General features: G+C 62.1%; 103 protein-coding genes, 5 tRNA genes and 1 riboswitch (1 of these 109 only partly in view). Of the genes, 39 read left to right on the plus strand and 69 right to left on the minus strand.

Annotated features, from left to right (window positions below):
• Nucleotides 1-147: 147 nt before the first annotated feature.
• Nucleotides 148-233, plus strand: a tRNA-Leu gene (locus AC3WR3_RS14390).
• Nucleotides 234-336: 103 nt separating this feature from the next.
• Entirely contained in the window at nt 337-603 is a 267-nt protein-coding gene (locus tag AC3WR3_RS14395; protein ID WP_492292173.1) for a late competence development ComFB family protein, read from the plus strand.
• A 7-nt stretch (nt 604-610) separates the two neighbouring features.
• Here the strand turns inward: AC3WR3_RS14395 and AC3WR3_RS14400 are convergent, their stop codons facing one another.
• Nucleotides 611-820, minus strand: coding sequence for a hypothetical protein (locus tag AC3WR3_RS14400; RefSeq protein WP_041206801.1), 210 nt, complete (start codon nt 818-820; stop codon nt 611-613).
• 304 nt (nt 821-1124) lie between these two features.
• Between AC3WR3_RS14400 and nhaC the strand changes: the two genes are divergently transcribed.
• The 7 genes from nhaC to AC3WR3_RS14435 all read left to right on the plus strand — a co-directional run bounded on the left by nhaC (nt 1125) and on the right by AC3WR3_RS14435 (nt 9425).
• Complete coding sequence (nhaC, locus tag AC3WR3_RS14405) at nt 1125-2534, plus strand: Na+/H+ antiporter NhaC (protein WP_139433917.1); 1410 nt, start codon at nt 1125-1127, stop codon at nt 2532-2534.
• A gap of 105 nt (nt 2535-2639) precedes the next feature.
• Nucleotides 2640-3563 (plus strand): LysR family transcriptional regulator, encoded by a 924-nt coding sequence (locus AC3WR3_RS14410; RefSeq protein ID WP_025328378.1) that lies wholly within the window; start codon nt 2640-2642, stop codon nt 3561-3563.
• 197 nt (nt 3564-3760) lie between these two features.
• On the plus strand, nt 3761-4906 hold the full coding sequence (locus AC3WR3_RS14415; RefSeq protein WP_342059644.1) for an ABC transporter substrate-binding protein: 1146 nt from the start codon (nt 3761-3763) through the stop codon (nt 4904-4906).
• A gap of 263 nt (nt 4907-5169) precedes the next feature.
• Nucleotides 5170-6183, plus strand: a complete 1014-nt coding sequence (locus AC3WR3_RS14420; RefSeq protein ID WP_342059645.1) for an ABC transporter ATP-binding protein — start codon at nt 5170-5172, stop codon at nt 6181-6183.
• Entirely contained in the window at nt 6180-7148 is a 969-nt protein-coding gene (locus AC3WR3_RS14425) for an ABC transporter permease (RefSeq protein WP_139433913.1), read from the plus strand. The genes AC3WR3_RS14420 and AC3WR3_RS14425 overlap by 4 nt, the downstream gene beginning before the upstream one ends.
• Nucleotides 7138-7965 (plus strand): ABC transporter permease, encoded by an 828-nt coding sequence (locus AC3WR3_RS14430; protein ID WP_162519092.1) that lies wholly within the window; start codon nt 7138-7140, stop codon nt 7963-7965. Before AC3WR3_RS14425 ends, AC3WR3_RS14430 begins: the two co-directional genes overlap by 11 nt.
• A 29-nt stretch (nt 7966-7994) precedes the next feature.
• Nucleotides 7995-9425 (plus strand): gamma-aminobutyraldehyde dehydrogenase, encoded by a 1431-nt coding sequence (locus AC3WR3_RS14435; protein ID WP_492292174.1) that lies wholly within the window; start codon nt 7995-7997, stop codon nt 9423-9425.
• A 75-nt stretch (nt 9426-9500) separates the two neighbouring features.
• Here the strand turns inward: AC3WR3_RS14435 and cyoE are convergent, their stop codons facing one another.
• From cyoE to AC3WR3_RS14455, 4 genes are all read right to left on the minus strand, one after another.
• On the minus strand, nt 9501-10406 hold the full coding sequence (cyoE, locus tag AC3WR3_RS14440; RefSeq protein ID WP_492292175.1) for a heme o synthase: 906 nt from the start codon (nt 10404-10406) through the stop codon (nt 9501-9503).
• On the minus strand, nt 10403-11419 hold the full coding sequence (locus tag AC3WR3_RS14445; RefSeq protein WP_492292176.1) for a COX15/CtaA family protein: 1017 nt from the start codon (nt 11417-11419) through the stop codon (nt 10403-10405). The genes cyoE and AC3WR3_RS14445 overlap by 4 nt, the downstream gene beginning before the upstream one ends.
• A 70-nt stretch (nt 11420-11489) precedes the next feature.
• A complete protein-coding gene (locus AC3WR3_RS14450; RefSeq protein ID WP_171273174.1) occupies nt 11490-11978 on the minus strand; it encodes a redox-active disulfide-containing membrane protein in 489 nt (162 codons plus the stop codon).
• Nucleotides 11975-12637 carry an SURF1 family protein gene (locus tag AC3WR3_RS14455; protein WP_404837217.1) on the minus strand — a complete coding sequence of 221 codons (663 nt, stop codon included), beginning with the start codon at nt 12635-12637 and terminating at the stop codon, nt 11975-11977. Before AC3WR3_RS14455 ends, AC3WR3_RS14450 begins: the two co-directional genes overlap by 4 nt.
• An 81-nt stretch (nt 12638-12718) precedes the next feature.
• Here AC3WR3_RS14455 and AC3WR3_RS14460 point away from each other — a divergent pair, with 81 nt between their 5' ends.
• Nucleotides 12719-12925, plus strand: coding sequence for a DUF2909 family protein (locus AC3WR3_RS14460; protein WP_492292177.1), 207 nt, complete (start codon nt 12719-12721; stop codon nt 12923-12925).
• Between the two features lie 8 nt (nt 12926-12933).
• On the opposite strand, the gene AC3WR3_RS14465 is transcribed toward AC3WR3_RS14460, so the two are convergent.
• The 6 genes from AC3WR3_RS14465 to AC3WR3_RS14490 all read right to left on the minus strand — a co-directional run bounded on the left by AC3WR3_RS14465 (nt 12934) and on the right by AC3WR3_RS14490 (nt 19888).
• Nucleotides 12934-13815 (minus strand): cytochrome c oxidase subunit 3, encoded by an 882-nt coding sequence (locus tag AC3WR3_RS14465; protein WP_247625451.1) that lies wholly within the window; start codon nt 13813-13815, stop codon nt 12934-12936.
• A 2-nt stretch (nt 13816-13817) separates the two neighbouring features.
• Nucleotides 13818-14372, minus strand: coding sequence for a cytochrome c oxidase assembly protein (locus AC3WR3_RS14470; protein WP_005330440.1), 555 nt, complete (start codon nt 14370-14372; stop codon nt 13818-13820).
• 9 nt (nt 14373-14381) lie between these two features.
• Entirely contained in the window at nt 14382-15968 is a 1587-nt protein-coding gene (ctaD, locus tag AC3WR3_RS14475; protein ID WP_139433907.1) for a cytochrome c oxidase subunit I, read from the minus strand.
• A gap of 9 nt (nt 15969-15977) precedes the next feature.
• Complete coding sequence (gene coxB, locus AC3WR3_RS14480) at nt 15978-17138, minus strand: cytochrome c oxidase subunit II (protein ID WP_492292178.1); 1161 nt, start codon at nt 17136-17138, stop codon at nt 15978-15980.
• 366 nt (nt 17139-17504) lie between these two features.
• Nucleotides 17505-19577, minus strand: a complete 2073-nt coding sequence (locus tag AC3WR3_RS14485; RefSeq protein ID WP_492292179.1) for a tRNA(Met) cytidine acetyltransferase TmcA — start codon at nt 19575-19577, stop codon at nt 17505-17507.
• Nucleotides 19574-19888, minus strand: a complete 315-nt coding sequence (locus AC3WR3_RS14490) for an HlyU family transcriptional regulator (protein WP_319913962.1) — start codon at nt 19886-19888, stop codon at nt 19574-19576. The genes AC3WR3_RS14485 and AC3WR3_RS14490 overlap by 4 nt, the downstream gene beginning before the upstream one ends.
• 139 nt (nt 19889-20027) lie before the next feature.
• Between AC3WR3_RS14490 and AC3WR3_RS14495 the strand changes: the two genes are divergently transcribed.
• The 3 genes from AC3WR3_RS14495 (at nt 20028) to AC3WR3_RS14505 (ending at nt 21630) form a co-directional block, all read left to right on the plus strand.
• A complete protein-coding gene (locus AC3WR3_RS14495; RefSeq protein ID WP_139433903.1) occupies nt 20028-20234 on the plus strand; it encodes a bacterioferritin-associated ferredoxin in 207 nt (68 codons plus the stop codon).
• Nucleotides 20235-20376: 142 nt separating this feature from the next.
• Entirely contained in the window at nt 20377-20856 is a 480-nt protein-coding gene (gene bfr, locus AC3WR3_RS14500) for a bacterioferritin (RefSeq protein WP_492292180.1), read from the plus strand.
• Between the two features lie 315 nt (nt 20857-21171).
• Nucleotides 21172-21630 carry a methylglyoxal synthase gene (locus tag AC3WR3_RS14505; RefSeq protein WP_162519091.1) on the plus strand — a complete coding sequence of 153 codons (459 nt, stop codon included), beginning with the start codon at nt 21172-21174 and terminating at the stop codon, nt 21628-21630.
• 63 nt (nt 21631-21693) lie between these two features.
• Here the strand turns inward: AC3WR3_RS14505 and AC3WR3_RS14510 are convergent, their stop codons facing one another.
• On the minus strand, nt 21694-22281 hold the full coding sequence (locus AC3WR3_RS14510) for a superinfection exclusion B family protein (protein WP_025328396.1): 588 nt from the start codon (nt 22279-22281) through the stop codon (nt 21694-21696).
• Between the two features lie 203 nt (nt 22282-22484).
• A riboswitch (yybP-ykoY riboswitch) is annotated at nt 22485-22592 on the plus strand.
• 88 nt (nt 22593-22680) lie between these two features.
• Here AC3WR3_RS14510 and AC3WR3_RS14515 point away from each other — a divergent pair.
• Nucleotides 22681-23667: a sodium:calcium antiporter gene (locus tag AC3WR3_RS14515; RefSeq protein WP_492292181.1), complete on the plus strand. Its 987-nt coding sequence runs from the start codon at nt 22681-22683 to the stop codon at nt 23665-23667.
• Nucleotides 23668-23762: 95 nt separating this feature from the next.
• Here the strand turns inward: AC3WR3_RS14515 and ansB are convergent, their stop codons facing one another.
• The 9 genes from ansB to AC3WR3_RS14560 form a co-directional block, all read right to left on the minus strand.
• Nucleotides 23763-24821, minus strand: a complete 1059-nt coding sequence (gene ansB / locus AC3WR3_RS14520) for an L-asparaginase 2 (RefSeq protein WP_492292182.1) — start codon at nt 24819-24821, stop codon at nt 23763-23765.
• Between the two features lie 129 nt (nt 24822-24950).
• A complete protein-coding gene (locus AC3WR3_RS14525; RefSeq protein WP_492292183.1) occupies nt 24951-25145 on the minus strand; it encodes a heavy-metal-associated domain-containing protein in 195 nt (64 codons plus the stop codon).
• A gap of 62 nt (nt 25146-25207) precedes the next feature.
• Nucleotides 25208-26170: a LacI family DNA-binding transcriptional regulator gene (locus AC3WR3_RS14530; RefSeq protein WP_492292184.1), complete on the minus strand. Its 963-nt coding sequence runs from the start codon at nt 26168-26170 to the stop codon at nt 25208-25210.
• Between the two features lie 127 nt (nt 26171-26297).
• Complete coding sequence (locus tag AC3WR3_RS14535; protein ID WP_492292185.1) at nt 26298-27437, minus strand: carbohydrate porin; 1140 nt, start codon at nt 27435-27437, stop codon at nt 26298-26300.
• A gap of 226 nt (nt 27438-27663) precedes the next feature.
• Complete coding sequence (locus AC3WR3_RS14540) at nt 27664-28593, minus strand: ROK family protein (protein WP_492292186.1); 930 nt, start codon at nt 28591-28593, stop codon at nt 27664-27666.
• Nucleotides 28594-28604: 11 nt separating this feature from the next.
• Nucleotides 28605-28916, minus strand: a complete 312-nt coding sequence (chbA, locus tag AC3WR3_RS14545; protein WP_106885692.1) for a PTS N,N'-diacetylchitobiose transporter subunit IIA — start codon at nt 28914-28916, stop codon at nt 28605-28607.
• A gap of 70 nt (nt 28917-28986) precedes the next feature.
• Entirely contained in the window at nt 28987-30372 is a 1386-nt protein-coding gene (locus AC3WR3_RS14550; RefSeq protein WP_492292187.1) for a glycoside hydrolase family 1 protein, read from the minus strand.
• 54 nt (nt 30373-30426) lie between these two features.
• Nucleotides 30427-31752 carry a PTS sugar transporter subunit IIC gene (locus tag AC3WR3_RS14555; protein WP_492292188.1) on the minus strand — a complete coding sequence of 442 codons (1326 nt, stop codon included), beginning with the start codon at nt 31750-31752 and terminating at the stop codon, nt 30427-30429.
• A 40-nt stretch (nt 31753-31792) separates the two neighbouring features.
• Nucleotides 31793-32098: a PTS sugar transporter subunit IIB gene (locus AC3WR3_RS14560; protein ID WP_041204936.1), complete on the minus strand. Its 306-nt coding sequence runs from the start codon at nt 32096-32098 to the stop codon at nt 31793-31795.
• A gap of 263 nt (nt 32099-32361) precedes the next feature.
• On the opposite strand from AC3WR3_RS14560, the gene AC3WR3_RS14565 reads away from it, so the two are divergent.
• A complete protein-coding gene (locus AC3WR3_RS14565; protein ID WP_492292189.1) occupies nt 32362-33657 on the plus strand; it encodes a PTS sugar transporter subunit IIC in 1296 nt (431 codons plus the stop codon).
• Nucleotides 33658-33726: 69 nt separating this feature from the next.
• On the opposite strand, the gene AC3WR3_RS14570 is transcribed toward AC3WR3_RS14565, so the two are convergent.
• A complete protein-coding gene (locus AC3WR3_RS14570; RefSeq protein ID WP_139433889.1) occupies nt 33727-34677 on the minus strand; it encodes an AEC family transporter in 951 nt (316 codons plus the stop codon).
• A 135-nt stretch (nt 34678-34812) separates the two neighbouring features.
• On the opposite strand from AC3WR3_RS14570, the gene treR reads away from it, so the two are divergent.
• The 4 genes from treR (at nt 34813) to AC3WR3_RS14590 (ending at nt 39746) form a co-directional block, all read left to right on the plus strand.
• Complete coding sequence (gene treR / locus AC3WR3_RS14575) at nt 34813-35760, plus strand: trehalose operon repressor TreR (RefSeq protein WP_202047307.1); 948 nt, start codon at nt 34813-34815, stop codon at nt 35758-35760.
• 187 nt (nt 35761-35947) lie between these two features.
• Nucleotides 35948-37378 (plus strand): PTS trehalose transporter subunit IIBC, encoded by a 1431-nt coding sequence (gene treB / locus AC3WR3_RS14580; protein ID WP_139433887.1) that lies wholly within the window; start codon nt 35948-35950, stop codon nt 37376-37378.
• Between the two features lie 83 nt (nt 37379-37461).
• The gene (gene treC / locus AC3WR3_RS14585) at nt 37462-39126 is read left to right on the plus strand and encodes an alpha,alpha-phosphotrehalase (RefSeq protein ID WP_492292190.1); all 1665 of its coding nucleotides are present in this window, start codon (nt 37462-37464) and stop codon (nt 39124-39126) included.
• On the plus strand, nt 39126-39746 hold the full coding sequence (locus AC3WR3_RS14590) for a sugar O-acetyltransferase (protein ID WP_492292191.1): 621 nt from the start codon (nt 39126-39128) through the stop codon (nt 39744-39746). Before treC ends, AC3WR3_RS14590 begins: the two co-directional genes overlap by 1 nt.
• A gap of 96 nt (nt 39747-39842) precedes the next feature.
• Here the strand turns inward: AC3WR3_RS14590 and AC3WR3_RS14595 are convergent, their stop codons facing one another.
• Nucleotides 39843-40301 (minus strand): Lrp/AsnC family transcriptional regulator, encoded by a 459-nt coding sequence (locus tag AC3WR3_RS14595; RefSeq protein WP_247625437.1) that lies wholly within the window; start codon nt 40299-40301, stop codon nt 39843-39845.
• A gap of 105 nt (nt 40302-40406) precedes the next feature.
• On the opposite strand from AC3WR3_RS14595, the gene AC3WR3_RS14600 reads away from it, so the two are divergent.
• Nucleotides 40407-41273 carry an EamA family transporter gene (locus AC3WR3_RS14600; protein WP_492292192.1) on the plus strand — a complete coding sequence of 289 codons (867 nt, stop codon included), beginning with the start codon at nt 40407-40409 and terminating at the stop codon, nt 41271-41273.
• Nucleotides 41274-41335: 62 nt separating this feature from the next.
• On the opposite strand, the gene AC3WR3_RS14605 is transcribed toward AC3WR3_RS14600, so the two are convergent.
• Nucleotides 41336-42835 (minus strand): histidine-type phosphatase, encoded by a 1500-nt coding sequence (locus AC3WR3_RS14605; protein WP_492292193.1) that lies wholly within the window; start codon nt 42833-42835, stop codon nt 41336-41338.
• Nucleotides 42836-43207: 372 nt separating this feature from the next.
• Here AC3WR3_RS14605 and AC3WR3_RS14610 point away from each other — a divergent pair, with 372 nt between their 5' ends.
• Nucleotides 43208-43540, plus strand: a complete 333-nt coding sequence (locus AC3WR3_RS14610) for a hypothetical protein (protein WP_139433882.1) — start codon at nt 43208-43210, stop codon at nt 43538-43540.
• A gap of 120 nt (nt 43541-43660) precedes the next feature.
• Here the strand turns inward: AC3WR3_RS14610 and AC3WR3_RS14615 are convergent, their stop codons facing one another.
• The 8 genes from AC3WR3_RS14615 to plsY all read right to left on the minus strand — a co-directional run bounded on the left by AC3WR3_RS14615 (nt 43661) and on the right by plsY (nt 48530).
• On the minus strand, nt 43661-44260 hold the full coding sequence (locus AC3WR3_RS14615) for a Yip1 family protein (protein ID WP_106885681.1): 600 nt from the start codon (nt 44258-44260) through the stop codon (nt 43661-43663).
• A gap of 239 nt (nt 44261-44499) precedes the next feature.
• Nucleotides 44500-45843 (minus strand): potassium channel family protein, encoded by a 1344-nt coding sequence (locus tag AC3WR3_RS14620; protein ID WP_408804715.1) that lies wholly within the window; start codon nt 45841-45843, stop codon nt 44500-44502.
• Nucleotides 45844-46167: 324 nt separating this feature from the next.
• The gene (locus AC3WR3_RS14625; protein ID WP_492292194.1) at nt 46168-47172 is read right to left on the minus strand and encodes an OmpA family protein; all 1005 of its coding nucleotides are present in this window, start codon (nt 47170-47172) and stop codon (nt 46168-46170) included.
• Between the two features lie 283 nt (nt 47173-47455).
• A tRNA-Asn gene (locus AC3WR3_RS14630) sits at nt 47456-47531 on the minus strand.
• An 8-nt stretch (nt 47532-47539) separates the two neighbouring features.
• A tRNA-Phe gene (locus AC3WR3_RS14635) sits at nt 47540-47615 on the minus strand.
• Between the two features lie 3 nt (nt 47616-47618).
• Nucleotides 47619-47694 (minus strand) — tRNA-Thr (locus AC3WR3_RS14640).
• Nucleotides 47695-47744: 50 nt separating this feature from the next.
• A tRNA-Phe gene (locus tag AC3WR3_RS14645) sits at nt 47745-47820 on the minus strand.
• Nucleotides 47821-47867: 47 nt separating this feature from the next.
• On the minus strand, nt 47868-48530 hold the full coding sequence (plsY, locus tag AC3WR3_RS14650) for a glycerol-3-phosphate 1-O-acyltransferase PlsY (RefSeq protein ID WP_139439591.1): 663 nt from the start codon (nt 48528-48530) through the stop codon (nt 47868-47870).
• 171 nt (nt 48531-48701) lie between these two features.
• Here plsY and folB point away from each other — a divergent pair, with 171 nt between their 5' ends.
• The 3 genes from folB (at nt 48702) to AC3WR3_RS14665 (ending at nt 51673) form a co-directional block, all read left to right on the plus strand.
• Nucleotides 48702-49073, plus strand: a complete 372-nt coding sequence (gene folB / locus AC3WR3_RS14655; RefSeq protein ID WP_202047317.1) for a dihydroneopterin aldolase — start codon at nt 48702-48704, stop codon at nt 49071-49073.
• A 52-nt stretch (nt 49074-49125) separates the two neighbouring features.
• Nucleotides 49126-49644, plus strand: a complete 519-nt coding sequence (folK, locus tag AC3WR3_RS14660) for a 2-amino-4-hydroxy-6-hydroxymethyldihydropteridine diphosphokinase (RefSeq protein ID WP_492292195.1) — start codon at nt 49126-49128, stop codon at nt 49642-49644.
• 193 nt (nt 49645-49837) lie between these two features.
• Nucleotides 49838-51673 (plus strand): methyl-accepting chemotaxis protein, encoded by a 1836-nt coding sequence (locus AC3WR3_RS14665; protein WP_492292196.1) that lies wholly within the window; start codon nt 49838-49840, stop codon nt 51671-51673.
• A 63-nt stretch (nt 51674-51736) separates the two neighbouring features.
• On the opposite strand, the gene mdtD is transcribed toward AC3WR3_RS14665, so the two are convergent.
• The 4 genes from mdtD to AC3WR3_RS14685 all read right to left on the minus strand — a co-directional run bounded on the left by mdtD (nt 51737) and on the right by AC3WR3_RS14685 (nt 56607).
• Nucleotides 51737-53155 carry a multidrug transporter subunit MdtD gene (gene mdtD, locus AC3WR3_RS14670; protein ID WP_492292197.1) on the minus strand — a complete coding sequence of 473 codons (1419 nt, stop codon included), beginning with the start codon at nt 53153-53155 and terminating at the stop codon, nt 51737-51739.
• A gap of 61 nt (nt 53156-53216) precedes the next feature.
• Nucleotides 53217-54344, minus strand: coding sequence for a CobW family GTP-binding protein (locus AC3WR3_RS14675; RefSeq protein WP_492292198.1), 1128 nt, complete (start codon nt 54342-54344; stop codon nt 53217-53219).
• A gap of 123 nt (nt 54345-54467) precedes the next feature.
• Nucleotides 54468-55874 (minus strand): D-arabinono-1,4-lactone oxidase, encoded by a 1407-nt coding sequence (locus AC3WR3_RS14680; protein ID WP_492292199.1) that lies wholly within the window; start codon nt 55872-55874, stop codon nt 54468-54470.
• Between the two features lie 115 nt (nt 55875-55989).
• On the minus strand, nt 55990-56607 hold the full coding sequence (locus tag AC3WR3_RS14685) for a LysE family transporter (protein ID WP_492292200.1): 618 nt from the start codon (nt 56605-56607) through the stop codon (nt 55990-55992).
• A 76-nt stretch (nt 56608-56683) separates the two neighbouring features.
• Between AC3WR3_RS14685 and AC3WR3_RS14690 the strand changes: the two genes are divergently transcribed.
• Nucleotides 56684-57595: a LysR family transcriptional regulator gene (locus AC3WR3_RS14690; protein ID WP_492292201.1), complete on the plus strand. Its 912-nt coding sequence runs from the start codon at nt 56684-56686 to the stop codon at nt 57593-57595.
• A gap of 10 nt (nt 57596-57605) precedes the next feature.
• On the opposite strand, the gene AC3WR3_RS14695 is transcribed toward AC3WR3_RS14690, so the two are convergent.
• The 4 genes from AC3WR3_RS14695 to AC3WR3_RS14710 all read right to left on the minus strand — a co-directional run bounded on the left by AC3WR3_RS14695 (nt 57606) and on the right by AC3WR3_RS14710 (nt 66230).
• Nucleotides 57606-59183 (minus strand): EAL domain-containing protein, encoded by a 1578-nt coding sequence (locus tag AC3WR3_RS14695; RefSeq protein ID WP_492292202.1) that lies wholly within the window; start codon nt 59181-59183, stop codon nt 57606-57608.
• Nucleotides 59184-59275: 92 nt separating this feature from the next.
• Nucleotides 59276-60853 (minus strand): EAL domain-containing protein, encoded by a 1578-nt coding sequence (locus AC3WR3_RS14700; RefSeq protein ID WP_492292232.1) that lies wholly within the window; start codon nt 60851-60853, stop codon nt 59276-59278.
• A gap of 237 nt (nt 60854-61090) precedes the next feature.
• Entirely contained in the window at nt 61091-63688 is a 2598-nt protein-coding gene (gene acnB, locus AC3WR3_RS14705) for a bifunctional aconitate hydratase 2/2-methylisocitrate dehydratase (protein ID WP_319917300.1), read from the minus strand.
• Nucleotides 63689-63917: 229 nt separating this feature from the next.
• Nucleotides 63918-66230, minus strand: coding sequence for a patatin-like phospholipase family protein (locus tag AC3WR3_RS14710; RefSeq protein ID WP_492292203.1), 2313 nt, complete (start codon nt 66228-66230; stop codon nt 63918-63920).
• Nucleotides 66231-66505: 275 nt separating this feature from the next.
• Between AC3WR3_RS14710 and AC3WR3_RS14715 the strand changes: the two genes are divergently transcribed.
• The 4 genes from AC3WR3_RS14715 (at nt 66506) to AC3WR3_RS14730 (ending at nt 71279) form a co-directional block, all read left to right on the plus strand.
• Nucleotides 66506-68416 (plus strand): methyl-accepting chemotaxis protein, encoded by a 1911-nt coding sequence (locus AC3WR3_RS14715; RefSeq protein ID WP_319913986.1) that lies wholly within the window; start codon nt 66506-66508, stop codon nt 68414-68416.
• A 124-nt stretch (nt 68417-68540) separates the two neighbouring features.
• Nucleotides 68541-70187: a methyl-accepting chemotaxis protein gene (locus AC3WR3_RS14720; RefSeq protein WP_139439022.1), complete on the plus strand. Its 1647-nt coding sequence runs from the start codon at nt 68541-68543 to the stop codon at nt 70185-70187.
• A gap of 147 nt (nt 70188-70334) precedes the next feature.
• Nucleotides 70335-70547 carry a hypothetical protein gene (locus tag AC3WR3_RS14725; protein ID WP_202047329.1) on the plus strand — a complete coding sequence of 71 codons (213 nt, stop codon included), beginning with the start codon at nt 70335-70337 and terminating at the stop codon, nt 70545-70547.
• A 417-nt stretch (nt 70548-70964) separates the two neighbouring features.
• The gene (locus AC3WR3_RS14730; protein WP_005329198.1) at nt 70965-71279 is read left to right on the plus strand and encodes a hypothetical protein; all 315 of its coding nucleotides are present in this window, start codon (nt 70965-70967) and stop codon (nt 71277-71279) included.
• Here AC3WR3_RS14730 and AC3WR3_RS14735 read toward each other — a convergent pair.
• The 6 genes from AC3WR3_RS14735 to ampD form a co-directional block, all read right to left on the minus strand.
• On the minus strand, nt 71276-72232 hold the full coding sequence (locus AC3WR3_RS14735; protein ID WP_492292204.1) for a GGDEF domain-containing protein: 957 nt from the start codon (nt 72230-72232) through the stop codon (nt 71276-71278). The two genes, AC3WR3_RS14730 and AC3WR3_RS14735, sit on opposite strands and share 4 nt — an antisense overlap.
• 129 nt (nt 72233-72361) lie before the next feature.
• Complete coding sequence (gene lpdA / locus AC3WR3_RS14740; RefSeq protein ID WP_106885664.1) at nt 72362-73789, minus strand: dihydrolipoyl dehydrogenase; 1428 nt, start codon at nt 73787-73789, stop codon at nt 72362-72364.
• 153 nt (nt 73790-73942) lie between these two features.
• Nucleotides 73943-75832: a pyruvate dehydrogenase complex dihydrolipoyllysine-residue acetyltransferase gene (aceF, locus tag AC3WR3_RS14745; RefSeq protein ID WP_202047331.1), complete on the minus strand. Its 1890-nt coding sequence runs from the start codon at nt 75830-75832 to the stop codon at nt 73943-73945.
• A gap of 165 nt (nt 75833-75997) precedes the next feature.
• Nucleotides 75998-78658, minus strand: coding sequence for a pyruvate dehydrogenase (acetyl-transferring), homodimeric type (gene aceE, locus AC3WR3_RS14750; RefSeq protein ID WP_139439018.1), 2661 nt, complete (start codon nt 78656-78658; stop codon nt 75998-76000).
• Nucleotides 78659-78726: 68 nt separating this feature from the next.
• The gene (gene pdhR / locus AC3WR3_RS14755; protein ID WP_005329211.1) at nt 78727-79491 is read right to left on the minus strand and encodes a pyruvate dehydrogenase complex transcriptional repressor PdhR; all 765 of its coding nucleotides are present in this window, start codon (nt 79489-79491) and stop codon (nt 78727-78729) included.
• 275 nt (nt 79492-79766) lie between these two features.
• Complete coding sequence (gene ampD, locus AC3WR3_RS14760) at nt 79767-80339, minus strand: 1,6-anhydro-N-acetylmuramyl-L-alanine amidase AmpD (protein ID WP_492292205.1); 573 nt, start codon at nt 80337-80339, stop codon at nt 79767-79769.
• Nucleotides 80340-80476: 137 nt separating this feature from the next.
• Here ampD and AC3WR3_RS14765 point away from each other — a divergent pair, with 137 nt between their 5' ends.
• The 9 genes from AC3WR3_RS14765 to yacG all read left to right on the plus strand — a co-directional run bounded on the left by AC3WR3_RS14765 (nt 80477) and on the right by yacG (nt 88202).
• Entirely contained in the window at nt 80477-80947 is a 471-nt protein-coding gene (locus AC3WR3_RS14765) for a retropepsin-like aspartic protease family protein (protein WP_454010273.1), read from the plus strand.
• A 3-nt stretch (nt 80948-80950) separates the two neighbouring features.
• Nucleotides 80951-81814: a carboxylating nicotinate-nucleotide diphosphorylase gene (gene nadC, locus AC3WR3_RS14770; RefSeq protein WP_492292206.1), complete on the plus strand. Its 864-nt coding sequence runs from the start codon at nt 80951-80953 to the stop codon at nt 81812-81814.
• Between the two features lie 312 nt (nt 81815-82126).
• A complete protein-coding gene (locus AC3WR3_RS14775) occupies nt 82127-82567 on the plus strand; it encodes a pilin (protein ID WP_492292207.1) in 441 nt (146 codons plus the stop codon).
• A 3-nt stretch (nt 82568-82570) separates the two neighbouring features.
• Nucleotides 82571-84277: a PilB family type IVa pilus assembly ATPase TapB gene (gene tapB, locus AC3WR3_RS14780; protein ID WP_492292208.1), complete on the plus strand. Its 1707-nt coding sequence runs from the start codon at nt 82571-82573 to the stop codon at nt 84275-84277.
• Nucleotides 84278-84406: 129 nt separating this feature from the next.
• Entirely contained in the window at nt 84407-85648 is a 1242-nt protein-coding gene (locus AC3WR3_RS14785) for a type II secretion system F family protein (RefSeq protein ID WP_492292209.1), read from the plus strand.
• Nucleotides 85649-85728: 80 nt separating this feature from the next.
• Nucleotides 85729-86601, plus strand: coding sequence for a prepilin peptidase (locus AC3WR3_RS14790; RefSeq protein ID WP_492292210.1), 873 nt, complete (start codon nt 85729-85731; stop codon nt 86599-86601).
• Nucleotides 86602-86620: 19 nt separating this feature from the next.
• The gene (gene coaE / locus AC3WR3_RS14795; protein WP_202047339.1) at nt 86621-87235 is read left to right on the plus strand and encodes a dephospho-CoA kinase; all 615 of its coding nucleotides are present in this window, start codon (nt 86621-86623) and stop codon (nt 87233-87235) included.
• Nucleotides 87236-87272: 37 nt separating this feature from the next.
• Nucleotides 87273-87995, plus strand: coding sequence for a cell division protein ZapD (zapD, locus tag AC3WR3_RS14800; protein ID WP_202047340.1), 723 nt, complete (start codon nt 87273-87275; stop codon nt 87993-87995).
• 12 nt (nt 87996-88007) lie between these two features.
• On the plus strand, nt 88008-88202 hold the full coding sequence (yacG, locus tag AC3WR3_RS14805; RefSeq protein WP_042053535.1) for a DNA gyrase inhibitor YacG: 195 nt from the start codon (nt 88008-88010) through the stop codon (nt 88200-88202).
• Between the two features lie 72 nt (nt 88203-88274).
• On the opposite strand, the gene mutT is transcribed toward yacG, so the two are convergent.
• The 19 genes from mutT to AC3WR3_RS14900 form a co-directional block, all read right to left on the minus strand.
• Nucleotides 88275-88679 carry an 8-oxo-dGTP diphosphatase MutT gene (gene mutT, locus AC3WR3_RS14810; RefSeq protein ID WP_202047341.1) on the minus strand — a complete coding sequence of 135 codons (405 nt, stop codon included), beginning with the start codon at nt 88677-88679 and terminating at the stop codon, nt 88275-88277.
• Nucleotides 88680-88834: 155 nt separating this feature from the next.
• Nucleotides 88835-91555 (minus strand): preprotein translocase subunit SecA, encoded by a 2721-nt coding sequence (gene secA, locus AC3WR3_RS14815; protein WP_492292211.1) that lies wholly within the window; start codon nt 91553-91555, stop codon nt 88835-88837.
• A 57-nt stretch (nt 91556-91612) separates the two neighbouring features.
• Entirely contained in the window at nt 91613-92518 is a 906-nt protein-coding gene (locus AC3WR3_RS14820) for a M23 family metallopeptidase (RefSeq protein ID WP_042649032.1), read from the minus strand.
• A 140-nt stretch (nt 92519-92658) separates the two neighbouring features.
• A complete protein-coding gene (lpxC, locus tag AC3WR3_RS14825) occupies nt 92659-93582 on the minus strand; it encodes a UDP-3-O-acyl-N-acetylglucosamine deacetylase (RefSeq protein WP_042649033.1) in 924 nt (307 codons plus the stop codon).
• 101 nt (nt 93583-93683) lie between these two features.
• Nucleotides 93684-94835, minus strand: a complete 1152-nt coding sequence (ftsZ, locus tag AC3WR3_RS14830; protein ID WP_005305686.1) for a cell division protein FtsZ — start codon at nt 94833-94835, stop codon at nt 93684-93686.
• A 39-nt stretch (nt 94836-94874) separates the two neighbouring features.
• Nucleotides 94875-96134, minus strand: a complete 1260-nt coding sequence (gene ftsA, locus AC3WR3_RS14835; RefSeq protein WP_025328454.1) for a cell division protein FtsA — start codon at nt 96132-96134, stop codon at nt 94875-94877.
• Nucleotides 96115-96867 (minus strand): cell division protein FtsQ/DivIB, encoded by a 753-nt coding sequence (locus AC3WR3_RS14840; protein ID WP_025328455.1) that lies wholly within the window; start codon nt 96865-96867, stop codon nt 96115-96117. Before AC3WR3_RS14840 ends, ftsA begins: the two co-directional genes overlap by 20 nt.
• 97 nt (nt 96868-96964) lie before the next feature.
• Entirely contained in the window at nt 96965-98419 is a 1455-nt protein-coding gene (gene murC, locus AC3WR3_RS14845) for a UDP-N-acetylmuramate--L-alanine ligase (RefSeq protein ID WP_041204901.1), read from the minus strand.
• A 94-nt stretch (nt 98420-98513) separates the two neighbouring features.
• Nucleotides 98514-99599 carry an undecaprenyldiphospho-muramoylpentapeptide beta-N-acetylglucosaminyltransferase gene (gene murG, locus AC3WR3_RS14850; RefSeq protein ID WP_171273128.1) on the minus strand — a complete coding sequence of 362 codons (1086 nt, stop codon included), beginning with the start codon at nt 99597-99599 and terminating at the stop codon, nt 98514-98516.
• Nucleotides 99596-100780: a cell division protein FtsW gene (gene ftsW, locus AC3WR3_RS14855; protein ID WP_171273127.1), complete on the minus strand. Its 1185-nt coding sequence runs from the start codon at nt 100778-100780 to the stop codon at nt 99596-99598. The genes murG and ftsW overlap by 4 nt, the downstream gene beginning before the upstream one ends.
• Entirely contained in the window at nt 100777-102060 is a 1284-nt protein-coding gene (murD, locus tag AC3WR3_RS14860) for a UDP-N-acetylmuramoyl-L-alanine--D-glutamate ligase (protein ID WP_492292212.1), read from the minus strand. The genes ftsW and murD overlap by 4 nt, the downstream gene beginning before the upstream one ends.
• Nucleotides 102061-102063: 3 nt before the next feature.
• Nucleotides 102064-103146 (minus strand): phospho-N-acetylmuramoyl-pentapeptide-transferase, encoded by a 1083-nt coding sequence (gene mraY / locus AC3WR3_RS14865; RefSeq protein ID WP_005332102.1) that lies wholly within the window; start codon nt 103144-103146, stop codon nt 102064-102066.
• The gene (murF, locus tag AC3WR3_RS14870; RefSeq protein WP_492292213.1) at nt 103140-104495 is read right to left on the minus strand and encodes a UDP-N-acetylmuramoyl-tripeptide--D-alanyl-D-alanine ligase; all 1356 of its coding nucleotides are present in this window, start codon (nt 104493-104495) and stop codon (nt 103140-103142) included. Before murF ends, mraY begins: the two co-directional genes overlap by 7 nt.
• Nucleotides 104492-105979: a UDP-N-acetylmuramoyl-L-alanyl-D-glutamate--2,6-diaminopimelate ligase gene (murE, locus tag AC3WR3_RS14875; RefSeq protein WP_492292214.1), complete on the minus strand. Its 1488-nt coding sequence runs from the start codon at nt 105977-105979 to the stop codon at nt 104492-104494. The genes murF and murE overlap by 4 nt, the downstream gene beginning before the upstream one ends.
• A gap of 101 nt (nt 105980-106080) precedes the next feature.
• Entirely contained in the window at nt 106081-107847 is a 1767-nt protein-coding gene (locus tag AC3WR3_RS14880) for a penicillin-binding transpeptidase domain-containing protein (protein WP_139438990.1), read from the minus strand.
• Nucleotides 107844-108158 carry a cell division protein FtsL gene (gene ftsL / locus AC3WR3_RS14885; RefSeq protein WP_171273125.1) on the minus strand — a complete coding sequence of 105 codons (315 nt, stop codon included), beginning with the start codon at nt 108156-108158 and terminating at the stop codon, nt 107844-107846. Before ftsL ends, AC3WR3_RS14880 begins: the two co-directional genes overlap by 4 nt.
• Nucleotides 108159-108161: 3 nt before the next feature.
• Complete coding sequence (rsmH, locus tag AC3WR3_RS14890) at nt 108162-109100, minus strand: 16S rRNA (cytosine(1402)-N(4))-methyltransferase RsmH (RefSeq protein WP_139438986.1); 939 nt, start codon at nt 109098-109100, stop codon at nt 108162-108164.
• Nucleotides 109101-109559, minus strand: coding sequence for a division/cell wall cluster transcriptional repressor MraZ (mraZ, locus tag AC3WR3_RS14895; protein WP_005332092.1), 459 nt, complete (start codon nt 109557-109559; stop codon nt 109101-109103).
• 238 nt (nt 109560-109797) lie between these two features.
• Nucleotides 109798-110094, minus strand: a complete 297-nt coding sequence (locus AC3WR3_RS14900) for a hypothetical protein (protein WP_492292215.1) — start codon at nt 110092-110094, stop codon at nt 109798-109800.
• Between the two features lie 255 nt (nt 110095-110349).
• On the opposite strand from AC3WR3_RS14900, the gene AC3WR3_RS14905 reads away from it, so the two are divergent.
• Nucleotides 110350-111204 carry a lytic transglycosylase domain-containing protein gene (locus tag AC3WR3_RS14905; protein ID WP_492292233.1) on the plus strand — a complete coding sequence of 285 codons (855 nt, stop codon included), beginning with the start codon at nt 110350-110352 and terminating at the stop codon, nt 111202-111204.
• On the opposite strand, the gene AC3WR3_RS14910 is transcribed toward AC3WR3_RS14905, so the two are convergent.
• The 4 genes in view from AC3WR3_RS14910 to lafS are tightly spaced (at most 46 nt apart) and all read right to left on the minus strand, a layout consistent with a single transcriptional unit that may run on beyond the window.
• Nucleotides 111140-111598 (minus strand): hypothetical protein, encoded by a 459-nt coding sequence (locus tag AC3WR3_RS14910; protein ID WP_492292216.1) that lies wholly within the window; start codon nt 111596-111598, stop codon nt 111140-111142. The genes AC3WR3_RS14905 and AC3WR3_RS14910 overlap by 65 nt on opposite strands.
• Nucleotides 111585-112532 carry a lateral flagellar motor protein LafU gene (gene lafU, locus AC3WR3_RS14915; protein WP_492292217.1) on the minus strand — a complete coding sequence of 316 codons (948 nt, stop codon included), beginning with the start codon at nt 112530-112532 and terminating at the stop codon, nt 111585-111587. The genes AC3WR3_RS14910 and lafU overlap by 14 nt, the downstream gene beginning before the upstream one ends.
• Entirely contained in the window at nt 112532-113389 is an 858-nt protein-coding gene (gene lafT, locus AC3WR3_RS14920; protein ID WP_042653233.1) for a lateral flagellar motor stator protein LafT, read from the minus strand. The genes lafU and lafT overlap by 1 nt, the downstream gene beginning before the upstream one ends.
• 46 nt (nt 113390-113435) lie before the next feature.
• On the minus strand, nt 113436-113715 hold the end of the coding sequence (lafS, locus tag AC3WR3_RS14925) for a lateral flagellar system RNA polymerase sigma factor LafS (protein ID WP_139438978.1). The gene runs 434 nt beyond the window's last position; the window shows 280 of its 714 coding nt (coding positions 435-714); the start codon falls outside the window, past its right edge — the gene reads right to left on this strand; its stop codon occupies nt 113436-113438.

The raw sequence follows: 113715 nt of genomic DNA on the forward strand, positions 1-113715 counted from the left end.
CGGAATTGGTAGACGCGCTAGCTTCAGGTGTTAGTGCCCCCCGGGTGTGAGGGTTCGAGTCCCTCTCTTCGCACCATGATTCTGACATGTAAACACAGAGCAATGCGCTCCAACCGCATTTAAAAACCAGCTGGAGAAAATCAGTGTGCGAAGGTGGCGGAATTGGTAGACGCGCTAGCTTCAGGTGTTAGTGTCCCACAGATGTGAGGGTTCGAGTCCCTCTCTTCGCACCATTCATCATGCAAAAAGGCCCATCACGAAAGTGACGGGCCTTTTGTTTTTGCCCCTGCCATGGCTATGCTGTTGAGGATGCCACGCCACCACAGGGGTTTTCCCATGATCCTGGATACCGACATTCACAACTTCTATGAGCATCTGGTGCTCAAAGAGATAGAAAAACAAGGGCTTAACCAGACACTGACCCCTTACCAGCTGGCCGATCTCTGCTGCCTGACCCTGAACCAGCTCCCCTCTCACTACATACGCCACAACGTCGACATGATCTACTTCACCACGGATGTCGAACGCACCGAGATGGAGCAGAAGGTCATGACCTCACTGCGCCTGGCCTACGACAAGATCCAGGCCATCCCTTCCCGCTGAACGGCTCCTATAGCCAGCTTTGCTGCCAGAGCAGGGTGACGACCCCCGTCATGCCCGCGACCGGCAGCAGGATCAGCGCCGGCCTCAGCCTGGGTTCCAGCATGACCCAGGCGGCCAGCAAGAAGCCCAGACTCCACAGGCCGTATGCCTTGTCCTGACCCCAGCCCAACACCGCCAGCAAGGCTGCCAGCAAGAGACACCGCACTATCCATATCATGATGATGCTACCCACAGAATCAAACGATAACGATTATCGTTTGTGATTATGGAGAGTGCAATCGGACTTCTCTATGGGTTTTGGCTATTTGCCCTGCCTCGGCCTGATATTCAAAAAAAGCGCCGATGAGATCAACTAATGAGTAGATTTATCAAACATTAATGCATTTTTGCTAAATAAGTTGGGATTTTGCGCCCCGGGTTTGTGGTAGATTGCGGCCTCTTTTTGGGCCGGCCCCTCGGGATACGTGTATCCACAGGACGAGAGGGACCGACCTTGGCGAGCAAGAGTTTAGGAAGTATCTATGCAAAACCAACAAAACCACATCCGATTGCCTGGCATGGCGCAGGTCTTTGCCTGCCTGGCCATTTTCCTGGCCCTGGCCTTTTCGTTCACCAGCGTGCTCGATCTGCCGATCCAGCTGGCACTGTTCATCGCCTGGTTCGTCATCATGGGGCTCGGCATCCGGCTAGGCCATGATTACAAGTCCCTGGAGCAGGCGGCCGTCGACGGCGTCGCCAAGGGGATGGGGGCCATATTGATACTGGTCTCCGTCGGTGCCCTGGTGGGCACCTGGATCGCCGGCGGCATAGTCCCCAGCATCATCTACTTCGGCCTCAAGGTGATACACCCCTCCATCTTCCTGCTGGCGACCCTGATCATCTGCTCCCTCACCTCGCTGGCTACCGGCACCTCCTGGGGCTCTGCCGCCACGGCGGGGATCGCCATGATGGGCATAGGCCACAGCCTGGGAGTGCCTGCCCCCCTGGTGGCCGGTGCCGTGCTCTCCGGCGTCTACTTCGGTGACAAGCTCTCCCCCCTCTCCGACTCAGTGGTGCTGGCGTCGACCATGTCCAACGTCGACGTGGTGGAGCACATCAAGGGGATGCTGCCCATCAGCCTCTTCTCCTACGTCATCACGGCGGCCCTGTTCACCGTGGTCGGCATGCAATACTCCGGCAACGTCAGCCTGGAGCAAGTCAATCTGGTGATGGAGGCCCTCGACAAGCAGTTCAACATCACGCCGCTGGCCATAGTGCCGGTGATCCTGGTGCTGGGCCTGCTGGCGAACCGCAAACCCGCCTTCCCGGTGATCAGCTTCGGCGCCCTGCTCGGCCTTGTCTGGGCCATCGCCTTCCAGGACATGGACCCGGTCAAGGCGATGCACTCCGCCTACAGCCCGTTCGCCATCACCTCAGGCGTCGACTTCATCGACAACATCCTGGGTCGCGGCGGCATGGAGTCCATGCTGGGCTCGGTGGCCGTCATCATCTTCGGCCTGGGGTTTGGCGGCCTGCTGGAAAAGGTTGGCATACTGGCGGTGATCGCCAGCGCCTTCGAGAAGCGCATCAACAGCGTCGGCAGCCTGACCAGCCACACCATAGGCACCGCCTTCCTGGCCAACGTGTTCGGCTCCGCCATGTATGTGTCCCTGATCCTGACCCCCAAGATCATGGCCAAGAACTACGATCGGCTGGGACTGGCGCGCAAGAACCTCTCCCGCAACGCCGAGTTCGGCGGCACCCTCACCTGCGGCATGGTGCCCTGGAGCGACAACGGCATCTTCATGGCCGGGGTACTTGGGGTGGCCACCCTCGACTACCTGCCTTACATGTGGCTCAGCTTCACCTGCATCATAGTGACCATCACCCTCGCCTATCTGGGCAAGGCGGTGAACCGGGTGCCGGTGATAGAGGCGGCCAGCTCCCGCTAACAGCAGGAAAAATAATGATAAAGGCGCCATCACGGCGCCTTTTGCTTGGGGGAAGTTCGGGGTTAAGCTGGCAGCCAACCTCGTCGCCCGTGGCAGGATGCCCAGATGAATTTTACCTTTCGCCAGATCCGTTACTTCGTGGCCGTGGCCGACAGCTTCTCCGTGAGCCGCGCCGCCGCCGAACTGCACATCTCCCAGTCGGCAGTCACCAGCGCCATCCGCGAGCTGGAGACCGAGCTCGGTGCCGCCCTGTTCGAGCGCAACCCGCGTGGCGTCACCCTGACGGCCCAGGGCCACCAGTTCCTGCTCCATGCCAGGCGCATTCTCGGCGCCATGACCGAAGCCGGCCAGTCCCTCAAGGCGGTGGCCCAGCAGGATCAGGGGCAGCTCACCATAGGGGTGACGACGTTGGTGGCCGGCTACTACCTGTCGGAGGCGATAGGCCGCTTTCGCCGCGCCTTTCCGGCGGTGCGCATCGAGGTGAAGGAGGACGAGCAGCCGTTTCTGGAGCATCAGATCGTCAACGGCGAGGTGGATGTGGGGATACTGATGACCAACCGCACCATACGCCAGGAGGCGTTCGATACCGAGCTGCTGACCCGCTCCCCCCTGCGGCTCTGGCTCGCCGCCAACCACCCCCTCTGCGCGGAATCGACCCTCTCCCTCAAGGCATTGGGTGACGAGCCCATGATCTCCCTCACTGCCGATCAGCTGGATCAGATCATCGGGGCCGGCCTGCGCCGCTACGGCATCTCCCCCCGCACTGTGCTGCGCACCGCCTCGGTGGAGGCGGTGCGCAGCCTGGTGGCGAGCCAGCTCGGGGTCGCCCTGCTGCCGGATTTTGCCTATCGCCCTTGGTCGCTGGAGCAGGAGCGGGTGGAGGCCCGCCCCATCAAGGAACCCATCCCTGCCATCGACATCGGCCTGGTGTGGCGTCGCGGCTCGCGGCTAGACTGGACCGCCCGCGAGTTCATCGACATAGCGCGGGATCAGAGCCGACTGCGGGCCCGCCAGCCGGCCTCCCGCTAGCCAGCGCCCTCAGGGTGATCGTTGCGCCGCCATCAAAATAAGATTCATCTGCACTCGATATAGATTTGGCAGATACCTCTGGCGTTAAAAATTGAAATTCTCATTACCACTGCCTTCTCCTACGCTCATGACTGGTTAACAGGATGTTAAGCGCCATTGCGGCATCGCATGGCTCCAGATCATGCAAGGAGAGCAAGATGAAACTGACCCCCCTCACCCTGGCCCTGATCCCCGCCCTGCTGGCAGGCCAGACCCAGGCCGCCCCGACCGAGCTCGGCAAGGGTGAAGGCCAGCTCAATATCGTGGCCTGGGCCGGCTACGTGGAGCGTGGTGAAACCGACAAGAACTACGACTGGGTGACCGGCTTCGAGAAGGAGACCGGCTGCAAGGTCAGCGTCAAGACGGCCGCCACCTCGGACGAGATGGTGGCCCTGATGAACGAGGGGGGCTTCGATCTGGTGACTGCCTCCGGCGACGCCAGCCTGCGCCTCATCGCGGGGGGCAAGGTGCAACCGCTCAATCTGGCGCTTGTCCCGAGCTACAGCAAGATAGACCCCCGCCTGCAGAATGCCCCCTGGCACACTGTGGAGGGCAAGCACTACGGCGTCCCCTACCAGTGGGGCGGCAACATCCTGATGTACAACACCAAGGTATTCCCCAAGGCGCCCGACTCCTGGGGCGTGGTGTTCGAGGAGCAGACCCTGCCGGACGGCAAGTCCAACAAGGGGCGGGTGCAGGCGTTCGACGGCCCCATCCACATCGCCGATGCCGCCCTCTATCTGATGACCCACCAGCCGGCGCTCGGCATCAAGGATCCTTACGAGCTGAACGAGGAGCAGTACAAGGCCTCTCTCGATCTGCTGCGCAAGCAGCGCCAACTGGTGGGGCGCTACTGGCACGATGCCTTCGTCCAGATAGATGACTTCAAGAACGAGGGGGTGGTGGCCTCCGGCTCCTGGCCGTTCCAGGCCAATGCCCTGATCGCCGACAAGCAGCCCATCGCCACCACTGTGCCCAGGGAGGGCGTCACCGGCTGGGCCGACACCAGCATGGTGCACAGCGAGGCGAAGAACCTCACCTGTGCCTATAAGTGGCTGGAGCACTCCCTCAACAACAAGCTGCAGGGGGATCTCGCCTCCTGGTTCGGCTCCGTGCCCGTGGTGCCTGCCGCCTGCGAGGGCAATGCCCTGCTGGGCAAAGAAGGCTGCAAGACCAACGGCATAGACAACTTCGACAAGGTGCACTTCTGGCGCACCCCCGTCTCCCAGTGCAAGAGCCAGGGGACTTGCGTGCCCTACTATCGCTGGGTTTCCGACTATATCGCCATCCTGGGTGGCCGCTGAGGCGGGTAGTTCAGCACGGCAGCCAGCGGAGGACCCGCGTGTCCTCTGCACTACCGCTGGGTTTCCGATTATATCGCCATCCTGGGTGGCCGCTGAGGCGGGTGGTTCAGCACGGCAGCCAGCGGAGGACCCGCGTGTCCTCTGCACTACCGCTGGGTCTCGGACCATATCGCCATCCTGGGTGGCCGCTGAGGCTGCTGAATCAAGGCCGATATTGGGCCGGACAGGAGTCCGGCCCGCACCTCTAGTGACAAGGACGTGCCATGACAGCCGTACAATTTGACCGGGTCAGCCGCCACTATGGCGAGGTGAAGGCGGTCGACGACATCTCCTTCCAGATCCCGTCCGGAGAATTTTTCACCCTGCTGGGGCCGAGCGGTTCCGGCAAAACCACCTGCCTGCGGATGATCGCCGGCTTCGAGTACCCGAGCGAGGGGGAGATCCGCCTGTTCGGCGAGCCCTGCTCCCGGGTGCCGCCCTATGATCGCAACCTCAATACCGTGTTTCAGGACTACGCCCTGTTTCCCAACATGGATGTGCGGGACAACATCGGCTACGGCCTGATGATCAGGGGAGTGCCCAGGGCGGAGCGTCACCGCAAGGTGGACGAGATGCTGGATCTGGTGCGCCTGCCCGGTGTCGGCAACCGCAAGCCAGGGCAGCTCTCCGGCGGCCAGCGCCAGCGCATCGCCATCGCCCGGGCCCTCATCAACCAACCGCGCATCCTGCTGCTGGACGAACCCCTGGGTGCGCTGGACCTCAAGCTGCGCGAGCAGATGCAGCTCGAACTCAAGGCGCTGCAGCGCCAGCTCGGTATCACCTTCATCTTCGTCACCCACGATCAGCAGGAGGCGCTCTCCATGAGCGACCGCATCTGCATCTTCAGTCAGGGCAAGATCGAGCAGATAGCCGCGCCGGATACCATCTACGATGCCCCGGCGACGCCGTTTGTGGCCCGCTTCGTCGGCACAGTCAACCTGTTCGAGGGTGAGCAGGCCAAACGCCTGTGCGGCGATGCACGGCAGATGATGGTGCGCCCGGAGCGGATCCGGCTCACCGAGGCCAGCATGCCGGGCTGGTCCGGCGAGATCCGCGAGGTGGAGTACCTCGGCCCCTTCGTGCGCTACCGGGTCGACCTCGGTGAGCAGCTCGAGCTTATCGTCAACCATCCCAACGAGGGGCAGGCCCGCCTGGCCCGTGGTACCCGGGTCAGCCTCAGCTGGCCTGAGCAGGCCATCCACCGCCTGAGCGCCTCAGGATCGGGGGCTCAGCCATGAGCCTCCCCCACAGTGCGAGTCTAGCCATGAGCCACGCCATCGAACCTGCACGCTTGCGGCCGCTGCGGCGCCTCTCCACCCTGCTCTACGGCCGTCCCGGCCTGCTGCTGGGGATACTGCTGGGACCGCCCCTGCTGTGGCTCGGCATCATCTATGTGGGCTCCCTGCTGATGCTGCTCTCCAACGCCTTCTTCGGGCTGGACGAGTTCAGCGGTCAGGTGCGCCACGAGCTGGGGCTGCAAAATTTCATCGCCCTGCTGCGGCCGGAAAACCTGGACGTCATCGGCCGTACCGTCGGCATGTCGCTGCTGGTGACCCTGGCCTGCGCCCTGCTCGGCTTCCCCATCGCCTACTACATGGCGCGCTACACCAGCGGCAAGACCCGGGCGCTGTTCTATGTGGGCATCATGCTGCCGCTCTGGTCCAGCTATCTGGTGCGAGTCTATGCCTGGAAGCTGATCCTGGCCAAGGAGGGGGTGGTGAGCTGGCTGGCGGACAGCCTGGGGCTGGAGTGGCTGCTGGACGGCATCCTCTCCCTGCCGGTGATCGGCGGCCCTTCGCTGTCGTTTTCGCGGCTCGGCACCTTCATCGTCTTCGTCTACGTCTGGCTGCCCTTCATGATCCTGCCCATCCAGGCGGCGGTGGAGCGGATCCCGCGATCCCTCTTGGAGGCGAGCAGCGATCTGGGGGCGACCCCGGCCCAGACCTTCCGCACCCTGATCCTGCCGCTGGCGCTGCCCGGCGTGGTGGCGGGCTCCATCTTCACCTTCTCCCTGACGCTCGGGGACTACATCATCCCCGGCATCATAGGCAACTCGACCATGTACATAGGTCAGGTGGTCTACATGCAGCAGGGCACGGCGGGCAACCTGCCCTTCGCCGCCGCCTTCTCCCTGGTGCCCATCCTTATCATCGCCGTCTATCTGGCGATCGCAAAACGCCTGGGGGCCTTCGATGCGCTCTAATCAATCCATGCGTCAAAGTCAGCAACCTTCCGGCCTGCTCAAATACGCCGCCATCGGCGGGCTGCTGTTTCTGCACTTCCCGATCCTGTTCATCTTCCTCTACGCCTTCACCAGCGAGAGCAAGAGCTACCAGTTCCCGCCCCCCGGGCTCACCCTCAAGTGGTTCGAGGTGACCCTGAACCGCCCCGACGTGTGGCGCGCCATCCAGCTGTCGCTGGAGGTGGCGGGGCTGGCGACCCTGGCAGCCATGGTGCTCGGCACCCTGGCGGCAGGGGCCATCGCCCGCAGCCGTTTCTTCGGCCAGGAGGTGGTGTCGCTCTTGCTGGTGCTGCCCATCGCCCTGCCCGGCATAGTCACCGGCATAGCGCTGCGCTCCGCCTACGGCCTGATGGAGATCCCGTTCAGCTTCTGGACCATCGTCATAGGCCACGCCACCTTCTGCGTGGTGGTGGTCTACAACAATGCCCTGGCGCGCTTTCGCCGCACCCACCAGTCCCTCATAGAGGCATCGATGGATCTCGGGGCCGACGGCTTCCAGACCCTGCGCTACGTGATCCTGCCCAACCTCGCCACGGCGCTGCTGGCGGGGGGCATGCTGGCCTTTGCCCTCAGCTTTGACGAGGTGATCGTCACCACCTTCACCGCGGGCCAGCAGACCACTCTGCCCATCTGGATGTATCAGGAGCTGATCCGCCCCCGTGACAGACCCGTCACCAACGTGGTGGCCCTCATCATAGTGGCCGTGACCACCATTCCCATTCTGCTTGCCTACTACCTCACCCGCGACGGCCAGGACGTCGCCGGCAGTGGCAAATAACGACTCAACGCCTGCGCAAGGATGCAACCATGAAATTCTCTACCCAACTCTTGATCGACGGCCAGTTCGTGACCGGTGACGGCCAGGCCGAACCTATTCTCAACCCGGCCACCGGGGAGCTGCTCGCCTCTGTCCCCGAAGCGTCGTTCGAGCAGGTGAACAGGGCGGTGAACGGCGCCCAGCGCGCCTTCGCCCAGTGGAGCCGCACCACCCCGGCAAGCCGCAGTACCCTGCTGCTGCGCCTGGCCGATGCCATAGAACGCCACGCCGAGGAGTTTGCGGCGCTCGAATCCCTCAACTGCGGCAAGCCCTATCTGGCGGTGCTCAATGACGAGCTGCCCGCCGTGGTGGACTGCTTCCGCTTCTTCGCCGGGGCAGCCCGCTGTCTGCAGGGGCCGCTGGCGGGGGAGTACATCGAGGGGCACACCAGCATGATCCGCCGCGACCCCATCGGGGTGGTGGGCAGCATCGCCCCCTGGAACTACCCCCTGATGATGGCGGCCTGGAAGATGGCTCCGGTGCTCGCTGCCGGCAATACTGTGGTGCTCAAACCCTCCGAGCAGACCCCGCTCACCGCCCTGCGCCTGGCCGAGCTCGCCAGCGAACTCTTCCCGCGCGGCGTCATCAACATCGTCTGCGGCCGGGGCGAGAGCGTGGGGGCGCCGTTGGTGGAGCATCCGCTGGTGCGCATGGTGTCGCTCACCGGTGACATCGCCACCGGCCAGAAAATACTGCAGAGCGCCGCCCGCACCATGAAGCGCACCCACCTTGAGCTGGGGGGCAAGGCGCCGGTGATCATCTTCGACGATGCGGATCTGGAGGCCGTGGTGGCGAGCATTCGCACCTTCGGCTTCTACAACGCCGGACAGGACTGCACCGCCGCCTGCCGCATCTATGCCCAGGGCAAGATCTACGACAAGTTCGTCGCCGCCATGACGGAGGCGGTGGCCTCCATCAAGGTGGGGAGCCAGCGCGAGGAGGGGGTGGAGATGGGACCGCTCATCTCGGACCGCCAGCGCAACCGGGTCGCCAGCTTCGTGGAGCGTGCCCAGAGCAGCGGCCACGTGGAGGTGACCACAGGCGGCAAGATCCGCGCCGGCAACGGCTTCTTCTTCGAGCCGACCCTGATAGCCCATGCCCGCCAGGAGGATGAGATCGTGCGCCGGGAGGTGTTCGGCCCCGTGGTGTCGGTGACCCGCTTTGGCGACGCCGAACAGGTGGTGCAGTGGGCCAACGACTCGGACTACGGCCTCGCCAGCTCGGTCTGGACCCGGGATCTGAGCCTCGCCAGCAAGGTGGCCAGCCACCTGCAATATGGCTGCACCTGGATCAACACCCACTTCATGCTCACCTCGGAGATGCCCCACGGCGGCATGAAGATGTCCGGCTACGGCAAGGATCTCTCCCTCTACGCGCTGGAGGATTACACTGTGCCGCGCCACATCATGGTCAAGCTCTGAACATGATTCAGGCTGGCCCCGGGGCCAGCCTGAATGCGCAAATAACAACCATAACCCCCTGCCAGATACCTCCCCCTATGACAGCCGCCACAGCCAGTGGTGGTCCAGAACAAGCAGACCAAACAGCAACATCAGGTGATAGATGGAGAAGCGGAAGGTGCGCATCGCCTGACCGGGGCGCTCCGAATACTTCAGCAACCAGCCATGCCAGCAGAACCCGAGGTTCAGCGCCAGGCTGCCGATAAGATAGAGCAGCCCGGACATGCCGATCAGGTAGGGCAGCAGGCAGACCAGGGTCAGGATCAGCAGATAGAGCAGGATGGCCGTCTTGGTGAACGCTATGCCGTGTGTGACGGGCAGCATGGGAATGTTCGCGCCGGCATAGTCATCCCGTCTGTGGATGGCCAGGGACCAGAAGTGGGGCGGCGTCCAGGTGAAGACGATCATCACCAGCAACCAGGGCTCGGCCGAGAGCTGTCCCGTGATGCTGGTCCAGCCCAGCAGCGGCGGCATGGCGCCCGCCAGCCCACCGATGACGATGTTCTGTGGCGTGGCCCGTTTCAGCAGCAGGGTATAGACGACCGCATAGCCAAACAGGCTGGCCAAAGTCAGCCAGGCGGTCAGGGGATTCACGCCCCGATAGAGCAGGACAAAGCCCGTCAACGCCAGCCAGAGCGCAAACGCCATCGCAGACTTAGGCCCGATCCGCCCCATGGCGACCGGTCGCCAGCGCGTTCTGCGCATCTGGGCATCGATGCCGTGATCCAGAGAGTGATTCATGGCCGCGGCCCCGGCAGCCAGCAGCCCTATCCCCGCCAGCCCCAGCACCATCTCGTCCAGGGAGCCTTGGGTCGGCTCGGCCAGCAGCATGCCGACCCAGGCGGTCAGCAGCAGCAAGGCCACCACCTTGGGCTTGGTCAGCTGGTAGTAGTCCCGCAGCAGCCGGGTGTCGATGAAGCGGGCCAATGACTTGCTGTTCATGTCTGACTCCTGATCGCCTCAGGCGACAGCGAAGGGGAAAGCCGGGGGCGGGAGATCCGCCCACGGGCCAGCACACAACACACCAGCAGGTGCGCCGCCACCAGGTTGTGCGCGAGGGCGTTGGCCAACGGCAGAGCCAGGTGGACATTCGCCAGTCCCAAGGCAATTTGCACGAGCAGCAGTGCCAGCAAGAGCCCCCCCAGGAAGCGCAACGGGGCCCCCTGACGGATCAGGGCGAGGGCAAAGCCCCCCACCAGCAGGGCGGTGGCAAGGGCTCCCAGACGATGGGCGATATGGATGGTCTGGCGCGCCTCCTTGCTCAGCACCCCGAACTCATAGCTGGCGTGGCCGAGCGGCAGATGAAAGGCCTCCTCCCAGTTCAACTGCGCCTGCCAGCTCCCCTGGCAGAGAGGCAGCTCGACGCAGGCCATGGCCGCATAGTTCGCCGACGTCCAGCCCCCCAGCGCTATCTGAAGCAGCAGCACGCCGCAGGCCGCATTGCCCAGCCAGGGCAAGCCCTGACCGCGGCAGACGGGCGCGTTCGCGGGGGAGCGCACAAGCTCGGCCCGATAGAGCCAGAGCAGGGTCAGGATGGCGAACCCACCCAGCAGATGGGTGGTCACCACCAGAGGGTGCAGCGCCAGCGTTACCGTCCACATGCCCAGCGCCGCCTGCCCAACCACCAGCACCAGCAAGGCCCCCGAGAGGTGACGCAGACGACCGCCAGCGCGCCAGCTCAGCACGAACAGCAACGCAATCACGCCACCCAGCACACCGGCGAAGTAGCGATGAACCATCTCGCTGCGCGCCTTGTGAGGCTCCAGCGGCGTATCCGGGTAGAGCTGGGCCGCCCGCTCCATATGCACGGGTTGGGGGACGGCCATGGAGCCGTAACAACCGGGCCAATCGGGGCAGGCCAGCCCGGCATCCGTCAGCCGGGTATAGGCACCGAGCACGATGACCAGCACCGCCAGCGCGATGGCGATCGATGCCAGCCTCTTCTGTATATTCATACGCCCCCCCGCTGACGCTTGTACCCGGATGATTGCAACAGGACACACGACACAGGCCTCAGGTGCGCGTTCATTGCACACCTCGCTGATACTTGAGCAGTTGCTGCAGATCCGACAGTACGGCCTTGCCAAGCAGCGGCCACGCCGTCGTGCTGGCCGGCACCTCGTAGCGCAGGATGGCCAGCCCTTGTGAGTCCACCAGCATCATATCGCCCGCCCGCACGGCTCCGTTCGCCCCGCGCGGCGGCGCATCGGTCAGTTGCACCAGATCCAGCTTGTCCAGATTGCGGCCAAGGGCGCTTTGGATCCGCGACATCAACTCGGGCACCTGCTGGCATTGCGCCTCACAACGCCGGGCGGCCAGATAGACCAGTCGCCATTGGTTCTGATGGGGCGGGAGCGGCTGCAACAGATAGACCTCCTGATCCAACCAGGCCCCCTTGTTGCGAGTACCGGGTTCATACCAGCCCTGCCTCAGAGTCAGCGCAGCCAGTACCACAGGCAGCAATATCACCAGCCCAAAGAGGACGGGTACCTTCCATCTTGACCATGAGTTCATGGGGACAACCTCCTTGTCAGCACCAGGCCCCCCACCAGCATCACCAGCGCCAACCCAAGCCATTGCACTGCATACGCCCTGTGCTTCTCGGGCGGCATGACATTCGGCTGGTAGTGGTGGAGGAAGGGAGTCTGCTTTTGATAAAACACGGCGTCAGCGAGGGGCGAGCCGAGGATCTCGCTCAGGGCATCCACCCTGATGGACTGCAGCCGGTTAGGATAGGGGCCGGACTCTATGTTCTGACCCAGCAAGACGCCACCGGGGGCCGTGCGCAGCAGACCGTCGAGCTCCAGAGTTGCCGGGATGACGGGCCTTGGCAACTGCTGCCGGCTGGCGGGTGCAGGCACCCAGCCCAGATTGACCAGCAACAGGGGACGGGCATCACCGGCGCGTACCGGTATGATGACGTCATAACCGATCTCGCCCGCCACCGCCTGGTTGTCCAGCAACCAGACATGAGGGGACACCCATTCGACCTCCCCTCCCAGTGACAGGCCGTCCAGTGACTCAAGGTTGCGCCAGTCGAGCCGGGCAAGCGTCATTGGCGCCACCTGCTGCGCCACCGCCATCCGCCCCAGCCAGGCCTCTTTCTCCATCCCCCGCTGCCACTGCCAGAGCGACAGCTTGCACAAACCCGCCGTCACAACCAGAGTGAACATCAGTACGATCCAGCGCCTGTGATGCCATGGTCGCCGCTTATCCCATGTAGCCATGTCACGCATATAACGGAGGGCTCCAACATGTTGATCAAGATAGTGCTGGTACTGATGCTGCTGCTCATCATTGGGCAGCTTTTTCATGCCCTCTGGTTGATGATGACCATGGGTCATCCCCAGAAGATGTCGGCCCCGCTGGGGCGTCGGGTGTTCTTTTCCCTGCTGGTGGTCGTCATCCTGCTGCTCTCCCTGATGATGGGCTGGCTGGAGCCCAACCCGCGCCCTTACTGATCCCGACCTCAGAGCAGGTAGACGAACACGAAGAGGCAGAGCCAGACCACGTCGACGAAGTGCCAGTACCAGGCCGCGGCCTGGAAGGCGAAGTGGCGCTCGGCGGTGAAGTGATCCTTCAGCACTATCCGCAGCCATATGATCAGCAGGAATACAGTCCCCAGGGTGACATGCAAGCCATGGAATCCGGTCAGGATGAAGAAGGTATTGCCGTAGATGCCGGAGTCCAGTCGCAGCCCCAGATCCCGGTACGCATGGAGGTATTCATAGCCTTGCAGCCACAGGAACGCCAACCCAAGCAACACGGTCACAAGCAGCATCCCCTTGAGACGACTGCGCTTTCCATTCTCCAGCCCGGTATGAGCAAACAGCAGGGTGACGGAGGATCCGAGCAGGATCAGGGTATTGATGAGGGGGATACCGTGCCAGGGCATGGCCTGGGTCGTGGTCCCTCCCGGGGTCTTGACCATAGGCCAGTGTGCCGAGAAATCCGGCCACAGCAACTGGGCCGTCATCGCCTTGTTGCCCGCGCCGTCCAGCCAGGGCATGGCAAGCTGGCGGGCATAGAACAGCACACCGAAGAAGGCCAGGAAGAACATCACCTCGGAGAAGATGAACCAAACCATGCCTTGCCGGAAGGAGCGATCCATCTGGGCGCTGTAGAGCCCGGTCATGGACTCCTGGATGATGTGACGAAACCAGCCAAACAGCATGAAGACCAGCAAGGCAACGCCAGCCATCATCAAATACCGGCCGACCCCGGCCTGCTTGCTCGCCACCTCATTGACCAGATGCCCCGCCCCGAAAGCCAGGAAGAACAGGGCAACGGCCCCTATGATGGGCCAGCGGCTCTGGTCAGGGACATAATACGTCTGGTTAACTTTGGCCATGATTATTTCCTCTGCGCCAGCGTCGGGGCTGGGGTGGACTGAGTGATCTCATAGAGTGAATAGGAGAGCGTGATGGTGTTTATGTTGTCGGGCAAATCGGGGTCGACATAAAACTTGAGCGGCATCAGCTTGCTCTCCCCCGCCTGCAACTCCTGACGGTTGAAGCAAAAGCACTCCACTTTCTTCAAATAGGCGGCGGCGGGACCGGGCGAGACTGACGGCACTGCCTGACCAATCATGGTGCGATCGGTGGGATTGAACACCCGATAATTGACCAGCTTCATTTCGCCCGGGCGCACCGACAACCGCGCCGTTTCGCCGCTGAACTGCCACGGCATCCGGGTGTCCGCATGGGCAAGGAACTCGATCTGGATGGTCCGTTTGCTGTCGATCACCGCCCGCTCGGTCGTGGCCGGCTGTACGGCGGTCTTGCCGTTGAGACCGGTGATCCTGCAGAAGACGTCATACAGCGGTACCAGCGCAAAGGCGAACCCGAACATGACAAGCACCACCAGGGCCAGCTTTCTGAGCAGGGGACCGTGATTGACCTGAGCCATATGACCTCCTTACCGCACCTCTGGCGGGGTCTTGAAGCTGTGGTAGGGAGGGGGGGATGAGAGCGTCCACTCCAGCCCCTCTGCCCCTTCCCACACCTGATTGCTCGCCTGCTGCCCTCCCCTGATGCACTTGATCACCCCCCAGACGAACAGCAACTGCGACAACCCGAAGGCGAAGCCGCCGAGACTGATCAGCATGTTGAAGTCGGCAAACTGCAGCGCGTAATCCGGAATACGACGGGGCATGCCCGCCAGACCGACGAAATGCATGGGGAAGAAGAGCACATTGACCGAAATGAGCGAGCACCAGAAATGCCACTGCCCGAGTCGCTCGTCATACATGTGCCCCGTCCATTTGGGCAGCCAGTAATAGGCGGCGGCCAGGATCGAGAAGACGGCACCGGTGACCAGCACATAATGGAAATGGGCCACGACAAAATAGGTATCGTGATATTGGAAATCGGCCGGGATCATCGCCAGCATCAACCCCGAGAAGCCACCTATGGTGAACAGGGTGATGAAGGCGATGGCGAACAGCATGGGGGTCTCGAACGTCAGGGAGCCCCGCCACATGGTGGCAACCCAGTTGAATACCTTCACCCCGGTCGGCACCGCGATCAGCATGGTGGCGTACATGAAGAACAGCTCGGCGACCACCGGCAACCCAGTGGTAAACATGTGGTGAGCCCAGACCATGAAGGAGAGCAAGGCGATGCTGCTGGTGGCATAGACCATGGATCGATAGCCAAACAGTTTCTTGCGGGAGAAGGTGGGAATGATGCTGGAGACGATGCCAAAGGCCGGCAGTATCATGATGTACACCTCAGGGTGGCCGAAGAACCAGAAGATGTGCTGGAACAGCACAGGATCCCCGCCCCCGGCCGCATCGAAGAAGCTGGTCCCGAAATACTTGTCCGTCAGCACCATGGTCACCGCCGCCGCCAGGACCGGCATGACGGCGATGAGCAGGAAGGCCGTGATAAGCCAGGTCCAGACAAACAGCGGCATCTTCATCCAGCCCATGCCCGGTGCCCGCAGGTTGAAGATGGTGACGATGACGTTGATGGCCCCCATAATGGAGGAGATACCCATGATGTGGATGGCGAAGACGAACAGCGCCGTGCTGTTGCCGCTGTATTTGGTGGACAGGGGGGCATAGAAGGTCCAGCCCGAGCTGGGGCCGCCGCCCTCCATGAACAGGCTCGACAGCAGGATCAGAAACGCAAACGGCAGGATCCAGAAGCTCCAGTTGTTCATCCGGGGCAGCGCCATGTCCGGGGCCCCGATCATGATGGGGATCAGCCAGTTGGCGAGACCGGTAAAGGCGGGCATCACGGCGCCAAAGACCATGATGAGGCCATGTACCGTGGTCATCTGGTTGAAGAACAGGGGCTCGACCAGTTGCAGACCGGGCTGGAACAGCTCGGCCCGAATGACCATGGCCATGGCGCCACCGGTGAAGAACATGGTCAGGGCGAACAGCAGATAGAGAGTGCCGATATCTTTGTGATTCGTGGTGTATAACCAGCGTTTCAGGCCCGATGCAGGTTGGTGGGCGTGCTCGCTGTGCAGGGTATCCGTGATTCCATCACTCATGCTGGCGCCTCACTTGTCCTTGTTTGGTTCGACTGGGTTCAGAAGGGACTGCACCTCTGCAGCCTGAATGACATCACCGGTCTTGTTGTCCCAGGCATTGCGCTCGTATGTCACGACGGCGGCGAGCTCCTGCGCCGTCAGCTGCTTGCCGAAGGGCTGCATCGCAGTCCCGCTCTTGCCATGCAGGACTATGTCCAGGTGCTGGGCCCTGTGTTCTGGCAGCGTCGCCACCTTGCTGCCCTTGAGGGCCGGGAAGATGCCGGGCAAGCCCGTACCCGCGGGCTGATGGCAGGCGGCGCAATGCCCCAGGAACACCTTCTCACCCAGCTCCATGGCCTGCGGCAGTGTCATGGTCTGGCTGGCCAGGTCTTGCTGCTGGGCCTTGGCTGCCGCCTGATCTGCCGCTGTCCTGGCGATCCAGCCATCGAACTCCCCGGCTGGCTTGGCCACCACCACTATGGGCATGAAGCCGTGGTCTTTGCCGCACAGCTCGGCACACTGCCCCCGGTAGGTGCCAGCCTTGTCGATGCGGGTCCAGGATTCGTTGATGTAACCGGGATTGGCATCTTTCTTCACCGCGAAGGCGGGCACCCACCAGGAATGAATTACATCGTCCGAGGTCATCAGGAATCGGATCTTCTTGCCGACGGGCAACACCAGAGGCTGATCCACTTCCAGCAAATAGGTGCCGCTCTTGGGTTCGTCGCCCGAGATCTGCTTCTTGCTGGTCGCCAGCAAGGAGTAAAACTCCACCGGATGCTCGAGATATTTGTAATGCCATTTCCATTGCGAGCCCGTGATGAGCACGGTGAGATCGGCTTTGGAGGTATCCTCCATCTTCAGCAGAGTCGAGGTCGCCGGTGCCGCCATCGCGATCAGGATCAGCACCGGGATGGCCGTCCATAACAGCTCGATGCGGGTGCTCTCGTGGAATTGGGCGGCCTTGGCGCCGCGAGACTTTCTGTGGTGGACGATGGACCAGAGCATGGCCCCGAAGACGATAAGGCCAATGGCACAGCAGATATAGAAGATCGTCATATGCAGGTCATGCACCTGCTGGCTGATGGCGGTCGCCCCGCGTGTCATGTTGAATGTGATGTCGTTGGCGGAAACACTGCTGCTGGCGAGCCACACCATCCATGCGCCATGGTTGATTGCATTTTTTCCCACATTGCACTCCCTGTGCACGTTAGAAAAGATGGCAAGCATTGACAGCTTAAAAGCTAACCATCTGAAAATAATGCATTTATTAAACGTTCAGTCACACTCAAGTATTAGTCCATATTCTGAAAAAACCAAAGTGGTGCCGACCGACGAGGGACTCATCAGAGCAGTTGGCATCCTATCCGGAGTAAACGAAGGGGCTGGTGGCAACCATTGCCCCATGACATAGCCCTGAACGGCGCAATCACAGGACATATCCGGTAGCGAGCGGCCAGGGCCGCGCGACAAAAGAGAAGGGGCCACACAGGCCCCTTGTTCTTATATGGCGAGCGCAGGTGTCATCTCGCACCGCCGCGGCCATGTCGTCCGTCGTCAGGTCATAGGCGCCTGTTTGTCCAACAGCCGGGCCAGCAGGCTGCGCAGCCGCTTGATCACTGCTGGCTTGCCGGCAACCCCCAACGTCTTTGCCAGCTCGGCCCAGGGCACATACTGCCAGATGGGGGCGATCAGCAGCCGACGCTCGTCGGGAAACAGTTCATCCAGCACAGTCAACCGACTGGCCAGCCAGCGTTGCAGGCTGGCTTGGCACAGCTCGAACGGCTTGTGATGGTGGGCAAAGCAGTCGAGCTCCTGATACTCGAACTCATCCAGTGCGGGCGCCTCTGCGGCCACGTCACCTCTCAGACATAGCCAGACCAGTTCGGGCTCCAGCCCCTTGAGCTCTCCTGCCAGCAGGGTGGGCAACTGGCTCACGAAGCGCCGTCGCCATTGAGCCAGTTCCGGATCGAGCTCCACTTTCAGCGGTTTGAGCAACAAGGCCGCATGGCTGCCGCTGGCTGCATCCCGCTGCAGGCCGATGCGCAATACCGTCAAGCCCCCCTTAAGCCAGAATGGCAGCAGATCGGGACTCGCAGAAAAGGCTGACCCCAGATAGTCGTATCCCTGCGCGCGGTAGTGTGTTTCCAGCTGCGCCCGCAGCAAAGAACCCAGTCCCAGGCGATGCAGGGCAGGATGAATGGCGATGCGCATCACCCTGGCATAGGTGCGCTCCCCAGCCGTGATGAAGCCGGCGTGTGCCAGCAGCGACTGGGGCAGCAGATGACCACGGGGGCGTCTTCGCCCAGCCCAGATGTCATGAGCCAGCACAGGCGCTATGTTCCCTTCCCGGGCCACCAGGGCAACACCGAGCAGCTCCCTCTCCTGCTCCAGCAGGTGGATGTCGAGGTCCGGGCTCTCCAGCAAATACCGCAGATCGCTGGGGCTGGTCTGATAATGGGCCAGGACGAGCAGGCCGAACACCCGATTGAGCAGCGCCTCATCCCCGGCCAGCGCCTCCTGCGCCAGCCGTCGCCAGCTCGGTGTCTTCGGAGGTTGGGGGGCCACTGTGTCGGCATTGAGGCCGAGCAGCCGGAAGATCAGCGGCTCCAGCGAATCATGCCGGCTCCAGCGGATGGGTTCCGCCAGATGCAGCTCCTGCCAATCCGGGGTCTGCCTATCGAGCACCCGCTTGAAACGCAGATGAAAGCCACGCCCCGTCCCCTCATAGCCGTGCTCGGTGGTGGCGAACACTATGCGGCTGTGATGAGCCAGGATGGCCTCCAGCAGCGGGGTCGGAATGGCGGCGGCCTCATCCACCAGCAGCAGATCCGCTTGCACATCCCCTTGAGCGACTCGGTCTGGCGACACATAGGTCAGGCCCGCCAACCGCTCAGGCGTGTCTGCCAGCGCCGCCGAGGCATGGGCAAAGAGCGTGGCGACGGTCGCCTGGGCGGGTGCCGTCACCACTATCTGCAGGCCGGGATCCTGACGCAGCAGATCGGCGCTGGCCAGACCCAGCAGCGCACTCTTGCCGCGGCCACGATCCGCGCTCAGCACCAGCGGACGACGGCGATGACCATGCAACACCTTGTGAATGGCCGGCAGCGCACGGGCTTGATCGGTACTGAGTGGCCGGCTTGCGTCAAGAGGACGCCAGGGCTCGATGCCGGCGGGAGGACTCAAGGAGAGGGCAGGATCCCCTGTCAGCAGCCGCACCAGGCGGGCGATAAAACCATGGCCCGCCAGCTTGGCATCCTCAGGCTGGGCGACCAGTCGCAACCTGTCCGGATCCGGGTAGGCTGGCCACGCCTCTCTGGGAGGCGTCAGCAACAGCAGCAGACCCCCGGCGCGCAGCGTGCCCGCCAGGGCGCCGAAGGCATCGGGATGAAAGCCGCTGAAGGCGTTGAACACCAGGGTATCGCACTCCTGACCGAGCCGTTGTAGCGCCTTGGCGGCAGGCAGTGGCTTATGGCGTTCGGGGCCATCCCCCAGCCAGAAGACAGCCTCCCCCAGCAAGGGTTCGGCGCGGGTGATGCAATCGGCTTCGAGCCCTTCCAGCCAGATCAGGCGACGCTCACCGGCGTGAGCGAGAGCCTGGCGCAACAGATCCACCTCGGCAGGGATCATGAGGATGAACTGTCGTCCGGCTTCACCCGCGGCTCAAACATGCGCTCCCCCATCTGATCGATGAAGGTATGGGCTTTTTGCACCATGAAGCGCTCGGCGTCGGCTGGGTTGGCGAACAGATCGGAGCGGATGAAGCGATGAGTCTGTAATTGCCCGTCGATCTCTCTGGTGATGCGACCGGCCAGCCTGTACTGCCCCCCTTCCGCCATGGGTTCGGGATAGATGAGATAGCCGGCGTATTCGGTGGGCGTGACATCGACTATCTGGGCAGCTTGCCCCTTGAACAGGGCACTGAATAGTTTCTTGAGCATCTTGGTCTCCTCTCTGATGGTTGCATTCTCCTCAAGGGGGGAATCACTGGCAAGCAGGGGATCTTATTACCATTCGTTCTTTGCATTACGAACCATTCTCATTTAGATTTCATCTCATTCCAGCATGAGGTCCACTAATATGTACGTGTGTTTGTGCCGCGGCATCACAGATAACCAGATCCGCAAGGCGGTACAGGCAGGCAAGACCGAGTTCAGACAGCTGAAACAGTCGCTGGAAGTCGGTGCCCAATGTGGCAAGTGCGTGCGCATGGCGATGGAGATCATCGCCACCGAGATCGACAAGCTGGAGTCGGAGCAGGCGCCCCTTTATTACGAAGTGGCCTGAAGCGCCTCTTTCCGACCCCTTCACTTCATCGAGCGGATGCTCTCCCTTGCAGGGGAGCCGATTCGCCATCTTCTTATGGTCATTTTTCTCGACTACGCTCTAGTGATCGGTGCCCTAGGCTCGAACACGAGGAGTAATGTCGATGAAAGGAGATCCCAAAATCATTGCCCACCTCAACAAGGTGCTGGCCAATGAGCTGGTTGCCATCAACCAATATTTCCTGCATGCCCGCATCTACGATGACTGGGGCCTCAAGGGGCTCGGACACAAGGAATATCATGAGTCCATCGATGAGATGAAGCATGCCGACGAGCTGGTCAAACGAGTGCTGTTTCTGGAAGGACTGCCCAACTTGCAGGATCTGGGCAAGCTGCGCATCGGTGAGACAGTCGAAGAGATGTTGCGCTGCGATCTGTCACTGGAAATGGATGCCATCCCCGACCTGAAAGTGGCCATCACCTATGCCGAATCCGTCCATGATTACGTCAGCCGTGACCTGCTCCAGGAGATCCTGGAAGACGAGGAGGAGCACGTCGACTGGCTGGAAACCCAGCTGGACCTCATCGCTCGCATCGGCCTGGAAAATTATCAGCAATCCCAGCTTCATACCGCATCATCCTGAGTGCGGATGTCATCAAGATCTGCCCCCAACCCGCCAAGGCGGGTTTTTTCTGGGTCGCCAGCTTCAAGCCCAGGCATGAATCTGAAACATACGGGCATTACTGTCTGCCAGGCAGGAGCCAACCGGATGGTTTCCCCAAGTCAGCCCCCCCCCTTCACGGCACGGGGCGCACCGCCGGGCTCGGCACACGAGGCTCTGCCCCAAGCCGGATTGAACCATTGCAGTGATCACAGTTACGATGCAGGGCAGAGCAGCACACGCCGCTTTCGATTAGGATACGGCCCTATTCCCATCACTTTGCTACGGATGATTTCCATGGAACTGATTGCACGTGAGATGGCGCCCCACAAGCGGGTAGCCCTGGTGGCTCACGACAACATGAAGACCCCATTGCTGAACTGGGTGCTGCGCCGCAAGGAGGAGCTCAAGCTCCACCACCTCTATGCGACCGGCACCACCGGCACCCTGCTCGGCAAGAAGGCGCAGCTTCCCATCACCTGCCTCTTCTCCGGCCCCATGGGGGGCGATCAGCAGCTCGGCGCCCTCATCGCCGAAGGGAAGATCGACGTGATGATCTTCTTCTGGGATCCCCTCAATCCCGCGGCGCACGATCCGGATGTCAAGGCACTGCTGCGCCTCGCGGCGGTCTGGAACATCCCGGTCGCCACCAACGAAGCGACGGCGGACTTCATCATGGACAGCCCGCACATGCAGCAGGCATTCAGCGTCCAGGTGCCCGACTACGCCGGTTATCTCAAGGCAAGAACCGAGTAGCCCCAACCAGATAGCAAAGAGCCGGACAGTGTCCGGCTCTTTCGTTTGAAGGATGGTGGCGGCTCAGCGCTGGAAGCTCTTCTGGGCGAACTTGGGTCTGGCATTCATGATCTGCTCCACCTGCTCGTCGCTCATCTTGCCGCGCGACAGCCCCAGCACCTTGTAGGTCAGCAGCGGCCGTGCCGGCAGCGCAATCATCAGGGCGCGGATCTGGTTTTCGTCCTCTTTCTCTCGCACCGGCTTGCCATAGGCATAGGTCAGCACCCCAGCATCCATCAGGTTTTTGACGGCAGGCTCGGTGATCGGCAGGTTTATGACGCTTTTCCGTTGCAGCACGAACTCCCGCAGCACCGCCTTCTCGTTGAAGTCGAGGAAACCTATCATCTGGGCCAGTTGATCCTGTTGACGACGGGATTGCCACTCGTCACAGGCCCACTCCCAGGCGATCAGGAAACCCTGGCTGCAGAAGTAGGAGATGGCGATCAGCATGCCAACCCCCAGCCAGGCGGCGTGAGCCGTGGCCCACTGACTGACGGCGCCTTTCATCAGCCCGGCCGGGAACAGCAATATGATGCTGCAGCAGAGTAGCAGCCAGACCATCAGCCAGTTGAGGCGATTCAGCTGATAAAAATGTTGGATCCACCGTTTCATCGTTCACCCTTCCCAAGTCAATGTGGACAGTAGTCAACTCATAGCAATCCCTGTGCCAAGGCGAGGATCCTGTGGGCGGGATGCGGATCCTGGCGAGCAGACTGATGGGAATGGTCGCTGGCCAGGTTACATCCCCTTACAAGTTGCCGGGGGGATGAGCCGCCATTTTCCTTGTGGGGTGACCCGTCTCTTGGTAAAAACCCCGCACTGTCATTGGGGAGTAGCAACCCGCCCGTGATCCGGGCCGGGCTCATGTCAACATTCTTGGATCTGCCGATCCATGGCATGGGCGGCGATAGCATCTATCGCTCTGCAAGACCTTTGGCCTCGATACGCAAGCCAGCCGGGCGAGCCGTATCGGGTCCATCGGTTGTTCTGCTCGCCTGGCGGTTGCCTATTATGTTGATCACCCTGCTGTTATTTCTGCTCTCTGCCGTCACCATCTACCTGGCCTGCGAATATTTCGTCAACGGTATCGAATGGACCGGCCATCACTTCAAGTTCTCCCAGAGTGCCACCGGCTCCCTGCTGGCGGCCCTCGGCACTGCCTTGCCCGAATGCATAGTCACCCTGAGCGCGCTGCTGATGGGGAATGCCCCCGCCCAGCAACAGATAGGGATAGGCGCCGCCCTCGGTGGCCCCCTGGTGCTCTCCACCATAGGCTATGCCGCCGTCGGCCTGACCATGCTGCTGTGTATGAGCCGCGAGCACAGGGTCATCAATGACGAGGTGCAGCGCGAGATAGGTCGGGATCAGGCCTGGTTTGTCGGCATCTTCCTGGTGGCGGTGGCCCTCGGCATGGTGGCCTTCACCGGCAAGACCTGGCTGGCCCCGCTGTTCGTGCTGGCGTACCTCCTCTATGTGCGGCGCGAGCTGAAACAGGCCGACAGCCACGAGACCCCGTTGCCAGAGCCCCTCAAGCTGGATCCCAAGGCCGGCATCCCGGCCCTTCACAAGGTGTTGCTGCAGACCCTGGTGGCATTGGTGGTGGTCGCGCTGGCGGCGCAGCTGTTCGTCCATCAGCTGGAGAGCATGGGTGAGCTGTTCGGCCTATCTCCCGTGCTGGCGGCCCTGCTGCTGAGCCCGGTAGCGACAGAGATGCCCGAGCTGATGAACGTGCTGATCTGGGTGCGGCAGGGCAAGTACCGGCTGGCGCTGGCCAACATCTCCGGCGCCATGATGATCCAGGGCACCATTCCCAAGGCATTCTGCCTGCTGTTCACCCCCTGGTTGCTCGACAGCGCCATGCTGGTCTCCTCCCTGGTGACCCTGCTGGCAGTGGCACTGCTGTGGTGGGGTTTCAGTCGCGGGCGAATGACGGCGGGCAGGCTGGCCTGCGTGGGGCTGGTGTATCTGGGGTTCTGCGGCTGGCTGATGGTGAGCTGAAGGCACCTGGCATCTGAACATGGCGCCATAAGCAAGGGCAGGATCGGATCCTGCCCTTTCTTCATGGATTTAGGTTCGCGGATTGAACCCCGGACTCAGAACTGCTGGAACCAGCGCTGGATCTGGGCCGGATCCTTGCTCTGGGTCAGGGAGAGCATCAGCAGGATGCGCGCCTTCTGGGGGTTCAGGGTGCCGGCGGCCACGAAGCCGTACTTGGCGTCGTCGATCTCGGCATCCAGGGTGGTGGCGCCGGTCGGCACGCGGGCGGAGCGCACCACCCGGATGCCATCCTTGCTCGCCTTGGCCAGGGTGTCGAACAGTGTGTGGTAGAGGTTGCCGTTACCCACCCCGGCGCTGACGATGCCGTCAAACTTGGCATCCACCATGGCCTTGGCCGGCAGATCGGTGGCGTTGGCATAGTTGTAGACGATGCCCACTTGCGGCAGCTTGTCGAGCTTGCTCACGTCAAACGGCGTCTTGCTGGTGTGCAGGCGGGCCGGGCTGCGCTGGTAGTCGATCTTGCCGTTGTGGATGTAACCCAGCGGGCCGAAGTTCGGGGCGGCAAAGGTCTGCACCCCTGTGGTGTTGGTCTTGGTGACGTCGCGGGCATCCAGCACGGTATCGTTCATGGCGACCATGACGCCACGGCCCTTGGAGCTGGGGTCGGAGGCGGTAACCACGGCGTTGTAGAGGTTGAGCGGGCCATCGGCACTCATGGCGGTGGAGGGGCGCATGGCGCCGACCAGCACCACCGGCTTGTCGCTCTTGACGGTGAGGTTGAGGAAGTAGGCGGTCTCTTCCATGGTGTCGGTGCCGTGGGTGATGACGATGCCATCCACGTCATCCTTGGCCAGCAGCTCGTTCACCCGCTTGGCCAGCTTGAGCCACACCTCGTCGTTCATGTCCTGGGAGCCGATCTTGACTACCTGCTCCCCCTTCACCTCGGCCACGTTCTTCATCTCGGGTACGGCGGCGATCAGGGTCTCGATGGCCACCTTGCCCGCTTCATAGTTGGATTGGGTGGCGGACTGCCCCGCCCCGGCTATGGTGCCACCGGTCGCCAGGATATGAACCTGCGGCAGGGCCATGGCCAGGGGGGAGAGGGTCATGCCGAGGACGACGGCGATCAGGGTCTTGCGGATAGGGTGAGTCATGCTGCAATCCTTTTGGGTTAGTTGACAGCAGCATTTTCATCCAATCTGGCTCGTTTTTAAGTGATCAATCTCAACAATAAAAACAAGTAAGCAGAATATTGGTCTGATTTTTACCCATATAGGGATAAATCACTCCGCACTAAATCCCCTGGCTTCGATCAGCGCGATCAACTCGGCTCTGCTCAGCTCGCTCTCGATGATGGCCTTGCTGCTGGCAAAATCCACCTGGGCCTGGCTGACGGCACTCTGGGCCAGCAGGGCTTTTTGCAGGCTGGCGGCGCAGCCACCGCAGGACATGCCGGAAATGGTGAGTTCTATGGTCATGGGATATCTCCTCTGTTGATGTGCCGTCAGCCTAAAGCTGACGCCCGCAGCAAGGTCAAGCCCTAGCGGGCCACCACGGATTCACGCACCACCAGGCGTCCCTGGAATTTCTGCTGCTCTTCGGCCGGTCGCAGACTCTGCGCCAGCTGTACTTGCAACACCCGCACGCTCTCCTGGGCCAGCCGCTCACTCGGGTATTCGATGCAGGTCAGCGGTGGGGTCAACTGGCTAGCGAGGGCGGAGCCTTCCAGGCTGATGACGGAGACATCCTGAGGAATATGGAGGTTGAACTCGCGCAGCAGCCGCATGGCGTCGGCAGCCTGGGCATCTTGCTGCACCACCAGCGCGGTGAAGGGCAGGTAGCGATTGAGCAAGCCGAGCAGCGCCTGCTGGTTGTCGGTACCGTCGATCACCAACTGGCTGTTATAGGGGAGGGATTGCTGCTGCAGTGCCTGCTGGTAGCCCTGAATGGCGCTCTTTCCCGCAGGCGAGACCTTGTCATCCAGCATCAGCACCAGCTGGCGATGGCCCTTGCCGAGCAGGAAACGACAGGCACTCTCCGTGGCAAAGGTCAGGTCATAGCTGAGATTGAGGTTGCCGGTATCGCTCACCCCATCCAGCTGAATGAGCCGTGGGTCCGGGTTCAGAGGCTGTTTGGTACCGAGGACCAAGACGCCATCACAACGTCCTCCCAGCAACTCATCGACCGCTTGCTGCTGCTGTTGCGTCTCGTCGGCAAAGCGCACCAGCATGCTCTTGCCCGTCTTGACCAGCGCGCCTTCCAGCAGCGGCAGCATGCTGGCCAGACGATTGCCAAGCTGGGAGGGGAGTATGATGCCCACACAATCCGTCGCCTGGGTCGCCAGGGAGCGAGCCGTGGCATTGGGTCGGAAATTCAGCTGCTCGGCGGCTTGCAACACGGCCAACCGGCTCTCTTCACGCACACCGCGCGAGCCGCTCAGGACGCGGGAAACGGTGGCTTTAGACACATTCGCGAGGCGCGACACATCGGTAATATTGGCCATGGCTTCATCAACGGTAACCGGTTAACAGGCCTCCATCCTAGCACAGGCCAGCGACCTCCGGTAAGGGCCGGCACTCTGGTCAATGGAAAAGGGGGGCCCTTGCCCCCCTCTGCCAATCTGGCTTCCATCAGAAGTAATATTTGAAACGCACCCGGCCACCGTAGCGATCGATGTTGTCCACCTCGCTGCTGTCGACATTCAGCTGGGACCAGTAGGCTCCCAGATAGATATCGAAGTTGTTCAGATCCAGCACGCTCGGGATCTTGTAGGAGGCGTATACGGTGTTGATGGTGTGCTTGCCCACCATATTGCCGAAATCGGCGCTGGTGTTGTTCAGATTGGCGCTGCTGATGTCGTTGATGGCGTAGATGTAACCCAGGCCGGCATTGTGCCAGAGCAGGTTGGCGCCCAGGGTGGTATCGGTTTCAGCCTCGGCATCCATACGGGCCAGGTTGGCATTGATGATCAGGGCATCCTGGGTCCAGCTGGTGGTGAGGCCATAACCCATGCGATCAGACACTGAGACGTCGTCGCTGGTGACGATGGCGTCGCTGATCACGTTGCCCTCGGCCCCCAGGGCGACCTTGAGGTTCTCCCCCTTCCAGGCGATGACGGGACGCACGATGATGGAGTCCTTGGCCTTGGTCAGCGCATAGCCGTGGTATTGCTGGCCTGCAAACAGATTGGTGCGGTCCCCGATCAGGGTGGAGAGCTCCAGATACCAGTTGCCCGTCTCCTTGTTGAGCAGCAGCTGACCCCCCTTGCCTGCCCGGCCACGACCCTCCTTCAGCATGTAGACATAGCCATTGCCATCGGAGTAGAGGTCGTTGGCGCTGTCACCCGAGTGCTCGACAAAGATGTCCTGCCCCAGCGGGAACATGTCGTAGGCCTCGAAGCGGCCGACCTTCATCCCCCAGTTGCTGCGCTGGCCGAACCCCAGGTACGCATCATCGGCACCGGCACCGCCGTTGGTGCCTATGGTGGGCTGGATCTGGATCTGGCCATAGCGGCCATCTTCCAGCTCCCGTACCCCGAGGAAGTTCAGCAGCAGGCGACCATCCTCGTCCCAGCGATCGGTGCGAGTCTCGCTGGTTTGACCCAGCACGTTGCCACGGGTGGTGTTGGACGCGTTCAGGTTGATCTCCGCATCGCCCCCCAGGCTCAGGCGCCCGAAGTCCGTGTTGGTCTCCACCACGGCGCTGGCCATGAAAGGGGTGCTCAGGGCCAGGATGGCAAGGAGCTGGGCGGACAGGTTTGTCAGTTTCATTATTATCATTCCTTGAGTTTTATGTTTTTGATATACAAGCATTTATTTATCTGCCTCCCCGAAGGGAGGACAAATTCAGGCATGCCTTTCCCCCATCGCGACGCAATGTAAGGCAAAGGGCATGGATCAAATCGGGTGGGGGACTAGGGCCCGAGGCAGTGTCTCAGCCCCTGGCAGGCATCGCCCGCCGGGGGAGGCGAGTCGGCGCTCTCTCCTCGGCCACGGCTCATATGGCCCATGTGGTGGCTCCTTCGACACAGCTCGGCAGCCAGGCGGCGCCGCGTACCCCGCTGCTGTCCCCGTAGCGGGCAGGCACTATGGGGGTGAGGCACCACTCCGAGAAGAGGTAGGGAACCACTGCCGCGGGCAGATCACGATAGAGGGAGGCGATGTTGGAGAGGCCGCCCCCCAGTACGATGACATCCGGATCCAACACATTGATCAGGCTGGCGACGCTGCGGCCCAGGGCCTGGATGAAATGGTCATAGTGGACCTGGGCCTCCACATCCCCCTCGGCGGCGGCCGTGATGATCCCGAGCGGCGACAGCCCGCGGCCATGGCGCTCCACGAAACGGCCGGCAAACCCCGTCCCGGAGACGAAGCGCTCGATGCAATTGCTGCGCCCGCAGTAACAGGGCTGGCTTGGGCCATCACAGGCCGGGTCATAACCGGGCAGCGGGTTGTGACCCCACTCCCCGGTGATGGCGTTGGGACCGACGATGAGCTGGCGATTGACCACCAAGCCGCCACCACAGCCGGTGCCGAGGATGATGCCAAACACCACCCTGCCCCCCTCTCCCGCCCCGTCGACGGCCTCCGAGAGGGCGAAACAGTCGGCGTCATTGGCGAGCCAGACCGGCTGGCCCAGCGCCCGGGTCAAGTCTTGCTTGAGGTCCTGCCCGTTGAGAAACAGACAGTTGGCATTCTTGATGCGCCCCGTCTGCGGGTCGATCGCCCCGGGCAGCCCTATGCCTAGGGTGAAGGCGCTGTCCATCGCCTGCCGTATCTCCCTCACCAGATAGGTGATGGCCACCAGGAAATCACCGTACCCCGTGGTCGGGGTCGCGATCCGTCTGCGCAGCAGGCTGACGCCCTGGCCATCGAGCAGTTGAGCCTCGATCTTGGTTCCCCCGATGTCGAGTCCGAGTCGCAACATGATCGTCTTCCTCAGGCAGCCAGCTTGCGATGCAGCTCGATGAGCTCGGTGACCAGCTCCCGGGCCAACATAGCGGTCATCAGGTGGTCCTGGGCGTGGACCAGGATCAGCGTCACCGGGATCTTGCCCTCCCCCTCATCCGCCTCGATCAGCCTGGTCTGTACCCCGTGGGCCGCATTGGCTGCCTCGGCAGCCTGACGCAGCAGATCATCGGCCTCCGCAAACTGGCCGGCCCTGGCCTGACGCAGCGCCTCGAAGCAGAGGCTGCGGCTCATGCCGGCATTGATGATAAGACCCATTACGGTCTCTTCCAGATCGAACATACACACTCCTTGGTGATGGGCGCCGGCCTTGGGGCAGGCGCTCTTTAATAGGGGTCAGGTGACTGAATAATCAGTCGAAGCCATTCTCACGGGCGGCGGTGGCAAACCACTGGCCGCTCTTCTTGATGCGTCGGGTCTGGCTCCCCAGCTCCAGCTCGATGAAGCCGTAACGGTTCTTGTAGGCATTGCTCCACGACCAGTTGTCGATGAAGGTCCAGAGGTGATAGCCCCGGCACTGGCAGCCCTCCGACAGTCCCTTGTGCAGCCAGATGAGGTGATCCCGGATGAAACCGATGCGGTAGTCATCCTGGATCTGGCCGTCCTCTCCCTTGAACCTGGCCTCACCCTCCACCCCCATGCCGTTCTCGGAGATATAGCTCGGGATGTTGCCGTAGTGGTCGCGCAGGTTGACCAGGATGTCGTAGATCCCCTGCTCGTAGATCTCCCAGCCCCGGTGCGGGTTCATCTTGCGCCCCGGCATCTCGTAGTAGTCGAAGAACCACTCCGGCATGAAGGGGCTGGCAGGATTGACCGCGTGGCTGCGGGCCTTGACCCGGCGCGGCTGGTAGTAGTTGACCCCCAGCAGGTCGATCTTGCCGGCCGCCAACAGGGCGACATCACGCGGCTCGCAGGCCGGCAGCTGATCGTATTCCCGCAGCAACTCGACCAGCTCGGCGGGGTACTCCCCCTTGACCGCCGGATCCAGGAAGCTGCGGTTGAACATCAGATCCGCAATGTTGGCCGCCTTCAGATCCGCCGGGTGTTGCGAGCGCGGATAGGAGGGGGTCAGATTCAGGATGATGCCGATCTGGCCATCCTGACCTAGCTCCCGGTAACGCTGCACCGCCGTGGCATGGGCCAGCATGGTGTGATAGGCCACAGTGGCGGCGCGGCGAAAGTCCACCACGTTCGGGTAGTGGAAGTCGTAGAGGTAGCCCCCCTCCACCGGCACTATGGGTTCGTTGAAGGTGAACCAGTGCTTGACCTTGCCGCCGAACAGCCTGAAGCAGGTATCGGCAAACTCGGCGTAGGCAGCGATCACCTCCCGGCTTTCCCAGCCCCCCAGGGCCTGCATGCTCATGGGCATGTCGAAGTGGAACAGGCAGATAAAGGGCTCGATCCCCTCGGCCTTGAGCTCGTCTAGCATGGCGTCGTAGAAGGCGACAGCCTCCGGGTTGGGCTCCCCCCGGCCAGCCGGGATCAGCCTGGACCAGGCGATGGAGGTGCGAAAACTGTTGTGACCAAGCTGTTTCAGCAGACGGATGTCATCGCGAAAATGCTCATAGAAACCGGAGGTCTGCGCCGGCCCAATCTGCTGATGGAAACGGTTGGGGGACTGCTCGAACCAGTGATCCCAGATGGTTGGCGCCTTGCCGCCCTGGAGGCTGGCGCCTTCGGCCTGAGCGGCGGAAGAGGCGCTGCCCCACCAGAACTGTTCAGGAAAACGGTATTGCATCTCGTGTTACTCCAAGCTTGATAAAAGAGGCCGCCAGGCGGCCCCGGCAGGCAATCAACGGGTGGCGGCGGCCAGCTCCGGCGTTTTCGGACTCTCTTCCTGCTCTTCCTGTTTGAGCAGGGTGCGCTCATAGGCTTTCAGGAAGGGGTAATACATGGCCGCGGCGGAGCACATGCAGAGCAGGCTCAGCACCATGGGGCTGATGGCCCAGTTGGCAGCCCATGAGGCGCCGATGGGGCCAGGTGTGGTCCAGGGAGTGAGAGAGACAACCCGCTCGACCAGGCCGAAGTCCAGGGCAAACCAGGCCAGAGTGGCGTTGATCATGGGCACCAGAATGAAGGGCAGGAAGAACACCGGGTTCATCACTATGGGGGCACCGAACAGGATGGGCTCGTTGATGTTGAACAGGCCGGGCACCACGCCCATCTTGCCGATGGATCTCAGGTGGGCCGCCTTGCTGCGCAGCAGCAGGAAGGCCAACGGCAGGGTCGATCCGACGCCACCGATCAGCAGGTAGTGATCCCAGAAGCCCTGCAGGAAGATGTGGGGCAGGGCTTCACCCGCGGCCATGGCGGCCTGGTTGTTGGCCAGATTGGCCATCCAGAACGGATTCATGATGCCGGTGACGATCAGGGCGCCGTGGATCCCCGCGAACCAGAGCACCTGGCACACCAGCACCGCCAGCAACATGGCCGGCAGGGAATCGGAGGCCGCCACCAGCGGCTTGACCAGAGACATGATGGCCTCCGGCAGTATCATGCCGGTGCTGTTTTCCAGGATCAGGTTGAGCGGGTGCAGGGTCAGGATGATCACCAGCACCGGGATCAGCACCTCGAAGGAGCGGGCGACCCCCGTCGGCACCTGAGGCGGCAGCTTGATGGTGATGTTGTTGCGCTTGAGGAAGGCATAGACCTCAGCCGCATAGATGGCGGTGATCAGGGCCGTGAAGATCCCCTGACCGGAGAAATACTGCATGGAGATGGCCCCCTCCTTGACGGGGGCGGCTACCAGCATGAAGGACATCAGGCAGAGCAGGCCGGTAGTGACGGGGTCCAGACCGTTCTGCCGCGCCAGGCTCGCGCCTATTCCCACCGAGATAAACAGGGTCATCAGTCCCATGCTCAGCTGGAACGGGAGCAGCAGCTGCGGTTGATAGGTGGCAGAGAAGTCGAGCCAGGCACGGGCAAATCCCCATTGGGTCTGGGGCGAGAAGGGAGGGAAAATGAACACCAGCATGAAGCTGCCGACGATCATGAAGGGCAAGGCGGCAATGAAGCCGTCACGGATCGCCTGCACGTATTTCTGCTGGCCGATCCGGCCGGCCAGCGGGCTGACCCGGTTCTCAATGGTACTGACAAAGCGCTCGTAAAGGGTGTTCATGAAGGTTTCCTTGTGACATTCACTGGTTGGGGTCTGCGCATCAGCCGATCAGGGTAAGGGCATGGTCGAGGACCTTGTCACCCCGTTGCATGCCGTAGTCCATCATGTTGATGGTGTCGACAGGCACGCCATGAGCCGCCGCTCGCTGCTGTAGCTCGGCCTGCATGTATTTGACCTGCGGCCCCAGCAGCACCACCTGGTAGTGGGGCATCTGCAGATCGAACTCTGCCGCACCGAAGGCCTGTATCTCGGCGTCCAATCCCCGCTTGTCCGCCTCCTCTTTCATCTTCTTGACCAGCAGGCTGGTGGACATGCCGGAAGAGCAGCACAACATGATTTTTTTCATTTCCCGATTCTCCAGACGTTCATAACGGATGGCGCATTCTGGATCGAATGGATTTATTTTGGAAACCGGTTTCCAATAACAATCCATCGATGTGTGAGCGGGATCGGGATTTTCCGGTTCAAGGGGGCGGGAAGTGTGAGCGAGGTAATGAAATGGCAAAATGGTTTCGGATATTACGGAAACAAAACCACAAAGCCGTCAAAATGGCGTCCAAACCCCATGATGACAAGGGGTATCAGGATGACAAGGAACCGAATAACGTGATGAATCTGCAATGGATGGCAATGCTGGTCGGCATGATAGAGCAGCGCATGGTACCGTTTGCCAACTGGCTGACCCGCAGTCGCCATGTGCTCTCCTTGCGCGATGGTTTTCAGCTGGCCATGCCCTTCGTCATCGTCGGCAGCCTGCTGGTTCCCATCCTGTATCCTCCCATCGCCCCTGACACGCCGCACGCATTCGGGCAGTGGCTGCACTGGTTGGCGCGGGCGCTGCATCCTTTCCTGTTTCCCGTCTACTCACACACCCTGGGGCTGGTGGCGCTGATCATCGCCTTCGGTGCGGCATCCAGCCTTGCCAAGGCGTACGAAATGCCGGAACGCCTGTGCGGCCTGGGAGGTTGCATGGCCTTCCTGATGCTGATCGACTTTCGCTCGCTGCAACCCGGGGTATTTGGCTATCTGGGGGGCGCCGGGATCTTCACGGCCCTGCTGATGGCGTTCTATTCGGTGGAGGTGACCAGGCTCTTCTATCGCCGGGGCTGGTACATCCAGATGCCGGAGGAGGTGCCGGTGATGACCCGCCGGGGCTTTCAGCTGATCGTGCCGCTGTTGTTCATCATGCTTTCGCTGAGCCTGCTGCGGCTCTGGTTGCAGCAGCAGTTCGGGATCAGTCTGCCGGACTTCATGGCCGCCCTGTTCAGACCATTGATCGTAGGGGCCGACACCCTGCCCGCCCTGCTGATCACCCTGTTGATCGCCCATCTGCTCTGGTTCATGGGGATCCACGGTGCCCTGATAGTGACCGGTTTGCTGTCGCCCTTCTGGATGGCCGGAGTGAGCGCCAACCAGGACGCGCTGATGGCGGGAGAGCCCCCGCCCCATATCTTCCTGCAAGGGTTCTGGGACTACTACCTGTTGATCGGGGGCATAGGCACCACGCTGCCGCTGGTATTCATGGCCATGCGCAGCCGTTGCCACTCCATCCAGTCGGTGGGCAAGCTGGGCTTCATACCCTCGATGTTCAACATCAACGAGCCGCTGCTGTTCGGTTTCCCCATCATCATGAATCCGCTGTTCTTCCTTCCCTTCATCAGCGTCCCCCTGATCAACGCCGTGCTCGCCTGGCAACTGACCCAGTGGGGGTTTCTCGACAAGTTCATCGCCCTGCTGCCCTGGTCCATGCCCTCTCCTCTCGGTGCCGCCTGGGCGGCCAACGGCAGTTGGAGCAATGGCCTGATGAGCCTGGTCTGCATCCTCAACAGCTATGTGCTCTACCGCCCCTTCTTCCTGGCACATGAAAAAATGGTGCTGGAGCAGGAGCGTGAACGTCTGGGCTGACGTCAGACCGCAGTCCGAGAAGGTGATGAAGACGGGTTTCCGACCAAGGCCCGGGGCGTCAGGGGGCGGCTAACCCATCAACCCCAGGTAGTTCATCAGGGCGGCTCCCAGGCTGGTGGTCACCAGCGACCCCAGGGTAGTGGTGGCGATGATGTTCGCCGCCAGGGCGCTGTCGCCCCCCATGGCGCGGGTCATCACATAGCTGGCGGCGGCGGTCGGGGTGGAGCTGATGAGGAACAGGATGCCGAGGGCCTGGGGACTGAAGCCGAGCGCCCAGGCCCCCAGCACCAGCAGCACGGGAATGCAGAACAGGCGGTTGGCGGTGGCCCAGCCGGTCAGCATGGCGCCGCCGCGCAGGGCCTTGAGGTTGAGGCTGGCGCCGGTACAGAGCAGCGCCAGCGGCAGTGTCATGCTGGCGAAGTAGTTGCCGGTAGTGATCACCAGCTGGGGAAGTTCTATGCCGAGCAGTCCGAACGGCAGGGCCGCCAGTATGGCGATGATGAGGGGGTTCCTGACGATCCCCTTGAGGATGGGCTTGATCCCTTTTCCGCCCCCCAGGCTGCGGGTCAGGGTGATCACGGCGAGGATGTTGTAGAGCACTGTGATGGAGCCCACCAGCAGGGCGGCGGCACCTATGCCCTCGGGGCCATAGGCGTTCTGCACATAGGCCAGCCCCATGATCCCCATGTTGCCGCGAAAGCTGCCCTGCACGAAGATGCCCCGCAGTTTCTGCTCGCTGATGAAGCGAGCCGCCAGCAGCTCCAGCACCAGAAAACCGGCCAGGGTGCCGAGCAGGCCGTAGAGGATGAGCCAGGGGCTCGGCATGGTGGAAAAATCGGTGCGCACCATGCTGAGAAACAAGAGGGCTGGCAGGGTGACCTGGAACACCAGGCGGGAGGCGGACTCGACGAAGCTGTCGGGCAAGAGACCCAGCCGCTTGAGCCAGATGCCGAGTACCAGCACCAGACAGATGGGGCCAGTGATGGAGAGGGAGAAGTGCAGACTTGCCAGCAGATCCATGATGCGCGTCCTGTGCAATGGCGGAGGCTCCGCCTGGGCAAAAGGGCATTCTAACGCCATGGGCTTGTATTCACAGGACTTAATCACAACAATGTCTGCATCCCGATTGCCGCTCTCCCCTGTCACGGATCCCACATGGAAAAGAAACTGACCATCCTCGATATCGCTCGCCTCAGCGGGGTCGGCAAGTCGACCGTCTCCCGGGTGCTCAATCAGGATCCCAGGGTCAACGCCCAGACCAGGACCAGGGTCGAGGCGGTGATCGCCGAGCACGGCTTCGTGCCGAGCAAGTCGGCGCGGGCCATGCGCAGCCAGAGCCAGCAGGTGGTCGGCATAGTGGTGTCGCGCCTCGACTCCAGCTCCGAGAACCAGGCGGTGCGCGGCATGCTGGAGACCCTCTACCAGCGTGGCTACGACGCCGTGCTGATGGAGAGCAAGTTCTCCCCCGCCAAGGTGAGCGAGCACCTGGCCGTGCTGGAGCGGCGCGGGGTGGACGGCATCATACTGTTTGCCTTCAACGATCTGGACTACGCCGCCATGGCGCCGCTCAGGGAGAAGCTGGTGTTGATGGCCCGCGAGCGTCCCGGCTTCTCGTCGGTCTGCTTCGACGATGACGGCGCGGTGCGAGCCGTGCTCGAGCACCTCGGGGAGCGCGGCCTGACAGAGGTCGCCTATCTCGGGGTCGAACGCAGCGACCTCACCACGGGGCTGCGCCGCCATCAGGCCTACCTCGACTACTGCCGGGAGCAGGGACTCACGCCCCGCAGCGCCCTCGGGGATCTCGGCCTGCAAAGCGGCTACCGGCTGGCTGCCGAGCTGGTCGCCCCCGGCACCCAGGCCATGGTCTGCGCCAGCGACACCCTGGCCATAGGCGCCGCCAAGTACCTGCAGGAGCAGGGGCGCACCGACATACTGGTGAGCGGCCTCGGCAGCAATCCCATGCTCACCTTCCTGTTTGCCAACACCCTCAGCCTGGATTTCGGCTACAAGGATGCCGGCATTCTGGCCGCCAGACAGTTGCTCGATCAGATTGAAGAGGGGCAGCCCCCCAGAGCCACCATAGCCCCCTGTCAGCCCCTGTAGTCTATCTTTTCCTCTCATTACCGGCGTTTTGCACTTTTTGTGACCACCGCCACGAATTGGGAACGTTCCCATTGCTGATGTCTGCCACTGGCTTCATGCTGATTGGGAACGATACCAATAAGCGGGCGGTCATTGGCCAGCCGGCAAAGAAACGACCATTATTCATGGAGTCACAGAGGGAAGGCTCATGTCAAAAGTCAACACACAGCATCTGGCACAGCTGATCGAACGGATCGGCGGCAAGGACAACATCACCACAGTCAGCCACTGCCTGACCCGGCTCAGGTTCGTGCTGGCCGATCCGGCCAAGGCCGATCCCAAGGCCATCGAGACCATCCCCTCGGTGAAGGGGAGCTTCACCCAGGGCGGCCAGTTCCAGGTGGTGATCGGCAACGAGGTGGATCAGTGGTACAAGGCGCTCACCGAGGAGATCGGGGTGAGCGGCGCCAGCAAGGATGCCGCCAAACAGGCGGCCCGCCACAACATGAATCCGCTGGAGCGCGGCATCTCCCACCTGGCGGAGATCTTCGTGCCCCTGCTGCCCGCCATCATCACCGGCGGCTTGATCCTGGGCTTTCGCAACGTCATCGGCGACATCAAGATGTTCGACGACGGGACCCATACCCTCACCGAGATCAGCCAGTTCTGGGCCCAGGTCCACGCCTTCCTCTGGCTGCTGGGTGAGGCCATCTTCCACTTCCTGCCGGTGGGCGTCTGCTGGTCTGCGGTGAAGAAGATGGGGGGATCCGAGATCCTCGGCATAGTGCTGGGCATCACCCTGGTCTCGCCGCAACTGATGAACGCCTACGGCATCGGCCAGCAGACCCCGGAAGTGTGGGACTTCGGCCTCTTCGTCATCCAGAAGGTGGGGTATCAGGCCCAGGTCATTCCGGCCCTGCTGGCGGGTGTCTTCCTCGCCTGGGTGGAAACCAGCCTCAAGCGCATCATTCCGGCCTATCTCTACCTGGTGATAGTGCCCTTCATCTCCCTGCTGCTGGCGGTGATAGTGGCCCACGCCTTCATCGGCCCCTTCGGTCGCTGGATTGGCGAAGGCGTCGGCTTTGCCGCCAAGGCGGCCATGACGGGTTCGTTTGCCCCCATAGGCGCGGCCCTGTTCGGCTTCCTCTATGCGCCCCTGGTCATCACCGGCATCCACCACACCACCAACGCGGTGGATCTGCAACTGATGCAGAGCATGGGCGGCACCCCCATCTGGCCGCTGATCGCGCTCTCCAACATCGCCCAGGCCTCGGCGGTCGTCGGTATCATCCTTATCAGCCGCAAGGAGAACGAGCGGGAAATCTCGGTCCCTGCCGCCATCTCCGCCTACCTCGGGGTGACCGAGCCGGCCATGTACGGCATCAACCTCAAGTACAAGTTCCCCATGCTGTGCGCCATGGTGGGCTCCAGCCTCGCGGCCCTCATCTGCGGCTTCAGCGGCGTGATGGCCAACGGCATCGGCGTGGGTGGCCTGCCGGGCATCCTCTCCATCCAGCCGCAATACTGGGGCATCTACGCCGTCGCCATGCTGGTGGCCATAGTGGTGCCCGTGGTGCTGACCCTGCTGGTCTACAAGCGCCAGCAGGCGGCCGGCAAGCTGGATCTGGCCACGGCCTGATCCACACAACATCGGCGGAGCCCAGGCTCCGCCCTTTTTCGTTGCCCTGTTCCAACCAGTTTCAACCAATGAGCGAACCAACCATGACTCAGACACCCTGGTGGCAAAGCGCCGTGATTTACCAGATCTACCCCAAGAGCTTTCAGGACTCCGGCGCCCGTGGCACCGGTGATCTCAAGGGGATCATGGCCCGCCTCGATTATCTCAAGACTCTCGGCGTCGATGCCCTCTGGCTGACCCCTGTCTACGTCTCCCCCCAGGTGGACAACGGCTACGACATCGCCGACTACCTGGCCATCGATCCGGCCTACGGCACCATGGCCGACTTCGAGGCGCTGCTGGCCGCCGCCCACGCACGCGACATCCGCATCGTGATGGACATCGTCGTCAACCACACCTCCACCGAGCATGCCTGGTTCAAGTCGGCGCTGGGTGACAAGCAGAGCCCTTATCGCGACTACTACATCTGGAAAGACCCGGTAGAGGGCGGTGCGCCCAACAACTGGCAATCCAAGTTTGGCGGCAGCGCATGGGAGCTGGACCCGGCCACCGGCCAGTACTACCTGCACCTCTTTGCCCGCGAGCAGGCGGATCTCAACTGGGAAAACCCTTTGGTTCGCGCCGAGGTGAAAAAGATCATCCACTTCTGGGCGAAGAAGGGGGTGGACGGTTTTCGTCTCGACGTCATCAACCTCATCTCCAAGGATCAGGCGTTCCCGAACGACGAGATAGGTGATGGCCGCCGCTTCTACACCGACGGGCCGCGCATCCACGAATTCCTGCAGGACATAAGCCGAGACGTCTTCGCCCCCGTGGGGGCCATGACGGTGGGGGAGATGTCCTCCACCAGCCTAGAGCACTGTCAGCGCTATGGCGCGCTGGATGGCTCAGAGCTCTCCATGGTGTTCAACTTCCACCATCTGAAGGTGGATTACCCCAATGGCGACAAGTGGACCAAGGCGCCGTTCGATTTCCTCGAACTCAAGCGCATCTTCAACCACTGGCAGAGCGGCATGCATGGCAAGGGGTGGTCGGCACTGTTCTGGTGCAACCACGATCAGCCGCGCATCGTCTCCCGCTTCGGCGACGAGGGCGAACATCGGGTGGTCGCCGCCAAGATGCTGGCCAGCACGCTGCACGGGTTGCAGGGCACCCCCTACATCTATCAGGGGGAGGAGATCGGCATGACCAACCCCGGCTATCAGCGCATCGACGACTATCAGGATGTGGAGAGCCGCAACATCTTCGCCATCAAGCAGGCGGAGGGGATGAGCGAGGCCGAGATCCTCGCCATTCTGGGGGCCAAGTCCCGTGACAACTCCCGAACCCCGATGCAGTGGAGCGCCGCCCCCAACGCGGGCTTCACCCAGGGTTCGCCCTGGCTCAAGCCTGCCGCCAACTACCCCGAGATCAACGCCGAGGCGGCGCTGGCCGACCAGCACTCGGTGTTCTGGCACTACCGTGATCTCATCGCCCTTCGCAAGGCATATCCCATCTTCACCCAGGGGGATTATCAGGAGCTGCTGGCGGGGCACGCCCGGATCTGGGCTTATGCCCGCCGCGCCAACGGCCAGACCCTGCTGGTGGTGAGCAACTTCTACGGCGAGCCGGTGGAGTTTGCGCTGCCTGCCGAGCTGCAAACCGGCGAAGGCCGCCTGCTGCTTGGCAACTACCAAGGCAGCCCGGCCCGCCCGCAATCCTGCGAGCTGCGTCCTTATGAATCCCTGATCTGGTTGATGGAGCAATGATGGCCGAGACAATCACAGCGCAGCGGGCAGCCGAGCGTTGCCCCGAATGGCAGAAGATGGTGGCGGGGGAACCCTATGATGCGGGCCACCCAGAGCTGAAAGCGGCCCGCGAGCGCTGCCGCAGGCTCTATCACGGCTTCAACACCCGCTGGCAGGAGAAGCCGGAGCGGGATGCCCTGCTCCATGAACTGCTCGGCGGGCGCGGTGCCCAGTGCGCCATCACGCCCCCCTTCTTCTGCGACTATGGCGCCAACATCTTTGTCGGCGAGAACTTCTACGCCAACATGGGCTGCACCATCCTCGACGTGTGCGAGGTACACATCGGCGACAACGTGCTGCTGGCGCCCGGGGTGCAGATCTACACCGCAGCCCATCCGGTGGCGGTGGCGCCTCGGGTGGCCGGGGTCGAGTTCGGCAAGCCGGTGCGCATCGGCAACAACGTCTGGATTGGGGGCAGCACCGTCATCTGCCCAGGCGTCACCATAGGGGACAACAGCGTCATCGGGGCAGGGTCCGTGGTCACCAGAGACATTCCGGCAGACGTGGTGGCGGTCGGCAACCCCTGCCGGGTGTTGCGCCCCATGACGGCGCAGGAGCTGGCGGCCGGGGAGCCCGGCTGACACAGAGGGGCAGGTAGTACCTGCCCCCTTTTCGTTTTCCTGACGACCCCTTCGCGCTCCTTTGATTCCAGGAAAGGCAGCGGTCCCCCCCCTTCCTCACCCGGGCAGCAAGGCGCCGCAACGCTTGTGCTGCCCCATGACCACCAGGGTCTTGAAGCTGCGCACCTGCTCCCTGGCATGGAGCACCCGCCGGGTGAACTGCTCGTAGCTCTGCATGTCTCGCGCGGCGACCTGCAGCACGAAGTCCTGCTCACCCGTCACGTACCAGAGATCCATCACCTCGGGTTCCCGCTGCAGGCTGGCGATCATCTCATCGACGATGCGGCCGTGATCCCGCTCCAGGGTCACCAGCACCAGCATGGTGATGGGCCAGCCCATGGTGGCCGGCGCCACCAGCGCCACCTCCCGCTCGATGAGGCCCGCCTCCCGCAGCGCCCGGACGCGGCGGTAACAGGCGGGAGCCGAGAGGCCGACCCTGTGGGCCAGCTCGGGAATGGGCAGACGGGCATCCTGCTGCAGCTCGGCGAGGATGAGCAGGTCAAATTTGTCGGTCATGGGGCTCAAGAGATAAAAATTATCGTGTAAGGCCAGTATTAGACCGAAATTACGGCGGTCTCCAGATATATTTTCTTGCTTCTACCCCACTCAGGTTTGAACAAGATGCAGCCAAACAGCCCCGCCCTCTCCTCCCTGCTGGCCGTCCTGCTCGCCATGCTGTCGATCACCCTGGGGGCCTCCCTAGCCAAGTCGCTGTTTCCCCTGCTGGGAGCCGCCGGCACCACGTTATTCCGGCTGGGGTGCGCCGCCCTCCTCCTCTCCCTGGTGTTTCACATCTGGCGTGCCCCCCTCGACAGGCGCACCCTGCTGGGGGCCATCCCTTACGGACTCTCCCTTGGGGCCATGAACCTGCTCTTCTATCTGGCCATCGAGCGCATCCCCCTCGGCGTGGCGCTGGCCATCGAGTTTATCGGCCCGTTGACGGTGGCGCTGCTCAACTCCCGCCACCGGGCAGACTTCCTCTGGCTGGCGCTGGCCATCGTCGGCCTGCTATTGTTGCTGCCGCTGCGGGCGGCCGAACAGACCCTCGATCCCCTGGGGGCGGCGTTGGCGCTCGGGGCCGGGGTGTTCTGGGGGCTCTATATGCTCACCGGAAAGCGGGCAGGAGCCTTGCTGGGGGCCCAGGCTCCGGCACTGGGCATGTGGGTGGGCACCCTGCTGGTGCTGCCCTTCGGCCTAGGTGGTGCGAGCGAGGTCACTTTCACCCTCCCCGTGGTGCTGACCATCGCCGGGGTGGGGCTGCTCTCCAGTGCCATTCCCTACTCCCTCGAGATGTTTGCCCTGCGCCGGTTGCCGCTCAAGAGCTACGGCATCCTGACCAGCGGCGAACCCGCCATGGGCGCCCTGATGGGGTTGCTGTTGCTGGGGGAGCAACTGCCCTCGTCCCAGTGGCTGGGGATAGCCGCCATCATAGCCGCGTCGATGGGCACCACCTGGCATGGGGGACGACGACGCGCCGACCCGGCGTGACGCTGCCAAATAAAGCGGGCCTGTGATGACAGGCCCGCTTCATCAGAGGTATCAAGCGGGCGTCACGACGGATAACCGTAGCAGCGCTTTAGCTCGCCGAAGTCATAGAAGAAGCTGCCAGCCTCAATGGAGATACACCCTTCCTTGAAGGCAAGCTCCCTCTCGTTGTAGAGCATCTTCACCAACACCCTGCCTGTGTCGTTGCGATAAACATCCCACTGGATGTTGGCCGCATAAGGAGAGACCCAACCGCCACGCCATTCGTTGTTGGCCTGGCTCATCAATTCGCCCGGCTTGGCGCTCTGACGGCTGCCTTCCAGCTTCATCAGTGCTGCCAGCGGGATCAGGGTCTCGGCGTGGGCAAAGCGCAGCTTGGCGACGTGCTCGCCGGCCCCTTCGATCACCTGGTGCTGCACCTCATTGAACATGCCGTCGAGCAGGGGCTGAGCCACCTCGTAGGTGGCACGCTGGCTGCTTAGACTCGGCCCCTTCTCGTAGAAGTCCTCGGCATCGGAGAGATAGGAGAACCAGGCTGACTCCTCCGGAGTGATGAACTGCTCCAGATCCCAAGGCGCCCCTTGCGCCTGCGCCTCCCGGATCATCCCCGGGCCAATGATGAAGAGGTTGTAGAGCATCAATGCGGCATCCACCTCGTCGCGCACATAGGTCTTGTCACCATCTTCCGGGTTCACCGCCACATATTCGACACCGGCAGCCAGCTCGTCGACGAACGCCTTGCTGTAGAGGCGTTCGAGCATCTCGCGCGCCATCACCCGGGTCTGGGGCAGGGTCTTGAGGCCATCGAGCGCCTGGCTCAGCTCGGGAGCCGGAGTCACACCCTCCTCCTCATCCCCGACGAACGCCATGTATGCCTGGAAGGCGGGCAGGTACTGGAGGTAATCCCCTTCCGGCTCCGTCTTGTGGAAGTAGAGTTCAAACTTGTTGCGCAGCCCCTTGTCGACCTCGGAGGGATTCTGCTGGCTCATGTAGCAGTCCTTGCTGTCAGCCACGAAATCGACCCGTTTTGCCAGGCTCTCCATGAAGTAGTAGGCGCTCTCGTTGGCCCTGTCCTTGCCCGACGTCTCGACCCGGATGCAGGCGGGCGCAGCTCCCTTGCCAAGCAGAGTCGGCAGCCGCTCGGCCAGGCGGGTCGCCAGCAGGGCATGTTCTTCCTTGCCGACTGCCGAGAGCAGGCCATAGCCCAGCTGCCGGTTGGCTGCGGTGACGGCATCCACCTTGGCCCCCAGCCCCTGACCCAGCGCGGTGAGCGCACCCTGCCGGGAAGCCGCGTCCCAGATCTGCTTGGTCAGTACGTCGTACTTGGGGCTGGACAGGGAACGGGAGCCATGTCGGGCAACCAGCTCGGTGAAGACGGGGGTGAAGCCGGCTGGCGCCGCTTCATAACTGCTCGCATCCTGACGGGCAGCATAGACAGCCTTGGTGCTGTACTGGTAGTCGGCCTCAGGCCCGGTAGTCGAAGAGGAGTCGTTTTCCGATTGGCAACCAACCAGCAGGATCGCTGCCACGCAGGTGGCGAGGGAAGAGAGACGGAGCATTGTCATCCTTGAACCATATTGAAAATGAGGCTGCACATTAAGCGCTCCAGATGACAATCCGGTGTCAGCTTCCAGTGACAAGATCTGCTCACACCCTGACAACCAGGGGTGGCCGCTCGCATATTTTTCGTTCATGTTTTTTGAACATCTAGACCAGTTAATCTCGCTAACAACCGAGGGATGACCTGTTTACCATTCACTCATCGCTTAGGCAGGATCGCCAAGCGGCCAAATAACCAGTTGTTCAAGGCTGTGATACCCGAAACAGGGTGTCTGATGTCAGTAAAAGAACTACATAGTATTTGAATAACCTCTTGCAAGGATGCATTGATGCGGGCCTCTCCGGCCTTGCCAATGACATAAAAACCAAGAGAGTGAATGAAGATGAAAAATGTAATCAAGATGCTGGCCGTCGCAGGCCTGATGAGTGCCGGTGTTGCCCAGGCTGCCGTTCCCGCCGACTTCAATGCCACCCCGGGTGTGTTGTTCGTGAACTGGCATGCAAGCGCTGCCATGGCCGGCAAGAGCAACCCCATGCTGGAGGTACGCGACGAATCCGGTGACCTGGTGGCCTCCGTCCACGCCAACCTGATGGGCACCCAGCAGGTGCAACTCCCGAGCCGCGCCCAGGGCAACCTGACAGTGAGCCTGGGGGATCAGAGCAGCGACTACCGCATCCCCTTTGGCATCGGCAGCGGCAACCCGCGCTGATCCTCGCAACCGACGCTTTCACTCCATCCGGTTGCCCGGACCCGGCCAGAAAGGGTGAGTGAGCCCCATGACAAAGGCGCCATAGAGGCGCCCTTGTCGTTTCTGCCGGTTCGTCAGCGGCTAATGGGTAAACACGGGTCCAAAACCGGATCCCCACAGAATGGCCGTGGCCGCCAGCACGCAGACCAGCAGCACCAGACCGACGGTGACCACGGAGCTGGCATAGATGAACCCCTGCTCCTTGGGAATGTGCATCAGGATAGGCACCCCCACATAGAGCAGGTACACCGAGTAGCTGAGCCCGATGAGGCCTATGATCATCATGAACCAGAGGTGCGGGAAGAAGGCGGAAAAACCGACCATGAACAGCGGCGTGGAGGTGTAGGCCGCGAGTTCGAGCGACGTCGTGTAGCTGGGATCCGAACCGAAGGTATGGCCCATCCAATGCACCAGATAGGAGAGCGCGAGGACGCCTATGATGAGCGTCACGTACATGGCTATCGACAGCATGAGGGCGCTGTTCGCGGTCAGGGTGATGGGCTCACCGACGCCAATGCTCCAACCTATGTGCACGGCGGAATAATAGGCACAGATGGGCGGGATAAGAGCCACGATCAGGATATGAGTCAGACTGTTTCGGAAACTGTCATGCCTCTCGTCTATGGTATGCCATTCGGTGTGAGGATGTGCATACAATCCCCATAAGTGATTCAATATCATAGCGTTATTCCTTCTCTGCTTCGATTGTGGACTGATCGATACCGCTCTCGCTCCCCTGTTTTCTTCTCGTGCAACACCAGGCGCACCATCCATCGCAAGCGCGACCCATGACTCTAAATAAAGTCGCTCCACTGCCGGTGCGTCAAGGAAGAACGCCATCCCCGCCGTGCTGGCGGATCCTGGCGGCTGGTCAGTCCCTGGCGGCAGGGCTAGTGGTGTCACCGCCGCCAGCGCTATCGTCAGTACTGCTTGGTCTTTGAAGCAAAGCCGGCGAGGAAGAGGCCGGTCAGAAACATGCCGCAGAACGCCTCTATGGCCGACAACAACTGGAGGGGAGAGGAGGTCTGGGAGATATCGCCGTAACCCAGGGTCACGAAGGTCACTATGCTGAAGTAGAGAGAGCGCCCCAGGTGACCATGGGTCACGGACTCCGGCGCCAGGAAGTAGGTCAGGGTCGCCAGCAGTATGACCCCCATCGACATCAGCAGGCTTCTTATCGGCCGCTCGCCAAATCCCCAGGTGATGAAGCTGACAAACTTGCTGGCGCACTTGAGATAGCACAGCAGGGAGAGCCACCCCTTCGTCATCAGGCCGCTGCGCAGCCAGCGCTCCCTGAACAGCTCCCTCGGACTTGCCAGGGATTTCATCTCGTGCAGCTTCTCCTTGTAATAGCACTCGCCGGCATCGACGGTGTCTCCCACGCTGGAGAAGATGCGTTTGGCATTGCGGTACAGCTTGCTGGCCTCGTTGTGATCGATCCGGCCATTCTCGTTGTAGACCACCTGCACCTTGTCCAGATTGGTGTGCTCCATGGTGGCATCGAAGTTCTTGGCACTGACGTTGAAGTTTTTCAGCACGGCACGGGAGGCGTGAAAGCGGATCTCCTCGCACTCTATGGTGAAGTCCTGAAACACCCCATCCTCCAGCGCCAGCTCACGTTTCTTGGCCCAGGCCCTGTGATCCCACAGCAGGGAATCGAACAGATCGAGGCCGATCACCCCGCCGTTGACCCTCACCCCCTTGGCCGAGCAGTGCCACAGATAGACCTTGGAGTTGTTGACGGCGCCGTCCAGCGAAAGCTCGTCCAGGCAGGTGAAGTCCAGCAGCCGGCCGGAGATGATGGGGCTCTTGAGCTCGACGCCGCCGATGTTGAGCAGGCGATGCTTGCCCAGCACCTGGGCCTCCCCCTTGTTGTTCTCGGAGACGGAGAGCAGGCTCTGCGCCCGCTTCACCTCGGCTTTGCCATGCCTGGCGGCCAGCCACATGGCATAGGGCTCGAAGCGCGTCTCGGAGCGGACAAGGCCGCTTTTGCGCAGGGACTCCAGCGCGCTCGAGGCGCTCTCATAGAGCCTTATCTTGTCGTCGCTCATGTAGACGCAGAGGCTGAGCACAGATCGCGAGCTGATGAAGCGGGCGATGCCGATCTGGAAGATGACGCTTTTCTCTATTTTCTGCTCTGTCATCCAGTCGTCGAAATGGGGTAGCGAGGCCACCAGCAACTCCCAGATCAATGGATAGTCATTCTCTCGCCGCCACTCGTTGAATTGTTCGGGAGAAAGCTGCCACAGCTCGGTCGCATTCATAGATTACCTCGATCATGGTTTTGTCCCGCCCAGGGTTGCCAAGGAAGGGGAACAGGTGCCTGCGCGCCCAAAGAGAGATGCCAGTTCGCAGAAAGCGGGGGCACAGGCCGGTCACGCCATCATACTAGCCGAGAGGATGGCTGTAACTCACTGACCGGAAAGGTATAAGAGGCGGGGTACGACAGATTGTCGCGAAGCTGAAGAGGGATAAGGCACCAGGGTAGCCATGCCAGGCGGTTTCGTCCGTCCTAAAAGCGGGAGCCCGGACAAGCAAGAGGGGATGCCATGGCATCCCCTCTTCACATCAGCTGAGCTGACGTCAGCTTATTGCTGCACTTCCTGCACGCCGGAGACGCGGACTTCGACGCGACGATCCGGTGCCAGGCAGGAGATCAGCTCGTTCTTACCCTTGATGCCGTCACACTGGGTGCCGGTGACAGGGTCGGCTTCACCGCGGCCTTCGATGGCGATCTTGCTGGTGGCCAGGCCCTGGCTCACCAGGAAGTCGGCCACGGTGCGGGCACGGGCTTCGGAGAGCTGCTGGTTCTGGGCATCGGAACCGATGCGGTCGGTGTAACCCACGACGATGGCGCTGCCATCCTTCGGCTGGAATTCAACGATCTGCTTGTACAGACCGCTCAGGGCTTCCACCCCTTCCGGCTTCAGGTCTGCCTTGCCAAAAGCAAACAGCACGTCTGAGTTCAGGGAAAAGTTCTTCTCGACCATCACAGGAGCCGCCTCGGCCACGACAGGAGCTGCAACAGGCTCAACGTAGGAGGTGCGGAACGGGTGATATACGGCTTCCAGGGTCGCCACGCTCTGGTTGGACTTGTACTGCTCACCGGTGGAGGTGGTCAGATCGGCCACGTCCCACATGTAGCGGTAGCGCGCCTGTAGATCCAGGGCATCGTTCAGCTTGTAGGTCAGACCGACACCGGCCAGCGGAGAGACACGGGTGTCGCTGTTGTCCAGACCGTCGGTATGGGCCCAGTAGGCACCCGCTTCACCGAACAGGGAGAAATCTTCGCCAAGGGGCAGACGGGCGATACCGGACAGGGTTGCGCCCTGGTTCTCGTAACGCTCACCATCGGCACTGCCGCGACCAGCGTACTGGTAACCGAGTTCGGCACCGAACGTCTCGTTGAAGTTGTAACCCATGAAGAGGTTGGTCGCGGCGGCATCTTCAGTGCCGGTTTCGACGGCTGCGTTGTTCAGGCCGTTGAAGTGAGCGGCACCGACACCGGCACCAAAGTAGATGTCGTCGGTAGCGTGAGCGGCTGTGGTGGCCAATGCCAGTGCAATCCAGACAGGGGTCAGTCTTAAGTTCATGTATAGCCTCATCAATACGAAATGGCGGGCGTTCGGCCCTTGTTATATGTGGTCTCCATTTTATAGGCGAAATCATGTACAGGACCTTAAGCGCAGACTATTTACCATCCATTTTACTGCTTGTTTTTCATGCACTTTCCGTGCTTTCAACAGAAAAACGTTTTCACTCAATAGCGAGTCTTCCATGCCCTGAAATGCGGGTGCCGGCGGCTGCATGGGGAGCCATGGGATTATCGTGCACATAAAAAAAGACCCCTGTCTTGCGACAGGGGTCTTTTTGAATTGGCTCCTCCTACTGGACTTGAACCAGTGACATACGGATTAACAGTCCGCCGTTCTACCGACTGAACTAAGGAGGAATTGTAAGTGGTGCCCAGAGACGGAATCGAACCGCCGACACGGGGATTTTCAATCCCCTGCTCTACCGACTGAGCTATCTGGGCAAATGGTGCCGGCTACCGGAATCGAACTGGTGACCTACTGATTACAAGTCAGTTGCTCTACCTACTGAGCTAAGCCGGCACACTTAAACTATTGTGCATGAACAAATTTTTCTTTCATGGCACCAAATATGGTGCCCAGAGACGGAATCGAACCGCCGACACGGGGATTTTCAATCCCCTGCTCTACCGACTGAGCTATCTGGGCGTGGGCGCTATTAAACGGATTTTAAGGCGGGTGGTCAACGGGAAATTTCACTTTTCGTCTCGTTCGTCTCTTTTTTGCGCAGCATCACTCGTTTTTATCACTTCTGTGGGGGAAGCCGTGCCTCGGCGGCCCCAGAGTCGGGATTCCTCGCCCCTGAGCAGGCGGGTGATGTTCTCGTGATGGCGCACCAGGATGAGACAGGAGAGCAGGGAGACCGGCAGGGTATATTCCGGCTTGAGCAGGTAGGTAAAGAGCGGGGTCAGCAGCACTGTAATGATGGAGGCCAGCGACGAGTAGCCGCTCACCAGCAGCACCAGCAGCCAGGTGGCGATCGCCGCGCCCCCCATGGCAAAGCCGATGGGCAGCATGGTGCCGAGCGCAGTGGCGACGCCCTTGCCCCCCCGGAAGTGGAAGAAGATGGGGTACATGTGACCCAGACAGGCAGCGACGCCGATGAACCCCAGGTAGACGGGCTTGATCTGCAGATACCAGGCGAGGTAGACGGGAGCCATGCCCTTGAGCACGTCGAGCAACAGGACGATCAGCGCGGCCATCCGGCCACCGAGGCGCAGCACATTGGTCGCCCCTGGGTTGTGGGAGCCATGGTCGCGGGGATCCGGCAGACCCGTGAGGCGGGAAACCAGCACGGCGCTGGACAGCGAGCCGCCCAGATAGGCCAGAATAATCATCAAAATCGTCAGGGCCGTCATCTTGGTCGTTTTTACCACGATATGAATGGGGTATGATGCGGGCCACATTCTCTGGTCTGGGCTTGCCCGAAAGCCTGTCGCCCAAACCGGCCGCCAGCGGCAATCGGCTTGCCAGGCCTGCATCCCTGCGCTGTTTTCACAGCCCATCAAGAGTAAAGAAGAAGTACTGTCATGGACAAGGTGTTTATTCGCGGACTCGAGGTTTTGACCACCATAGGGGTATATGAGTGGGAGAAAGGCATTCGCCAGAAGCTCTGTTTCGATCTCGAGATGGGATTTGACAACCGACCCGCCGCCGCAACCGACGATATCAATCTGGCACTGGATTACGCCACCCTCTCCCGCAAGATCTGTGATCACGCCCAGAGCAAGGTCGTCGAGCTGGTCGAAACCATGGCCGAGCAGGTGGCCGCCCTGGTGCTGGCCGACCAGCGGGTGCAGTGGGTCAAGGTGACCCTGACCAAGCCGGGTGCCGTGCCCAATGCCGCCGGAGTCGGGGTCGAGATCCTGCGCCACCGTACCCCGGCCGCGAGCGCCTGCTGATGACCCGCATCTATATCAGCCTGGGCTCGAACCAGATAACAGGGAGCGCTGCATGACCCGTATCTACATCAGCCTGGGTTCCAATATCGAGCGGGAGCGCCACATCCGGGCCGGCCTCGATGCCCTGCATGCCGAGTTTGGCGAGTTGCAGGTTTCCCGGGTGTTCGAGAGCGAGGCGGTGGGCTTCAACGGCCGCCCCTTCTACAACCTGGTGGTGGGGGCAGACACCGATCTGCCCCTTGCCGTTCTGTGCCAGCGGCTGCGGGCCATGGAGTTCGCCCACGGCCGCGAGCCCGATGCCAAGAAGTTTGCCCCCCGCACCCTGGATCTCGATCTGCTGCTCTATGGGGATCTGGTCTGCGACGAGCCTCTGGTACTGCCCCGTGGCGAGATCCTCACCAACGCCTTCGTGCTCTGGCCGCTGACGGAGCTGGCCCCCGGCCTGCGCCATCCCACCGATGGCCGCCCCCTGGGCGAGCTGTGGCAAGGCTATGACAAGGCCTCCCAGCGCCTCGACCCCATCCCCTTCCACTGGACGCCGAGCGGCGTCCTGGCCGATATCCAGGCCTGATCGCGCCCGCCCCCTTCCGCCCCCCCACCGCCGGTTCGGGGGCGACGCCAGACTATTTCGCTATATGACAGTGGGATGACAGAACCCATCGAATCCATATCGCGAAACCGACAGAATAAAACGCTAAAGCCACCTTCAGGATATATCTTCAGCGCCGATACGCTAGCCATCTCCCTTGCCCCTTGAGGTCGTCGTGAACGTCAAACAGAAACTTGTGTTATCCGCCATCCTGGTGGCCGGGATCCAGGCCGTCGTCATGGGGGTCATGTTTTACTTCTCGGGGCAGGAGTCGCGCAGCAACGCCGAAATGCTGCAGGCCAAGCAGGTGGAGGCCGACCTCGTTGCCCTCACCCTGCAGGAGAGAGAGTTCCTGTTGAGCCGGGACCCCGCTGCCGCCACCGCCTTCATTACCCAGAGTGACCAGGCCAGCCAGCTGCTCGCCGAGATGGCAAGAGACCATGGGGGCACGCAGCAGGCCGACATCCTGGCCTTTGCCAGCCAGCTCAAGGAGTACAGCCGCCAGTTCGAAACCCTGCGCGCCCAGCAGGAGAAAATAGGGCTCACCCCGACCAGCGGCCATTACGGCGCCCTTCGTCAGGCCATACATGCACTGGAGCAGGAACTCAAGGCTCGGGGCCAGCAGCAGGAGAGCCTGCTGATGCTGCAACTGCGCCGGGACGAGAAGGACTTCATGCTGCGCCGTGACATCAGCTATCGTGCCAAGTTCGAACAGAACCTGGCCCCCCTGGCCCTGGCTCTCGCCGGTGAGCCGGCCCTCGCCACCTTGCTGGAGCGCTACCGCCAGAACTTCCTTGCCCTAGTCACAGAGGAGCAACGCCTGGGTCTGAGTGCCAGCGAGGGGCTGAGGGGCGAGCTCAATCGCAGCGCCGCACAGATGCGCCAGGCGGGCATGACCCTGACCCAGGCCCTGACCCGGGAGGCCGACGCCACCCATGATCGCACCCTCAGGGTCATGGTCCTGCTCTGCATCCTCGGCATACTGGCCGCCCTTGGCCTCAACCTGCTGATCGGCCGCGACGTCATGAGCGGCCTGCAACGGCTGGCGGACACCATGCGTCGGGTCACCGCCAGCAGCGATCTCACCCTGCGCGCCCGCATCGGCTCCAGGGACGAATTTGGCGCCATGGGCCGCGACTTCGACACCATGCTGGAGCACTTCAATCAGGTCATAGGCCAGGTCGTCTCCTCGGTCACGGACCTGGAACGCCTCACAGCCCAATTGCAGCGCAACGCCAATGCCGCCCAGGAGGGTACCCAGCAGCAGTTGCAGGAGAGCGATCTGGTTGCCACCGCCGCCACCGAGATGGAGAGCACTGTGCAGGAGATCGCCAGCAACACGGAGAGCGCCGCCGAAAGTGCTCGCACCACCAATCTGAGCGCCCAGCAGGGTCGGGAGAGCGTGGAGACAACGATGGCGGTGATCCATTCCCTCTCCGCCAAGCTGGAAGCCTCGGGCCAGGAGGTGATCGCCCTGGCCGAGGAGAGCCGTCAGGTGGGCAATGTGCTGGCGGTGATCCAGGCCATCGCCGAGCAGACCAACCTGCTGGCCCTCAACGCAGCCATCGAGGCCGCCAGAGCCGGCGAGCAAGGACGAGGTTTCGCCGTGGTTGCAGATGAGGTGCGCAACCTGGCCATGCGTACCCAGCAGAGCACCAGCGAGATTGCCGCCATCGTCTCCGGCTTGCAGGCCCGCACCCAGAGCGTGGTCACCCTGATCGGCGAGTGCCGCACCCAGGGGGAACGCAGCGTCGAGGCAGCCGGAGAGGCAAGCACCCAGCTCGCCAACATCACCCGTCAGATGGACCAGATGATGGACATGAGCACTCAGATAGCGACCGCGGTCGAAGAGCAGAGCTCGGTGGCGAGCGAAATCAATCGCAATGCCGTGGTGATCCGCGACATCGCCAACGACGCCCTGACCCAGGCCGAACAAAACAGCCGCGCAAGCCGGAACGTGGCCGAACAGGCGAGCCTGCTCCACCGGGCTGTCGATCAGTTCAGGGTCTGATACCCCAATGAGAGAGGGCGGCCAGGGCCGCCCTCTCTTTTTGCCGCGCCATCCCTGTGGTCATCAGAGCGGACCTTGGCGCCGTCTCTCCTTGATATCATCTCTGGCCAGTTGGGCGAAGATGAGCGCCGCCAGCATGGACATCAGACCTATGCACAGATAGGTGAGGTGGAAGCCGCCGAGCCAGCGTTCGCTCGCCTGTGCCGGCTGCCCGGCGGAGAAGAGCCCGAGCAGGCTGGCGGCGATGGCCACCCCCAGGCTCATGGAGAGCTGCATCACCACAGAGAGCAGGCCGTTGCCGCTGCTGGCGTGCTCGGCACTCAAATCCTGCAGCGTGAGCGTATTCATGGCGGAGAACTGCAGCGAGTTGATGGCACCGAAGACCGCCAGCCAGACCAGCAGCACCCAGTGCGGCACCTGGTTGTCGATGAAGTAGAAGCTGGCGATCATCACCCCCAGCGCCAGGGTATTGCCGATCAGGATGCGGCGATAGCCGATGCGCGGGATCAGCTTGTTCACCAGCGTCTTGGTGAGCATGGCGCCGATCACCGTGGGGATCATGGTCATGCCCGCCTTGCTCGGCGAGAAGCCCAGCCCCAGTTGCAGGAAGAGCGGCGTGAGGAAGGGCATGGCGCCGCTGCCGAGGCGGGCGAACAGGTTGCCCCAGATGCCGATGGCGAAGGTGGTGGTCTTGAACAGCGCCAGGCTGAAGAGCGGCTGCTCCACTGTGGCGGCATAGAGCCAGTAGCTCGCCATGGCGGCCAGACCAAACAGCAGCGCAAACAGGGCCCAGCCGGTGGAGATGCTATGCTCCCCCAGCCCCTGCAAGCCCACCGACACCAGCACCATGCCGACGCTGAACAGCACGAATCCCTGCCAGTCGAACCTGGCGGTGTGCTGGCGCAGATCGGGCATGAAGTACCAGCTCGCGATGAAGCCGAGCACCCCCACCGGCAGGTTGATGAGGAAGACCCAGTGCCAGCTAGCCACCTCCACCAGCCAGCCCCCGAGCGCCGGGCCCATGAGGGGGCCCAGCAGACCAGGGATGGTGACGAAGGACATCACCCGCAGCAGCTCGTGCTTGCTGTAGACCCTCAGCACCGCAAGGCGCCCTATGGGCATCAGCAAGGCGCCGCCCACCCCTTGCAGCACCCGGGCGGCGACCAGCATGGGCAGGGTATTGGCGGCCGCACAGGCGAGGGACCCCAGGGTGAACAGCAGTATGGCGGCCAGGTAGACGCGGCGGGTGCCGAATCGGTCCGCCAGCCAGCCGGAGGCGGGAATGAGCAGGGCCACCGTCAGCATGTAGGCGATGATCACCGACTGCATCTGCAGCGGGCTCTCCCCCAGGGCCTCGGCCATGCTGGGCAGGGCGGTGTTGAGTATGGTGCCATCCAGCGTCTGCATGAAGAAGCCGACCGCGGTCAGCCAGGGTAGCCACTTGCGTTGGGCGGGGGTCACCAGGTGAGTGCTGTCAGGCATGAGTCTTTGTCTCCTCAACAGATAAGAAAAGACCCGCACGGGCGCGGGTCATATCAGCATATCAGGCATCCGGCTGGCCGAGCATGGCTCTTAGCTGCTCTTCCAGACTGGGCTCAGGGGCCCTGAGGGTCTCCATGAAGAGTCGCTCTATCCCCGCCTTGTCCTGGCTCTTCACGATGAACACCAGCCGGGACTGGGCCTTGCCCTCCGGCCACTCCCCCAGGGCCTGCAACGGATAGAGCTGGCCATGCACCCCGTGGATCACCACGGGCTGGCTCTCGCCCTCCAGCTGCAAGATCCCCTTGAGCCGCAGCAGGGCGTCGCCATACTGCCCCTGCACCGCATCGATGGCGGCCAGCAGGCGGGACGGCTTGAGGGGCTCGCCGATGCGCAGGGAGAAGCTCTCTATGTTGCCATGCTCGAAATGGGTCGGTGCGGCCGTGCCCACCTTGGCGGCAAACGGCTGCATCCTGGGTTGCATGGGGGAAGCCAGCCCCTGTTTCGGGGACTCGGTGCGCAGCCAGGCCAGCAGCTGGCGCACGTCGCGCCCCGCCGCCTCGTTGTAGGCGCCGAGCTTCTCCAGCACGGCGGGTGAGAGCACGCCGTTGCTGACCCGCTGGATGGGGGCCGCCGGGTTGAGGGAGGCCAGCTGCGCCTCCACCCGAATAAGCATCTCTTCCTCCACCAGGTCCCCCTTGCTCACCACCAGCAGATCCGCCAGGGCCACCTGCTTGACCGCCTCGTATTGCTGGCCGAGCTGCTGCTCGATATGGCCGGCATCCACCACTGTCACTGTGCCGTCGAAGCGGTAGCGCTGGGCGATGAAGCCCTCCTCCTTGAGGGTAAAGAGCACGGGAGCCGGGTCAGCCAGACCTGTGGTCTCGATAATCAGTCGCTTGAAGGGTTTTATCTTGCGCTGAATCGCCTTCATAAAGAGTCCCTGCAGCGCCTCCACCAGGGAGCCCTGCACCGAGCAGCAGATGCAGCCGGAATCGAGCAGCACCACCTGCTCGTCCACCTGCTGTACCAGGTGATGATCCAGCCCCACAGAGCCGAACTCGTTGATGAGCACGGCGCACTCGCCGAGCTCCGGCTGCTTGACCCAGTGGTTGAGCAAGGTGGTCTTGCCGCTGCCGAGGAAGCCGGTCAGCAGGGTTACGGGGATTCTGGTGTCTTGCGGGTCTGTCATGTCACATCCTTAGCGCCTGTCGTCATGGGGCCTGAAGAGGCTATCTCTTCCCCTCATCCCCACCCCTTCTCCCACCCGGGGAGAAGGGAGCAAAAAATATCGCCCCTTTCCAAGAGGCCGGCCTCAGCGGTTGGCGAACAGCTCGCCGAGCCAGCGGTTCTCGAAGCGGCCATGGGGGTCGAGCTCGCGCTTCAAGGCCAGGAAGTCGTGCCAGCGCGGCAGCAGGGTCGGGAAGTCGTAGAGATCCATCGCCAGGTGCTTGCCAAAATGCGGCGTGCCGCCGAGCGGTACCAGCAGTTGCTGCAGCTCGCGCATCTGCTCCATGGAGCCCCCCACGAAGGTGCCGTCCGCCGCCAGATAGACCAGAAACCCGATCCAGCACACCGACTTGCCATGGGCGGCGCTGAGCCAGGCTTCTGACGCACCTGTACACCGCAGGATAAAGGGGTAATGCAGCGCCCCCGGGTTGCGCTCCTGCCAGTGCTGCAGGATCTCCAGCGCCTCCTGCATGCGCTCGAGGGGCACCGCCACCTCGCAGTTGATCTGGGGCGCCGGTATCCCCTTGCAGAGGATCTGGTAGACGTTGCCCACCAGGTCAGAGGCATCCTTGAAGCGGCGCACCGTCTCGAAGTGCTCGCCCGTCCGCGCCTCGTCCTTGGTGTCCCGCGCCATCTTCTGCAGGGTGGCATCTATGGTGTCATTGAGTGCGGCTGTCAGGGCGCTGTCGACGTCCCCCTCCAGCAGCAGCGGCTCGCTGCCCCCGGCACGGTAGCGGGCCACCTCCTCCTCGGAGGCGGGATCCACCAGCCAGATGTGGCTCTCGCCGGTCCAGGCGAACCACCAGCTCTTCACGAAGCCGTGCTCACGGTTGAGCCGCTCGTTGTGTTCCAGCAGGAAGGGGTAGTCGGTGGTGAACTTGGTGCAACGCATGATGCGGTTCGGCACTGTGCGCAGGGTGACGTCGAGCAACACGCCGAGCATGCCCATGCCCATCACGAAGGCACCGAAGCGCGGATCGGCGCGATCCACGCCAATGATCTCCCCGTTGGCCAGCATCACCGTCAGGGCCTCCACCGCATCGCACAGGGAGGACTGGTGCAGCCCCTGGCCGTGGGTGCCGGTGCTGAGCGCGCCCCCCAGGGTCTGGATGCCGATGACGCCGGGGGACGCGGGCAGCATGCGATCCATGGCGATGAGCTCCCCATAGACGGTATCGAGGGGCGTGCCCGCCTGGTAGGTGACGGTATCGGCGCTCTGGGCCAGGCGGCCGCGCAGATGGTGCAAATCCACCAGCAGCGCCTGACTGCCCTCGGCATAGACGCTGTGGATGGGTTCGAAGGAGAGACCGGAGCCGATGAGCCGCAGCTTGCGATCCGGGTACTCCCGCAGTAGTTGCTGCAGCTCGTCACGGCTCTTCGGGCGCCACACCTGATCCAGGGCGCCGAGGGGATTGGTCCTGGACCAGTTGAACAGCACCTCCCGATTGCCAATCGCCTTGATGCTGTGAAATGCCTGGAACCTGACCGTCATACCGCGCCTCATCTGACTTCAAAATGAGCGGCAATTCTACCGAAAAGCGAGCGCCAAGGCATGAAAAACAAGCCCCTACAGTCGAGGGTGGATAAGGGAGCCTACCCCCCTCCCCTCAGCGCGAGGGCTGGGTCAGTGCCAGCAGCATGCCGAATCCCACCAGCAGACCGCCAAAGATCCGATCGATCCAGTGGCGCACCGCCAGCAGACGAGCCCGAACCGAGGCGCTGGAGAAGAAGAGCGCCACCGCGCTGAACCAGAGGGCGTGGGCCAGCACTATGAAGACGCCGTAGCCGAGCTGGACCGCCAGCGGCGTCTGCGGCTGCACCACCTGCATGAAGAGGCTGACGATGAAGATGGTGGTCTTGGGGTTGAGCACATTGGTCAGAAAACCGGTGCGCAGTGCCCCCAGGCTGGAGAGGGCTGGCTGACTGGCCAGCTCTTCACCGGTCGCGGGCTGGGTCCGCAGCATCTTGATGCCGAGGAAGATGAGATAGGCCGCTCCCGCCAGCTTGATGAGGTTGAACAGCCAGAGGGACTGCTGGATCAGCAGGCCCACCCCCAGCAGGGTGTAGCTCACGTGGACACAGACCCCGGCCGCGATGCCGAGCGCCGTCAGCACGCCGGTGCGACGGGAGAGCAGCAGGCTGTTGCGCGACACCATGGCAAAATCCGGGCCCGGGCTGATGACGGCAAAGAAGGTAATGGCTACTACGGCTAACAGTTCGGTCATGAAAATAGTCCTGATCACATGGGATATCGGCTATTTTATTTGGCAATAATCCCAATGACGAACGATAACTTCTGACATGAACGGTGAGAAAAATTCACAGAAAACCCTCTCACTCCCCTCCCTGACGGCCCTGCGCTGCTTCGAGGTGGCGGCCCGCACCGAGCACTTTGGCCGCGCCGCCGACGAGCTGCACCTCACCCATGGCGCCATCAGCCGGGCGGTGCGCCTGCTGGAGGAAGACCTGGGCGTCAGGCTGTTCGAGCGGCGCCAGCGCCGGGTCTTCCTGACCGAGGCGGGCGACCGGCTCTATCAGGCGGTCAGGGAGGGGCTGGGCCAGATCCGGGAGACGGCCCAGGCGCTGCGCCAGCAGAGCCGCCCCCAGTCGCTGGTGCTCTCCTGCGAGCCCACTCTGCTGATGCGCTGGCTGATCCCGCGCTGGCCCGCATTTCAGGCCCTGCACCCCGAGCTGGACGTCCATCTGATGGCGGGGGGCGGTGCCCTCAGCTTTGGCAGCGGCATCGATCTCGCCATCCGCCGCAATGACTTCCACTGGCCCGAGGATCTGCACAGCCAGCTGCTGTTCGAGGAGCTGACCGGGCCAGTCTGCCAGCCGGGCAAGATGGAGCAGTTTTTCGAGCCGCGAGGGGAAGAATCCGCCCTGCATCCCTCGGCCCCCCGCCTGCACACCAAGACGCGCCCGGATGCCTGGTCACGCTGGCAGGAGAATGCAGGGCATAGCCTGAATGACGAGGCGCCCAGCCTGCGCTTCGAGCACTTCTACTTCAGCCTGCAGGCGGCGGTGGCGGGCCTTGGCGTCGCCATCGGCCCCTACCGGCTGGTGTGTGACGACCTGGAGGCCGGGCTACTGGCGGCCCCGCTCGGCTTCGTCCCGGATGGCACCGGCTACCACCTGCTCGCCCCCGCCAGACCCGAACCCGGCAGCCCCCACGAGACGCTGGCGAACTGGTTGCACAGCCTGGCGCACTGAGAGAACCGACTCAGGTCACTCCGGCCAACTCCATGACAGGGTCGGTATTTTGCCCCTCAGCCAGCCACTCGTCGCAGAATTGCTGGATGGGCGCGGGGCGACCGAACAGGTAGCCCTGCAGATAGGTCACCTTGCCCTTGAGATACTCCGCCTGCTCGCGGGTCTCGACCCCTTCGGCTACCAGCGTCAGGCCGAGGCGATGGCCCAGATCGATCACGTTGTCGACTATGTGCTCGGAGAGGGACTCGGTCCCTATGCGCGCGATGAAGGACTGGTCGATCTTGAGGTAGTCCACATGGAACTGCTGCAGATAGACCAGGCTGGAGTGGCCGGTACCAAAGTCATCCATGGCCAGCTTGACCCCCATCTCGTCCAGTGCCTGGAACAGCGAGAGGGTATGGGGATCCGCCACCAGGAGCTCCCGCTCGGTCAGCTCCAGCACCAGGATCACCTTGCCCGGTGCGAAGCGGGCGAGGAAGCTGTGACAATCCTCCAGCAGGCTGTCGTCGCGGCAATGGGCCGCGCTGATGTTGAAGCCGACATGGAAGCCATCGGACAACCCCGCCTGCTCGGCGGCCAGTCGCTCAGCCACCCCCCCCATGATGAGGCTGGTCATGGGCACGATCAGGCCGCTGGCCTCCGCCTGGGGAATGAAGAGATCCGGCCGGATCAGGCCCACGTCAGGATGCTGCCAGCGCATCAGCACCTCGACCCCCATGATGCGTTCGCTGCCGCTCTCCACCAGGGGTTGCAGGTAGGGGACGAACTCTTTGGCCCGCAGGGCCCGGGCCAGCTCGCTGATCGGGGAGCGGGGGCGACCCAGCAGCCACCACATGATGACGGCGAAGCAGGTGCTGAAGGCAAGCAGCAGCCAGACCCCGAAGCCATGATGGCGCCACAGCCCCATCAGGGTGGGCGCAGAGGAGTAGCCCGCATAGATGGAGAGAGGATAGCCGGCAGCCTGGCGCTCGACATGCTCCTGACTCGCCAGGGGCGGCTCGGCGGCAAAGAAGTGGCCCTCCTCGTCGAGCCAGCTATTCCCCACCCTGAGCATCAGGGGCATGGCTCCCTGGTTCAGGCTCAGCATGAAGTTGAGGTAATCCCCATCGATCAGGGTCATTACTGCCCCTTGCACAGTACTGGTGCGCACCGAGAGGACGGGATGATGCCGCCGTACCTCGTTCCCTTCCATCAGGCGCAGCTGGCCCTGACTGTACTGCTCGGCGGTATAGGGGATCCGGCGTCGGCCAAACTGGGAGGTGCAGTAGATGCTGTCTCCCTGGCTCAGGTTGACCGAACGCACGAAGGGCACCATGGCAACCAGGGATCTGAGGGTCGGCAGCGCAGCGGCGCAGGGCTTGCCCAGAAATGGCAAGGCCTGGCGATTGGCCGCCTGGGCATGAGACAGCATGGTTTCCATCAGCGCCAGGGTATGGCTCGCCGCCTGATGGGACTCCCACTGCAGATCGACCCGATAGCGAACGAGCATGGCCCAGTTGCCGAGCAGCATGGGCAGCACGAACATCAGCATGGTGATCAGCAGTCTTGGCCTGGGTCTGGCCGTGTCGGCCGCGGAGCAATAACGCATGGCGGATCCCGTTCGTAAAGGAACGCCATGTTAGCAACCCAAGCTGAACCCAGGCCTAACCGGTCAAATAACGATCAATCTCACTGAGGTACTCAGGCGGAGGTGGCGCGACCGGCAACCGGCTGGCTACCCGCCTCCCCTGCCGTCAACCCCTGGCAGAACTGGCGCAGCGGCTGGGGCCGCGCGAACAGGAATCCCTGCAGATAGTGGACCCCCTTGCCCCTGAGATAGGCGGCCTGATGCTCGGTCTCGACCCCTTCGGCGACCAGGGCCAGGCCCAGCCTGCGGCCGAGATCGATGACGTTGTCGACTATGTGCTCGGAGAGGGACTCGGTGCCGATGCGCCCGATGAAGGAGCGATCGATCTTGAGAAAGTCCACATGGAACTGCTGCAGGTAGATCAGGCTGGAGTGGCCGGTGCCAAAGTCATCGATGGCGAGCTTGACCCCCATCTCGTCCAGCTGTGCGAACAGGGAGAGGGTATGGGGGCTGGCCACCAGCAGCTCCCGCTCGGTCAGCTCCAGCACCAGCGCCACCCGCCCTCGCTGGAAGTGGGCGAGGAAGGCACGGCACTCCGCCAGCAGGGAGAGATCCCGGCAGTGGGCGGCGCTGATGTTGAAGCTGATGTGAAACCCCTCTGGCAGCTGGCTCTGCACCTGCTTCAGGCGCTGGGCCACCACCTTCATGAGGTGGGTGGTCATGGGCACTATCAGCCCGGACTCTTCCGCCTGGGGGATGAAGAGATCCGGGCGGATCAGGCCTGAGCTCGGGTGCTGCCAGCGCATCAGCACCTCGGCCCCCACCATGCGGCCGTCCTTGCTGGCCATCAGGGGTTGCAGGTAGGGAACGAACTCCCCCGCCAGCAGTCCGCGCCTCAGCTCATCCGTCGGGGAGCCCGGCCGACCGAGCACCCACCACACCAGCAGCGCGAGCAGCACAGAGGTGCCAGCCAGCCACAGCAGGGCAAGATGGCGGGCCTCCCACAGGGAGTGCCAGTAGAGCGGCATGGCATAGCCCGCCTGGATGGCGAAGGGGTAGCGGTGGGAGGCGAGGGCAAGGCGGGTCTTGCTGTGCAGCCTGGGGGGCTGGTTCTGATGATGGCCGGACTCATCGATCCAGGCCGACCCGACCTGCAGATAGAGCTCGCTGGTGTCGCTGCTCATGGCGAGCATGAAGCTGAGCTGGGTGCTGTCGATGGCGCTCAGCACCGCATCGCGCCCGCGATCATGGCGCACCACCAGCAGCGGATGATCCTGACTCACCTTGTTGCCGCGCATCAGCAGCAACTTGTTCTGGGTGTAGACCGACCTGTCATCCACCTCATGGACAGGCCCGAACAGCGAGGTGCAGTTGATCACCCCCTCGCGCACCAGATTGACCGAGCGCAGGAAAGGCTCGAGGGCCACTCTCTTGCGCAGTTGCAGCAGGTTGCCGGCACAGGGCCGGTTCACCAGGGGCAATGCCTCCAGGTTGGCCTGCTCGGCCTGATCCAGCATGCGTTCGAGCAAGGTTCTCGCCTTGTAGGCGGAGGCGCTGGCGTCGCTCTTCAACTCCTGCTCATAGCTGCTGTGCACCATCCAGCCTCCCGCCAGCAGTGGCAGGGTCAAGACCAGCAAGGCACAGCCGAGGCGCCATCTCGTACGGGCAAGATCAATCCGGAACAGGAACATAGAAACCACGCCGCAATTCGCAGGCTTGCCCTGGCAAGCCCGCAGGGAAATAACGCCCATTTCACACAGAAGACAATGGGACCATTCAGGCCAGATAACCTAACGCAGCACGCTGGTAAAAGGAATCGACGACGCAGTGGCGGGAGATTGGCGGCCCATTATCGCGCAACCCCCATCAATGGAAAATGCCGCGTCGAGACGCGGCATTGTTATTTCCAGTGGTCAGACCGGCCAGGCTTAGACCGCCTGTTGCAAAATCACCGCATCGGCCTTCCTGGTGTAGGAGGCGATCTCGTTGAAGTTGAGGTAGCGATAGGTGTCGGCTGCAGTGGCATCCAGGGTCTTGGCGTACTGCAGGTACTCCGCCACTGTCGGGATCTTGCCGATGATGGCGGCAACCGCAGCCAGCTCGGCAGAGGCCAGGTAGACGTTGGCACCCTTGCCCAGACGGTTCGGGAAGTTGCGGGTGGAGGTGGAGACCACGGAGGCCCCTTCCGCCACGCGCGCCTGGTTGCCCATGCAGAGGGAACAGCCCGGGATCTCGATGCGGGCACCGACGCGACCAAAGATGCCGTAGTAGCCCTCTTCGGTCAGCTGATCCTTGTCCATCTTGGTGGGCGGCGCTATCCACATGCGGGTCGGCAGCTCGCCCTGGTACTTCTCGAGCAGTTTTCCGGCGGCACGGAAGTGGCCGATGTTGGTCATGCAGGAACCGATGAACACCTCGTCGATCTGGCTGCCGGCCACCTCGCTCAGCAGGCGGGCGTCGTCCGGATCGTTCGGCGCACACAGGATGGGCTCCTTGATGGTGGCCAGATCGATCTCGATGATTTCGGCGTACTCGGCATCCTTGTCCGCTTCCATCAGCACCGGATTGGCCAGCCACTCTTCCATCCCCTTGATACGACGGGTGATGGTGCGCACGTCGCCGTAGCCTTCGGAGAGCATCCATTTCAGCATGACGATGTTGGACTTCAGGTACTCGATGATCGGGGCCTGATCCAGCTTGATGGTGCAACCGGCGGCGGAGCGCTCGGCGCTGGCGTCCGCCAGCTCGAACGCCTGCTCCACCTTCAGGGTCGGCAGACCTTCGATCTCGAGGATGCGGCCGGAGAAGATGTTCTTCTTGCCCGCTTTCTCGACAGTCAGCAGCCCCTTCTGGATGGCGGCGTAGGGGATGGCATGGACCAGATCACGCAGGGTGATGCCAGGTTGCAGCTCGCCCTTGAAGCGCACCAGCACGGATTCCGGCATGTCCAGCGGCATCACGCCGGTGGCGGCGGCGAAGGCCACCAGGCCAGAGCCCGCCGGGAAGGAGATCCCGATGGGGAAACGGGTGTGGGAATCACCACCTGTACCCACGGTATCCGGCAGCAGCATGCGGTTCAGCCAGGAGTGGATGACGCCGTCACCGGGGCGCAGGGAGACACCGCCGCGGTTCATGATGAAGTCCGGCAGGGTGTGGTGGGTCTGCACGTCGATGGGCTTGGGATAGGCCGCGGTGTGGCAGAAGGACTGCATGGTCAGATCGGCGGAGAAGCCGAGGCAGGCGAGATCTTTGAGCTCGTCGCGGGTCATGGGGCCCGTGGTGTCCTGGGAGCCGACCGTGGTCATGCGCGGCTCGCAGTAGGTGCCCGGGCGAATGCCCTGCACGCCGCACGCCTTGCCCACCATCTTCTGGGCCAGGGTGTAACCCTTGCCGGTGTCGGCTACCGGCTGCGGGCGACGGAACACGGTGGAGAACGGCAGACCCAGCGCCTCGCGGGCCTTGTCGGTCAGGCCGCGGCCGATGATCAGCGGGATGCGGCCACCGGCGCGCACTTCGTCGATCAGCACCTCGGTTTTCAGTTCAAAGCGGGCCAGCACCTCGTCGGTACCGTGACGGGTGATCTTGCCCTCATAGGGGAAGATGTCGATCACATCGCCCATCTCCAGTTTGGAGACATCCACTTCGATGGGCAGGGCGCCGGCATCTTCCATGGTGTTGAAGAAGATGGGAGCAATCTTGCCGCCCAGGCAGACGCCACCGGCGCGCTTGTTCGGCACGAAGGGAATGTCGTCCCCCATGAACCAGAGCACCGAGTTGGTGGCGGATTTGCGGGAGGAGCCGGTACCGACCACGTCACCCACATAGGCCAGCGGGAAGCCTTGCTCTTTCAGGGCGTCGATGGTCTTGATGGGGCCGATGACGCCGTCCTTGTCCGGGGTGATGCCGGGACGGGCGTTCTTCAGCATCGCCAGGGCGTGCAGCGGGATGTCGGGACGAGACCAGGCATCCGGCGCCGGGGACAGATCGTCGGTGTTGGTTTCGCCGGTCACCTTGAACACGGTGACGGTGATCTTCTCGGCCAGAGCGGGGCGGTTCAGGAACCACTCGGCATCGGCCCAGGATTGCAGCACCTGCTGGGCATGGGCATTGCCCGCCTTCGCCTTCTCTTCCACGTCGTGGAAGGAGTCGAACATCAGCAGGGTGTGGGACAGGCCCTTGGCGGCAAGAGGTGCCAGGGAGGCGTCGTCCAGCAGATCGATCAGCGGCTGGATGTTGTAGCCACCCTGCATGGTGCCGAGCAGCTCGACCGCTTCGGCGGCGGTCAGTATGGGAGAGTGGGCCTCGCCCTTGGCGACGGCGGTGAGGAAGCCGGCTTTGACATAGGCCGCTTCATCGACACCCGGGGGAACGCGGGAGGACAACAGTTCTTTCAGAAAATCATGTTCACCGGCGGGCGGGTTCTTGAGCAGTTCAACCAGGGCGGCGACCTGCTCTGCGTCCAGAGGTTTGGCAACCACGCCCTCGGCGGCACGTTCTGCGACGTGTTTACGGTATGTTTCAAGCACGACTAATTCCTCTTTGGTCTTTTTTTTGGGGTTCGCCCAAGCTCGCGGCGATCGTCCTTGCGGGACACCCGTAGGGTGCCCCCCACTATATAAGTTTTAACGAGTAATTAAAATCCAAACCCTGTGCAGTTATTCACCAAACCAGCATAACCATATAAGCCAGTTAGGTTTTTTTAAACTGACAAGACACACAGCACAGACAAGTTAACAAAAAGTCATCATTTCACCCTTATTGGAACGTAGTGCCCAATTGCAGATAGAACATGTCGTGTCCCCCCTCCGCCATGCCATAGCCGAGGAAGATGGGGCCGAGGAAGCTCTCCACCCCCACATAGACGGAGCCGGCGGTATAGGAGGATTCCAGGCTGATGTCATCCCCCTTGTCCCAGACCCCACCCTGCTCGAGGGAGCCCCCGAGGAACAGGGGTGCCTTGATGGCCCCGAAGTCGTTGTCCGCCACCCGGTAGATGTAGCGCAGACCGCTGAACAGGCTGTAGCGGCCGCTCAGCTGGTAGTGCTGGAAGCCGGAGAGCCGGAACAGGCCGCCGAGATCCTGCACGAACAACGGCACCTCTTCCTCAGAGGAGGAACCGCCCCCTTCCAGCATCAGGTTGAGGCTGTGTCGTCCCCATGACCAGGGCTTGATCATCGCCAGGTGGTAGTTGAGCCCCTCGGTGTTCTCCGTCGGCTCGCCGGTCGGCTCTATCTTGATGTGGGAGTAGCCCCCCTTGATGTCCCAGTAGATACCCTGATAGGGGAAGTAGCGACTGTCGAGGGTGTCGTGTTCGAAGCGAATGTAGGGCCCCCAGGCGGTGGCATCCGCACTCGCGTCGGACAGGTTCTGGACATCGACGCTGCCCACCTGGCCTTCCAGCCCCAGGGACAACCTGCTCCAGGGCTGGCGGTTCCAGCCGACGGCGAGATCCATGCTGGTGAAGCTGTACTCGGAGTCCAGATAACGGACCCCGGACGATTTGACATCCTCTTCCGGGAAGAAGACCCGGCGCTGGGTCTTGTCATAGGCCAGGCTCGCCTCGCCATAGAAGGTCTGGGAGGGCTCGAGCGGCGTGTAGAAGTCGGTCTTGAGGTGCTTGGCGGTGCCGAGCGACGCCTCGGTCAGCCATTCGGCGCCCCAGTCGTTGACGTTGGTCAGGGTATAGGACATGCCGACGTTGTAGTTGGAGCTGCTCTCGAAGTCATCGGAGAAGCCGAGCTGGAAGTTGAGATAGCCCGGGCCCCAGTTCTTCTCGCTGGCATCCACCACCAGCACGTTCTCGCCGTCCCGCTCCTCCACCTCGTAGGTGATGCGGTCGAACGACTCCAGGGCGTAGAGGCGGCGGATCCCGGCCTCCAGGCTCTCATAGGTCTGCACCTTGTCCGGGCGCACCTTGAGCATGGCCCGCACCGTCTCGTCGGAGAGGCGCGACTTGTTGAGGATCTCCACCTTGTCGATGTAGTAGGCCGGCTGCCCGCTGCGCTCGGCGCGGCGGCTCAGCTTCTTGTTGCGGTAATCCGCATAGGCGTCGGGGGAGAGCGACAGGGCATCGAGCTGGGCAGCAGCGCGGTCGGCCACCGCCTCCCCCTGCTTGATCCCCTCCGGCATGCGGGCAAAGTCGGCGATCCCCATGTCACCGAACTCGGGGCTGAGCAGCACGTCCTTCGGCCCCAGCAGCGCCTTCTGCTTCTCGGTGCCGACCTGGGTCATGTAGGTGGTGAGCTGGTCTATCATGGCCAGCCCGGATTTGAGCGACTCCCGGGTGCGCAGCTTGGCACCTATGTCCACCGCGATCACCACGTCGGCCCCCATGGCCTTGGCCACGTCCACCGGCATGTTGTTGACGGTACCGCCGTCGGCCAGGATGTGTCCCTCCCACTCCACGGGTTTGAGGGCGCCGGGAATGGACATGGAGGCCTGCATCGCCTTGGCCAGGCTGCCACTGTCCAGCACGAAGGGGGTCACCGTCTCCATGTCGGTGGCCACGGCGCGGTAGGGAATGGGCAGATCGTCGAAGCTCTTCTGGGCCGGCAGGTTGGAGGTGGCATGACGCAGCAGGCTGGCCATGGATTGCCCCTGGAAGAAGCCGTCCGGCAGCTGAGTCTGGTCACCGTTGACCCCGATGTCGGTGCGCAGCTGGTACTTCTCGCTCTGTTGCTTCTTGCGCAGGGAGAGCTCGTCACGACCGACCTTGTCCTGATACCCCTTGTTCCAGTCGATGGCCAGGGTCATCCGCTCCACCTCCTCGGCACTGAGCCCCATGGCGTACATGCCCGCCACATAGGAGCCCATGCTGGTGCCGACGACGATGTCGACCGGGATGCGCTTCTCTTCCAGCACCTTGAGCACCCCGATGTGGGCCGCCCCCTTGGCGCCGCCGCCGCTCAGCACCAGGGCGATCCTGGGTCGCTCCGCCTTGCCTTCGCCGCCGTGCACCCGAGCCTTGGGCCCGGTGTCACTGGCCTGGGCCATCCCCGCCAATGGCAGGGTCGCCAGCAGAAGCATAAGCATAAGCAGATGGGTCCATCCCCGATGAAAGATGCGCATATGAGTGTCCATTGATCCGTGCGAGTCGAGCGAGCAGCCCGCCGACATGAGTGCTGCCAACTATAAGTTCCAGAACTTTAACTGCAAGCGCCCCCGCTGGCGAGATGTCATCACCCCCGGGGCCCCAGAGCCAGGGATAACCGGCGCCAATCCAGTCCCGGTCTGATGTGAGCGCAAACGTTAATCGGCAATAATCGCCGCCACCACCTCAAGAGCACGCCAGCTCAGCCGTTAATATGTACTCAACCTTAGGTCCACACTCCCGAGTCACCCTTATGTTCGCAAGCCTGACACTCAAACAGAAAATTCTGGCCACCGTCATCCTCGCCGTGGCTCTCTCCTGCCTGCTGGTGGGCTACTTCAGCCAGCGCTCGGCCCAGCAGCTGATCGAGACCCGCATGTTCGAGCAGGAGCTGCCCAACCTGACCCAGCGTATCGGCAAGGAGATCGAGAAGGATCTCACCTCGGTCGCGAGTGCCGCCAGGCAGCTGGCCAATGACCGTTTCGTGCTGGACTGGGTGGCCCGTGGCATGCCCAAGGAGCAGGAGTCCATCCTCATCGACCAGCTCAAGGACATGACGAGCCAGTATGGCCTGGTCACCGCCTCCTTCGCCGATCGCCAGAGCGCCGCCTACTACAACCAGGACGGCTTCCTGCGCATCCTGAACCATGAACAGGACAACTGGTTCTACGACTACACCAAGAGCGGCCAGGACCTGATGCTCAGCATCTTTCGCGAGAGCAATGGCGAGGTGAAGCTGTTCGTTAACTTCCAGCAGCTCGACGGGCGCGGCCTGGCCGGGCTAGCCAAGTCCCTCGACAGCATGGTCAGCATGCTCGCCAACTTCCGCATCGGCGACAGCGGCTTCGTCTTCATGACGGATGGCAGCGGCAAGGTGAAACTGCACCCGGACGCCGCCCGTATCGACAGAGACAGCCTGAGTCAGCTGGCTGGCCCGGGCGCCGGCGCGCTGATGACCAAGCAACCGTTCGCCGTCACCCACGCCGAAATCGATGGCCAGCCCGTGGTGCTCGCCACCAGCTATATCCCCCTGCTCGACTGGTATCTGGTGGCCCAGGTGCCGGAAGCCGAGATCTATGCCGAGCTGGACAAGGCGCGGCTGCACATAGTGCTGGTGAGCCTGCTCATCGCCGTCGGCATGGGGCTGCTCGGCGTCCTGCTGGCCGGCTCCGTCAGTCGCCCCCTCAACGAACTGGCCCGCCTGTTCCGGGAACTGGGCAGTGGTGACGGGGATCTGACCCAGCGCCTCAAGGTGGAAGGACGGGACGAACTGAGCCAGGTCGCCACCGGCTTCAACAACTTCGTCGCCAAGATCCACGGCTCCATCGAGCAGGTGGCGAGCAACTCCCGCCAGCTCGCCGCCACCGCCAACGAGGTGGCCGCCAAGGCCCAGCTGACCCAGCACAACTGTACCGCACAGCGGGATCGCACCGTCCAGGTCGCCACCGCCATCCACGAGATGGGCGCCACCGTCAGCGAGATCGCCGGCAATGCGTCGCTCGCCGCCGACGTGGCCAGGCAGGCCAACGATCAGGCCGATGCGGGTGCGGTCGTGGTGGCCCAGGCCCGCCACGGCATCGTCGGCCTCTCGGGGGAGATAGAGCAGGTGGCCGGGGTCATCGAATCCCTGGCGAGCCAGACCGACTCCATCGGCAGCATACTCGACACCATCCGCAGCATCTCGGAGCAGACCAACCTGCTGGCCCTCAACGCCGCCATCGAGGCAGCCCGCGCCGGTGAACAGGGCCGCGGCTTCGCCGTGGTGGCCGACGAGGTGCGCAACCTCGCCAGCCGCTCCGCCGCCTCCACCGCCGAGATCCAGGGCATGATCAATCGTCTCCAGGAGCAGAGCGCCCGCGCCGTCAGCGCCATGGCCCAGGGCCGCAACCAGAGTCTGGAGGTGGTGACCCAGGCGGACGCCGCCAACGGGGCGCTCGGCCAGATCACCGCCCACATCACCCAGATCAGCGACATGAACATCCAGGTCGCCACCGCCACCGAGGAGCAGTCCAGCGTGGTGGGGGAGATCAACCGCAACGTGGAGGACATCAACCAGCTCACCATGGAGACCGCCGACATCGCCCATCAACTGACGGAGTCCAGCCGCAGTCTGCAGCAGCTCTCCGGCGAACTCGACAAGCTGGTCGGCAACTTCCGGCTATGAGATGAAAGAGCGCTTAGGCGCTCTTTTTCGTCCGGGTCGGCAGGGAGTGTCGGCCCGGGAATGACGGCAAACCGTCATGACAAGCCGCTACAGTAGCGACATAGCAACACACCAAGGAGTCATCATGCTGGCAGGCAAGATCACGATCAAAACCCAACTCATCCTGGCCGTTACCGTGCCCTGTCTCGCCCTGTTGCTGGTCGGCGCCGCCAGCCTGCGCAGCATGGGCAACATCAAGCAACAGGCCGATGAGCTGTTCCAGAATACCGCCACCCCCATGCGGGCCATGGCGGAAGTGGCCTCCCGCATCCCGCGCATGCGCGTCGGCATCGACATGATGCTGCTGCAGGAGACCTCCCTGCGCGACGAGAAGGGGGTACTGACCCGGGTCAAGGAGACCCGCGAGGAAGATATTCCCGAGATGCGTCAGGCCATGCAGCAGGCGGTGACGGCCCAGGTCGATCCCGCCGCCCGGGCCGAGGCCGAGCGGCTGCTCGGCCAGTTCGAGAAGATGGAGCGTGAGGAGCTGATCCCCATGCTGCAGGCGCTGGAGAAGGATGAGATGGAGGTGGCCCGCACCATTTATCGGGACAGCTACAGCCAGACCTATGGGGAGATGCGCAAGGGGGCCAACGCCCTGCTCGACGGCCTCATCGGCCAGGCCCAGCAGCGCAACGAGCTGAGCCAGAGCAGCTATGACAGTGGCCGCAACCAGATGATCGCCATCATAGTGATCGCCATCGCCATCTCGCTGCTGGTCTCGACCCTCATCCTGATCGGGTTGCGCCGCCGGGTCTCCTTCCTGCAACTGCACATCGGGGATGCCGCCCGCCACCTTGCCCTCGACAGCAGTGCCAGCCTGACCGGCAAGGACGAGTTGGCCGAGATAGCCAGCAGCTTCAATCAGTTCGTGGCCCGCATCCACGGTGCCATCGAGCAGGTGGCGAGCAACTCCCGCCAGCTCGCCGCCACCGCCAACGAGGTGGCTGCCAAGGCCCAGCTGACCCAGCACAACTGTACCGCACAGCGGGATCGCACCGTCCAGGTCGCCACCGCCATCCACGAGATGGGCGCCACCGTCAGCGAGATCGCCGGCAATGCGTCGCTCGCCGCCGACGTGGCCAGGCAGGCCAACGATCAGGCCGATGCGGGTGCCCAGGTGGTAGCCCAGGCCCGCCACGGCATCGTCGGCCTCTCGGGGGAGATCGAGCAGGTGGCCGGGGTCATCGAGTCCCTGGCGAGCCAGACCGACTCCATCGGCAGCATACTCGACACCATCCGCAGCATCTCGGAACAGACCAACCTGCTGGCCCTCAACGCCGCCATCGAGGCCGCCCGCGCCGGTGAACAGGGCCGCGGCTTCGCCGTGGTGGCCGACGAGGTGCGCAACCTCGCCAGCCGCTCCGCCGCCTCCACCGCCGAGATCCAGGGCATGATCAACCGCCTCCAGGAGCAGAGCGCCCGCGCCGTCAGCGCCATGGCCCAGGGGCGCAACCAGAGTCTGGAGGTGGTCACCCGGGCGGACGCCGCCAACGGGGCGCTCGGCCAGATCACAGCCCACATCACCCAGATCAGCGACATGAACATCCAGGTCGCCACCGCCACCGAGGAGCAGTCCAGCGTGGTGGGGGAGATCAACCGCAACGTGGAGGACATCAACCAGCTCACCACAGAGACGGCCGACATCGCCCACCAGCTGACCGCATCCAGCCGCAGTCTGCAACAGCTCTCCGGCGAGCTCGACAAGCTGGTCGGCAACTTCCGCCTCTGAGCCCCCGCTCTTCCCCTCTCTCACTCAGGGAGCGCAGCCGCGCACCCTGTTCTTCGACAACGGCAAGCCATGACGCAGCGGCGCCAACTCGACTCAGGAACCCGGCCGAAATACCGCATAATCAGAGGAGAACCAAGGAGAACGGAAATGGGCAAACTGATGATGGTAATGGTACTGGGGGCGCTGTTGTCAGCCTGCAGCAGCGGTCCGGTGCGAGTGCACGGCGCCGATGTCAGTGTGGATGACACCCGGATCCGGGTCTACGATGGCCAACATGATGGCTATTACGATGATGACTATCATGGCGGCCAGCGGGGTCGTTTCTGTCCCCCGGGACAGGCCAAGAAAGGGCGCTGCTAGCGCCTTTTTTTGTGGCCGCCATCTGCCTGCCGCAACCAGGCCTAATGCGGGGGACAGCCCCGAGTCACACGGGATCCCATGCCGGCATCGACCACCATCTCAACCAGAAAACGCCTCTCCTCCTGTACCTTGAGCCCCACCATGGGCCGCACCTTTGATGCCAAGCCTGCTCAGGCCCGGCATATAAGCCATTCCATCATGCAGTGACGCCAGTGTGACGCGGCAATGAAACGACAGCGCCAGCAAGGGCAGATCGCTGCAGAGCACGGTCCTCGCAACCCATGTTCTACCCCATACTTGAGGGAACACCGCATGTTCCCGGTTATGCCAGCGGCAAGTCATGACGCAACGCCACCAACTTCCCCCGATGCCCATGGGGAACGGCAGCATAATCAGGGGAAACCCTAGGAGGTTGTTATGGACAAGCGGATTCTGATGGTACTGCTTGGCGCCTTGCTCACCGCCTGCACCAGTGGCCCGGTACGGGTACACGGCGCAGATTTCAGCGTGGACGATGCCCATATCCGGGTCACTGACGGCTATTACCGCTATCATGGGGGCCATTACTATCGCTATTACGATGACCATCATCACCACGATGGCTATTACCGCCGCTATTACGATGACCGCTACCCTGGTCGCTATTACTACCGCTATGATGATCACCACCATCGCCAGGGCGGCTATCGCACCTTCTGCCCGCCAGGACAGGCGAAAAAAGGGCGCTGCTAGTACCTTTTTTTGCGGTCGTACATCTGCTTGTCCGCCTGTTGCAACAGCAGTTCCAGATCGGGCGGCAGCAGCGGATCATAGTGGGCGACGCCGGTGGAGCAAAGCAGTTGATAGGGCTTGCCCTGCTCCCGGTTGAAGGTCGCCAGCGCCTTCTCGAAACGGGCCAGCACCCGGGGCACCAGCTCCGCCCCTATGCCCGGCAGCAGCACCACGAACTCGTCCCCGCCAAGCCGGGCGAAGATATCCGCATTGCGAAACACCCGGGAGAGCAGCAATGCCACCTGGCGCAGGGCATCATCCCCCACCTCGTGCCCCAGGGTGTCGTTGATCTCCTTGAAACGGTTGAGGTCGAGGAACAGCAGACTCGCCTCCCGTCCCTGCCGATGAGAGAGCTGCAGGCACTTCTGCCCCAGCATGATGAAGCCACGACGGTTGGTGATGCCGGTCAGCTCGTCCAGGATAGCCAGTTGAATGGCGGCCAGCTCATGCTCCACCATGCCCGCCAGATCCATCAACAAGGCCCGCTGACGCTCATCCAGCTGGCGCGGCCTGCGATCGATAAGGCAGAGGGTGCCCACCTTGTAGCCACCGGCGATGTGCAAAGGCGCTCCGGCATAGAAACGGATGTGGGGGGCCCCCAGCACCAGGGGATTGTCGGCGAAGCGTGGATCCCGGGTCGCGTCCTCCACCACGAAGATCTCCTCGCCGAGGATCGCATGACCACAGAAGGAGATATCCCGCGGCGTCTCCTGCGCATCCAGACCGCAGCGGGACTTGAACCACTGCCGCTCCTCATCCACCAGGGAGATGAGCGAGATGGGCACCTCGAACATGTTGCGCGCCATCCGGGTAATGCGATCGAAGCGCTCCTCCGCCGTGCTATCCAGGATGGCAAGACGGCGCAGGCCATCGAGTCGCTGTCGTTCTTGTTCGGGTATGGCAGGTGCTTGCATGGGAAGGGTCGGCGGTTGATGATAGAAACTTCAGCATAGCAAATGGCCTCGAACAAATCTCTTTCATCGTCCGGCAACAAAAAAGCCGCTCCTGAGAGCGGCTTTTCATCATGGCAAGGAAGAAGAGACTTACTTCTTCTTCTTGGCCTTGGCGTTCGGCAGGTCGGTGATGGAGCCTTCGAACACTTCGGCAGCCAGACCCACGGACTCGTGCAGAGTCGGGTGAGCGTGGATGGTCAGCGCCAGATCTTCGGCGTCGGCACCCATCTCGATGGCCAGACCGATCTCGCCCAGCAGCTCACCACCGTTGGTGCCGACGATGGCACCACCGATGACGCGGTTGCTGTCCTTGTCGAAGATCAGCTTGGTCATGCCGTCGGCGCAATCGGAGGCGATGGCACGGCCGGAAGCAGCCCAGGGGAAGGTGGCGACTTCGAAGTTCAGGCCCTGTTGCTTGGCTTCCTTCTCGGTCAGACCGACCCAGGCCATCTCTGGCTCTGTGTAGGCGATGGACGGGATCACTTTCGGGTCGAAGTAGTGCTTCTTGCCGGCGATGACTTCGGCCGCCACATGGCCTTCGTGCACACCCTTGTGAGCCAGCATCGGCTGACCGACGATGTCACCGATGGCGTGGATGTGAGCCACGTTGGTACGCAGCTGCTTGTCCACTTCGATGAAACCGCGCTCGTTGACGGCAACACCGGCTTTCTCGGCGTCCATCAGCTTGCCGTTCGGCACACGACCGACCGCGACCAGCACGTTGTCGTAGCGAACCGGCTCGGCCGGGGCGTGCTTGCCTTCGTAGGAGACGTACAGGCCGTCTTCACGGGCTTCAACTGCGGTGACCTTGGTCTCCAGCATGATGTTGAATTTCTTGGCAACGCGCTTGGTGTAGATCTTGACGATGTCTTTGTCGGCAGCCGGTACCAGCTGATCGGCAAATTCCACCACATCGATCTCGGAGCCCAGGGAGGAGTAAACGGTCCCCATCTCCAGGCCGATGATGCCGCCACCGATAACCAGCAGCTTGCCCGGTACTGTGGTCAGTTCCAGCGCATCGGTTGAATCCCAGACGCGGGGGTCATCGTGGGGGATGAAGGGCAGCTTCACCGGACGGGAACCGGCCGCGATGATGGCGTTGTCGAAGGTCACTGTGGTCTTGCCGTCGGCACCTTCCACTTCGAGGGTGTTCGGGCCGGTGAACTTGCCGAAGCCGTTCACGACCTGGACTTTACGCATCTTGGCCATGCCGGCCAGACCGCCGGTCAGCTGGTTGATGACCTTCTCTTTCCACAGACGCACCTTGTCGATGTCGGTCTGCGGGGCACCGAAGACGATGCCGTGCTCGGCCAGCGCCTTGGCTTCTTCGATCACTTTGGCAACGTGCAGCAGCGCCTTGGAGGGGATGCAGCCCACGTTCAGGCAGACGCCACCCAGGGTGGAGTAACGCTCGACGATAACGGTATCCAGACCCAGATCGGCAGCGCGGAAAGCAGCGGAATAACCGGCAGGGCCAGCACCCAGTACTACGACCTGGGTTTTGATCTCTTTACTCATCATGACCTCTTTGTCGTTCTATATCCCCGGACAGCACAGTCTTATGCCAAAGAAGGCGGCTGCAGCCGTGAAAAAAACGGGGCAAGTTTATAATTTTGTTAATGAAATGAGAAGTGAAAAGGGCGAGCTCTGTGCTCGCCCTCTCATTTACATTTACAGAACCAGTCGACGAATGTCGGACAGCACGCCACTCAGGGTGGTGATGAAGCGAGCCCCGTCGGCGCCGTCGATGACGCGGTGGTCATAGCTCAGGGCCAGCGGCAGCATCAGGCGAGGCACGAACTCCTTGCCATTCCACTTCGGCTTCATCTCGGACTTGGAGACGCCCAGGATGGCCACTTCCGGCGCGTTGACGATCGGGGTAAAGCTGGTACCGCCGATGCCACCCAGGCTGGAGATGGTGAAGCAACCGCCCTGCATGTCAGCAGCGGTCAGCTTGCCGGCACGAGCCTTCTTGGAGATCTCGGCCAGATCGCGGGACAGCTCATGGATGCCCTTCTTGTTGACGTCGCGAACGACCGGCACAACCAGGCCACCCGGGGTGTCTACCGCCACACCGATGTGGATGTACTTCTTCATGATCAGCTTGCTGCCGTCTTCGGACAGGGCGCTGCAGAAGCGCGGGTGCGCTTCCAGGGCCTTGGCGGCCGCCTTCAGGATGAACACCAGCGGGGTGATCTTCACGTCCAGCTTCTGCTTCTCGGCCAGGATGTTCTGCTCTTTGCGGAACGCTTCCAGATCCGTGGTATCCGCTTCGTCGAACTGGGTGACGTGGGGGATCATGGCCCAGTTGCGGTGCAGAGCAGGACCGGAGATCTTCTGGATCCGGGTCAGTTCCAGCTCTTCGACCGGGCCGAACTTGCTGAAATCAACCTTGGGCCATGCCACGACGCTCATGCCGTTGCCAGTGCCGGTACCGGCAGCAGGGGCGGACTCGGCGCGCTTGACCGCATCCTTCACGTAAGCCTGCACGTCTTCTTTGACGATGCGGCCCTTGCGACCGGAAGCCTTCACCTTGGCCAGGTTGACGCCGAATTCACGGGCCAGACGGCGAACCGCCGGGGAGGCGTGAACATAGGCATCGTTGGCCACGAAATCGGAGGCAGCGGCAGCCGGGGCAGCAGCCTGAGCAACCGGGGCCGCGGCAGGGGCGGCGGCAACGGGGGCAGCAGCTTGCGCAACCGGGGCGGCGGCAGGGGCAGCACCAGCGACTTCGAACACCATGATCAGGGAACCGGTGGAGACCTTGTCACCCGCCTTTACCTTGATCTCCTTGACCACACCGGCGAACGGCGCAGGGACTTCCATGGAAGCCTTGTCACCTTCCACGGCGATCAGGGACTGGTCGGCTTCGACCTTGTCACCCACGGCCACCATGATCTCGGTGACTTCCACTTCGTCGCCGCCGATATCTGGTACGTTGACCTCTTTGGCAGCGGCGGCAGCCGGGGCAGCGGCCACGGGAGCGGCAGCCTGAACCGGCGCGGCAACGGCGGCAGGCGCGGCGCCAGCCACTTCGAATACCATCACCAGGGAACCGGTGGAGACCTTGGCGCCGGCGGCAACCTTGATCTCGACCACGCGGCCCGCGAACGGCGCCGGCACTTCCATGGAGGCCTTGTCACCTTCCACGGCGATGATGGACTGGTCGGCTTCAACCATGTCGCCCACGGCGACCATGATCTCGGTCACTTCGACTTCGTCGTCACCTATGTCAGGTACGTGCACGTCTTTGGCAGCGGCAGCAACAGGGGCAGCCGGTGCGGCGGCAACCGGAGCGGCTGCCTGAGCCGGAGCGGCAGCAGCAGCGCCCTCCGCTTCGAAGATCATGATCTGGGAACCGGTGGCAACCTTGTCGCCCACCTTGATCAGGATCTCTTTGACGATACCCGCGGCCGGAGCCGGGACTTCCATGGAGGCCTTGTCACCTTCCACGGCGATCAGGGACTGGTCGAGCTCGACCTTGTCACCCACGGCGACCATGATCTCGGTCACTTCCACTTCATCGGCACCGATATCCGGCACCATAATCTGTTTGGACATTGTGCTTTATCCTCTTACGCGTACGTTTATCGCGTTAACCTTGGCAAGAGCAGGTTCCGGCTCGTTGTTGCCGTCCGGACCCTGTGTGTCCTCTTACCCTTATGTCGCATTAACCTGGGCAAGGCCCTGTCCGGCACGCAAGTCCGGACAGGGCGCTCAATCCTCTTACGCGTACAGCGGGTTAACCTTGTCGGCATCGATGCCGTACTTGGCGATGGCGTCGGCCACAACCTGCTTGTCTACTTCACCACGCTTGGCCAGTTCGGTCAGGGCGGCGACAACGACGTAGAACTCGTTCACTTCGAAGTGACGACGCAGGTTGGCACGGCTGTCGGAACGGCCATAACCATCGGTACCCAGTACACGGTAGTTCTCGGTCGGCACGAAGGCACGTACCTGCTCGGCGAAGGACTTCATGTAGTCGGTCGCGGCGATGGTGGCTTCGGAACCCAGTACGGAGGTGATGTAGGGCACACGGGCGGCCGCAGTCGGGTGCAGCATGTTCCAGCGATCGGCGTCCTGACCATCACGAGCCAGCTCGTTGAAGGAGGTCACGCTGAACACGTCGGAACCCACGCCGTACTCGCTCGCCAGGATCTGGGCGGCGGTGCGGACGTGACCCAGGATGGAGCCACAACCCAGCAGCTGTACCTTGGCCTTGGTGCCGGCCACGGATTCCAGCTTGTAGATACCCTTGCGGATGCCTTCCTCGGCGCCTTCCGGCATGGCCGGCATGGCATAGTTTTCGTTGAGGGTGGTGATGTAGTAGAAGACGTTCTCCGGCTTCTCGCCGTACATGCGACGCAGGCCGTCCTGTACGATCACCGCCACTTCATAGGCGTAGGACGGGTCATAGGAGATGCAGTTCGGGATGGTGCCGGCCAGGATGTGGCTGTGGCCATCTTCGTGCTGCAGACCTTCACCGTTCAGAGTGGTACGACCGGAGGTCGCGCCCAGCAGGAAGCCACGGGCTTGCTGGTCACCTGCTGCCCACGCCATGTCGCCGATCCGCTGGAAGCCGAACATTGAGTAGTAGATGTAGAACGGGATCATCGGGCAGTCGTTGGTGCTGTAAGAGGTCGCAGCAGCCAGCCAGGAGGACATGGCGCCCAGCTCGTTGATGCCGTCTTGCAGAACCTGACCCTGCTTGTCTTCCTTGTAGTAGGAGACGATGTCGCGATCTTGCGGGGTGTACTGCTGACCGTGCGGGCTGTAGATGCCGATCTGGCGGAACAGGCCTTCCATACCGAAGGTACGGGCTTCGTCGGCCAGGATCGGCACGATGCGCTTGCCGATGGACTTGTCTTTCAGCAGCACGTTCAGGGAACGCACGAACGCCATTGTGGTGGAGATCTCGCGCGCCTGCTCACCCAGCAGCGGGCCGAAGGCATCCAGTGCCGGGATTTCCAGCTTGGTGGTGCTCTCGCGCAGACGGGTCGGTACGTAGCCCTTCAGCGCGGCACGGCGGGCGTGCAGGTACTTGTGCTCTTCGGTACCCTCTTCGATCTTCAGGTACGGCAGGTTTTCCAGCTGCTCGTCGGTGACCGGCAGGCTGAAACGATCGCGCAGGTGACGCACGGAGCCCAGATCCATCTTCTTGACCTGGTGAGCGATGTTCTTGCCTTCGGCCGCTTCGCCCATGCCATAACCCTTGATGGTCTTGGCCAGGATGACGGTCGGCTTGCCCTTGGTCGCTGCGGCCTTGGAGAAGGCGGCGAACAGTTTGCGAGGATCGTGACCACCGCGGTTCAGGGCGAAGATCTCCTCGTCGGTCATGTCTTTGACCAGGGCGGCGGTTTCCGGGTAACGGTTGAAGAACTGCTCACGGACGTAGGCGCCGTCGCGGGACTTCATGGTCTGGTAGTCGCCATCCACGGTTTCGTTCATCAGCTGGATCAGCTTGCCGGAAGTGTCTTTCTTCAGCAGCTCATCCCACTTGCGACCCCAGATGACCTTGGTGACATCCCAGCCGGCGCCTGCGAACAGGCCTTCCAGCTCGTTGATGACCTTGCCGTTGCCGACAACAGGACCGTCCAGACGCTGCAGGTTGCAGTTGACCACGAACACCAGGTTGTCGAGCTTTTCACGCACGGCAACGGTCAGGGCGCCCTTGGCTTCCGGCTCGTCCATCTCGCCGTCACCCAGGAAGGCGTACACGGTCTGCTCGGAGCAATCCTTGATGCCACGGTCGGTCAGGTACTTCAGGAAGCGAGCCTGATAGATGGCGGCGATGGGGCCCAGACCCATGGAAACGGTCGGGAACTGCCAGAAGTCCGGCATCAGTTTCGGGTGCGGGTAGGAAGGAATGCCCTTGCCATCCACTTCCTGACGGAAGTTGTCCAGCTGCTCTTCGGTCAGACGACCTTCGGCGAAGGCACGGGCGTAGATGCCCGGGGAGATGTGACCCTGGAAGTAGACCAGATCGCCACCGTCCTTCTCGCTGCGAGCGCGGAAGAAGTGGTTGTAGCAGACTTCATAGATGGTCGCGGAAGAGGCGAAGGAAGACATGTGACCGCCGAGGTCCAGGTCTTTCTTGGAGGCACGCAGCACTATCATCATGGCATTCCAGCGGATGATGGCGCGGATGCGACGTTCCATCTCCAGGTCGCCCGGGTAAGCCGGTTCGTCGCTGGCAGGAATGGTGTTGATGTAGTCGCGATTCGCCTTTTCAGCCACGTCCACACCGCTGATGCGGGCTTTCTCGGCCAGTTGTTCAAGGATGAACTGAGCGCGTTGCGGACCCTCTTCACGCAGCAGGGATTCCAGAGAGGCAAGCCACTCCAGCGTTTCTATCGGGTCCACATCGTTCTTCAGGATATCAGACATGGCTGGTTCCTATTGTTATTGCACGGCGGTTAAGATGCGCAAGAATTCGACAATAAAGCCTTGTGGGATTAGTTTTCCTGCTGACGGATCCGACGCATGGATCGCTGGATCCGGCTGTCTTCCCTCTGCATATCCAACAAGGTGTCCTCGATAAAGGCCAGGTGCTCATGACAAGCAGCCCTGGCCCGCTCCGGAGCCCCCGACAGGATAGCCTCGATCAGGCTCGCACGATGGCGACGGATCTTGGCTACCACTCCCGGACGGCGATTCAAAATCTCGTTATTTCGTAAAATGTTCTGTTCGAGCATGGGGCCCATGGCCCGCAGCAGGTGCAGCAGCACCACGTTGTGGGACGCCTCCGCCACCGCCAGATAGAACTGGGTGACGGCGGTCGATTCGACCACCAGCGACCCCTGCTGACCCGCCTCTTCGATGGCGGACTGCGCCAGGCGGATCCGCTCGAAGTCGGCCTCAGTCCCCCGCAGCGCGGCATAGTAGGCACAGATGCCTTCCAGCGCGTGACGAAACTCCAGCAGGTCATACTGGGCTTCCGGGTGGGTACTGAGCAGTTCGAACAGGGGATCGGCGATCCCCTTGCTCAAGGCATTCTGCACATAGGTGCCGCCGCCCTGACGGCGATACAAGAGTCCCCTCGCTTCCAGGCGCTGGATGGCTTCGCGCAGGGACGGCCGCGACACCTGAAACTGGATGGCAAGTTCCCGCTCGGGGGGCAGCTTCTGCCCCGGCTGCAAGCTGCCTTCCAGAATCATGCTTTCCAGCTCGGCGACGATGGCGTCGGCCAGCTTGGGCTGAGTTATCTTGATATAGGGCATGAGGCTACTTTGTTAAATTGGTATTACCAATTCTATGATTGGGGCGAAAATTAGCAGAGGGCTTGGAAAAAGTCCACCCAAAATATGATCTGCATCAAGAACGAAGCTTGCCACTTTAGGGGTAAAAAAGCGAAATTATGATATGGCTCATAGAAAATGGTCTGACCAATATTTATGAGCCTGCTCACAGATAACATTTGGCCAACAGCATGAAAAATGGCTCACCCAAAAGGCAAGCCATTGATTTTAAAAACACAAACTAATGTTTGGATTTTTTACTCAAAGTTGAGCATTCCACGATATCGCAGCCATTCGAAACTGGCACCGGGATCCGTCTTGCGACCCGGCGCTATGTCGCAATGGCCGACGATGCGTGCTGCCGTCACCTCGGGATACTGGCTGGATATGGCCCGACTGAGGCCTGCCAGCACCTCATACTGTGCATCGCTGTAAGGCAGCTCGTCGGTTCCTTCCAGCTCGATGCCGATGGAGAAGTCGTTGCACGCCTCCCGCCCCTCCCAGCTCGATACCCCCGCATGCCAGGCTCGCGCAGTGAACGGCACATACTGCACCAGTTCGCCATCGCGGCGGATCAGACAGTGGGCGGAGACCCGCAGCTGATGAATGCCGGCAAAGTAAGGGTGAGCGTCGGGATCCAGGCGACCGAGAAACAGATCGTCGATCCAGGGGCCACCAAATTCTCCCGGCGGCAGACTGATGCCGTGTATCACCAGCAGGGAGATGTCGTCCGGGCCGATCCGTTCATTGTGATGGGGCGAAGGCACCCTGCGGGCCTGTTCGCACCAGCCTGCGCGATCGATGGAAAAAATGGTTGCGGGTTCAGTCATCGTCTACTCGACTCAACAATGGGGAGAGGGACACCATGGACCTTGCCTGCCGCCGCAAGAAACCGGAAACAAGCCTCTGAATCCATGGGTAAAGCTGTGTTAGGCTGAGCCATCACTTGCAAGGCACTGGACCCCATATGCACCCGATGGCACGCCGTCTCTGGCTGCTGGCCTGGCTCTCACTGCTGGGTCTGCTCACCCTTTACTTCTACTCCAGCGCCAAACCCAGCGTGACCGCCAGCGGCGAGCTGCTGCTCAAGGCCGATGCCAGTGGTCACTATCGTCTGGAGGGTGCCATCAACGACCAGCCGGTGCAACTGCTGCTGGACACGGGAGCCACCCGGGTGACCATACCGAGCCAGGTGGCATCACGCCTCGGCCTCGTCGCCACCGGTCGCAGCCAAGTCAATACGGCGGCGGGTCAGATCCAGGTCGAGACAGGCCGGATCGAAAGCCTGGCGATGGGCCCACTGACCCTGTACGATTTGTCCGTCTTTATCAATCCGGCTGCCGACGGGGAGGAGATCCTGGTGGGCATGAATGCCCTGGGCAGGCTGGAATTACGTCAGAAAGACAGGCAGTTGCTTCTCAGACCCTTGCAGGAATAAGGCATGTTACAACAGGACATCAGCCGCGCCGTGCGCGCCGCACTACTCGAAGACTTGGGCGATGCCCTCACCGCACTGGATCAACCGGATGCCAGCGCCGATATCACCGCCCAGTTGATCCCGGCGGATCGCATCTCGACGGCGCGCGTCATCACTCGCGAGGCCGGCGTATTTTGTGGTCAGCCCTGGGTCGACGAGGTGTTTGCCCAGCTCGGCGGCGAGGTCAAGGTGGAGTGGAAGGTGCAGGATGGCGAGCGCCTCTCCCCCAATCAGGAGCTGTTCCGCCTCCATGGCCCGGCCCGGGTGCTGCTGACCGGCGAGCGCAATGCCCTGAACTTCGTGCAGACCCTCTCCGGGGTCGCCACCCTGACCGCCCGTTACGTGGCCGAGCTGGAAGGGACCGAGTGTCGCCTGCTCGATACCCGCAAGACCCTGCCCGGCCTGCGCAGTGCCCAGAAGTATGCCGTCACCTGCGGCGGCGGCAAAAACCACCGTATCGGTCTGTTTGATGCCTACCTCATCAAGGAGAATCACATCCTCGCCTGCGGTGGCATCCGGGAAGCCATCACCGAGGCGCGCCGCCTCAACCCGGGCAAACCGGTGGAAGTGGAGGTTGAGTCCCTGGCCGAGCTGGAGCAGGCCCTGAGCGCCCGGGCCGACATAGTGATGCTGGACAACTTCGACGTGCCCATGATGCAGGAGGCCGTTGCTGTGAACCAGGGCCGCGCCAGGCTGGAGGTATCCGGCAACGTCACCCTGGAGACGCTGGCCGACTATGCAGCCACCGGCGTCGACTTTATCTCGGTGGGAGCCCTGACCAAGCACGTACGGGCGCTGGACCTCTCGATGCGCTTTATCGAAAGCTGAGCGAGTAGAACGAGTCCACCTAGCCCCAAAATATTACAGGGCTCGAAACTTGCAAAAGGCGCCATCGGCGCCTTTTCTTTATGCAGGATCCCACGACATAAGGAGTGTGAAGATGGCCCCTCCCCAATCTTGAGAAGCGTCATTAGAGACCATTTAATCCTTGATTTTGCTATCATTTTCACTAAATGACAGAAAAGTGGTTAACAAGGGCCCTGCCTCTGTTGCCAACCCGAAGCGCTCGGATAAGATGCTGGTGTGTGGATAGATTTCCACCGGTGCTTATCAGGAACCATGGAAAAAAGGATATTTGACATGAAAAGACAGTCAGGGTTTACGCTAATCGAATTGATGATAGTCGTTGCGATCGTTGCCATTCTGGCCGCTATCGCCCTGCCGGCGTATCAGACCTATACCAAACGAGCTAAGTTTTCAGAAGTGATTGCTGCCACCGGCCCCACAAAAACAGCTATCGAAGTTTGTGTGCAGGGCTTTACAGGTACGTCAGCCGCATTAGGCACTGATTGTACGGCTACAGGTAATGCCGCAGCGAGTAATTCAGGCGTAGGTCAATATTTAGCAGCAGGCTCTTCCGCCATAGCGGTAACAAATGCAGGTACTGTATTTACTATCACCGCTACGGGTAATGCTGATGTTGATAACTCTACTTATTCACTAATTTCTAATACCACAACTATTGGAGACCAAGTGCTCTGGACCATTTCAGGCTCCTGCAAAACTGATGGTCTCTGCTAGTCAATGACCTCTAGCCTCAATAGCGGCCTGGCCACCAGCCTGGCCGCTTCTTCCCTCCTCAGTGAGCCGGACTCACAGCGCTATCTGAGCCAAGCCAGGGCGCAGCGCAAGCCCTTTGTCACCTTCCTGATCGAGAACGACATACTCGACAGCAAAGCGCTCGCCGACTTTTGCGAGCTGGAGTATGGGGTACCTCTGCTGGATCTTGCCGCCTTCGATCTCGCCGAGATCCCGCAGAAGTACCTCAATCAGAAGCTTATCGAGAAACATCATGTGCTGCCCATCTACACTCAGGGCCACACCCTCTATATCGCCATGTCGGACCCGACCAATGTGTCGGCTCTGGAGGATTTCGGCTTCAGCTTCGGCCTGCACACGGAAGCCTTGCTGGTCGAAGAGGGCAAGCTCACCGCAGCCATCGGCAAGCTGATGGAGAGCGAGCAGGACACCCTGGGCATGGATCACATCGACGAGGCCGAAATCTCGGAGCTCGAGGTCTCCGATGAGAGCTCCCGTCTCGACGACAGCGTCAATACCGCCGACGACGATGCCCCCATCGTCAAATACATTCACAAGATCATGATGGACGCCATCAAGCGTGGCGCATCCGACCTGCATTTCGAACCCTATGAGACCAAGTACAGGATCCGCTTCCGGATCGACGGCATACTGCACGAAATCGCCACCCCGCCGGTCAATCTGGCGAACCGTTTCGCGGCCCGTCTCAAGGTGATGGCGAGGCTCGATATCGCCGAGCGGCGCCTGCCCCAGGATGGGCGGATCAAGCTGAAGATCTCCCGTAGCAGATCCATGGACATGCGGGTCAACACCCTGCCCACCATGTGGGGAGAAAAGGTCGTCATTCGCCTGCTGGACTCGTCAGCATCTCGCCTCAATCTCGATCAACTCGGCTTCGACGAACGCCAGAAGGCGCAATATCTGCATGCGCTCTCCAAGCCACAGGGCATGATACTGGTTACGGGCCCCACGGGCTCGGGCAAGACGGTGTCACTCTATACCGGTCTCAACATCCTCAATACGAACGAGGTCAACATCTCCACCGCCGAGGATCCGGTGGAGATCAACCTGCCCGGCGTCAACCAGGTGCAGATCAATCCCAAGGCGGGGCTCACCTTCGCCAGCGCCCTGCGCTCCTTCCTGCGCCAGGATCCCGACATCGTCATGGTGGGGGAGATCCGGGACCTGGAAACCGCCGAGATTGCCATCAAGGCGGCCCAGACAGGTCATCTGGTATTGTCGACACTGCACACCAACTCGGCGGCCGAGACCCTGACCCGGATGATGAACATGGGGGTGCCCGCCTTTAACATCGCCTCCTCGGTAACCCTGATCATGGCCCAGCGCCTCGCCCGCAAGCTGTGCGATCACTGCAAGGTGCCCGAGGCAGTGCCGGAAGCCGAATTGCTGGAGCTGGGCTTTACCCAGCAGCAGCTGGCCGCCGGTTTGCGGCTGTTCAAACCGGTCGGATGCAAGGAGTGTTCGGGAGGATACAGAGGGCGGGTCGGCATCTATGAAATCATGCTGATGTCGGACAACATCGCCAAGCTGATCATGCAGGGGGCGAACTCGCTGCAAATCGCCGCCATCGCCCAGAAGGAGGGCATGCGAACCCTGCGCATCTCCGGCCTGGAGAAGGCCCGTCTGGGGGTCACCAGCCTGGCCGAGATCAACAGGATCACGACCAACTGAATACGTAGTGTTAGAGTCACTAAGCCGGGTGAGGCCGATACAGTCACCCTGATGATATTCTTCAAGCCAAGATGAACCGGACGGGCAGTACCTGATCCGGCCACCGTCGCCCAATTGCAGGATGCAGTGATGGCAACATTAGCGCAAAAACGTAACACACCCAAAAAGGTCTTCTCCTTCCGCTGGCATGGATTCAACCGCAAGGGGCAGAAGGTTTCCGGTGAGTTCCAGGCCGACAACATCAACACCGTCAAGGCGGAGCTGCGCAAACAGGGCGTCAATGTCACCAAGGTCAGCAAGCAGGGCCAGGGACTGTTTTCCAAAGGTGGTGCCCGGATCAAGCCGATGGACATCGCCGTCATCTCACGCCAGATCACCACCATGCTCTCCGCCGGTGTGCCACTGGTACAGAGCCTGCAGATCATCGCCCGCGGTCATGAGAAGGCGGCGATACGCGAACTCATCGGTCAGATCGCCACCGATGTGGAAACCGGCACCCCACTGTCGGAAGCGCTGCGCCGCCACCCACGCCACTTCGATGCCCTCTACTGCGATCTGGTGGACGCTGGGGAGCAGTCCGGTGCGCTGGAAACCATCTACGACCGAATTGCCACATACCGTGAGAAGAGTGAGGCGCTCAAGTCCAAGATCAAGAAGGCCATGTTCTATCCCGCCATGGTCATCCTGGTCGCCATCGTCGTGACCTCCATACTGCTGCTGTTCGTCATTCCCCAGTTCGAGGAGATCTTCAAGAGCTTCGGGGCCGAGCTGCCAGTCTTCACCCGATTCGTCATTGGCATCTCCCGCTTCATGCAGGATTGGTGGTATATCATCTTTGGCGGCATAGCCCTCGCCATCTTCCTCTACGTGCGCGCCTGGCGAAAATCCCAGAAGGTACGGGACAGCACCGACAGATTCATCCTCACTATTCCGGTCGTGGGCAACATACTGCACAAGGCGGCCATGGCCCGCTTCGCCCGCACCCTCTCCACCACCTTCTCCGCCGGGATTCCCTTGGTGGATGCCCTGGTCTCCGCTGCCGGCGCCTCTGGCAACTATGTCTATCGCACGGCCATCCTGGCCATTCGCAACGAGGTGGTGGCCGGCATGCAGATCAACGTCGCCATGCGCACCGTGGATCTCTTCCCCGACATGGTGATCCAGATGGTGATGATAGGTGAAGAGTCCGGCGCCATCGATGACATGCTCTCCAAGGTCGCCGCCATCTTCGAGCAGGAGGTGGACGACATGGTCGATGGCCTCACCAGCCTGCTCGAGCCCATCATCATGGTGGTGCTGGGGGTGCTGGTCGGTGGCATGGTCGTCGCCATGTACCTCCCCATCTTCAAGCTGGGCTCTGTGATACACTGAGCCCCTTCGGCAGAGTGACCTGAGGGCATGGCTCGTTCTGGTCCTCTGCCATCCTGATTCTCAACGCAAGCGGTTGATTTATGGTGCCTCTGAACGAATTGGCCCAGGGCCTGCCCTGGCTCTATCTCTCCCTGGTTTTTCTCTTTTCCCTGATGGTTGGCAGCTTTCTGAACGTGGTGATCCATCGCCTACCCATCATGCTGGAGCGGGAGTGGCAGGCCGAATACAGTGACTACTTCGGCAGCGAAGTGGCCGCCTCCCCCGGCGAACCCTACAACCTGATGGTGCCACGCTCCCGCTGCCCGCACTGCGATCACCCCATAGGCGCGCTGGAGAACATCCCTCTGCTGAGCTGGCTCTGGCTCAAGGGTCGCTGCCGACAATGCAAAGCGCCCATCTCGGCCCGCTATCCCCTGGTCGAGCTGCTGACCGCCCTGTTGTCGGTCGCCGTCGCGACGACCCTGGCTCCGGGATGGGGCACCCTGGCCGCGCTCTTGCTGACCTGGGTACTGGTGGCTCTCACCTTCATCGATCTTGACAAGATGCTGCTGCCGGACCAGCTCACCCTGCCGCTGCTGTGGGGCGGTCTGCTGTTCAATCTGGCGGGCGGCTTTGTGCCGCTGGCCGATGCGGTGATCGGTGCCATGGCGGGCTATCTGGTGCTCTGGAGCCTCTACTGGGCGTTCAAGCTGCTGACCGGCAAGGAGGGGATGGGCCATGGCGACTTCAAGCTGCTGGCTGCGCTCGGTGCCTGGCTGGGCTGGCAGGCACTGCCCATAGTGTTGCTGCTCTCGTCCCTGGTCGGCGCCATCATCGGCATAGGGCTCATACTGCTGCGCAACCATCATCAGGGCAAACCCATCCCCTTTGGCCCCTACCTCGCCATTGCGGGCTGGATAGCGCTGCTGTGGGGGGATAACATCACCCGCTGGTATCTGGGCATCGTTCTCTAGCAAGGGGATCACAAATCTTATGTATGTGGTAGCCATCACCGGCGGTATAGGCAGCGGCAAGACGACCGTCGCCAACCAGTTTGCGGCCCTGGGGATAGAGGTGGTCGATGCCGACCTGATTGCCCGCGACGTGGTGGCACCCGGCACCCCGGCCCTGGCCGCCATCGCCAGCCACTTCGGCCCCGAGATGCTGACCGGGCAGGGACTGCTGGACAGACGAGCCCTGCGCGAGCGGATCTTCAGCGATCCGGCGGCCAAGTCCTGGCTCAACGCCCTGCTCCATCCGATCATCCGCAGCGAGATGCTGCGCCAGTGCGCGGCAGCCAGCTCCCCCTACTGCCTGCTGGTGGTGCCCTTGCTGGTGGAAAACCGGCTCACCGAGCTGGCCGATAGGGTACTGGTCATCGACGTGGATGAGGCGACCCAGATCGAGCGAACCTGTCGCCGGGACGGGGTCAGCCGAGAGCAGGCTCAGGCCATACTGGCATCCCAGGCGAGCCGCAGCGAGCGTCTGGCAATGGCCGATGACATACTGGACAACCAGAGTGGCACGACTGAGACCATACGGGAGCGAATTTTAGCGCTGCACGAGACATATCTGGCATTTGCCTCTCAACAAGCCCCCCAAGTGTGAGTACACTAGGCCGGTTTATGGCTGGCCAGGATTAGGCATGATTTACGATTTTCCCCTCAACGAAAAAAGCCGGACCTATCTTCGTCTGGAGTCCCTGTTTTCCCAGATCCGCGACAATCTGGAGAGTGACCAGTCCTGGGCACACATCGCCTTCTTCAAGGGGTTGTTCGATTTGCAGGAGTTGCTGGAGCGCGGTGATCTGCGCGCCGACCTGATCAAGGATCTGGAGCGTCTCGGCCAGCGGCTGAGCCATTGGGCCAGCCTGCCGGACGTTGACCTCGAGCAGATCCAGCGGATGCAGCAGGAGAGCACCCAGCTTTCCCGCAACCTGCTCAACTCCCCTCGCCCCGGTGCCCGCCTGAAAGAGGATCGTCTGCTCGGCTCCATCCGCCAGCGCTTCTCCATTCCCGGTGGCCTGTGTGCCTTCGACGTGCCACAACTGCACCACTGGCTGGTGACGCCGGCGGTTGCTCGTCATCAACAGATGCAGCAATGGCTCAGCGACATCAATCTGCTGATGAACGCCATCTCCCTGCTGCTGCGGCTGTGGCGTGAATCTGGCCACTTCAGCGATCAGGTTGCCACCAACGGCTTCTTCCAGGATACCGCCGAGGGGGCCGAGCTGATCCGTATCCGTCTGATCGGATCCCAGTCCTGCTACCCGACCCTGAGCGGCCACAAGAACCGCTTCGCCCTGCGTTTTCTGCCCACCGCAGAACAGCCGATTGGCGATGTGCCTTTCCAGCTCGCCTGCTGCTAAGGAGGCATCCAGATGGTCACCAAGGTCAAGTGCCCGACTTGTCAGAGCGAAGTGGAATGGGGTCCCCAGAGCCCGTTTCGTCCCTTCTGCAGCAAGCGCTGCCAGCTGATCGATCTCGGCGAATGGGCCGATGAAGAGAAGCGGATCCCGGGGGAGATCAATCCGGATCTGCTGCCGGATCCGGAAGAGGGCGACCAGTGGCTATAGGCCCTGGCGGATTCGCCTCTGCAAAATGAAAAAGGGCCGATTGGCCCTTTTTCATTGTCTCTTGCCATCGGCTCACGCCAACGCGGCCTGCAGCCGCGCCACTATGGGACCATTGGCATCGGGAAAGTGGTAGTTGTGCAGCTCGGCCAGCGGCACCCAGCGACACTCCTGCCCTTCCTTGCCAAAGGGCTCGCCCAGGAAGCGGGTCACTTTCCAGATATCCAGCAGCACCTGCTTGTCCGGGTAGTCGTGATGCAGCTCCATGAAGGGAGCGCAATCCTGCACCCGGATGCCTATCTCTTCCCACAGCTCCCTGTCGAGCGCGGTGAGCAGGTCTTCCCCCGACTCTACCTTGCCCCCGGGAAACTCCCAGCGATCACCCTGATGGCGATCGGAGGAGCGCTTGGCGATGAAGATATCGCCCCGTTCATTCTCGATGACGCCGACCGCCACCCAGATCCGCTTTTTCTGTTCCATCTTGCTACCTTTGCACTCTCTGCCTGATCGGGTCGCTCTATGACCCCAACCCCCGGTTGGGTGAGCTGCCGATGATGCCTGACATCCGATTTTGCGTCGCCATGCGACAAAAACAAGGCGGGCACCGGGCCCGCCTTGTCATGGCATTAGGTCACTCAGGTCAACTGACCGTGACAATGCTTGTACTTCTTGCCGGATCCGCAGGGGCAGGGATCGTTGCGACCGACCTTCTGCTCGTCGCGCACGAAGGTCACCGGCGCCGCGTCGGCCTGGGTCTCTTCGTCGGCCAGCTGGTTCTCGGCGGCGGCATGGGTATAGGTGCGGGGAGCCGCTTCCGCCTGCTGGCGCTGCTGCTCTTCCATCGCCTCCACGTCGCGCTCCTGGACCTGTACCCGGCTCAGGATGCTGACCACGTCGCGCTTGAGGGTTTCCAGCATCTGGGTGAAGAGATCGAAGGACTCGCGCTTGTACTCCTGCTTGGGGTTCTTCTGGGCGTAGCCGCGCAGATGGATGCCCTGGCGCAGGTGATCCATGGCCGCCAGATGCTCCTTCCACAGGCCGTCCAGGGTCTGCAGCATCACCGCCTTCTCGAAGTTGCGCAATACGTCCTTGCCGACCAGCTCCTCCTTGTGGGCGTAGAGCTTGGTGGCTTCTTCCAGGATGCGCTCGCGCAGCTTCTCTTCATACAGCTTGTCGTCTTCCGCCAGCCACTGCTGCAGCGGCAGCTCCAGCGCGAAATCGGACTTCAGGCGCGCTTCCAGACCCGGCACGTCCCACATCTCTTCCAGAGACTGGGGCGGAATGTACTCGTCGATCACGCTGCCATAGACGTCGTCACGGATGACGTGGATGGTGTCGGAGATGTCGTTGGTGTCCAGCAGTTCGTTGCGCTGCTCATAGACCACCTTGCGCTGGTCGTTCGCCACGTCGTCGAATTCGAGCAGGTTTTTACGGATGTCGAAGTTGCGACCCTCCACCTTGCGCTGGGCGTTCTCGATGGCCTTGGTCACCCAGGGGTGCTCGATAGCCTCGCCCTCTTCCATGCCCAGCTTCTTCATCATGCCGGTCACGCGATCGGAGGCGAAGATCCGCATCAGGGTATCTTCCATGGAGAGGTAGAAGCGGGAGGAGCCCGGGTCACCCTGACGACCGGAACGGCCGCGCAGCTGGTTGTCGATACGGCGGGATTCGTGACGCTCGGTACCGATGATGTGCAGGCCACCGGCGGCCAGTACGGCGTCATGACGCACTTGCCAGGCCGCTTTCAGCTCGGCAATCTGTTCGCTGGTCGGGTTTTCCAGCGCGGCGATCTCGGCCTGCCAGTTGCCCCCCAGCACTATGTCGGTACCACGACCGGCCATGTTGGTGGCTATGGTGACGGCGCCGGTCTGACCGGCCTGGGCGACGATTTCCGCTTCCATGGCATGGAACTTGGCGTTCAGCACCTTGTGCGGGATATTCTCCTTGGTCAGGACGCCGGACAGCAGTTCGGAGTTCTCGATGGAGACGGTACCGACCAGCACCGGCTGACCACGCTCGACGCAGCCGCGGATGTCTTCGACGATGGCGGCATACTTTTCCTGGGCGGTCAGATAGACCAGATCGCCCATGTCCTTGCGCACCATCGGCTTGTTGGTCGGAATGACCACGGTATCCAGGCCATAGATCTGCTGGAATTCAAAAGCTTCGGTATCCGCAGTCCCGGTCATCCCCGCCAGCTTGTCATACAGACGGAAGTAGTTCTGGAAGGTGATGGAGGCCAGGGTCTGGTTCTCGTTCTGGATCTTGACCCCTTCCTTCGCCTCGACCGCCTGATGCAGGCCGTCGGACCAGCGACGACCCGGCATGGTACGGCCGGTGTGCTCGTCGACGATGACGATCTCGTCCTTCTGGACTATGTAGTCGACGTTGCGTTCAAACAGGGTATGGGCACGCAGACCGGCGTTGACATGGTGCAGCAGGCTGATGTTGGTGGCGGAGAACAGGGAGTCCTCTTCCGCCAGCAGCCCCTCTTTCTTGAGCAGCTCTTCCACGAAGATCTGACCGTTTTCGGTCAGCAGCGCCTGGCGGTTCTTCTCGTCCACGGTGTAGTGGCCGTCGCCGGTATACTCTTCCGAGTCTTCCTTGTCCTGTTTGACCAGCAGCGGGATCAGCTTGTTGATCTGGGTGTACATGGCGGAGCTGTCTTCCGCCGGACCCGAAATGATGAGCGGGGTACGGGCTTCATCGATAAGCACCGAATCCACCTCATCCACCAGCGCGTAGTTGAGCGGACGCTGCACGCGCTGCTCGGGCGAGAACGCCATGTTGTCGCGCAGGTAATCGAAACCGAATTCGTTGTTGGTACCGTAAGTGATGTCGGCGGCGTAGGCGTCGCGCTTCTGGGACGCGTCCATGCCGGGCACGTTGCAGTCGACCGTCATGCCGAGGAAGGTGAACAGCGGGCGGTTCGCCTCCGCATCACGCTTGGCCAGATAGTCGTTCACCGTCACCACGTGCACACCACGACCGGTCAGCGCGTTCAGATAGGCAGGCAGAGTCGCGGTGAGGGTCTTACCTTCACCGGTTTTCATTTCGGCGATGCGGTTGGAGTTCAGCACCATGCCGCCGATCAGCTGCACGTCGAAGTGACGCATGCCGAACACCCGGCGGGACGCCTCGCGCACCGTGGCGAACGCTTCCGGCAACAGCTGCTCCAGGGTCTCACCCTGCTCCAGGCGCTGACGGTACTCGGCGGTCTTCGCCTGCAGCTCGCCATCGGACAAGGCCTCGAACTGAGGCTCCATCGCATTGATCTGTTTAACAATTTTGCGCAAAGCCTTGAGCGTTCTGTCGTTCCGGCTGCCGATAATCTTGGTGAGCAGTGTGCTAATCATGTGTACCAACTGTTTTGGTTATATAAGCGTTCCGTCACTGGAACCTGAAGAAAAAACCTAACCCCGTCTGGCATTCAGAAAGCGCGCGGGGTTGACCTGACGACCATCTTTCAACACTTCGTAATGCAGATGGACCCCGGTCGCACGACCGGTACGCCCCATCAAGGCAATCTTCTGGCCCTCATCGACCAGGGTGCCCACATCCACCAACAACTTGGAATTGTGGGCATAACGGGTCACCAGACCATTGCCATGGTCTATCTCCACCATGTTGCCAAATTCCGGGTGGCGGCCTGCCCAGCTGATGATCCCCTTGCCTGTCGCCAGGATGGGAGTGCCGGGCTTGCCACGAAAATCCACACCCTTGTGCATCTTGGCGCGACCGTTGAACGGGTCTACCCGTCCACCGAACCCGGAGGAGATCCAGACTCGCTCCTGCTTCACCGGTGAACCCGAGATGAAACCGGCATCGGTGATATGGTGATTCATGATGAAAGATTCAAGTACCGACAGCTGTTCTTCACGGCTGCTGAGCTGCTGGCTGAGGTGTTTCATGGAGGCTTGCAGCTCGCCCAGGCTCACTTCCAGCTCTTCGTCATAGGAAGGACCACCCATGGGGGGCAGCTCCTTGAAATTGAATTCGTCGGGATCGAGGTCTGCCTTCTCGGTCAGACGCTCGCCGAGCGCATTGAGGCGACCGAGCTGCCCCTGCATGGTGCCCACCTGGGCGGCCAGCATGGCAAGCTGTTCACGGGCTTCATCGGCCCCTTGCGTGGATTTTTGCTGTTCGGCCATGGCCAGCGCGACTTCCAGCGCCTCCATTTTCTGGTGCCAGCTCTGCCAGAGCCAACCACCACTCAGTGCCAATACAGTGAAGAGGATACCGCCGACCCAGGCCAGACGTTGTTTGGGTAAGTGCAACTTGCGGCGCTGCTTACCGTTGAGGATCAGGGTAATGCTCATAGAAATCTGTCTTCTCGGTCAGGTGAGGCCAGGAGCCAGCACGGGCAATAAAACCGGGAGATAATCGGTATTAAAGGATGGAATAAACAAATGACAGGACGTCGGTGCGGAGAGATGACCGACGTCCTGTTGCACAGCTATCAGGCCAGAACCAGACCGTTATCGTAGTAAGCGATGGGCGCTTTGTCGCCCTCCGCCTCGAAGGTCACCAGTTCCCAGGCCTCCTGCTTGGCCAGCAAGGCACGCAGCAGTTTGTTGTTCAGGGCATGGCCCGTCTTGTAGGCACGGAATTCACCTATGATGCTGCGGTTGCACATATAGAGGTCACCGATGGCATCCAGCATCTTGTGCTTGACGAACTCGTCCTCGTAACGCAGACCATCTTCGTTCAGCACCCGATAGTCATCCAGTACTACGGCGTTTTCCAGGCTTCCGCCCAGCGCCAGGTTCTGGGAACGCAGGTACTCGATGTCGCGCATGAAGCCGAAGGTACGGGCACGGCTGATCTCTTTCACGAAAGAGGCACCGGAGAAGTCCAGCACGCAACGCTGGTTGCGGCCTTCAAATACCGGATGCTGGAAATCGATCTCGAGATCCATCTTGAAGCCGTTGCGATAGGGGTGGAATTCCGCCCACTTGTCGCCGTCTTCAACCCGCACGCTCTGCTTGATCCGCACGAACTGCTTGGGCGCATTCTGCTCACGTATACCCACTTCTTGCAGCAGGTAGATGAACGGGTGCGCACTGCCATCCATCACCGGGATCTCGGGGGCGTCGACCTCGACATAGAGGTTGTCGATCCCCATCCCGGCCAGGGCGGCAGAGAGGTGTTCGATGGTTGACACGCGGACACCGGCTTCGTTTACCAGAGCGGTACAAAGCACAGTATCACGCACCTGATCGGCGTTGGCTGGCAGCGCGACCACAGGATTCAGATCGGTACGCAAGTAAACGATCCCTGTGTTAACAGGCGCCGGACGGAACGTCATTGTGACTTTCCGGCCCGAATGCAGACCCACACCGGTGGCCTGGACACTCGTTTTCAAGGTTCTTTGTCTAATCATGGGCGTATCCGCTTAACAGCTCAAATTCCTGACCAGATGGTCGTTGCCGGGCCATCTTAGCACAATCCTTAAGCAACAAACAAACCAGGGCCATACGAGGCTTAGTCAGCTTGCTTGCGCAGGAACGCAGGAATATCGAGATAATCCGGTTCGCGACGAGCCTGCGGCTCGGCGTTCACCACCTTGGCCGGGGCCTCTTCCATCACGCGAGACTGCAGGGCTTCGCTGATCAGGGGCTGACGGGCCGGACGCTCTTGTACCATATTATTTTTTACGAGCGTGATGTCGGGCTTGCGCTCGGCACCGATACCGGTGGCCACCACGGTCACACGCAGTTCGTCGTGCATTTCCGGGTCGATTACGGTACCCACCACCACGGTGGCGTTCTCGGAGGCGAAGGCCTTGACCGCGTTACCCACGGTTTCGAACTCTTCGATGGTCATGTCCATGCCGGCGGTGATGTTGACCAGGATGCCACGGGCACCGGCCAGATCCACGTCTTCCAGCAGCGGGCTGGAGATGGCCTTCTCGGCCGCTTCTTCGGCACGGTCATCACCGGAGGCGGAGCCGGTACCCATCATGGCGGTACCCATTTCACGCATCACGGTACGCACGTCCGCGAAGTCGACGTTGATCAGGCCCGGGCGGGTGATCAGCTCGGCAATGCCCTGTACCGCACCCAGCAGTACATCGTTGGCCGCCTTGAAGGCGTCCAGCAGGGAGATGCCACGACCCAGCACCTTCAGCAACTTGTCGTTGGGGATGGTGATCAGGGAGTCGACGTTCTTGGACAGCTCCTCGATACCGTGGGCGGCGAAGCCCATCCGCTTCTTCCCTTCGAAGGAGAACGGCTTGGTCACGACGGCGACGGTCAGGATACCCATCTCGCGGGCCACTTCGGCCACGATAGGTGCGGCACCCGTACCTGTACCACCGCCCATGCCGGCGGCGATGAACACCATGTCTGAACCGGTCAGCAGCTCACGCAGCGCTTCCCTGTCTTCCATGGCGGCATCACGGCCCACTTCCGGATTGGCTCCGGCCCCCAGACCCTTGGTGATGCCACCGCCGATCTGCAGAGTCGTGTTGGCACTGGAGTTGCGCAGCGCCTGGGCGTCGGTGTTGACGGTAATGAACTCAACACCCTCGATGTTTTGACGAACCATGTGCTCGACTGCGTTGCCGCCGCCGCCACCCACACCTATCACCTTGATGACGGCTTCGTCAGTGTGGCTATCCATAAATTCAAACATGTTGTCTCTCCGCTTTATTTGCCTGACTCAGCAAAATCTTTAGAACTCGCCACGCAACCAGTTGCTGACCCGTTTGACCAGCCCACCTACGCTTGCCTTGGCGGCATATTCCTTGCTACTGCCGGTGGATTGATTGGTACGGCCGTACTGCAGCAGCCCGACCGCGGTCGAGTACACAGGTGCCTGCACGTAATCGCTCAATCCCCGAATGTTCATGGGTTCGCCCACCCGGACCTGGCTCTGGAAGATCTGCTCTGCGCACTCCACAATGCCTTCGATCTGGGCCGCGCCACCGGTCAATACCACACCGGCCGCCAGCTGATGCTTGACCCCCTGTGCCTTCAATTCGCTCTGCACCCGTACCAGCTCGTCATTCACCATGGAGAGCAATTCCGTGTAACGGGGTTCAATCACTTCAGCCAGTGTCTGCCGTTGCAGGCTGCGCGCCGGGCGACCGCCGACACTGGGGACTTCAATATTGTCTTCCTTGCTGACCAGGCGGCCGAGGGCGCAACCGTAGCGCACCTTGATCGCTTCGGCGTCCAGCGGCGGGGTGCCGAAGGCGTAGGCGATGTCGCTGGTCACTGTGCTGCCGGCGTAGGGGATCACCTTGGTGTGGCGCAGGGCACCGCCGGTAAACAGCGACATGTCCATGGTACCGCCACCTATGTCCACCACGCAGACACCCAGCTCCTTCTCGTCTTCGGTCAGCACCGCATAGCTGGAAGCCAGGGCCGAAAAGATCAGCTGATCCACCCGCAGACCGACCTTCTCCACACATTTCTCGATGTTGCGAGCCATGTCGTTGTGGCAGGTGATCAGGTGCACCTTGGCCGCCATCCGCACACCGGAGAGACCGACCGGATTCTTGATCCCTTCCTGATAGTCGATGGCAAACTCCTGGGGCAGCACGTGCAGCACCCGCAGTTCGTCCGACAGTCGCACCGACTTGGCGGTGTGGATGACGTTGTCCACGTCCTCCTGGGTCACCTCTTCATCGGAGATGGGCACCATGCCGGTCTCGTTGCGGCAATCGATGTGCTTGCCGGACAGCCCCAGATAGACGGAGCTTATCTGGCAGTCAGCCATCATCTCGGCCTCTTCCACCGCGCGGCGCAGGGACTTGACCACGGAGTCGAGGTCATTGACCCCGCCCTTCTCCATCCCGCGAGAAGCGTGGCTGCCCATGCCGATGACATTGAGCTCGCCATCGGGCAATACTTCGCCAACCAGTACCGCCACCTTGGTCGTGCCGATATCCAGTCCGACAATCAAATTTCTATCTGCGGTGTTGGTCATTCACTTTCTCTTCGCTTTTCTTCCAGCCAACTGCCATTCCGGTGTCGTATCGAAGATCCACGTAAGCGACCCGCTCACGGGGTTCGATGACCGGAAAGGCATCGATAAACCGCTGCAGGCGAAGCGCGATATCCGAGCGCCCCACGAACAGCTGAATGTTGCCATCCAGGGTCAGTTCCCAGGCATGGCGGGGGGTCAGATTCACCCCCAACAACTTGTATCCCTTGGCCGCCAGCAGCGTCTCGTACTGATGGCTGGCTTCCAGCACCTTGGCGGCCTGATCATCGGGCCCGGACAACTGCATCAGGGGTTTCTTCACCCTGTCCGGCGCACTGAACACCTCACCCTTGGTGTTGACGAAGCGGTTGCCGTTCCAGCGTGCCGCCACCGCCTGTTCGGTGAGGTAGACCTTGATCTTGTTCGGCCACTTCTTGCGTACCGAGACCTGGGCCACCCAGGGCAGGGCGTTCAACCGCCCCTGCAATTCGTTCACGTCCAGCTCGAAGAAGTTGCGCAACTCGGCGCCATCCAGCACGGCGGCGCGCAACTCATCGGCTTTCAAATATTCGTGTTGCCCCTGCAGCAACAGCTCGCTCATGGGCAACCGACTGGCATCTGTCAGCCAGTCTTTAACATCCAGCGCAGTCTGGTAGAGCCCCCACATGACCAGGATGAAAAATGCCACCCCGGCGATGAAGCCCCCCTTGGTGCGCCCTTGTGCCCTTGCCTCCACCCGATCTATCCCCGTATAACGCGCCATGCCGGCCACTTGCAGACCGGTTCGCCATTATATAGGCCTCGGCTTGGCGGTCAAAATACTCATTGGGCCCTCAGGCACCGGATTTCATGCTATCCACGCTCAATTTCATCTCACCGAGACGGCGGGCAAGTGCCCCGACGTTACCGGCGCCCTGAGTCAGCACCAGATCCCCCTCGCCGATCAGGTCGGCCAGCACGGCCGGCACATCGTCAGGGGTTGCGACAAAGATGGGTTCCAGGGTGCCACGAGAGCGGATGGAGCGGCACAGGGCACGGCCATCGGCACCGGGAATGGGCTCTTCACCGGCGGCATACACCTCCAGCATCACCAGCACATCCACCTTGGAGAGCACGTCGGCGAAATCTTCGTAGAGATCCCGGGTCCGGCTGTAACGGTGCGGCTGGAACACCATGACCAAGCGTTTCTCGGGCCAGCCGGCGCGGGCGGCATTGATGGTGACCTTGACCTCGCTCGGGTGGTGACCGTAGTCATCCACCAGCATGGCCTTGCCACGGCCGGTCTCGAACTCGCCATATTGCTGGAAGCGGCGACCCACCCCTTCAAACTTGGCGAGCGCCTGGATGATGGCCTCGTCGCCAATGCCGTCTTCGGTCGCCACCGCGATGGCGGCGGCGGCGTTGAGCGCATTGTGGATGCCCGGCAGATTCAGGGTGACGGTCAGCTCGCCGGCATCCTTGCGACGGACCCGGAAGCGGCTGCGGTTGCTGGTCTGCACGAAGTCCAGCACCTGCACATCGGCATCCTCGGAAAGGCCGTAGGTCAGGGTTGGACGGGCGATCTCCGGCAGCATGCCGCGGATCACGGGGTCATCCACGCACACCACCGCCAGGCCGTAGAACGGCAGGTTGTGCAAAAAGTCGATGAAGGTGGCCTTGAGCCTGGAGAAGTCGCCGCCATAGGTGTCCATGTGATCCGCTTCGATGTTGGTCACGATGGAGACCATGGGTTGCAGATGCAGGAAGGAGGCGTCGCTCTCGTCCGCCTCGGCGATCAGGTAGCGGCTGCTGCCCAGGCGGGCATTGGTGCCGGCGCTGTTGAGCAGGCCGCCGATGACGAAGGTCGGATCCCGGTCGGCTTCGGCATAGATGCTCGCCACCAGGCTGGTGGTGGTGGTCTTGCCGTGGGTGCCGGCGACAGCGACCCCGTGGCGGAAGCGCATCAGCTCGGCCAGCATCTCGGCACGGCGCACCACGGGGATGCGCAGCTCGCGGGCGGCCAACAACTCGGGGTTGTCCTGCTTGATGGCGGTGGAGACCACCACCACGCTCGCCTCGTTCACGTGCTCGGCACTGTGTCCCACGAAGATATGGGCGCCCAGGGACGCCAGCCGCTCGGTCACCGCATTGCGGGACAGATCGGAGCCGGAAATCTGGTAACCCTCGTTGGCAAGCACTTCGGCGATCCCGCCCATACCGGCGCCACCTATGCCGATGAAATGGATGCGACGCACGCGGCGCATTTCGGGGATCACGGTACGCAGTTTTGCCAGTTCAACCTTGGTCATAGCTCTCTCTTCAAGTCTGCCGTCAGCGGTGTGCGCTCGGCGGCATCAATAAATACGGGGACAAGACTGCACGGCCTGGCCTGTGCAATCTTGCTCAACATGCTTTCTCGCTCCGCCCGCTGGCGAGCCGCTTGCACTCATCGGCAACCCGCTCGGCGGCATCTATGATGGCCACCCGACGGGCGGCCTGGGCCATGTACAGCAGGGTCTCCCTGCGTCCGGCGAGCCAGGAGAGACGAGCGGCCAATGAGGCCGGGGTCAGCTCGGACTGGGGCAGGAACTCGGCCGCCCCGCCGTCGACCAGGGTCAGGGCGTTGCGGGTCTGGTGATCGTCCACCGCATGGGGCAGAGGCACGAAGATGGCGGCCACACCGGCGGCAGCCACTTCGGAGACCGTCAGGGCCCCGGCGCGGCACACCACCAGATCGGCCCAGGCATAGGCATCCGCCATGTCCTTGATAAACTCGCTCACCTCGGCCTCGACGCCCAGCTCGGCATAGGCCTGCGCGACGGTCTCCCGGTTGCCCTTGCCGCACTGGTGGCGCACTGCGATGGGCACGCCGGCGGCGGCCACCGCTGGCGGCACCTGCTCGTTGAGCACCCGGGCACCCAGGCTGCCGCCGACGATCAGCAGCCGCAGCGGCTCGGCTCCGCTGCGCAGCTGGGGATCCGGCAGGGCCACCACTTCGGGACGCACCGGGTTGCCCACCACTGCGGTGCGGGCACTGGGCGCAAAGGCGCCGGGGAAGGCCATCAGTACCCGCTTGGCAAGGCGCGCCAGCAGCTTGTTGGTCATGCCGGCCGCCGCGTTCTGCTCGTGCAGCAGCAAGGGAATACCGGCGAGCCAGGCCGCCACGCCGCCCGGGCCTGAGGCGAAGCCCCCCATGCCGAGCACCACATCAGGGCGAATGTTTTTCAGCACGCGACGCGCCTGCAACACGGATTTGACGATGCGATAGGGAGCGACCAGCAGCCGCTTGATGCCGTTGCCACGCACCCCCTGGATGTCGATGAAGGAGATGGGGTAACCGTGGGCGGGCACCAGCTCGGCCTCCATCCGGTCGGCGGTACCGAGCCAGTGAATGGTCCAGCCCTGTGCCTTGAGGCGATCGGCCACGGCCAGCCCGGGGAACACATGGCCCCCGGTACCACCCGCCATCACCAGTAACGTCTTGCTCACGAAACCTCCCGCACACGCGCCTGGGCACTGGCCTGGCGCAACTCGAAATCGATACGAATCAACATGCTCACCGCCACCATCATGATGATGAGACTGGAGCCGCCGTAGCTGACCAGCGGCAGGGTCAGCCCCTTGGTCGGCATCATGCCGCTGGCGGCGCCGACGTTGACGAAGGTCTGGAAACTGAACCAGATGCCGATGCCGATGGCCAGATAGCCTTCATACAGCCGCTCGGCCACCAGCGCCTGATGGCCGAGCTTGAGTGCCTTCACCGCCAGCGCAAAGATGAGGAAGAGCGCACCCAGCACCCCCACGTAGCCCAGCTCCTCGCCCAGGATGGCGAACACGAAGTCGGTGTGGGCCTCCGGCAGGTATTCCATCTTCTGGATGGAGTTGCCCAGCCCCTCGCCAAACCAGCTGCCACGGCCGAACGCCATCAGGGACTGGGTCAGCTGGTAGCCGCTGCCGAAGGGATCGGCCCAGGGATCGAGGAAGGAGGTCACCCGCCGCATCCGATAGGGCTCTGCGATGATCAGGGTCACCACGGCGCTCACCCCCACCAGGATAAGACCGATGAACTGCACCATGCGGGCCCCCGCCAGGAACAGCATGCCGAGGGAGGTGACGAACATCACCACCACGGAGCCGAGGTCAGGCTGGGCCAGCAGCAGGGTGGCCACCACGAACAGCACCGCCATGGGTTTCATGAAGCCGATGAAGCGCTCGCGCACCTCGCTCTGGCGGCGTACCAGGTAGCCCGCCAGATAGACGAACAGCGCCAGCTTGCCGAACTCCGCCGGCTGCAGGTTGAAGGGGCCGAGCGGCAACCAGCGCACCGAGCCGTTGACGCTGCGCCCCACCAGCAACACCATGACCAGCATCAGGATGGCGAGCAGCAGCATGGGGCCGTTGTACTGCTGCCAGCGCGCCATGGGCACCTGCAGCACGAACCAGGAGATGCCGAGGGCCATCACCAGGAAGAGACCGTGCCGTTTGACGAACATGAAGGGGTCATCGCCGAGGGCAATCCCTTCGGGAATGGAGGCCGAGGCCACTATCACCAGGCCCACCGACATCAGCGCCAGCGCCAGCACCACCAGCTGCCGGTCGTAGAGACCGGCGGGACGCGCCGGCAACAACCAGCGCTGCAAGTAGCCTGCGACCACGCGAAGGGCGTTCATAGCATCATCACCAGTTCGGTAAAGCGATCGCCGCGAGCCTCGAAGGACTTGAATTGATCCAGGCTGGCGCAGGCCGGCGCCAGCAGCACCCAGTCACCGGGTCTGGCATCGGCGGCGGCCTTGGCGACGGCGTCATCGAGGGAGGCGACCTTCTCGGTCTGCTCACCGAGGGCGAGCAGTATGTCCGCATCCTGACCGAAGCAGTACATGTGATCGATCTGGCTGCCGAGCAACGCCTGCACAGGGCCGAAATCCTGGCCCTTGCCCTGACCACCGGCCAGCAGCAGCAAACGGCCCTTCACCGACTCGCGCACCCCGGCCACGGCGGCCAGGGTGGCCCCCACGTTGGTGGCCTTGGAGTCGTTGATCCAGCGCACCCCGTTCACCTCCCGCACGAAGCGGGCACGGTGGGGCAGGCCTTCGAAACGGCGCAGCACGGCGAGTTGCGGCTCCCGGGGAATGCCGACCGCATCGCACAGGGCCATAGCCGCCAGGGCGTTGGCCTGATTGTGGGCACCGACTATCTTCATTTCGTCCACCGCCAGCAGCGGCTCCCCGTGCAGGGTCAGCCAGTGGCGACCCGCCAGCTCGCAGCGGCCGTAGCCGTTGCAATCGAGCCCGAAGCTCTGCCACACCTGACCCACGTCGGGCAGGGTCTGGGGATCGTCCCGGTTGACCAGGATGTGCTGGGAGTGCTGATGGATCTCCATCTTGGCGGCGCGGTAATCCGCCATGCCCTGATAGCGATCCATATGATCTTCACTGAGGTTCAGCACCACGGACGCGGCGGCACGCAGACTGCAGGTGGTCTCCAGCTGGAAGCTGGAGAGCTCCAGCACGCAGAGATCCATGGGCTGCTTGAGCAGCTCCAGCGCCGGGGTGCCTATGTTGCCACCCACACCTACCTTGAGGCCCGCCTCGGCGATCATCTCGCCCACCAGGGTGGTCACCGTGCTCTTGCCGTTGGAGCCTGTGATGGCGATGACGGGGGTCTGGGTCTCGCGCACGAACAGCTCGATGTCGCCGACGATGCGCACCCCGAACTCGGCGGCGGCTTTCAGCTCGGGGGTCGCCAGGGCGATGCCGGGGCTCGCCACTATCATGTGCGCCTGCTTGAGCAGATCGGCGTCCAGCCCGTGAATCAGCTCCACCTCGGGGGGGAGTTGCTCCTTGCCCGGGGGATTGGCGCGGGTATCCATCACCAGGGGCGTGACACCACGACCGAGGAAGTAGTCCACGCAGGAGAGTCCGGTTTTGCCGAGTCCGATGATGATGACCATGGCTTACCTCACCTTCAGGGTGGCGAGGCCGAGCAGCACCAGCATGAGGGTGATGATCCAGAAGCGCACGATGACGCGCGGCTCCGGCCAGCCCTTCTTCTCATAGTGGTGATGGATGGGCGCCATGCGGAAGATGCGCACGCCGCGCAGCTTGTAGGACCCCACCTGCAGGATCACCGAGACGGTCTCCATCACGAAAACGCCCCCCATGATCACCAGCAGGAACTCCTGACGTACCAGCACGGCTATGGTGCCGAGCGCCCCGCCGAGGGCCAGGGAACCGACGTCCCCCATGAAGACCTGGGCCGGATAGGTGTTGAACCAGAGGAAGCCCAGACCCGCGCCCACGATGGCGGTACAGACGATCACCAGCTCGGAGGTATAGGGCACGTAGGGAATGTGCAGGTAGTTCGCGAAGTTCACGTTGCCGGTGGCCCAGGCGACAAAGGCAAAGCCCCCCGCCACCATCACGGTCGGCATGATGGCCAGACCATCCAGGCCGTCGGTCAGGTTGACCGCATTGGAGGTACCGACGATGACGAAGTAGGTCAGCACGATGAACATCAGACCGAGCTGCGGCATCACATCCTTGAGGAAGGGCACCACCAGCTGGGTCTGGCCGTCATGGGTCGCGGTGGCATAGAGGAACACAGCCACGGCCAGGGCGACTGCCGACTGCCAGAAGTACTTCCAGCGGGCGATCAGCCCATCGGTGTTCTTGCGTACCACCTTGAGGTAGTCGTCGGCAAAGCCGATGGCGCCGTAGGCGCCGAGCACGAACAGCACCAGCCAGACATAGGGGTTGTCGAGGCGGCTCCAGAGCAGCACAGAGATGAAGATGGCCGCAATGATCATCAGGCCCCCCATGGTCGGGGTGCCCTTCTTGCTGAGGTGTGACTCGGGGCCGTCGTTGCGGATCACCTGGCCGAATTTCAGGATCTGCAGGCGGCGGATGAGGCGCGGCCCCATCCAGAGCGCCACCACCAGACCCGTGATGATCGACAGGATGGCGCGGAACGTCAGGTAGGAGAAGACGTTGAAGAAGGTGAAGTGCGGGGTGAGCAGTTCCGCCAGCCAGACTAGCATGTGGCTGACTCCTGACGGTCAACGACCATCTTGACGATATCTTCCATGCGGGAACCGCGGGCACCCTTGACCAGGATCGAGATTTCTTGATGTGTATTTATCATTTGCGCAAGCACTTCAAACAACGACGCCTTGTTATCGAAATGTCGACCCGCCGCGGCATCTGCGGTGTGACGACTCTGTTCCCCTACCGTCAGCACGGCGTCGAGGCCCTGCTCGCGGGCGTGGTGTCCGACCCGGGCGTGCTGGGCCGCGGACTCCTCACCCAACTCCTTCATGTCACCGAACACCAGCACCTTGTAGCCGCTCATGGCGGTCAGGGCATCGATGCCCGCCAGCACGGACTCCACGCTGGCGTTGTAGGTGTCATCCACCAGGGTGAGACCACCCCAGCGCTGCACGCAGAAACGGCCCTTGACCGGTGCCATCTGCTCCAGCCCCGCCTTGACGGAGGTGAGCGAAGCGCCAAGGGCCAGGGTACCGGCGGCGGCAGCCAGAGCATTGGCCACGTTGTGGCGGCCCGGAATGGCCAGGGTCAGGTTCACCTCCCCCTGGGGAGTCACCATCACGAATTCGGCGCAGCCCTGCCCGTTGAGCGCTATGTCGCGGGCATGGAAGGGCTGGCTCTGATCCTCGAGGGAGAAGGCGCACTGGATGCCCCGCTCCCGCCACTTCGGCCAGAACTCGTTGTCGGCATTGACGATGGCGGTGCCGCCCTCGCTCAGGCCCTCAAAAATCTCGCTCTTGGCGTGGAACACCCCTTCCAGGGAGCCGAAGCCTTCCAGATGGGCGGCGGCCACGTTGTTGATGATGGCGGCATCGGGTCTGGCCAATGAGGTGGTCCAGGCGATCTCCCCCGGGTGGTTGGCACCCAGCTCCATCACCGCAAACCGGTGCTGAGGTTCGAGGCGCAGCAGGGTGAGCGGCACCCCCACTTCGTTGTTGAAGTTGCCGGCGGTGGCCAGCACCTCCCCCTCACAGCGCAGGATGGCGGTCGCCATCTCCTTCACCGTGGTCTTGCCACAGCTGCCGGTGATGGCCAGCACTTTCGGATTGATGCGCTCGCGCACCAGCTTGCCGAGGCGCCCCAGTCCCTTGAGGGTATCGGCCACCATCAGTTGCGGTATGGCCAGGGGCAGCTCGCGCTCCACCAGCAGGGCAGAGGCCCCTGCCTGAAGGGCCTGGTCGCAGAAATCGTGGGCGTCGAAACGCTCGCCACGCAGCGCGACGAACAGCGCCCCCTTGCCCAGGGTGCGGGTGTCGGTACTGACCGCCGTGATCTCGTGGTCGCCGCCGATCAGACGGGCATCGAGCACCTGCGCCAGCTCGGCAAGCCTGAGGGTCATCATCTGAATGACTCCATTAATGTGTGCAAGGCGGCCGCGACGGTTTCCCGATCGCTGTAGTGCCGCTTGTCGGTTCCAATGATCTGATAATCCTCGTGGCCCTTACCGGCCACCAGGATGATGTCCTGCTTGCTCGCCTGGCTCAGTGCCAGCTGGATCGCCTTGACCCTGTCGTGCTCGATCTGCACGGCGGCAGGATCGCGAAGGCCCGCCACCATGTCCGCCATGATCTGCTCCGGCGCCTCGGTACGGGGATTGTCGTCGGTCAGGATCACGCAGTCCGCATGTTGCTCCGCCATGGCGGCCATCATGGGCCGCTTGCCGCGATCCCTGTCGCCACCACAGCCCACCAGGCACCAGAGCCGGCCTTCGCAGTGCACCCGCAGGGCCTGCAATGCCTTCTCCAGCGCATCCGGGGTATGGGCATAATCGACCACCGCCAGCGGCGCCTTGCCACCGCCGAAGCACTCCATGCGACCGGTCACGGGTTGCAGTTTCGGGGCACTGGCCAGCAGTGCATCGAAGTCATAACCCAGTACCAGCATGGCGCCCATGGCGGCCAGCACATTGCTGACGTTGAAGCGGCCGAGCAAGGGGGCGGATAATACACCATTCCCCCAGCTGGAGTTAATGCGCGTGTCAAATCCTTGTTGGTGGAAATGGGGATCCTGCGCCGTCAACTGTCGCCCGGCATGGTTTTCAATCGGGCCATGCACGCCGAAGGCCACCGCGCCGGGGTAGGCTGCCAGCCACTGGCGCCCCAGACGGTCGTCGGCATTGATGACCGCACAGGGCTCGTCCACCAGTTTCAACAACTCTTCCTTGGCGGCGCCATAGGCCTCCATGGTGCCGTGATAATCCAGATGATCACGGCTCAGGTTGGTGAACACAGCCGCGGAAAACGGCAGGGCTGCGACGCGGTGCTGCACCAGACCGTGACTGGAGACTTCCATCGCCACCAGGCTCGCCCCCTGCTCCTGCAGGGCGGCCAGATTGGCCTGCACCTGGACGGCGCTGCCGGTGGTGTTTTCCGCTTCGATCAGATTGCCAAACAGGCCATTGCCTATGGTGCCCATCACCCCGGCCTTGCCTCCCAACAGGGTGCGCCAGTTGGCGACCAGCAGGGCCGTGGTGCTCTTGCCGTTGGTGCCAGTGATGCCCACCAGTTGCAGCTTCTGCGCCGGATGGTCATAGAAATGGCCGGCCAGTTCGGAGAGACGAGCGGGCAGATCCTTGAGCCCGAAACAGGGGATCGAGGTGGCGGGGGCCACAAATTCCCCATCCTCCTCAAACAGGACGGCGGTCGCTCCCTGAGCCACCGCCTGTTCGATGAAACGCCTGCCATCCATCTGGTGGCCCCGGATTGCCACGAAGAGAGAACCGGGCCCGACTCGCCGGCTGTCGAGCTGGATGTCGGTGAGCGCGAGCGCCGGGGCATGGATGCCGAAATGGCTCATGAGTTGATCAAGTGCGCGGGGCGGCAGCATGGGAAGCCTCCGAATGGACAGGAATGCAGGCGCTCAGGGAGTGCGGCGCCATGGAAAACACCCCGACGACGGCGGGGTAGACAGAGAAACACAGATACCTGTCAGGTACGAGGTGCGCCATGGGCGGCCTCCGTACGGGCAAGCTTCGCCGGCACCTCGGGGGGAATGGCGTCGGGACGAATGTTGAAGAGTTGCAGCACGCCCCCCATGGCCTCGGCGAACGGCGGGGTCGCCACGGCACCGCCGTAATAGGCATCGCCCTTGGGCTCGTTGATCACCACCACCATGACGAAACGGGGGTTGCTGGCCGGTGCGAAACCGGCAAACCAGGCCATGTAGTCCTTGCCGTAGCCACCGGCGACGGCGACCTTGGCGGTACCACTCTTGCCGCCGACCCGATAACCCGGGATCTGCGCCTTGGGAATGGCATTGCTGACCACGTACTCCAGCGCCTGCAGCATGGCGGTGGCGTTGTTGTGGTCGATGACCTGCTCACCCTTGGGCGGCTGGGTCACCTTGATGATGGAGAGCGGCACCCGCTTACCCTTGTTGGCCAGGGTGGCGTAGGCGGAGGCCAGTTGCAGCGGGGTGACCCGCAGGCCATAGCCGAACGACAGGGTCGCCCGCTCGATGTCGGACCAGCGGCGGCGCTGGGGTAACATGCCGCTGCTCTCCCCCATCAGGCCGCTGCCGGTATCCATCCCGAAGCCGACCATGCTGAGGGTGTTGATCATCTCCTGAGCCGGCATCCGCAGCGCGATGCGCGACATGCCGATGTTGGAGGAGTAGCGCAGTATGTCGTACAGGTTGGTCGCCTTGTGAATGCTCACGTCGCGGATCTGCTTGGCCCCGATGTACAGGGGACCTCCGGGTATGGTGTCCTTCCAGCTGGTGACGCCCGCCTGCAGGGCGCTGAGCAGGATCAGCGGCTTGACGGTCGAACCCGGCTCGTAAGTGTCCGTTACCACCCGGTTGCGCACCCGGAAGCTCTGGTACTGGCCCCGGTTGTTCGGGTTGTAGGAGGGGGTGTTGACCATGGCGAGCACTTCGCCCGTCTTGACGTCCAGCATCACCATGGAGCCGGAGGTCGCCTTGTTCTCGTCGGTGGCGCGCTTGAGGGCGCGGTAGGCCAGCGCCTGCACCCGCTGATCGATACTGAGCTGCAGATCGTTGGCGTGCTTGCCCTCCTTGACCAGGCCGAGCCGCTCGATGACCCGGCCCTGCCTGTCCTTGCGCACCCGCATCTCGCCCGGGGTCGCGGTCAGCCATTCGTTGTAGCTGCGCTCTATCCCCTCGATGCCGCTGCCGTCTATGTTGGTCACCCCCACCAGGTGGGCGCTGATCTCGCCGGTCGGGTAGAAACGGCGCGCTTCGGGGCGCAGGTAGATGCCCCCCAGCTTGAGACCCTTGATGTACTCCGCAACGGCAGGGGTCACCTGACGCTGCAGATAGACGAAGCGCTTGCTGGGGTTGGAGATGCGGTGCTTGAGGGTGTTGATGTCGAGCTTGAGCACGGCGGAGAGCGCCAGCCAGGCGCGCTCGTTGTGGATGGCGCCGGACTCGTGGACCGTCTTGGGATCGGCCCAGACCGCCTCGACCGGCACCGAGACCGCCAGCTGCTCGCCGTTGCGGTCGGTGATCATGCCGCGCACCGCCTGGGTGGAGGTGGTACGCAGGGAGCGCATGTCCCCCTCCTGGCGCAGCCTGTCCGGATCTATCACCTGGATCCAGGCCAGCCGCAGGATCAGGCCGGCAAACGCAATCCCGATGAAAAACACCAGAGTGCGAAAGCGCCACGGGTAGAGTGACGGAGCTTTCGCCTTGGCTTTGTCCTTTGCCGGAGCCTTGGTGGCGGCCTTGCGTGTCATGGTTGTGTAATTACCTTCTCGGTGGTCACCAGCGGGCGAGCCATCTGCAATTTATCCATGGCCAGACTCGCGACCCGGGAGTGTTCGGCCAGGGTACCCTGCTCCAGCAGCAGGTGCCGCCACTCGATGTTGAGCCTGTCCTCTTCCGCCATCAGGTCATTCTGCTTGGCCGTCAGCCCGCGAGTCATGTTGGTCACCAGGATCACCGCAAAGGCGGTGATCAGCACGGCCAGGGTCAGCACGACCTGCAGCTTGTGACGCCAGAGATCACCGATGATCTCCCTGGCCAGATGAATGCGTACCTCGCTCATGACTCAATCCGCCAGACGCTGGGCGACTCGCAGCACCGAGCTGCGGGATCGGGTGTTTTCGGTGACTTCATGTTCGGAAGGTTTGAGCGCCTTGCCGACCGACTTCAACTTGCGGCCACCGGCTAGCTGCGCCTCGGTCAACGGGATGCCATGGGGCACTTCCGGCCCCTTCTCGTGCTTGCGGATGAAGTGCTTGACCAGGCGGTCTTCCAGGGAGTGGAAGCTGATGACGGAGAGGCGGCCATCGGTCGCCAGCGCCTGCAGGGCACCGTTCAGCGCGGTTTCGATCTCGTCCAGCTCGCTGTTGATATAGATGCGGATGGCCTGGAAGCTGCGGGTTGCCGCATGCTTGCCCTTCTCCTTGCTCGGGTTGACCCGGGCAATCATCTCCGCCAGCTGACGGGTGCGCACATAGGGTTCGGTGACGCGGTCATGGACGATGGCGCGGGCAATCTTCTTGGCGAAACGCTCCTCGCCGAAGGTCTTCAGCACCCAGGCGATGTCATCCACGTCGGCGCGAGCCAGCCACTCGGCAGCGCTCTGGCCCGTGGTCGGGTCCATCCGCATGTCGAGGGGACCGTCTTTCATGAAGCTGAAGCCGCGCTCGGCGTCGTCGAGCTGGGGAGAAGAGACACCCAGATCCAGCAGGAAGCCGTCGATCTTGCCCAGCAGGCCGCGATCGCTCAGGTAAGTGGTGATGCCGGAGAAGGGGCCGTGCACTATCTCGAAGCGGGGATCCTGGATCTTGGCCGCCTCGGCAATGGCCTGGGGATCCCGGTCGATGGCGATCAGACGGCCGTTCGGGCCCAGATGCTGGAGAATCAGACGAGAGTGACCACCCCGGCCAAAGGTACCGTCGACGTAGATACCGTCCGGCTTGATGGCCAGCCCTTCGACGGCTTCGTGCAACAGCACTGTGATGTGTTCAGCGGCTTGGGTCATTTATAAAGAAAAATCCTGTAGTCGTGGTGAACTTGCCCAGTCGTCCTCGGGCAGGCCCAGGATGTCGTCATTGATCTGTTGTTGCCAGCGGGCTTCATCCCACAACTCAAACTTGTTGAGCTGACCCACCAGCATGATCTTCTTGTCCAGCCCCGCGTGGCTACGCAGTGGCTGGCTCAGCAGCAGACGGCCATTGCCGTCCAGTTCGCACTCGGTAGCGTGTCCGAGCAGCATGCGCTGCAGGCGGCGTTCCGCCGGATTGGTACTGGAAAGGGTCTTGAGCTTGCGCTCTATCTCTTCCCATTCACTCAGGGGGTAAAGCAGCAGACAGGGATGGGCTATGTCGATGGTGCAGACCAGCTGGCCGTCGCGCTCGGAGCGCAGCCAATCTCGATATTTGGTCGGAATCGCCAGTCGCCCTTTGCTGTCCAGGCTGATGGCGTGAGCGCCACGCAACAAATTGCAGTCCCCGAAGGTGAGTTATGGAGGCAAATTGCCCAATAAAACCACTTTGATCCACTTTTCTCCACCATGAAGTTTAAGGACGAGCAGGGGGCTTTTCAAGCAAGGATCTCGGGCATGGGGAACATATTGACGCAGCGCAGGGAGGCTACAGATTAAATGAGTTGATTTTCCACAAGTTATTCATGATCGAATTAAATTTATCCAATCATCTGGGGGCCATAAATAATCGGTTTCAGGGTGAAATGATGAAACGAAACAGTACGACGGCGCACAGAATAATGCTCACCCCCACCACCGGGTAGATGATATAGCCATCTCCTGCCCGCCGGGCACGCAGCACCACCAGCTGGCAGAGCAGCAGGTTATAGAGGATCAGAAGAAAAGTCAGCAGGAGGTTGGAACCAAATGTCAGCTCATTGGCATACATGACATAGAGCCACATCAAACCAAAATTAACGAGGATCAGATAAAGCAGAAATTTCTGAATCGCCCTGCCCGCCTTTGGGGTCTTTTTTACTCGTGTTATCATGCTTATCACGTCCTGGATACCACATGAACAGTCGACAGATATTGTCAAAAACTGTTGAGATATATCGTGTTTTTATCATTTACCCGCCAGGCAGTGCCCTTTTTTGTCAAATTGTCACTTCACCTTCTCACCGGCTTGTCTCTGCTGAACAGTGCCCATGGCCATGCCTACGATAAGTATCATTGGCAGGCGGGCTTTCCTACCCCCATCGGTGGCGCGGGTGCCGAACTGGTCACTCAGCAGACCCGGTTTCTGCTGCAGCAACGCAGCCACCTGCAGACCAGGATCATCCAGTCACAACCCATGATCCGCTGGGTGGAGCAACAGGTCAGTGCACGCAAGCTCCCTGCCATGCTGGCCTTCCTTCCCCTGATCGAGAGCAGCTATCGGCTGGACGTGGTCTCCTCTGCCGGGGCCGCCGGCCCCTGGCAACTGATGCCAGATACCGCAACCCGTTTCTCCGTCCCCATGACGGCCAGCTTCGATGGCCGTTATTCCCTGCCCCTGGCAACGGAGGCCGCGCTCTCCTATCTCGGATGGTTGTATCAGTTCTTCGGGCAGGACTGGCTGTTGGCCCTGGCAGCCTATAACGCGGGAGAAGGGCGGGTGCTCAAGGCGGTGCTCAAGGCCGGGACGCGCAATCTGTGGGAGCTTCAGCTACCGACCGAGACCCGCCTCTATGTGGCGCGCTTCATCGCCCTCTCCCAGTTGCTGGACAGGGCTGAGTACCATCAGTTTCTGCTGCCATCCTGGCAGGAGGGAGAGAGTATTAGGGTGTGGCGACAGCCGGGTGACTGCTCCTTGCTGAGCTGGGCCATGGCTCGCGGAGTGTCCATGAACGAGGCGAGCCGGTGGAATCCGGCCTGGCGGTTGCCCGAGGCACAGGGAGTGAGCGACTGCCCCATCGTCTATGGGCAGGGCAAGGCCCCCACGGACAGCCGACCGCATGAGCGGCCAATGATGGCGCGTGCCGTGTCGCTGGAGAGTCTGCATGACCCCCTGCTGTTGCAGCCGGCAAGGGGGCTGGACATGGGACGAGGGGGGATCAGTCTTGAACGGTTGCCGGATCCACTGGGATTGGAGCAGGCGCGCCCTCTGCTGGCGCCATGAAGCAGTGACGCCAGTGGCTGAGCACGGGGGCGAGATCGACGGACTCGGGATCGGCCCAGCGCGCACCGTAGAAACTGAGGTACTGGCCTATCGCCCGGCGATGGGTGATCCGGCACTCCAGCACTATCTGCGGCGACAATGACAGGCTGACGGTATCGGGCAGCACGAAGCGGGCCGGGGCCAGAAAGCCGACGCCCCCCGGCCCTATGTCCTTGATCACCGCCCGACCTATGCGCTTGTCAAACAGCAGGCCAGAGACCATGAGCCGGGCCGCAATGCCGCAGCTCTGGGACTCCAGCGGCGTGCTGCCATCGTGCAGATACCAGCGGGGTACCTTGCGCCTGGGATCGTTGAACGGGGTCACTTCCGGCAGATCGAGATCAGGGGTTCCCATGGGCAATGGCATCCTTGGCTTGCTGGGTGGCGGCTTGGGTTTGAGCGCTGAACAGCTGCTCCAGGCTCTTCTCCGCCTGAGTCGTCATCACCAGCAGTTCGATGCGACGGTTCTGGCTGCCTCTGGGGTCGGCGGTGTTGTCCAGCATGGTGTCCGACATGGCGACCACCTGTCCCACCCGCTCGTGGGGCATGCCGCCGGCGAGCAGGACCCGTCTCGCCATCATGGCGCGATCGGAGGAGAGTTCCCAGTTGCTGTAGTTGTCACCGGCAAAGGGCGTGCTGTCGGTGTGACCGGAGATCATGACCCGGTTCTCCACGCGCTGGAATATAGGCGCAAGCGCCATCAGCAGATGGCGGAAGTAGGGGCTGATGCGGGCGCTGCCACGGTTGTACATCTCGCGCTCGTCATCATCGCGGATCAGGATGCGAAGCCCCTGGGGCACCAGTTGCAGCTCCAGGTTGTTTCTGGCCTGCATCTGATCCGCCATGGATCCGATGAAACCGGCCAGCTGCTTCATCTGCATCTCCCCCTCGATCTTGCCCACCAGCAGGTTCTCGTAGCCCCCCTGTGCGCCGTCGGTGAAGATGCTGCGATTGCGCTCCATGTGTCTGGGCATCCGCTGCCCCTCTTCCACAAACTGCGGGCTCAACTCCTCCAGCACCGAGGGATTGCCGCCGAGATCCACCGGATAGGGGCTGTTGCGGATATCGAAGGGGTTTGCCTCGCTGTCCATGATGCTGTAGTCACGCAGGCGGCTGGCAACCACCTCGCGCTCCTCCTGGCTGGAGACGGCCAGGATCCAGAGCACCATGAAGAAAGCCATCATCGCCAGGGTGAAATCGGCAAAGGCGACCTTCCATGCCCCGCCCCCCTTTGGGCCACTGCTGCGCCGCTGCTGGCGCTTGATGATGATCTGCTCGTGATTGCGCATTACATGGCCCTGTTGGTCACCCAGTCTTCCAGTTCAAGGAAGCTGGGTTTCACGTCGGGCTCCAGCATCTTGCGGCCGGAATCGACGGAGAGCAGCGGCGTCTTGCCGCGCAGCTGGGCGATCAGGATCGACTTGATACACATCAGCATGCCGATGCGGCGCTTGACCATCTCCTCCATGGCATTGCTGATGGGCTCCAGCAGGCAGTAGCAGAGGAAGATGCCGATGAAGGTGCCCACCAGGGCCGCGGCCACGTGCACCCCGATGTTGCTGAGAGGACCGTCGAGCTGCTGCATGGTGATGATGATCCCCATCACGGCTGCCAGGATCCCGAAACCGGGGCAGGCCTCCCCCGTCTTGTGCAGGGCATGGGACGGCTTGAGCATGTCCTCTTCGATGGCCATGATCTCCTGCTCCAGTATGGTGTCGAGCTCATGGGGGGTGATCTTGCCCATGCCGAGCAGGCGCAGGTTGTCGATGATGAAGCCGAGCAACTGCGGATCTTCCGACACCTGGGGATACATCAGGAAGACGGAGCTCTGCTGCGGATTCTCGACGTGCTCGTCCAGCGCCTTCATCCCCTTGTTGCGGGTCTCCTCCAGCAGTTGATGCATCAGGGTCAGCAGCTCGCGGTAGATCTCCTTCTCATCCTTGTTGGACTTGAAGCAAAGCTTCACCTGACGCCACATCTCATGCATCACCTCCTTGGAGTTGCCAAGGAACATGGAGCCGGCGGCGGCCCCTATGATGATGATGAGCTCGGCGGGTTGCCACAGGGCGATGGGCCGCCCCCCGGCCATCATGAAGCCGCCAAGCACACAAATGAAAATGACACCAAGACCGATCTGTTTTTGCATGTATGCTCCCGCAGAATTCAAGAAGACTCCCCCACAGGGAGAGGCATTAATATATGGAGTCGACCAAACGCTGCTTGAGCTGAAGGACGCACTGCTTGTGCAGCTGGCACACCCGCGATTCGGTCAGACCGAGTACCAGCGCTATCTCCTTCATGTTCAGCTCCTGCTGGTAATAGAGGGAGAGCAGCAGTTGCTCCCGCTTGTCCAGGGAACCGAGCACCTTGCCGAGGGTCATGGCAAGGTCCACGTCGTCGGACTCCGAGGCCGGTGCCCTGCCGCCGTTTTCCAGCCACTCCTCCAGGCTCTGCAAGGCTTCGGCCTGGCTG

It is taken from the genome of Aeromonas sp. EU05-FHT14A05 (assembly GCF_058791175.1).

Excerpts from the sequence above, each read along its gene's own strand:
- AC3WR3_RS14565 (WP_492292189.1), top strand. The coding sequence starts at position 32,362 with ATGAATCTGCAATGGATGGCAATGCTGGTCGGCATGATAGAGCAGCGC.
- chbA (WP_106885692.1), bottom strand. The coding sequence starts at position 28,916 with ATGTTCGATCTGGAAGAGACCGTAATGGGTCTTATCATCAATGCCGGC.
- AC3WR3_RS14900 (WP_492292215.1), bottom strand. The coding sequence starts at position 110,094 with ATGATAACACGAGTAAAAAAGACCCCAAAGGCGGGCAGGGCGATTCAG.
- mraY (WP_005332102.1), bottom strand. The coding sequence starts at position 103,146 with ATGCTAGTCTGGCTGGCGGAACTGCTCACCCCGCACTTCACCTTCTTC.
- rsmH (WP_139438986.1), bottom strand. The coding sequence starts at position 109,100 with ATGACCCAAGCCGCTGAACACATCACAGTGCTGTTGCACGAAGCCGTC.
- AC3WR3_RS14685 (WP_492292200.1), bottom strand. The coding sequence starts at position 56,607 with ATGACCGAACTGTTAGCCGTAGTAGCCATTACCTTCTTTGCCGTCATC.
- AC3WR3_RS14590 (WP_492292191.1), top strand. The coding sequence starts at position 39,126 with ATGGCCGAGACAATCACAGCGCAGCGGGCAGCCGAGCGTTGCCCCGAA.
- AC3WR3_RS14455 (WP_404837217.1), bottom strand. The coding sequence starts at position 12,637 with ATGTTCACTCTGGTTGTGACGGCGGGTTTGTGCAAGCTGTCGCTCTGG.
- tapB (WP_492292208.1), top strand. The coding sequence starts at position 82,571 with ATGACCTCTAGCCTCAATAGCGGCCTGGCCACCAGCCTGGCCGCTTCT.
- AC3WR3_RS14550 (WP_492292187.1), bottom strand. The coding sequence starts at position 30,372 with ATGCAATACCGTTTTCCTGAACAGTTCTGGTGGGGCAGCGCCTCTTCC.
- ftsA (WP_025328454.1), bottom strand. The coding sequence starts at position 96,134 with ATGACCAACACCGCAGATAGAAATTTGATTGTCGGACTGGATATCGGC.
- mutT (WP_202047341.1), bottom strand. The coding sequence starts at position 88,679 with ATGGAACAGAAAAAGCGGATCTGGGTGGCGGTCGGCGTCATCGAGAAT.
- AC3WR3_RS14730 (WP_005329198.1), top strand. The coding sequence starts at position 70,965 with ATGGACAAGCGGATTCTGATGGTACTGCTTGGCGCCTTGCTCACCGCC.
- nadC (WP_492292206.1), top strand. The coding sequence starts at position 80,951 with ATGTTACAACAGGACATCAGCCGCGCCGTGCGCGCCGCACTACTCGAA.
- lafU (WP_492292217.1), bottom strand. The coding sequence starts at position 112,532 with ATGCGCAATCACGAGCAGATCATCATCAAGCGCCAGCAGCGGCGCAGC.
- AC3WR3_RS14425 (WP_139433913.1), top strand. The coding sequence starts at position 6,180 with ATGAGCCTCCCCCACAGTGCGAGTCTAGCCATGAGCCACGCCATCGAA.
- AC3WR3_RS14535 (WP_492292185.1), bottom strand. The coding sequence starts at position 27,437 with ATGAAACTGACAAACCTGTCCGCCCAGCTCCTTGCCATCCTGGCCCTG.
- AC3WR3_RS14625 (WP_492292194.1), bottom strand. The coding sequence starts at position 47,172 with ATGAACTTAAGACTGACCCCTGTCTGGATTGCACTGGCATTGGCCACC.
- treR (WP_202047307.1), top strand. The coding sequence starts at position 34,813 with ATGGAAAAGAAACTGACCATCCTCGATATCGCTCGCCTCAGCGGGGTC.
- AC3WR3_RS14555 (WP_492292188.1), bottom strand. The coding sequence starts at position 31,752 with ATGAACACCCTTTACGAGCGCTTTGTCAGTACCATTGAGAACCGGGTC.
- AC3WR3_RS14675 (WP_492292198.1), bottom strand. The coding sequence starts at position 54,344 with ATGACAGACCCGCAAGACACCAGAATCCCCGTAACCCTGCTGACCGGC.
- AC3WR3_RS14570 (WP_139433889.1), bottom strand. The coding sequence starts at position 34,677 with ATGGATCTGCTGGCAAGTCTGCACTTCTCCCTCTCCATCACTGGCCCC.
- folB (WP_202047317.1), top strand. The coding sequence starts at position 48,702 with ATGGACAAGGTGTTTATTCGCGGACTCGAGGTTTTGACCACCATAGGG.
- AC3WR3_RS14530 (WP_492292184.1), bottom strand. The coding sequence starts at position 26,170 with ATGGCCAATATTACCGATGTGTCGCGCCTCGCGAATGTGTCTAAAGCC.
- aceF (WP_202047331.1), bottom strand. The coding sequence starts at position 75,832 with ATGTCCAAACAGATTATGGTGCCGGATATCGGTGCCGATGAAGTGGAA.
- AC3WR3_RS14450 (WP_171273174.1), bottom strand. The coding sequence starts at position 11,978 with ATGAACTCATGGTCAAGATGGAAGGTACCCGTCCTCTTTGGGCTGGTG.
- AC3WR3_RS14485 (WP_492292179.1), bottom strand. The coding sequence starts at position 19,577 with ATGATCCCTGCCGAGGTGGATCTGTTGCGCCAGGCTCTCGCTCACGCC.
- AC3WR3_RS14410 (WP_025328378.1), top strand. The coding sequence starts at position 2,640 with ATGAATTTTACCTTTCGCCAGATCCGTTACTTCGTGGCCGTGGCCGAC.
- AC3WR3_RS14775 (WP_492292207.1), top strand. The coding sequence starts at position 82,127 with ATGAAAAGACAGTCAGGGTTTACGCTAATCGAATTGATGATAGTCGTT.
- lafT (WP_042653233.1), bottom strand. The coding sequence starts at position 113,389 with ATGCAAAAACAGATCGGTCTTGGTGTCATTTTCATTTGTGTGCTTGGC.
- lpdA (WP_106885664.1), bottom strand. The coding sequence starts at position 73,789 with ATGAGTAAAGAGATCAAAACCCAGGTCGTAGTACTGGGTGCTGGCCCT.
- AC3WR3_RS14700 (WP_492292232.1), bottom strand. The coding sequence starts at position 60,853 with ATGTTCCTGTTCCGGATTGATCTTGCCCGTACGAGATGGCGCCTCGGC.
- treC (WP_492292190.1), top strand. The coding sequence starts at position 37,462 with ATGACTCAGACACCCTGGTGGCAAAGCGCCGTGATTTACCAGATCTAC.
- AC3WR3_RS14605 (WP_492292193.1), bottom strand. The coding sequence starts at position 42,835 with ATGACAATGCTCCGTCTCTCTTCCCTCGCCACCTGCGTGGCAGCGATC.
- AC3WR3_RS14395 (WP_492292173.1), top strand. The coding sequence starts at position 337 with ATGATCCTGGATACCGACATTCACAACTTCTATGAGCATCTGGTGCTC.
- murF (WP_492292213.1), bottom strand. The coding sequence starts at position 104,495 with ATGATGACCCTCAGGCTTGCCGAGCTGGCGCAGGTGCTCGATGCCCGT.
- murE (WP_492292214.1), bottom strand. The coding sequence starts at position 105,979 with ATGCTGCCGCCCCGCGCACTTGATCAACTCATGAGCCATTTCGGCATC.
- AC3WR3_RS14430 (WP_162519092.1), top strand. The coding sequence starts at position 7,138 with ATGCGCTCTAATCAATCCATGCGTCAAAGTCAGCAACCTTCCGGCCTG.
- mdtD (WP_492292197.1), bottom strand. The coding sequence starts at position 53,155 with ATGCCTGACAGCACTCACCTGGTGACCCCCGCCCAACGCAAGTGGCTA.
- ansB (WP_492292182.1), bottom strand. The coding sequence starts at position 24,821 with ATGACTCACCCTATCCGCAAGACCCTGATCGCCGTCGTCCTCGGCATG.
- zapD (WP_202047340.1), top strand. The coding sequence starts at position 87,273 with ATGATTTACGATTTTCCCCTCAACGAAAAAAGCCGGACCTATCTTCGT.
- AC3WR3_RS14610 (WP_139433882.1), top strand. The coding sequence starts at position 43,208 with ATGAAGATGAAAAATGTAATCAAGATGCTGGCCGTCGCAGGCCTGATG.
- AC3WR3_RS14515 (WP_492292181.1), top strand. The coding sequence starts at position 22,681 with ATGTTGATCACCCTGCTGTTATTTCTGCTCTCTGCCGTCACCATCTAC.
- AC3WR3_RS14620 (WP_408804715.1), bottom strand. The coding sequence starts at position 45,843 with ATGAATGCGACCGAGCTGTGGCAGCTTTCTCCCGAACAATTCAACGAG.
- folK (WP_492292195.1), top strand. The coding sequence starts at position 49,126 with ATGACCCGTATCTACATCAGCCTGGGTTCCAATATCGAGCGGGAGCGC.
- AC3WR3_RS14790 (WP_492292210.1), top strand. The coding sequence starts at position 85,729 with ATGGTGCCTCTGAACGAATTGGCCCAGGGCCTGCCCTGGCTCTATCTC.
- secA (WP_492292211.1), bottom strand. The coding sequence starts at position 91,555 with ATGATTAGCACACTGCTCACCAAGATTATCGGCAGCCGGAACGACAGA.
- murD (WP_492292212.1), bottom strand. The coding sequence starts at position 102,060 with ATGGTCATCATCATCGGACTCGGCAAAACCGGACTCTCCTGCGTGGAC.
- ftsL (WP_171273125.1), bottom strand. The coding sequence starts at position 108,158 with ATGAGCGAGGTACGCATTCATCTGGCCAGGGAGATCATCGGTGATCTC.
- ftsZ (WP_005305686.1), bottom strand. The coding sequence starts at position 94,835 with ATGTTTGAATTTATGGATAGCCACACTGACGAAGCCGTCATCAAGGTG.
- AC3WR3_RS14510 (WP_025328396.1), bottom strand. The coding sequence starts at position 22,281 with ATGAAACGGTGGATCCAACATTTTTATCAGCTGAATCGCCTCAACTGG.
- aceE (WP_139439018.1), bottom strand. The coding sequence starts at position 78,658 with ATGTCTGATATCCTGAAGAACGATGTGGACCCGATAGAAACGCTGGAG.
- AC3WR3_RS14595 (WP_247625437.1), bottom strand. The coding sequence starts at position 40,301 with ATGACCGACAAATTTGACCTGCTCATCCTCGCCGAGCTGCAGCAGGAT.
- AC3WR3_RS14540 (WP_492292186.1), bottom strand. The coding sequence starts at position 28,593 with ATGTTGCGACTCGGACTCGACATCGGGGGAACCAAGATCGAGGCTCAA.
- AC3WR3_RS14680 (WP_492292199.1), bottom strand. The coding sequence starts at position 55,874 with ATGACGGTCAGGTTCCAGGCATTTCACAGCATCAAGGCGATTGGCAAT.
- AC3WR3_RS14880 (WP_139438990.1), bottom strand. The coding sequence starts at position 107,847 with ATGACACGCAAGGCCGCCACCAAGGCTCCGGCAAAGGACAAAGCCAAG.
- AC3WR3_RS14785 (WP_492292209.1), top strand. The coding sequence starts at position 84,407 with ATGGCAACATTAGCGCAAAAACGTAACACACCCAAAAAGGTCTTCTCC.
- AC3WR3_RS14420 (WP_342059645.1), top strand. The coding sequence starts at position 5,170 with ATGACAGCCGTACAATTTGACCGGGTCAGCCGCCACTATGGCGAGGTG.
- AC3WR3_RS14525 (WP_492292183.1), bottom strand. The coding sequence starts at position 25,145 with ATGACCATAGAACTCACCATTTCCGGCATGTCCTGCGGTGGCTGCGCC.
- AC3WR3_RS14695 (WP_492292202.1), bottom strand. The coding sequence starts at position 59,183 with ATGCGTTATTGCTCCGCGGCCGACACGGCCAGACCCAGGCCAAGACTG.
- AC3WR3_RS14465 (WP_247625451.1), bottom strand. The coding sequence starts at position 13,815 with ATGGCCAAAGTTAACCAGACGTATTATGTCCCTGACCAGAGCCGCTGG.
- AC3WR3_RS14415 (WP_342059644.1), top strand. The coding sequence starts at position 3,761 with ATGAAACTGACCCCCCTCACCCTGGCCCTGATCCCCGCCCTGCTGGCA.
- AC3WR3_RS14400 (WP_041206801.1), bottom strand. The coding sequence starts at position 820 with ATGATATGGATAGTGCGGTGTCTCTTGCTGGCAGCCTTGCTGGCGGTG.
- AC3WR3_RS14715 (WP_319913986.1), top strand. The coding sequence starts at position 66,506 with ATGTTCGCAAGCCTGACACTCAAACAGAAAATTCTGGCCACCGTCATC.
- AC3WR3_RS14505 (WP_162519091.1), top strand. The coding sequence starts at position 21,172 with ATGGAACTGATTGCACGTGAGATGGCGCCCCACAAGCGGGTAGCCCTG.
- AC3WR3_RS14490 (WP_319913962.1), bottom strand. The coding sequence starts at position 19,888 with ATGCTCAAGAAACTATTCAGTGCCCTGTTCAAGGGGCAAGCTGCCCAG.
- AC3WR3_RS14495 (WP_139433903.1), top strand. The coding sequence starts at position 20,028 with ATGTACGTGTGTTTGTGCCGCGGCATCACAGATAACCAGATCCGCAAG.
- AC3WR3_RS14690 (WP_492292201.1), top strand. The coding sequence starts at position 56,684 with ATGAACGGTGAGAAAAATTCACAGAAAACCCTCTCACTCCCCTCCCTG.
- AC3WR3_RS14820 (WP_042649032.1), bottom strand. The coding sequence starts at position 92,518 with ATGAGCATTACCCTGATCCTCAACGGTAAGCAGCGCCGCAAGTTGCAC.
- AC3WR3_RS14445 (WP_492292176.1), bottom strand. The coding sequence starts at position 11,419 with ATGAATATACAGAAGAGGCTGGCATCGATCGCCATCGCGCTGGCGGTG.
- coaE (WP_202047339.1), top strand. The coding sequence starts at position 86,621 with ATGTATGTGGTAGCCATCACCGGCGGTATAGGCAGCGGCAAGACGACC.
- AC3WR3_RS14910 (WP_492292216.1), bottom strand. The coding sequence starts at position 111,598 with ATGGGAACCCCTGATCTCGATCTGCCGGAAGTGACCCCGTTCAACGAT.
- pdhR (WP_005329211.1), bottom strand. The coding sequence starts at position 79,491 with ATGCCCTATATCAAGATAACTCAGCCCAAGCTGGCCGACGCCATCGTC.
- AC3WR3_RS14725 (WP_202047329.1), top strand. The coding sequence starts at position 70,335 with ATGGGCAAACTGATGATGGTAATGGTACTGGGGGCGCTGTTGTCAGCC.
- AC3WR3_RS14470 (WP_005330440.1), bottom strand. The coding sequence starts at position 14,372 with ATGGCTCAGGTCAATCACGGTCCCCTGCTCAGAAAGCTGGCCCTGGTG.
- ctaD (WP_139433907.1), bottom strand. The coding sequence starts at position 15,968 with ATGAGTGATGGAATCACGGATACCCTGCACAGCGAGCACGCCCACCAA.
- AC3WR3_RS14460 (WP_492292177.1), top strand. The coding sequence starts at position 12,719 with ATGTTGATCAAGATAGTGCTGGTACTGATGCTGCTGCTCATCATTGGG.
- AC3WR3_RS14435 (WP_492292174.1), top strand. The coding sequence starts at position 7,995 with ATGAAATTCTCTACCCAACTCTTGATCGACGGCCAGTTCGTGACCGGT.
- AC3WR3_RS14600 (WP_492292192.1), top strand. The coding sequence starts at position 40,407 with ATGCAGCCAAACAGCCCCGCCCTCTCCTCCCTGCTGGCCGTCCTGCTC.
- yacG (WP_042053535.1), top strand. The coding sequence starts at position 88,008 with ATGGTCACCAAGGTCAAGTGCCCGACTTGTCAGAGCGAAGTGGAATGG.
- cyoE (WP_492292175.1), bottom strand. The coding sequence starts at position 10,406 with ATGAACAGCAAGTCATTGGCCCGCTTCATCGACACCCGGCTGCTGCGG.
- plsY (WP_139439591.1), bottom strand. The coding sequence starts at position 48,530 with ATGACGGCCCTGACGATTTTGATGATTATTCTGGCCTATCTGGGCGGC.
- treB (WP_139433887.1), top strand. The coding sequence starts at position 35,948 with ATGTCAAAAGTCAACACACAGCATCTGGCACAGCTGATCGAACGGATC.
- AC3WR3_RS14720 (WP_139439022.1), top strand. The coding sequence starts at position 68,541 with ATGCTGGCAGGCAAGATCACGATCAAAACCCAACTCATCCTGGCCGTT.
- murC (WP_041204901.1), bottom strand. The coding sequence starts at position 98,419 with ATGACCAAGGTTGAACTGGCAAAACTGCGTACCGTGATCCCCGAAATG.
- ftsW (WP_171273127.1), bottom strand. The coding sequence starts at position 100,780 with ATGAACGCCCTTCGCGTGGTCGCAGGCTACTTGCAGCGCTGGTTGTTG.
- AC3WR3_RS14710 (WP_492292203.1), bottom strand. The coding sequence starts at position 66,230 with ATGCGCATCTTTCATCGGGGATGGACCCATCTGCTTATGCTTATGCTT.
- lpxC (WP_042649033.1), bottom strand. The coding sequence starts at position 93,582 with ATGATTAGACAAAGAACCTTGAAAACGAGTGTCCAGGCCACCGGTGTG.
- AC3WR3_RS14560 (WP_041204936.1), bottom strand. The coding sequence starts at position 32,098 with ATGAAAAAAATCATGTTGTGCTGCTCTTCCGGCATGTCCACCAGCCTG.
- AC3WR3_RS14735 (WP_492292204.1), bottom strand. The coding sequence starts at position 72,232 with ATGCAAGCACCTGCCATACCCGAACAAGAACGACAGCGACTCGATGGC.
- bfr (WP_492292180.1), top strand. The coding sequence starts at position 20,377 with ATGAAAGGAGATCCCAAAATCATTGCCCACCTCAACAAGGTGCTGGCC.
- nhaC (WP_139433917.1), top strand. The coding sequence starts at position 1,125 with ATGCAAAACCAACAAAACCACATCCGATTGCCTGGCATGGCGCAGGTC.
- AC3WR3_RS14765 (WP_454010273.1), top strand. The coding sequence starts at position 80,477 with ATGCACCCGATGGCACGCCGTCTCTGGCTGCTGGCCTGGCTCTCACTG.
- AC3WR3_RS14615 (WP_106885681.1), bottom strand. The coding sequence starts at position 44,260 with ATGATATTGAATCACTTATGGGGATTGTATGCACATCCTCACACCGAA.
- ampD (WP_492292205.1), bottom strand. The coding sequence starts at position 80,339 with ATGACTGAACCCGCAACCATTTTTTCCATCGATCGCGCAGGCTGGTGC.